The sequence below is a fragment of the Xanthomonas sacchari genome (assembly GCF_024266585.1).
Classification (GTDB): Bacteria; Pseudomonadota; Gammaproteobacteria; order Xanthomonadales; family Xanthomonadaceae; genus Xanthomonas_A; species Xanthomonas_A sacchari_C.
In genome coordinates this window covers 2,840,677-2,955,417 of the sequence record NZ_CP100647.1, presented here as the reverse complement: position 1 = coordinate 2,955,417, position 114,741 = coordinate 2,840,677, and the positions used below count along the sequence as shown (strand labels likewise).

Below are 114,741 nucleotides of genomic sequence, written 5' to 3'. Positions count from 1 at the left end.
TTCCTCGGCCTGGACAGCGGCCACCGCCGCCCGCGCTTCGTCAAGGACTTCCTGGCCGAGGGCGGCTCCATCGCCGGCGCCACCCGCGCCTATGCCGACGCGGTGCGCGCCGGCACCTTCCCCGACGCCGAACACGCCTACGCCAAATGATCGAGACCATCACCGACCTGGCGCGGCTGCGCGCCGTCGTCACCGGCTGGAAGCGCCAGGGCCTGCGCGTGGCCTTCGTGCCGACCATGGGCAACCTGCATGCCGGGCATTTCTCGCTGGTGATGCTGGCCCGGCAATACGCCGACCGGGTGGTCTCCAGCGTCTTCGTCAATCCGACCCAGTTCGGCCCGAACGAGGACTTCACCCGTTATCCGCGCACGCCCGAGGCCGACACCAGCGGCCTGGAAGGCGCCGGCTGCGACGTGCTGTGGCTGCCGACGGTGGAAAGCATGTATCCGCTGGGCGTGGAGCTGGCGCTGCGCATGCACACGCCCGGCGTCAGCGAAGTGCTGGAAGGCGCCTGCCGGCCCGGCCATTTCGACGGCGTGTGCACCGTGGTCGCGCGCCTGTTCAACCAGGTGCAGCCGGACCTGGCCGCGTTCGGCAAGAAGGATTACCAGCAGCTGGCGGTGATCCGGCAGATGGTCGCCGACCTGGCGTTCCCGATCGAGATCCTGGGCGGCAGCATCGTGCGCGAGGCCGACGGCCTGGCGATGAGTTCGCGCAACCAGTACCTGTCGGCCGAGGAGCGGCCGCGCGCGGCGCAGATCCACCGCACCCTGCGGGCGATGCGCGAGGCCCACCTGGCCGGGCGCCCGCGCGCGGAGGTGGAGGCGGCGGCGACCGCGCAATTGCAGGCGGCCGGCTTCGAGGTCGACTACAGCGTGCTGCGTCGGCCCGACCTGAGCGAGCCGCAGGACGACACCGGCCCGCGCGTGGCGCTGATCGCCGCGCGCCTGGGCCGTACCCGGCTGATCGACAACCTGGAATTCTGAGCGGGGCAGGCCACGGTTGCCGTCGTGGGAGCCGCTTCGGCCGCGACCTGGGCTTGCCGTAGGCCCGTCGCGGCCGAAGCGCTCCGACGGTGCGGGGGGCGAGGCGGCCCGGCCACCACCGCCACCTAACCCTCGGCTGCTAAACTGCGCGTCTTTCCTGACCGCAGTCCCGTCCCATGCAACTGAGCCTGTTGAAGACCAAGATCCACCGCGCCACCGTCACCCATTCCGAGCTGAACTACGAAGGCTCGATCGCCATCGACGGGCTGCTGCTGGAGGCGACCGGCATCCGCGAGTTCGAGCAGGTGCATATCTGGGACGTGACCAACGGCGCGCGTTTCAGCACCTACGCGATCCGCGCCGACGAGGGCAGCGGCATCATCTCGCTCAACGGCGGCGCCGCGCGCCACGTGCAGGTCGGCGACCTGATCATCATCGCCGCCTTCGCCGGCATGAGCGAAGAGGAAGCCGCGCGCTTCCAGCCGACCCTGGTCTACGTGGACGGCAACAACAAGATCACCCACACCAACCACAGCATCCCAAAGCAGGCCGCATGACACAGTCCACCGGTTTCGACGCACTGCATTCCCACGCCCAGCGCTTGCGCGGGGCGCGCCTTCCCGACCTGCTGGCGGCCGAACCCGGCCGTGCCGAGACGTTGGCGCTGCAGGTCGGACCGCTGTACTTCAATTTCGCGCGGCAGAAGTACGACCGCGCCGCGCTCGACGCGCTGCTCGCGCTGGCCGCCGACCACGACCTGGCCGGCGCCTTCCAGCGCCTGTTCCGCGGCGAGAAGGTCAATGTCACCGAGGACCGCGCCGCGCTGCACACCGCGCTGCGTGGCGACCTTACCGGCGCGCCGGTGGCCAGCCAGGCCCACGCCAGCGCGCGCGAGGTGCAGCAGCGCATGCGTGCGCTGATCGACGCGCTGGCGCAGACCGAGGTCACCGACATCGTCAGCGTCGGCATCGGCGGTTCCGATCTCGGCCCGCGCCTGGTCGCCGATGCCCTGCGGCCGGTCGACGGCGCCCGCTTCCGCGTGCATTTCGTCTCCAACGTGGACGGCGCGGCGATGCAGCGCACCCTGGCCACGCTGGACCCGGCGCGCACCGCCGGCGTGCTGATCTCCAAGACCTTCGGCACCCAGGAGACCCTGCTCAACGGCCAGATCCTGCGCGACTGGCTGGGCGGCAGCGAGCGCCTGTACGCGGTCAGCGCCAACCCCGAACGCGCCGCCAAGGCTTTCGACATCGCCGCCGGCCGCGTGCTGCCGATGTGGGACTGGGTCGGCGGCCGCTACTCGCTGTGGTCGGCGGTGGGCTTCCCGATCGCCCTGGCGATCGGCGCCGACGCCTTCGAACAGCTGCTCGAGGGCGCCGCGCAGTTCGACGCGCACGTCCTGAGCGCGCCGCTGGAGCGCAACGTGGCCGTCCTGCACGGGCTGACCACGCTGTGGAACCGCAACCTGCTCGGCTACGCGACGCAGGCGGTGATGACCTACGACCAGCGCCTGGCGCTGCTGCCGGCCTACCTGCAGCAGCTGGTGATGGAGAGCCTGGGCAAGCGCGTGCGCCTGGACGGCAGCCCGGTCGAGGCCGACACCGTGCCGGTGTGGTGGGGCGGCGCCGGCACCGACGTGCAGCACAGCTTCTTCCAGGCGCTGCACCAGGGCACCAGCATCGTGCCGGCCGACTTCATCGGCTGCATCCGCAACGACGACCCGTACACCGTCAACCACCAGGCGCTGCTGGCCAACCTGCTGGCGCAGACCGAGGCGCTGGCGAACGGGCAGGGCAGCGACGATCCGGCCCGCGACTACCCGGGCGGCCGCCCGAGCACGCTGATCCTGCTCGACGCGCTGACCCCGCAGGCGCTGGGCGCGCTGATCGCGATGTACGAGCACAGCGTGTACGTGCAGTCGGTGGTCTGGGGCATCAATGCCTTCGACCAGTTCGGCGTGGAGCTGGGCAAGCACCTGGCCAGCCAGCTGTTGCCGGCGCTGCAGGGCCAGTCCACCGAGATCGCCGACCCGGTGACGCGGGCGGTGCTGGCGCGGTTGCAGGGCTGAGTGTGCCTCCGGTCGCGCGAGCCCAAGCGGCTCGCGCGATCCGTCGGGGTGCCGCGCGCTGCCCTATGCGTCGTGCAGGCGCAGCCCCACCGGGTCGCCGGTGAGATAGCCCACCGCCGCGCCGTAGCGGTCCTTGTAGTTGGCGCGGATCAGCGGATCCAGCTGCGCCTTGACCTTGTCGTGCAGCGGGCTTTCCCAGTCGCCCGGGTGCTGGAAGTTGCTCATCACGTAGGTCCAGCCATGGATCTCGTCGACCGCATGCAGGCCGGTGGATTCGGCGCCGGCCGGCACCGACAGCAGCCGCGACAGCGTGCCGGTGTCGACGTTGTAGGCCCACAGGAAATTGTTCACGTGCATGGCGCTGTCCTCGCCGATGAACAGCGTGCGCAGGCGTTCGGAGAACTTGATGTTGTCCGGATTGGCGATGCGCTCCGGGTCGGCCAGATTGCCCAGCGGATCGGCGGCCGGCAGGTCGCGGCCGGTCAGTGCGGGCGGCGCGCTCATGGACACCGGCACCCAGTCGCTGCGGATCGGCTGGCCCAGATGGTCGCGCTGGCCGCCGCGCAACGGCAGCGCATAGATCGCGCCGGCGGTCGGGCCTTCCACGCGGATGTCGCCGGAGCCGTCGAGCATGCTGCCCTGGATGTAGGACATCGCCGAGTAGGCGATGCGGTCGCGGGTGTCGACCGTGGTGCCTTCCATCTTGGTGAAGCCCAGGCTGCCGCCGACCAGCGCGGCGTAGCGGTGGGTTTCGAGGAAGGCGGCGGCCCGTTCCATGCCTGGGCGCAGCCGCACCCAGTTGAAGCCGCCGCTGTAGGGAATGCGGGTATAGCCGGGGTCGCCCGGATCGCGCGTGGCCACGTCCATGATGTCGTCGATGCGCAACACGTCGGCCATCGCCTCGATCTCGTCGCTGCTGGCGCTGCCCAGGCGGATCCAGTCCAGCGTGGCCGCGCCGGGGCCGCTGGCCGAGCGCTGCCGCCACTTCGCCACGTACAGGGTGCCGCTGGACAGGTCGCAGTCGCGGTCGGCGACGAACAGGAACAGGCCGCCGTTGCTGGCGTCGTCGCCCATCAGCACGGTGCGCCGGTCCGGCATCACCTGCACCAGTTCGTGCGAGATGCGGCCCAGGCAGTAGTGCTTGCGGATGCTGCCGCTGCCGTCGGGGTGCACGGTCACTTCCGGCAGATGCCCGTAGTGATACGGATTGGCGCGCTTGGGATCGCCGTAGAGGTGTTCGCTGAAGCGCTGGAACTGGGTGTTGCCGGCGATGCTGGCGGCGTCCGGTTCGTATTCCTCGCTGGACAGGTGCGTGTTCCAGGGCGAGAGGCTGGCGCCGCAGGTGGTCCACAGGCCATGGACCGCCGAGGTGTCGACGTTGTGGTACTTGACCAGGCGCAGGTGGCCGGTGCGCGGATCCTGGTCCAGGGTCAGCACCGCGATCGGCGCCGGCAGCTGGCGGTAGGTGCCGTTGCCGGCAAGATCGCGCGTGGTGTACTCGAACTGCACCACCGCGAACACCGTGTTGCCGCGCACGCCGGGCACGTGCGCATGCGGCAGGGTCAGCAGCGAGGAGCCGTCGGGACAGTCCGAGAAGAACGCGCGTTCGCTGCCGGGGACCGAGCGGTCCAGGATCGGCCGGTTGTGGATGTCGTAGTAGCCGCCGGCCAGTACGGTGCCGCCGGCGCCGTCGGGAACCTGGTCGCCGGTCATGAAGAACGGGCGATAGGCCAGGGCGTAGCGCTGGCGGCTGCCGTCGTGCAGGACCACCTCGACATGCGAGCGCACGCTGGTGCTGGCCATCGCCGCCGGGTCGGCCAGCGACGGCGCCGGCATGCCGTCGAAGCTGACCGCGCGCACGCGCCGTCGCGGCGGGCGGCCAGGTCGCGGCGCAGCGTTGGCCGGCAGACTGGTGGGCGTGCTGCCGCTCGCGAGCGCGGCGGCGGACAGGCTGCCCAGCGGTAGCAGGGAGGTACTGGCCAGCAGGCGCAGGGCACGGCGGCGACCGGAATCGGGAAGATGCGACATCGGGGGGCTCTCCATTACGGGCGGGATACCGGCCACTCCCCCTCTGTGCCGGCCCGGCCCAACCTAGGCGCGCTTGGTGACACGCGTTTGAAATTCGCCACCGGGCGCGGCCGACGCGTCACACGGCCGCCGCGCCGCGGCCTTGCGCAGTGCGCGGTCCGGTTGATATTGCGCCGCAGCAAACACGGCGGCAGCGGATGGTGCGGCGGCGCGCGGTCGACGACCTGGAGGCGGCCCGCCACAAGCGAAGCCAGTATTCCATCGCTATAGCGTCAGCCGATATCCCGGTGGCATCGCGGCATACCTGTCGGTGCGGTTGACAGGGGCGGGGCGATTCGGGAAGCGTAGGCGCCGGCCGCACACCCGTGTTGCGGTCCGGCCGCGACATGGCATGCGGTCGCCGTTCCTGGGAGGGAGTCTCTTGCCTACACAGCCCGCTGGCGCACGCGCGCCGCTTCGCACTGCCCTGGCCGCGGCCGCCGCGCTGGGTCTGCTGGCCCTGGCCGCGGCCGCTCCCGGCCGCTCGGCCGCGGTCGCTCCGCCGCCGCCCGCACCGGCGCCGGTCCATCCCGAGCTGTGGCCCTCGCCGGTCTGGCCGCTGAAGGAGGATCCGGCGCTGGAGGCGCGCATCACCACGTTGATGGCGCAGATGTCGGTGGAGCAGAAGGTCGGGCAGATCGTGCAGGGCGACATCGGCAGCATGACTCCGGAAGACGTGCGCACGTACCACATCGGCTCGGTGCTGGCCGGCGGCAATTCCGATCCCGGCGGCAAGTACGACGCCAGTCCGGCGCAATGGCTGGCGCTGGCAGACGCCTACTACGCGGCGTCGATGCAGAAGGACGGCGCCGGCCCGGCGATTCCGATCCTCTTCGGCATCGACGCGGTGCACGGGCAGAGCAACATCGTCGGTGCCACGCTGTTCCCGCACAACATCGGCCTGGGCGCGACCCGCGATCCGGAACTGATGCGCAAGATCGGCGAGATCACCGCCGTCGAGACCCGCACCACCGGCATGGAGTGGACCTTCGCCCCGACCGTGGCGGTGCCGCAGGACGACCGCTGGGGCCGCACCTACGAGGGCTACTCCGAGTCGCCCGAAGTGGTGGCCAGCTTCGCCGGCCAGATGGTCGAGGGCCTGCAGGGCGTGCCCGGCACGCCCGGCTTCCTCGACGGCACGCACGTGATCGCCTCGGTCAAGCATTTCCTCGGCGACGGCGGCACCACCGACGGCAAGGACCAGGGCGATACCCGGATCAGCGAGCAGCAGTTGCGCGACATCCACGGCGCCGGCTATCCGCCGGCGATCGCCGCCGGCGCGCAGACGGTGATGGCCTCGTTCAACAGCTTCAACGGGGTCAAGATGCACGGCAACAAGGTCATGCTGACCGACGTGCTGAAGGGACAGATGCATTTCGGCGGCTTCGTGGTCGGCGACTGGAACGGCCACGCCCAGGTCCCCGGCTGCCGCAAGGACGATTGCCCGGCCGCGTTCAACGCCGGCGTCGACATGCTGATGGCGCCGGACAGCTGGAAGGGCTATTACGAAAGCGCGCTGAAGGCGGTCAAGTCGGGCGAGATCCCGATGGCGCGGCTGGACGATGCGGTGCGGCGGATCCTGCGGGTGAAGCTGCGCCTGGGCCTGTTCGAGGCCGGCAAGCCGTCGCAGCGTCCGCTCGGCGGCAAGTTCGCGCTGCTCGGCGCGCCCGAGCATCGCGCGGTGGCGCGGCAGGCGGTGCGCGAATCGCTGGTGCTGCTGAAGAACCAGCGGCAGGTGTTGCCGCTGAAGCCGCAGATCAAACTGCTGGTGGCCGGCGAAGGCGCCAACGACATGGGCAAGCAGGCCGGCGGCTGGACCCTGAACTGGCAGGGCACCGGCACCAAGCGCGCCGACTATCCCAACGGCACTACCATCTGGGAAGGCCTGCAGCAGCAGGTCGGCGCCGCCGGCGGCAGCGCCGAACTGGCGGTGGACGGCAAGTTCACGAGCAAGCCGGACGTGGCGGTGGTGGTGTTCGGCGAGCATCCCTACGCCGAGTTCCAGGGCGACATCCCGACGCTGCTGTACAAGCCCGGCGACGACAGCGACCTGGAGTTGATCAAGTCGCTCAAGGCGCAGGGCATCCCGGTGGTGGCGGTGTTCCTGAGCGGACGGCCGCTGTGGGTGAACCGCGAGATCAACGCCGCCGACGCCTTCGTCGCCGCCTGGCTGCCGGGCTCGGAAGGCGCCGGCATCGCCGACGTGCTGCTGCGCAAGCCCGACGGCAGCGTGCAGTACGACTTCCACGGCAAGCTGAGCTTCTCCTGGCCGCGCACCGCGGTGCAGTTCGCCAACAACGTCGGGCAGAAAAACTACAACCCGCAGTTCGCCTTCGGCTACGGCCTGCGCTACGACGACAAGGGCGATCTGGGGCGGCTGTCGGAGGTGTCCGGCGTGTCCGGCGCGCAGGCGCTGGGCGGGGTGTACTTCGACCGCGGCAAGCTGGCCCCGGGCATCAACCTGATCCTGTTCGGCGGCGGCCAGGCCAACCAGCCGGTGGCGAGCCTGCCGGCGACGCTGGCCGACGGCGCGCTGAAGGTCAGCGCCGTCGACCACAAGGCGCAGGAAGACGCGCGCCGCTTCGTCTGGTCCGGCAGCGGCAAGGCCGGGCTGGCGCTGGTGCTGCCCAAGCCGCTGGACGTCTCCCGCGAGAGCAACGGCGACGTGCAACTGCTGCTCACCGCGAAGGTGGAGGCGGCGCCGGCCGGCGCGGTGCGCATCGGCGTGGCCTGCGGCACCGGCTGCGCCGCGCAACTGGACCTGGGCAAGACCCTGGCCGCGCTGCCCAAGGGCGAATGGCGCACCCTCGGCGTGCCGCTGAAGTGCTTCGCCGCGGCCGGTGCCGACCTGACCCGGCTCGAGCGGCTGCCGGTGATCGAGAGCGACGGCGCGCTGGACCTGGCGCTGTCGCGGATCGCGCTGGGCAGCAGCAACGACGCGCAGCACGTGGTCGATTGCCCGCGGCACTGAGCGGCGGCGCGACGGCCGCGAACGGGTTTCTTGAACGAGCGGCGCCGCCCGTGCGGGCGGCGTCTTGGACAGCGGTGCGACAGGGCTGCGGCCCGTAGGAGAAGGCAGTGGGGTTGGCGACGTTGGATGTGGCGATCGTGGTGGTGTACCTGGCGGGCATCTTCATGCTCGCGCAATGGGTATCGCGGGAGAAAGCCGGGCACCGCAAGAGCGCCGAGGACTACTTCCTGGCCAGCAAGACGCTGCCGTGGTGGGCGATCGGCGCCTCGCTGATCGCGGCGAACATTTCCGCCGAGCAGATCATCGGCATGGCCGGCTCCGGCTACGCGATCGGCCTGGCGATCGCCTCCTACGAATGGATGGCGGCGCTGACCCTGCTGATCGTCGGCAAGTTCTTCCTGCCGATCTTCCTGCGCAACGGCATCTACACCATGCCGCAGTTCCTGGAGCAGCGCTACGGCAAGTGGATCCGCACGCTGATGGCGGTGTTCTGGCTGCTGCTGTACGTGTTCGTCAACCTGACCTCGATCCTGTGGCTGGGCTCGATCGCGGTGAGCCAGGTCACCGGCATGGACCAGACCCTGGCGCTGGCGCTGATCGGCGTGTTCGCGCTGGTCTACCAGCTGTACGGCGGGCTGAAGGCGGTGGCGTTGACCGACATCGTGCAGGTCACCCTGCTGGTGCTGGGCGGCCTGCTGGTCGCCGGCCTGACCCTGTCGCGGATCGGCGACGGCGCCGGCGTGCTCGCCGGCTTCCGCCACCTGTGGAACACGCACCCCGAGCACTTCCACATGATCCTGTCCAAAGACAATCCGTTCTACAAGGATCTGCCGGGCCTGAGCGTGCTGCTCGGCGGCCTGTGGGTGATGAACATCAGCTACTGGGGCTTCAACCAGTACATCATCCAGCGCGCGCTGGCGGCCAAGAACATCGGCGAGGCGCAGAAGGGCATGGTGTTCGCCGCGTTCCTGAAGCTGCTGATGCCGGTGGTGGTGGTGGTGCCGGGCATCGCCGCGGTGGTGCTGGCGCCGGACCTGGCCAAGCCCGACCAGGCCTATCCGACCATGATGCAGCTGCTGCCCAGCGGCATCCTCGGCCTGGTGTTCGCCGCGCTGGTGGCGGCGATCGTGGCCTCGCTGGCGTCCAAGATCAATTCGGTGGCGACCATCTTCACCCTGGACTTCTACGCCAAGTTCCGCCCGCAGGCCGATCAGCCGCAGCTGGTGCGGGTCGGCCGCGTGGCCGCGGTGACGGCGGTGCTGATCGGCATCCTCACCGCGCGGCCGCTGCTGGGCAACTTCGACCAGGGCTTCCAGTTCATCCAGGAATTCACCGGCTTCTTCACCCCGGGCGTGGTGGTGATCTTCATGCTCGGCCTGTTCTGGAAGCGCGCCAACGAGGCCGGTGCGCTGACCGCGGCGATCGGCTCGGTGCTGCTGTCGTTCGCGCTGAAGAAGCTGTGGCCGGAACTGCCGTTCATGGACCGCATCGGCCTGGTGTTCGTGCTGTCGCTGGTGGCGGCGGTGCTGGTGTCGCTGCTGACCCCGCAGGCGCCGGCGCGCGACCTGATCCGCACCGACGACGTGGGCTACGGCACCACGCTGGGCTTCAAGCTCGGCGCCGCCGCGGTGATCGCGATCCTGGTGGCGCTGTACGCGGTGTTCTGGTGAGCCGCGGGCAGGCCGTGGCGCGGCACGCTCAGGCGTCGCCGCCCTGCCACGGCTCGGCCAGCCAAGCGTCGAGCGCGTCGGCCGGCATCGGCCGCGCGATCCAGTAGCCCTGGCCTTCGTCGCAGCCCCAGTCGCGCAGCATCCGGTACACGGTTTCGCTCTCGATGCCCTCGGCCACCACCTGCTGGCCGAAGTCGTGGCCGAGATGGATCATCGACGGCACCAGCATGCTGTCGCTGCGGCTGCCGGGCAGGGCGCGGATGAACGACTGGTCGATCTTCAGCGCGCTGGCCGGGATGTTCTTCAGGTAGCCGAGGTTGCTGTAGCCGGTGCCGAAGTCGTCGATGGCGATCTTCACCCCGAGCGCGCTGATCTGCCGCAGCTGCTCGGCCACCCGCTGCGGATCGCGGATCATCGCGCTCTCGGTGAATTCGATCTCCAGCGCACCGGGCGCCAGCGCGTGGCGCTGCAGCAGCGCCTGCAGCCGGGCGATGAAGTCGGCCTGTTCCAGGTCCACCGCCGACACGTTCAGCGACACGCTGAAGCCATAGCCGCGCTGCTGCCACAGCGCCGCCTGGGCGATGCCGGTGCGCAGCACCCAGGCGGTGATGCGGCTCATCAGCGCGGTCTTTTCCGCCAGCGGGATGAAGTCGTTCGGCGCCACCGTGCCCAGCAACGGATGCTGCCAGCGCAACAGCGCCTCCACGCCGACGCAGGCGCCGCTGCGCAGGCTCACCCGCGGCTGGTAGTGCAGGCTCAGCTGGCCCTGCGCCTCCAGCGCCTCGGGCAAGGCGGCCAGGATCCGGAAGGCATTGCGCTGGTTGGCGTCGTGGCCGGGTTCGTACAGGCTCCAGCCCAGGCCGCGCTGGCGCGCCATGTCCACCGCGGTGGTCAGCGAGCGCACCGTATGGTTGGCGCTGAGCGCCCCGTCCAGCCGCACCGCGCCCAGCGACGGGCTGGCCGCGTGCGGAATGCCCTGGTGATCGATCGCGGTGGCGAAGGCGGCGCAGACATGCTCGCACCAGTGGCGCAGCCGCGCCTCCTCGCTGCCTTCCATGATGAACACGAAGGTGGTGGTGTCGATGCGGTACAGCGGCAGGCCGCCCAGGGCCTGGCGCAGGCGGTCGCGCGTGGCCAGCAGGTAGCCTTCGGCGTACTCCCAGCCCAGTGCCTTGACCATGTCGCGGAAGTACGCGACACCGCAGACGTCGATCGCCACCGCGGTGTCGTGCTGGTCCGGGCCCTGCAGCGACAGCCACATGGTCAGGTCGTCGTTGAAGCGGCTGCGGTTGGGCAGGCCGGTCAGCGGATCGACGAAGCCGGTGTTGCGCAGGGTGTCGATGCGCGCCATCAGCAGGTCGCGCAGGTCCTGCAGGGTGCGGCGCGCGACGTCGTCGAACTCGCGGTGCGGCTCGGTATCGATCACGCACAGGGTGCCGAGGCTGGCGCCTTCGGCGGTCAGCAGCGGCGCGCCGGCGTAGAAGCGGATGAACGGCGGTCCGGTGACCAGCGGGTTGTCGCAGAAGCGCGGATCCTCGCGCGCATCGTGGACCACCATCAGCTCCGGGCTGTGGATCGCGTAGGCGCAGAAGGCTTGGCTGCGCGGCGTCTGCGCCACGTCCAACCCGACCCGCGACTTGAACCACTGGCGTTGTTCGTCGATCAGCGACACCAGCGCGATCGGCACCCGCAGGTAGCGCGAGGCCAACTGCGTGATCAGGTCGAACATCTGGTCCGCCGGCGTGTCCAGCAGACACAGTCGGCGCAGCGCGTCGAGCCGCTGCGGTTCGTCCAGCAAGGCGGGCGGGGGAGATTTCAACATGCCGAGATAGCGGCCCCGCGAGCGGGGACTTGAGCGCCGGCCAGGCGCGCGGTTCAGGCCGGCGCCGCGCCGCTCAGCGCGGTGGGTCGCGCTGCGGGCTGGGCCGCTTGGCCAGCTTGCGCTGCAGCGACCGGCGGTGCATGCCGAGCAGGCGCGCGGCGGCGGAGACGTTGCCGCCGGTCTCGTGCATGGCCTGCTGGATGTGCTCCCACTGCAGGCGGCTGAGCGGGGTCATCGCGTCCGGCACCTCGCTGCCGTCCTCCTCCTCGTCCTCCTCGGCCTCCAGGCCGATCGCACGCAGGATCATCGGCACGGTGGCCGGCTTGGGCAGGTAGTCGTCGGCGCCGAGCTTGATCGCCTCCACCGCGGTGGCGATGCTGGCGTAGCCGGTGACCAGCAGGATGCGCATGTCGGCGCGGATCGCGCGCAGCGGCTGGATCAGCGCCAGGCCGGATTCGTCGCCGAGCTTGAGATCGATCAGCGCGTAGTCCGGCGGGGCCTCGGCGGCCAGCGCCAGCGCGGCGGCGGCGCTGTCGGCGGTGCGCGTGTCCAGGCCGCGGCGGGCGAGGGTGCGCTGCAGGGTGCGCAGGTACAGCGGATCGTCGTCGACCAGCAGGCCCAGCGGGGCTTCGGTGTTCATGCGGAGGTCTCCAGGGCGAGCAGCGGCAGGCGGAAGCCGACCCGGGCGCCGTGGTCCGGCGCCGGCTCGGTCCACAGCTCGCCGCCCAGGCGTTCGATGGTCGCATGCGACAGCGCCAGGCCCACGCCCATGCTCTCGGGCTTGCCGCTGCGGAACAGGGTGGCCGGCAGGCCGACCTGGTTGGCGTCGAAGCCGCCGCCGTAATCGCGCACCTCGCCGACCAGTTCGCTGCCGGTGACGCGCACGTTGAGGTCCACCTGCGGATGGCCGGCGCGTTCGCCGGCGTCGGCGGCGTTGTTCAGCAGCACCTGCAGCAGGTGGCCGATGGCGCTTTCCATGCGCAGCTGCAGCGGCGCGTCGTCGTTGCGGCGCAGGCGCACGGTGGGCCGCACCAGCTGCCACTGGTGCAGCACCTGCGCCAGCGACACGGTCTGCCCGCCGGCGCGCTGCGCCGGGGCCGCCAGCGCCAGCACCCGTTCGCGGCACTGCACCAGCAGTGCGCGCAGGGTGTCCAGATCCTCGCGCAGCTCCGGCTGGGTACTCTGTTCGGCGATGTCGTCGGTGAGCAGGGTCATCGTCGCCAGCGGCGTGTTCAGTTCGTGCGCCACCGAGGCGGCGTGGGTGGCCAGGGCGACGATGCCCTCGTTGCGGGTGAAGCGCTCGCGCAGCAGCGCCAGCTCGCGCTCGCGTTCGCGCATGGCCATCGCCAGGCGCGTGGAGAACACCAGCACCACCACCGTGGACAGCAGGAAGTTGGCGGCCATGCCCCAGCGCTGCAGATCCAGCGCCTGGTAGGGGCCATGCGGCAGCGGCAGGCCGAACAGGGCGCTGACCGCATAGCCGGCCACGCAGGCCACCGCCACCGCCAGCGCCCAGCGCAGCGGCAGCGCCAGTACCGCCAGCGCGATCAGCACCAGGAACAGCGAGCCGAAGGCGTTGCCGATGCCGCCGCTCCAGCCGACCATCCAGGTCAGCACGGTCACGTCGACCAGGATGTGGCCGAAGGCGGTGGCCGGCGCGGCCGAGTCGGCATGGCGCAGGCGCAGTTGCGCGTACAGGTTGAACAGCGCCAGCACCGCCACGCCGGCCCACAGCGGCGCCTGCGGCAGCGGCAGCTGCAGCGGCCAGGTCGCCACCAGGATCGTCGCGGCCTGGCCGGCGGTGGCCAGCCAGCGCAGGCTGCACAGGGTGCGCAGGAAGGAGGCGTCGGTGGAGTCCATGCTGCGCATCGTATGCGCTGGGCCGGGGGCCTGCCTGCGACAAACCGTCGCAGCGGCGCCGGCCTCGCTGAATCGCCGGCGCCGGCGCATGCGGCAGGATGCGCGGCGCAGGCTAAAATGGGCGCATGTACGACGCCGTCAGCCGCCCCACGCCTCCCGCCGACGCCGCGCCCTGGGCGCGCCGTCTCACCCAGCCGGTCCGCATCGGCGGCGTCACCATGGGCGGCGGCAAGCCGGTGGTGGTGCAGTCGATGACCAACACAGACACCGCCGACGTCGCCTCCTCGGTCAAGCAGGTGGCCGAACTGTGGCGCGCCGGCTCGGAACTGGTGCGCCTGACCGTCAACAATGCCGAGTCGGCCGCGGCGATCCCGCGCATCGTCGACAAGCTGCGGATGATGGGCATCGAGGTGCCGCTGATCGGCGACTTCCACTACAACGGCCACCAGCTGCTGGCCGCCGAGCCGGCCTGCGCGCAGGCGCTGGCCAAGTACCGGATCAACCCCGGCAACGTCGGCTTCGGCAAGAAGAAGGACACCCAGTTCGCGCAGCTGATCGAGTTCGCGCTGAAGTACGACAAGCCGGTGCGCATCGGCGCCAACTGGGGTTCGCTGGACCAGGCGCTGGCCGCGCAGCTGATGGACGAGAACTCGCGGCGGGACGTGCCGTGGGATGCGGGCCGGGTGCTGCGCGAGGCGCTGATCCGCTCGGCGCTGGACTCGGCCGAGCGCGCGGTGGAACTGGGCCTGGGCCGCGACCGCATCGTGCTCAGCTGCAAGGTCAGCGGCGTGCAGGAGCTGATCGCGGTGTACCGCGACCTGGCGCAGCGCTCGGACTTCGCCCTGCACCTGGGCCTGACCGAGGCCGGCATCGGCAGCAAGGGCATCGTCGCCTCCAGCGCGGCGCTGGCGGTGCTGTTGCAGGAAGGCATCGGCGACACCATCCGCATCTCGCTGACCCCGGAGCCGGGGCAGCCGCGCACCCAGGAAGTGATCGTCGCCCAGGAGTTGCTGCAGACCACCGGCCAGCGCGCCTTCACCCCGCTGGTCACCGCCTGCCCAGGCTGCGGCCGCACCACCTCCGAGTTCTTCCAGGAGCTGGCCAAGGTGGTGCAGAACCACGTCCGCGCGAAGATGCCGGAGTGGAAGGTGACCCACCCCGGCGCCGAGAGCATGACCCTGGCGGTGATGGGCTGCGTGGTCAACGGGCCGGGCGAGTCGCGCCATGCCAACATCGGCATCTCGCTGCCCGGCACCGGCGAGGCGCCGGCCGCGCCGGTGTTCATCGACGGCGAGAAGAAGGTGACCCTGCGCGGCGAGAACATCGCCCACGAGTTCGTCGCGCTGATCGACGACTACGTCGAACGCACCTATGTCCGCCGCACCGGGTGAGTCCGCCGCCGAGGCGGCCGGACTGCGCCGCTGGCTGCGGCTAAATGCCTGGCGCGTGGTCCTGCTGTTCGCCGGGGTGCTGCTGCCATTGGGCGTGTTCGTGGCCCTGGCCGAGGACGTGCACGCACTCGAAGATCTGTATTTCGACGAGCCGCTGCTGTGGAGCATGCGCGGCCTGACCAGCCCCGGCTGGGACCGCTTCTTCACCGTGGTGACCGAGGCCGGCTACCAGTACGGGGTGATCCCGCTGGACACGCTGATCGTGCTGGCGCTGCTGGGCCTGCGCCGATGGCGCGAGGCGTTGTTCGCGGCGCTGTCCTTCGTCGGCTCGGCACTGCTGAACATGGGCGCCAAGCAGTTCTTCCAGCGCGACCGGCCCAGCCTGTGGGAATCGATCGCGCCCGAGCACCACACCTTCAGCTTCCCCAGCGGCCACGCGATGGGCTCGATGACCCTGGCCGCGGTGCTGATCGCGCTGAGCTGGCGAACCCGCTGGCGCTGGCCGGTGCTGTGGCTGGCCGGCAGCTTCACCCTGCTGGTCGGGGTGTCGCGGGTGTACCTGGGCGTGCATTACCCCTCCGACATCCTCGGCGGCTGGAGCGCGGCGCTGGTGTGGGTGGTGGGGTTGTACCTGCTGCTGTTCCGCGGTGAGCGCCGGCCGCGCTGGCGGGCGCGGCGCGCGCTCGCCGCCGCCGACTCCCGCTGACGCCGGCCGCCACCTACCAGCTCGAACTGGCCCCGCCGCCTCCGGAACTGCCGCCGCCGGAGGAGGAGTCGCTGCTGGCGCTGGAAGACGACGCGGAGGATGAGGACGAGGCCGTCGACTCGGCCGCAGCGCGTTCCTTGGCGGCCTGGGCGGCGTGGTAGCTGGCGGTATAGGCGAACACGCCGGGGGCGGTTTCGGCGATGTGGCCCTTGCGGATCAGCGCAGTGCGCCGCCGCGCCTGCGCTCTCAGGAAGCGGCTGTAGCGCGGCGGCGAGCGGTAGCGCTGCGCGGCGATCGTCAGGGTCAGCACCAGGATCAGCAGTTCCATCGCCAGGAAGATCGCTGACATCGTCATCGACCTGGCCGACAGCAAGAACACGAAGATGCCGGGGTTGGCGCTCAGGAACAGGCGGATGAACCACTCCCAGAAACCGGCGCGTGCATTGTCCTGGACCAGTTCCTCGGGCTTGGCCGCCAGGCGCGGATGCCGCCGCAGCAGGCGCCTGCGCAGATGGCCGGTCCAGGCCCGACGCAGCGGCAGCAGCAGCCACACCAGCACCAGCAGGCCGGTCCAGGCGATGGCCCCGCGTCGCCAGTCCGTGCCGTCGTCGGCCGGTTGCGCCAGTTCGGCGAGGGTTGCGGGATCCTGCGCGGCGGCGCGACCCATGAAGGCGAACGCGGCCACGATGGCGTCGGCGGTGTCGCCCTGGCGCAGGCGCGGTGCCAGATCGTCGTCCAGCGCGTGCCGCGCGACCACGTCGGGCAGCACGCCTTCCAGGCCGTAGCCGACTTCGAAGCGCGAACGCCGCTCCTGCATCGCCAGCACCAGCAACAGGCCGTTGTCGCGGCCTTGCCGGCCCAGCCGCCAGGTGCGAAAGGCGCGTTCGGCCAGGCGTTCGATCGGTTCGCCCTGCAGCGACGGCACGAGGTAGACCGCGCCCCAGATATGCTGGCGGTCGCGCAGGCGCTGCAGCGCCGCGTTGATCCGTTGCGTGTCTTCCGCGCTGAGCGTGCCGGCGGGGTCGACCACGTTCGGCGTGTAGGACGGAATGGCGACGGCGCAACTGCCCAGCGCCGGCCACAGCAGCAGGGCCAGGAGCAGCAGGGCCAGGAGCAGCAGGGCCAGGAGCAGCAGGGCCAGGAGCAGCAGGGCCAGGAGCAGCAGGGCCAGGAGCAGCAGGGCCAGGAGCAGCAGGGGAGCGCGCCGGATCGGGATCCGGGCGCGCTGGGCGCCGGCGTTGTGGTAATGGACGGTGGCGGTGGCGGCGGCGTGCCGGGCCTGCCTGCGCATCGCTAGGCCAGGCTGTGCAGGGCGGCGGCGCGCGCATGCAGCGCGGTCGTGTCGAACAGCGGCATCGCCGCGTCGGCGGGGCCGATCAGCAGCGAAATCTCGGTGCAGCCCAGGATCACCGCCTCCGCGCCCTGCGCCTGCAGCCCCGCGATCACCTCGCGATAGCGCTGCCGCGACGGCGCCAGGACCAGACCCTGGCACAGCTCTTCGTAGATGATGCGATGCACGTCCTCGCGTGCCGGCGCATCCGGGATCAGCACGTCGAAGCCGCGCCGCTGCAGCCGTTCGCGGTAGAACGCCTGCTCCATGGTGAAGCGCGTGCCGAGCAGGCCGACGCGGACGATGCCGGCGGCCTGCAGCGCATCGGCGGTGGCATCGGCGATATGCAGCAGCGGCAGCGGGACCGCCGCGGCGATCGCGTCGGCGACGCAGTGCATGGTGTTGGTGCACAGCACCAGGAAATCGGCGCCGCCGGCTTGAAGCGCGCGCGCCGAAGCCGCCAGTGCGGCACCGGCCGCCTCCCAGTCGCCGTCGCGCTGGTACTGCGCGATCTCGTGGAAGTCCACGCTGTGCAGCAGGATCCTGGCCGAGTGCAGTCCGCCCAGCTGCGCGCGCACCGTCTCGTTGATGTGCCGGTAGTAGGGCAGGGTGGATTCCCAGCTCATGCCGCCGATCATGCCGATGGTCTTCATCGTGCGTGGCTTGCCATGGGTGTGAGTACGCAAGGATGGTAGCGGCATCGGCCGCGCGCAGCGACTGCGCACGGCGCCCGCGCCGGCGATCGCCGGCACGTCGGAGCGCGCTGGCGCGGCAGGTCTGCCACTAGGCGTCCAGCGTCGGCGGCGTGCCGGCGCCGGCGCGCGCTGCACGCCGTGCCAGCACGGTCTCGCGGTGGGCGATGTAGGCGTTGGCGCCAAGGATCACCAGCGCGCCCAGCACGGTGCCGCCGTCCGGGGTCTCGTCGAACAGCCACCAGCCGAACAGTGCCACCAGCGGCAGTTGGGTGAAGCTGATCGGGGTCAGCGCGGAGACCTCGCCGAGGCGCAGCGCGTGCGTCCACAGCACCTGCCCGAGGGTGCCGAACAGGCCGGTGGCCAGCAGCCACAGCCACTCGCTGCCCTGCGGCCAGCGCCACACGCACAGCGCCGGCAGCAGCGACATCGGCACCCAGAACGCGTAGGTGTAGAACACCACGGTGTTGGCGTCGTCCACCCGCGCCAGTTGCTTGATCTGGATCGCCACCAGGGCGCTCATCACCGCCGCCAGCACCGCCACCAGGGTGGCGGGACTGAACGCGGCGGCGCCGGGGCGCACGATCAGCAGCACCCCGGCGAAGCCGCACAGCACCGCCAGCCAGCGCCGCAGGCGCACCGTCTCGCCCAGCCACAGGGCGGTGGCCAGGGTCGCGAACAGCGGCGTGGAGTAGGACAGGGCGATCGCCTGCGACAGCGGCAGGTGGCCGATCGCCCAGAACCCGGCCAGCATCGACACCAGGCCGATCGCGGTGCGCAGCAGGTAACGCGGCAGCTGCGCGGTGCGCGGCAACGGCCGGCCCGGCCGCAGCAGCATCGGCAGCAGGAACAACAGGCCGAACAGGTTGCGGAAGAAGGCGATCTGCAGCGTGGACAGCTGCGCCGAGGCCAGCCGGATCGCCACCACCATCAACCCGAAGGCCATGGTGCTGGCCAGCATCAGCAGCGCCGCGCGCAGCGGCGTGGGTGCGGCTACCACTGCGCGCCGACGATGCGCGGTTCCGGTTCCAGGACCACATCGAAGCGCTCGCGCACCGAGGCGGTGATGCGCCGCGCCAGCGCCAGCAGCTCGGCGCCGCTGGCCTGGCCGTGGTTGACCAGCACCAGCGCGTGCGCGGCGGACACGCCGGCGTCGCCGTCGCGGTGGCCCTTCCAGCCGCAGGCCTCGATCAGCCACGCCGCCGACAGCTTGCGCTGGCCGTCGTCGTCGCCGGGGAACACCGGCAGGGCCGGATGGGCGTGCTGCAGCGCCAGCGCCTGTTCCAGCGGCAGCAGCGGGTTCTTGAAGAAGCTGCCGGCGTTGCCGAGCAGGTCCGGGTCGGGCAGCTTGCGCCGGCGGATGTTGATCACCGCCTGGGCCACGTCGGGCGCGCCGGGCGTGGCGATGCCCATCGCCTGCAGCTCCTCGCCGATGCCGGCGTAGTCCAGACGCAGCGCGTGCAGCCGCGGCAGGTTGAATTCCACCGCCGCGATCAGGTAGCGGTCGGGCTGGCGCTTGAACAGGCTGTCCCGGTAGCCGAACTCGCAGGCCGCCGCGTCCAGCCGCACGAAGCGCGCATCGGCGCGGTCGTAGGCCTCGACCACATGCACGAACTCGCCCATCTGCGCGCCGTAGGCGCCGATGTTCTGGATCGGCGCGGCGCCCACCGTGCCCGGGATCAGCGCCAGGTTCTCCAGGCCGGACAGGCCCTGCGCCAGCGACCACATCACCAGGTCGTGCCAGCCCACGCCGGCGCCGGCGCGGACGATGGCGTAGTCGGCGCGGTGCTCCAGGGTGTCGATGCGGCCGTTGGCGAAGCGCAGCACCACGCCGGGCGCATCGCCGGCGAACAGCATGTTGCTGCCGCTGCCCAGCGGCAGCAGCGCGGCGCCGGCCAGCTCCGGCGCCAGCAACGCCTCGGTCAGCGCCTCGGGGGCGAAGATCTGCAGCAGCCACGGCGCCTGCGCGGCAACGTGGAAGGTGTTGAGCGCCTGCAGCGGCGCCTGCGCGGTCAGCGACCAGGCCGACGCACTCATGGGGCGGCCACGGCGCCGCGGCTGGGCGCTTCGCGGCGCCGGCGCATCGCCTCCACGCACTCGCCGATCAGGTCCGGCCCGCGGAACACCAGTCCGCTGTAGCACTGCACCAGCGCCGCGCCGGCGGCCATCTTCGCCACCGCGTCGGCGCCGGAGAGGATGCCGCCGACGCCGATCAGCGGGATGCTCTCGGGCAGGCGCGCGCGCAGCCGGCGCAGCACCAGGGTCGACTGGCCCAGCAGCGGCGCGCCGGACAGGCCGCCGCTTTCCGCGCCCAGCGGCTCATGCTCCAGGCCGGGGCGGGCGACGGTGGTGTTGGTGGCGATCACCCCGTCCACCTGCAGGTCCGACAGCACCCGTGCCGCCGCGTCGATGTCGCTGTCGCTCAGGTCCGGCGCCACCTTCACCAGCATCGGCACGCGCTTGCCGTGGCGCGCGGCCAGCGCTTCCTGCGCCTCGCGCAGGCGCGCGATCAGCTGCCGCAGCGCCTGTTCTTCCTGCAGCTCGCGCAGGCCGGCGGTGTTGGGCGAGGAGATGTTGACGGTGACGTAGTCGGCCAGCGCGTAGACCTTTTCCAGGCAGTGCAGGTAGTCGGACGCGGCGTCCTCGTTCGGGGTGTCCTTGTTCTTGCCGATGTTGATGCCGAGCAGGCCGCGCCGGCGCCGCGCACGCTCGACGTTGCGCACCAGCGCATCCACGCCCAGGTTGTTGAAGCCCATGCGGTTGATCACCGCCTGCTGCCGCGGCAGGCGGAACATGCGCGGCTGCGGATTGCCGGCCTGCGGACGCGGGGTGACGGTGCCGATCTCGACGAAGCCGAAGCCCAGCGCCAACAGCGCGTCGATGTGCTCGCCGTTCTTGTCCAGGCCGGCGGCCAAGCCGACCGGGTTGGGGAAGTCCAGGCCGAAGGCGCGCGTGGGCATCGGCGCGATCGTGCGCGCCAGCAGCGGATTGGTGCCGGTGCGGTAGGCCAGTTCGATCGCGCGCAGGCCCAGGGCGTGCGCGCGCTCGGCGTCGAAGGCGAACAGGAACGGTCGGGCGAGGGAATACATGGCGGGTGGCTCAGTTCAGCGTCCCGGCGAAGGCGCGGGTGCGGTAATGGAACGCGACGACGCCGTCGCGCTGGTGCCGGTCGAACAACGCGCGCAGCGCCTCCAGCATCGGCGCATGGCGCGGGTGGCCGGGCAGCGGCGCGTAGGAGGACGACAGCAGGCGGCCGCGCAGCGCCTCGAAATCCATGCGCTGCTCGTTGGGGAACTGCGCGGTGCCGCGCAGGCCGGCGCCGAACCAGCGCTGCATGGTCGCATCGTCGTGGTAGCGCTCGGCCACCGCGCTGTAGTCGGTGCCGTACTCCAGCAGCAGTTGCTCGTAGCCCTGCAGGAACGGCGTGGCGTCGAGCAGGCGCGAGTTCCAGTACACCAGCGCCAGGCCGCCGGGGCGCAGTATCCGTGCCCATTCGCGGCGCACCGCCTCCAGGTCGAACCAGTGGAAGGCCTGCGCGGCGCTGATCAGGTCAACGCTGGCGTCGGCCAGGGTGGTGGCCTCGGCGCTGCCGTCGATGGCGCGGAAACCGGGCAGGTCCTGCAGCAGCGCCACCGCGGCTTCGCGCATCGCCGCGTTCGGTTCCACCGCCAGGGTCGGGTGCCCGGCCTGCAGGAACATGCGCGTGGAGATGCCGGTGCCGGCGCCGATGTCGGCGACCAGCGCCTCGCGCGCCACGCCCAGTTCGCCGTGTACCCAATCAAGCAGCGCCGGCGGATAGCTGGGGCGGTAGCGCACGTAGTCGGCGACCCGGTCGCTGAAGCGCTCGCGCGGCGCGGCGGCGTCCCGGCTCACGACTGGGTGCTCGCGAACCAGGCCAGCCCGCCGAAGAACAGCACGAACGCCAGCACCGCCAACACCGCCAGTACCACGGCAGCCCAGCCCAGGATCAGCCCGGCCACGGCCAGGCCATCGCCCTGGAAGCGCTGCGGCTGGCGGCGGATCTCCGCGCGGGCCAGGTGCCCGGTGATGATCGCGCCGAGGCTGCCCAGCACCGGCATCAGGGTCCAGCCGAGAATGCCGGCGACCAGGCTGACCACGGCGAGGGAATTGGTTTCGCGAACGGTGCTCATGTGGATTCCTCGTGCGAGCAAGGCGGCATGCGCCAGGCAGACGCGCGCGTGCGCGGGATTAGCGAATTATCCCAGAAGCGCGCCTGGCGTGCGCCGCTCATGCGGGGATGCGCCCATGTCGCAACGCATGCGCCCAGTGCGGCCGGCCGTTGCGCTCGGCCTGCGCGGCGGCGCTGGCGTGGTCGTAGTCGATCGCGTGCAGCTGCGCGTGCCACTGGCCGTCGCGGTAGTCGAGCACGGCGTAGCGCGCCTGCGGCGTACCGGTTTCGACCCGGTGCGGTTGCGGATGGGTCTCGGCATAGGCGGGCAGACCGACGCTGCCGGGATTGCACAGCAGGCGTCCGTCGTCCAGGCGCAGCGTGCGCGGCAGGTGGCTGTGTCCGCACAGTACCAGTGCCGCCGGCGGCGCGTCGCCCAGTCGCTCGCGCACGCGTTGCGCATCGGCGGCGCGCAGCCGCGGCGGTTCCAGCTCGTCGAGCAGCCAGCACAGGTCGTCGTGCGGCGTGCCATGGCACAGCAGCGCATGTGGCAACGACAGGGTCGGCGGCAGTGCGGCCAGCCAGTGCCGCTGTGCCGGCGTCAGCTGCGCATGGGCATAGGCGTCGCTGGCCCCCATGGCCGCCGGTTCCAGTTCGCTCAACTGGCGCTCGTGGTTGCCGCGCACCGTGGGCAGCGCCAGCGGCATCAGCCGCGCGGCGGTTTCCCGCGGCCACAGTGGGCCGGAGAGGATGTCGCCCAGGTTGACGATCCGGTCCACGCCGCGCCGTCCGATATCCGCAAGCACCGCCTCCAGCGCGGGCAGGTTGCCGTGGATATCGGAGAGCGCGGCCAGGCGCATCTTACAGATCGAACTTGATGCCCTGCGCCAGCGGCAGCGAGTCGGAGTAGTTGATCGTGTTGGTCTGCCGGCGCATGTACACCTTCCACGCGTCCGAGCCGGATTCGCGGCCGCCGCCGGTGTCCTTCTCGCCGCCGAAGGCGCCGCCGATCTCGGCGCCGGAGGTGCCGATGTTGACGTTGGCGATGCCGCAATCGCTGCCGGCCGCGGACAGGAACTTCTCCGCCGCCTTCAGGTTCTGGGTGAAGATCGACGAGGACAGGCCCTGCGGCACGCCGTTCTGCATGTCGATGGCCTCGTCCAGGGTGCTGTACTTCATCACGTACAGGATCGGCGCGAAGGTCTCGTGCTGGACGACCTCGTCGCTGTTCTTCAGGCCGGTGACGATGGCCGGCAGCACGAAGTTGCCCGGACGGTCCAGCGCGGTGCCGCCGGTCTCGACGGTGCCGCCGGCGGCCTTGGCCTTGGCGATCGAGTCCAGGAACTGCTCGACCGCGCCGCGGCTGTTCAGCGGGCCCATCAGGTTGGCGGGGTCGGTGGGATCGCCGATCTTGCCTTCGACCTGCTTGTAGGCCTTGACCAGCGTCGCCAGCACGGTGTCGTAGATCGATTCGTGCACGATCAGCCGGCGCGTGGTGGTGCAGCGCTGGCCGGCGGTGCCGACCGCGCCGAACACGATGCCGGGCACCGCCAGCTTCAGGTCGGCGCTCTCGTCGAGGATGATCGCGTTGTTGCCGCCCAGCTCCAGCAGGCAGCGGCCCAGCCGGCGCGCGCATTTCTCGGCGACCACGCGGCCGACCTGGGTGGAGCCGGTGAAGCTGATCAGCGGGATGCGGGTGTCCTCGACCAGGCGTTCGGACAGGGCCACGCCGGCATCGTTGATCAGGAAGAAGATGTCCGGGAAGCCGGCGTCGCGCAGCGCCTCGTTGCAGATCTTCATCGACGCGATCGCGGTCAGTGGGGTCTTGTTGGACGGCTTCCAGATGCAGATGTCGCCGCAGATCGCCGCCAGGAACGCGTTCCAGCTCCACACCGCGACCGGGAAGTTGAACGCGCTGATGATGCCGACCAGGCCCAGCGGCTGGTACTGCTCGTACATGCGGTGGCCGGGGCGTTCCGAATGCAGGGTGTAGCCGTACAGCATGCGGCTCTGGCCGACCGCGAAATCGGCGATGTCGATCATCTCCTGCACTTCGCCGTCGCCTTCCGGCTTGCTCTTGCCCATTTCCAGCGCGACCAGCGAACCCAGCGCGTCCTTGTGCTTGCGCAGCGCCTCGCCGCACAGCCGCACGGCCTCGCCGCGGCGCGGCGCCGGGGTGGTGCGCCAGACCTTGAACGCGGCCTGGGCGCGCGCGATCACCGTCTCGTAGTCCTGCTCGGTGGTGGCCTGCACCTCGGCGATCACGGCGTTGCTGGACGGATTGAGCGGCTGCAGCACGCCGGCGCCGGTGGCGCTGGACCACTCGCCGTTGCCGAGATAGGTACCGGAGTTGGTGGCGGCGAGGCCGAGCGCCTTGAGCAGGTCAGCGGACATGGAATCTCCTGGGTTCGTTGCGACAGGGAAGGCGACCGCAGGCGGGGGACGCGGGACGCGATTAGCCGGCAATTTTAGCAGACCCCACGCAGTCGGCCGCCGCCGCCGGCCTGGGTGCCCGGCGAGCGCAAAAAACCCGCAGGCATGCCGTAGAATCCCCCGGCAAGCCCAATGGCCCCGTAGCTCAGCTGGATAGAGCGGTCCCCTCCTAAGGGACAGGTCGTGCGTTCGAATCGCGCCGGGGTCACCATGTCGTGCAGGTCGGCGGCCGCGACCGCCATGCCGCTGCGGCCCTTGCCCGCATTGCCGATGCAGTACGCGCCGCCGCCGCGCGGCGACGCTGAACCGCGCGTGGTCGCGCCTGCCTGCAATCCTGCCTGCAATAACGCCCTCTACACCTTGTGCCGACGCGGCCTGAGCATCGCCCTGCGTAGGCTGCGGACGTCGACCACTGCGGCTTGGCGGCGGTTCGCGCTGCCACTTTGCATTGCCGCCGAGGCGATGGACGACGCTGGCGGCCTCGCATCCGCCACGTCCGCGACAAGCGTCCCGCCCGCAGCGCGTGCGGCGGGGCGATCGCCGCCGCGCATCGGCGGTCCTGGTCGCCTTGGCGTGATGGCCGGCTTGCCGGCCTGCACGCGGCGACTCCCACCCCTATGCGAAGCAGGAGTCACCGATGAAAACAGCGATGAAGATGGTCCTGGTCGGTTCGATGCTGGCTGCCCTGGCGGCATGCAAGCGCGATGGCGACCAACCGGCCACCGATCCGAATGCGGCCAACCCGCCGGCAGCGGCCGACGGCAGTCCCGCGGGCGGCAGCACCGCCCCGGCCGGCACCACCGGCGGCGACGCGACCGGCACTGCGACCGGCACCGATGCCGGGCAGGGCACGATGCAGGGGCAGGATGCGTCGCAGGGCATGCCGCCCACCACGACGTCGCCGACCACCCCGCAGGATCCCGCCAATCCGGATCCGCAGCCGCCGACGCAGCCGCCGACGACCGACCAGAAGCAGCAGTAAGGGTTTGCGCAAAGCGCGCGGCGCCGCCGGCGTCGCGCGCCCGCGGCGCGCCACCGCGCGGACCTGGGTTCGAGGCCTTGTCCTTACGCCCAACGCGCCCTGCGCCGCGGCGTGACGCAGTGTTTTCCGGCTCGGCGCGATAGTCACTTTTGCAACCGTTTGCCCGGGCCGCGGCGCCGATGCTGCGGTCGCACACGCGGTGCTTGACAGCGCCCCGGCGCATGATGTCCTCTTGCGTCCATGCCTCTGGTCCTCGCCCCCATCGCCACCTCGCTTCCGCGTTCGCTTCGGCACGCGGCAGCCGCCGTTGCGGGCATTACCACCGGTATTACCACCCTCACCATTCGCCCGGTGCGGCCCGTCGTCTTCGCCTGATCGTCGAACACCACGGCCCCGCACCCGGATCAGGATGCGGGGGACTCCCTCGGCCTGATGCGAGCGGGGCCTCCACTCCGAGGTCTCCCATGTCGTCCCCCGCTGTCGCCGCTTCGCCTGATTCCGCTGTAGAGCCTGCGCTCGCCGCCGCCACCGTCGTGCACAAATTCGGTGGCACGTCGGTCGCCGATGCCGAACGCTATCGTCATGTCGCGCAATTGCTGCTGGCGCGCCCGGAACGTCTCCAGGTCACCGTCGTCTCGGCGATGAAGGGCGTCACCGATGCGTTGATCGGCCTGGCCGACCTCGCCGCGCGCGGCCACGGCGACTGGCGCGAGCGCTGGCACGAGACCCGCGCCCGCCATCGCGCCGCCGCGGTGGCGTTGCTGGGCGAACACGCTGGCGCCACGGTGGAATGGCTGGACGCGCGCTTCGAGCACCTGGCCGAGATCCTGGCCGCGCTGGCGGTGATCGGCGAACTGCCGCGGGAAGTGCTGGACCGCGTGCAGGGCCTGGGCGAGGTGTACTCGGCGCAGCTGCTGGGCGACCACCTGCGTGCGCTGGGCGAGGACTGCGCGGTGCTGGACGCGCGCGAGGTGCTGGTGGTCGATCGCGGCGAACTGGGCGTGGACGTGGACTGGGAGGCCAGCGCGCAGCGCCTGGCGCAGTGGCGTGCGCAGCACCCGCAGCAGCGCATCGTGGTCACCGGCTTCGTCGCCCGCGACCGCGCCGGCCGCATCACCACCCTCGGCCGCAACGGCAGCGACTACTCCGGCGCGATCTTCGCCGCGCTGTTCGACGCCACCGAACTGCATATCTGGACCGACGTCGACGGCGTGCTCTCGGCCGACCCGCGGGTGGTGCCCGAAGCGGTGCAACTGGAAACGCTCAGCTACGACGAAGCCTGCGAACTGGCCTATTTCGGCGCCAAGGTCGTGCACCCGCAGACCATGTCGCCGGCGATCGAGCGCGGCCTGCCGATCATCATCCGCAACACCTTCCAGCCCGAGCATCCGGGCACCCGCATCACCGCCAGCAGCGCCACCAGCGGCCCGATCAAGGGCCTGACCCTGAGCCCGGACCTGGCCGTGCTCAACCTCGAAGGCACCGGCCTGATCGGCGTGCCCGGCACCGCCGAGCGGGTGTTCGCGGCACTGCGCAACGCGCGCGTGTCGGTGGTGATGATCTCGCAGGGCTCCTCCGAACATTCCATCTGCTGCGTGGTGCGGCAGAACGAGGCCGAGCGCGCGCGCGATGCGGTGCTGTCGGCGTTCGCCCACGAACTGGTGGTCGGCCAGGTGCAGCGCGTGCAGCTGACCACCGGCATCAGCGTGCTGGCCGCGGTCGGCGACGGCATGGCCGGGCAGCCCGGCGTGGCCGCGCGCCTGTTCGAGTCGCTGGGTCGCGCCCAGGTCAACATCCTGGCGATCGCGCAGGGCTCGTCCGAGCGCAACATCTCGGTGGCCATCGACAGCGCGCATGCGACCAAGGCGCTGCGCGCCGCGCATGCCGGTTTCTGGCTGTCGCCGCAGACCTTCTCGGTCGGCGTGATCGGGCCGGGCAACGTCGGTGCCGCGCTGCTGGACCAGTTGCGCGCGGCGCAGCCGCAACTGCTGGCCAAGGCCAATCTCGACCTGCGCCTGCGCGCGGTCGCCTCGCGCAGCGCGATGCGCCTGGAGCCGCGCGCCTTCGCCGGCGACTGGCGGCAGGCGCTGGCGGCCGGCCAGCAGCCGACCGACCTGGACGCGTTCACCGCGCACCTGCTGTCGGCGCATCTGCCGCATGCGGTGATCATCGACTGCAGCGGCAGCGCCGACGTCGCCGACCGCTATGCCGGCTGGCTGGCCGCCGGCATCCATGTGGTGACCCCGAACAAGCAGGCCGGCGCCGGGCCGCTGCCGCGCTTCCACGCCATCCGCGCCGCGGCGGCCGCCAGCGGCGCGCGCTTCCGCTACGAGGCCACGGTCGGCGCGGGGTTGCCGGTGATCACCACGCTGCGCGACCTGGTCGATACCGGCGACGCGGTCACCGCGATCGAAGGCATCTTCTCCGGCACCCTGGCGTGGCTGTTCAACAAGTACGACGGCAGCGTGCCGTTCTCGCAACTGGTGGCCGAGGCGCGTGGCATGGGCTACACCGAACCGGATCCGCGCGATGACCTGTCCGGCACCGACGTGGCGCGCAAGCTGGTGATCCTGGCGCGCGAGGCCGGCCACGAGTTGAGCCTGGAGGACGTGGCGGTGGAGAGCCTGGTGCCGGAGGCGCTGCGCCAGGCCAGCGTGGACGACTTCATGGCGCGCCTGCACGAGGTCGATGCCGCCTTCGCGCAGCGGCTGCAGGTGGCCAAGGCGCGCGGCTGCGTGCTGCGCTACGTGGCGCGGCTGGCGCCGGGCCATGCGCCCAGCGTGGGCCTGGTGGAATTGCCGGCCGACCATGCCTTCGCCAACCTGCGCCTGACCGACAACGTGGTGCAGTTCACCACCCGCCGCTACTGCAACAATCCGCTGGTGGTGCAGGGGCCGGGCGCCGGTCCGGAAGTGACCGCCGCCGGCGTGTTCGCCGACCTGCTGCGGGTGGCGGCGGGCGAGGGCGCGCGCCTGTGAGCCGGATGCAGACGCTGCCGGCCGGTGCCGTCGGCGCCGCTGTGCTGCCGACGCAGGCACGCGCGTTCGCGCCGGCCTCGGTGGCCAATGTGGCGGTGGGCTTCGACCTGCTCGGTTATGCGGTGGAGGGCGTGGGCGACACGGTGACGGTGCGCCGCATCGACGCGCCCGAGGTGCGCATCGCCGCGATCCGCGGCACGACCGTGGCGTTGCCGCTGGAGGCGGCGCGCAACACCGCCGGCGCCGCGCTGATCGCCCTGCGCGAGGCGTTGGCGCTGCCGTTCGGCTTCGAACTGGAGATCGACAAGGGCATCCCGCTCAGCTCCGGCATGGGCGGCTCGGCGGCGTCGTGCGTGGCCGCGCTGGTGGCGGCCAACGCCTTGCTCGCCGCGCCGCTGTCGCGCGATCAGCTGTATCGCTACGCGCTGGACGGCGAGGCGGTGGCCAGCGGCAGTCGCCACGGCGACAACCTGGGCCCGATGCTGCTGGGCGGGCTGGTGCTGTCGACCCTGGAGCGGCTGGTGCCGGTGCCGGTGCCTGGCCACTGGCACAGCCTGCTGGTGCATCCGGACGCGACGCTGGAGACCCGCCACGCGCGTGCGGTGCTGGCGGGCGACTACCGGCTGGGCGAGTTCGTGGCGCAGAGCGCGAATCTGGCGCTAGTGCTGGCGGGCTGCCATGCCGGCGACGCGGCCCTGGTGCGCGCCGGCCTGCGCGACGTGCTGATCGAGCCGCGGCGCGCGCCGCTGATCGTGGGCTTCGATGCGGCCAAGGCGGCGGCGTTGGCGGCGGGGGCGATGGGCGCGGGCATTTCCGGCGCCGGCCCCAGCGTGTTCGCCTGGTTCGCCAGCCGCGCCGAGGCCGAGGCGGCGGCACCGGCGGTGCAGGCGGCCTTTGCCGATGCCGGCTTCGGCAGCCAACACTGGGTCTCGCCGCTGCAGTGTCCGGGAGCGACGTTGTTGTAGCGGCTTGTTGGCGCGCCACGTCGATGCCTTTGTTGCTTCCGCTACTGCCACCGCTGCTGCTGCTGCTGTGCTGATTTCGAATTTGCTTTTGCTTTTGCTGTCGCAGTAGCTCTTGTCGTTGCTGTTGCTCTGATTGTTGTTCTTGTTGTTGCTGTTGCCGTACCGGGTTCCCTTCCGAAGCGGCGGCCATCGTGGGGAAACACCCGAAGGGCGGCGCACAGGGATGTGCGCCGTCCGCGGCAGGGGCAGGATGCCCCTTCCGCGGATCCCCGCGATGGACGCGGACCCGGAGCGCGCAGCGCGGAGGGCGCGAGGCAGGGCGCGCTTGACCAGCCTTCGGCTGTGGTAAAGCGCTTCTTTTGGTTACTTTTCTTTGCGCGAGCAAAGAAAAGTAACTCGCCGCAAGGGGAAAGCTGTTGCTGTTGCTTGATTTTTGCGTGTCGGACGAGCGGAACTTGTAGGAGCGGCTTCAGCCGCGACAGATGCTCCGCCTGTCGGTCTATGTCGCGGCTGAAGCCGCTGTTACGCAGAGCATCAAAGCAACAGCAACAGCTTCCGCTAACGCGGGTCACTTTTCTTTGCTTGTGCAAAGAAAAGTAACCAAAAGAAGCGCCTTACCACAGCCGAAGGCTGGTCAAGCACACCCCGCAGCGCGCCCTCCGCGCTAACGCGCTCCGGGTCCGCAGCCACGACGGGCATTTTTCGACGGCACATCCATGTGCCGGCGAAAAACGACGCGCATCCTGCGCGTCGCCCTTCGGGTATTCGCCCGCCGCGGCTGCCGCGCCGAGGGGCCCCGGGTGAAGCAGAAGCGCAACAGCCAAAGCGACAGCAACAGCTAGAGCAACAGCAACAGCAACAGCAACAGCTAGAGCCAAATTCAAATCCAAGAATGCCAGTGCGACCGAATTTCCCTGCCACCGGAACCACCATGAACTTCATTTCCACCCGTAACACCGCACCCGCCGTCTCGCTCAGCCAGGCCATCGCCGCCGGACTGGCGCCCGACGGCGGCCTCTACGTGCCCGAACGCATGCCCGCCGCCCGCGACCTGCATGCCGGCGCCAGCCTTGCCGAGACGGCCGCGCAGCTGCTGGCACCGTTCTTCGACGGCGACGCCCTGGCCGCGGAACTGCCGGCCATCTGCGCCGAAGCCTTCGACTTCGCCGCGCCGCTGCAGCCGCTGGCCACCCCCGGCGACCATGCGCTGGAGCTGTTCCACGGGCCCACCGCCGCGTTCAAGGACTTCGGCGCGCGCTTCCTGGCCGCCTGCCTGACCCGGCTACGGCGTGGCGCGGCGACGCCGCTGACCATCCTCGTCGCCACCTCCGGCGACACCGGCGCCGCGGTCGCGGCCGCGTTCCATCGCCAGCCTGGCCTGCGCGTGGTGGTGCTGTATCCGGACGGGCGCGTGTCGCCGCGCCAGGCGCACCAGCTCGGCTGTTTCGGCGACAACATCCAGGCGCTGCGCGTGGCCGGCTCCTTCGACGACTGCCAGGCGCTGGTCAAGCAGGCGCTGAACGACGCCGAGCTGCAGGCGCAGGCGCCGCTGAGCTCGGCCAACAGCATCAGCCTGGGCCGGTTGCTGCCGCAGATGAGCTACTACGCGCACGCAGCGCTGCAGCACCATGCCGCGCATGCGCAGCCGCTGAACCTGGTGGTGCCCACCGGCAATCTGGGCAATGCGTTGGCCGCGATCCTGGCGCGCGCGCTGGGCGTGCCGCTGGGCCGGATCGTGCTGGCGACCAACGCCAACCGCGTGCTGCCGGACTTCTTCGCCGGCGCCGACTACGCGCCGCAGCCCAGCGTGGCGACCCTGGCCAACGCGATGGACGTCGGCGCGCCGAGCAACGTCGAGCGCCTGCGCTGGCTGTACCAGGGCGACGATGCCACGCTGCGCACGCAGTTCCAGGCGTACTCGGTGGACGATGCGCAGATCCGCCAGACGATCGGCGAGCGCTTCCGTCGCTATGGGGAGGTGCACTGTCCGCATACCGCCACCGCGCTGCATGTGCTGCAGCAACTGCGCGCCGAAGGCGCCGAGGCCGACGCCGGCGACTGGGCGGTGGCGGCCACCGCGCATCCGGCCAAGTTCGAAGGGGTGGTGGAGCCGCTGATCGGGCAGCCGGTGCCGGTGCCGCCGGCCTTGGCGGCGCTGCTGCAGCGGCCGGCGCAGGCCGAGCCGATCGCGCCGGACTACACGGCGCTGCGCGCACGGCTGCTGGCCGACTGAGGCGCGCGCGGGCGCGCCCCACGGCTCAGTCGGTCGGCTGCAGCCGTTGCCAGGCGGCCAGGACGATGCCGCGGACCTGCAGCCAGTCCAGGCGCGAGCGCGGATGGTCGCGAAGGAACACGTCGCGCAGCTGCGCGACCACGTCCTCCACGCGCTGGCCGTGGTACTTGAGGTAGGCGTCGTAGGCCAGCTTCAGTGCCGGTTCGTAGTCGTGGAAGACGTAACCGGGCTGATGGAAGCTGCTGTGCGCGAACTGCGCCTTCCAGAACTCCAGTTCGCGTTCGCGGTCCAGCATCACGCAGGCGCGCGAGGCGTGTTGCATCTCGATGGCGACGGCCATGATGGCCCTCCGAGTGGTCCCCCCCACCGGCACCGCGGCGGCGCCGCAGGTGTGTTGCGCACGCAGTCTATGCCGCGCGGGTGCGGACGCCGCGATGGCCGGCTGAAGCGTTCAGCGCTGGCGTCGCCGCAGCGCTGCCCTCGACGGCACGCAAGCCGCCAGCCGCCAGCCGCCAGCCGCTGTCGGCAGCCGGCATGGCCAGGTTGTCCACATGCGGTGTGGAGCATTGCCCTGGAATCCTGTGGATAAGTGCCTGCGCGCCCCGTGGCGGCGGCATGCGACGGGGATTGGCGAAAAAATCGCCGGGCCGGTCCGCTCAGTCTTCGTCCGACGCCAGCCGGTGCAGCGCGGCGAAGTCGCGGATCTCCACCACGTGCAGTTGCGGCAGCGCGATCAGGCCCTGCTGGCGCAGCTTGGTGAAGGTGCGGCTGACCGTCTCCATGGTCAGGCCGAGATGGTCGGCGATGTCGCCGCGGCCCATCGGCAGCACCACCTTGTTGCCGGCATCGCCCTGGCGCGCCGCGCGCGCGGCCAGCTTCAGCAGGAAGTCGGCCAGTTTCTCCGCCGGCTGCAGCCGTGCCAGCGCCAGCGCCGCGTCCTGTGCCGCGTCCAGTTCCAGGCAGGCGCGCTGCAGCAGCTTGCGCTCCAGGTGCGGGAACTGGCTGCGCAACTGCTGCATCTGCGTCACCGGCACCCGGCACACCCGGCTGTCGGCGATGGCTTCGATGTCGTGGCGGTGCCTGGCCGATTCGCTCAGGCCCACGTAGTCGCCGGGCAGCACGAAGCCGGCCACCTGGCGGCGCCCGTCGGCGAGGGTGCGGACCAGGCGCAGCGCGCCGGCGGTGACGGTATAGACCGCCTGCCGCACCTCGCCCGTGCGCGCCAGGGTGGCACCCGCGGGGTAGGTCTGCGAGGTCGTGGCCCGTTCCAGCGCCTGCACCTCGTCGCAGGCCAGCGCCGAGCAGATCGCCAGGTGGCGGACCGCGCAATGCAGGCAGTCACTGCCGCGCGGCGCGCGCGGGACGTCCGCTTCGGCATAGGGCAAGGCGAACCCGGAAGGTGGCCTGTTCATGGGCGTGGCAGCGGCGTCGGCACCGGCGAATGATACGCCGATGCGGCCGGGCGTGGCCGGTGCGGCTAGAATTGGCGTCCCGCTCGCCCCCGAATCGCAGGAGTTCCGCTCGTGATCAAGCCCCGTACGCCGCCCGGCATCATGGAATTGCTGCCGCGCGAGCAGATCGCGTTCCAGCGCATGCTGGACGTCATCCGCCGCAATTACGAGCGGTTCGGGTTTCTGCCGGTGGAGACGCCGGTGTTCGAGTTGTCCGACGTGCTGCTGACCAAGTCCGGCGGCGAGACCGAGCGCCAGGTGTACTTCGTGCAGTCCACCGGCGCGCTGGCCAATGCTGCGGCCGAGGGCGGCGAGGGCGGATTGCCGGAGCTGGCGCTGCGCTTCGACCTGACCGTGCCGCTGGCCCGCTACGTGGCCGAGCACGAGCACGAACTGAGCTTCCCGTTCCGCCGCTACCAGATGCAGCGCGTGTACCGCGGCGAACGCGCCCAGCGCGGCCGCTTCCGCGAGTTCTACCAGTGCGACATCGACGTGATCGGCAAGGACGCGCTGAGCATCCGCTACGACGCCGAAGTGCTGGCGGTGATCCACGCGGTGTTCGCCGAACTGGGTATCGGCGATTTCGCCGTGCAGTTGAACAACCGCAAGCTGATGCGCGGCTTCTTCGAGAGCCTGGGCGTGGCCGAGGGCGAGCGCCAGCTCGCGGTGCTGCGCGAGGTCGACAAGCTGGACAAGCGCGGCGCCGACTACGTGCGCGAGACGCTGACCGGCGAGGGTTTCGGCATTCCCGCCGAACAGGTGCAGCGCATCCTCGACTTCGTCGCGGTGCGCTCCAGCGGCCATGACGATGCGCTGGCGCGGCTGCAGGCGCTGGAGGCCGATGCCGCGTCCAGCGCGATCCTGCGCGAAGGCGTGGCCGAATTGCGCGAAGTACTGGCCCTGGTCAAGGCGCTGGGCGTGCCGGAGACCGCGTACTGCCTGAATTTCTCCATCGCCCGCGGCCTGGACTACTACACCGGCACCGTCTACGAGACGCTGCTGACGCACTATCCGCAGATCGGCTCGATCTGCTCGGGCGGCCGCTACGAGGACCTGGCCAGCCACTACAGCAAGTCCAAGCTGCCCGGCGTGGGCATCTCCATCGGCCTGACCCGGCTGTTCTGGCAGTTGCGCGAGGCCGGGCTGATCGACGGTATCGCCTCCAGCAGCGTGCAGGCGATGGTGGCGCTGATGGACGAGGCCAAGCTGGACGACGCGCTGGACATCGCGCGGCGCCTGCGCGCCGGCGGCATCAACACCGAAGTGCAGATGGAGCCGAAGAAGATCGGCAAGCAGTTCCAGTACGCTGCCCGCGCCGGCATCCGCTTCGTGGTGCTGGCCGGCGACGACGAACTGGCGCGCGGGGTGGTGGCGGTCAAGGACCTGCTGCGCGAGCAGCAGTTCGAGGTCGCCCGCGACGAACTGGCCAGCACGCTGCAGGTGGAACTGGAGCAGGCCAAGGTCATGGCCTGAACGGATGGCGGCGGCCTGCATTGGCCGCCGCATCACGAGCGCATCGGACGCGCGAACGCGCTGTGATTGGTGATGCCATTTTTAGTCGCCACCGGAGAGCGCCGTTGGCGCGCCAGGGTGGCTCTGCAACAGGAGCGGATCGGCCACTCCCGCCGTGGCCCGCGCTGTGGGGCGCTTGCAGGTGTGGCTGGGGTCATCCTCCAGCGGCACATGCGTTGGGACTGACGGTCCTCCCGCAACGTCCAGTTTCGCGATGGGCCGCGCGCTTCACCGCAAGGGCTGGGCGTCTCGCCTGGAATGAAATGACCTGCGTAGGAGCGGCTTCGGCCGCGACGCATTACCGGGAACGCCTGTCGCGGCTGAAGCCGCTCCTACAGGACCCCTACCGGACCGCGTCCCGAAGTTACTGGAGGTGCCCTGAAGCCGCTCCTGCACGGGCTGCAGCGTGGCTCGCCAGGTCACGGCAAGCGGGACCGAGTGGGGGCGCATCAGTCGCGCACGGGCATTTCCGCCGAGGTCCGCTCGCGGCTAGGGCCGATCCTGCAACAGCCCAGCACCCCGCAGCATCGCCTTCAGCGCGCTGCGCTGCGCGCCATCGTCCGCCGGCCATCCCTGCAATTGCGCGATGACCTTGCCGTCGCGCACCAGAAGGAAGGTCGGCATGCGCCACTCGCGCGGCAGCAGTGGCCATTCCTGCACGTCGTAGAGCGGGTGCAGTGGGGTCTGTGGATGCGTGCGGTTCCAGGCGTGCAGTGCGTCCAGGTCCTCGTTGCCGGGCGGCAGGGTCAGCCACAGCGCATGGCGGCGGAACGCCGGGCCCAGTTCGGGGTCAGCGGCGATGGCGCGCGCGGCGTCGGTCGCGAAGTGGCAGCCGGCGGTGATCAGGAGCTGGGTCAGGCGCAGATCAATCCGTTGCCGGCGCAGGGTGCGGCCATCGGTGTCCAGCGACCACAGCGTCGGTCCGTGCGCGCGCGTGCCCAAGGGATCGTCGATGCGTAGCCAGTGCGGCCACTGCGCACTGCCGCCTGCGGCCAGTAGCTGGCGGGCGTCCTCCACGCGGTGTGCCAGCAACAGCGCATTGCCGGCGGCTTCCAACTGCGTGGCAGTGGCCTGGCCGCGCTGGCGCAACCGCGCCAGCAACTGCAGTTGCGCGTCCAGTCCCGCGGAGGTGGGTCGCAGCGCATAGGTCGCGACCACGGCCCGGTACAGCAGGTCCAGCGCGGCGTCGTCCAGTTGTGCAATGGCGGCTGGATCGAACGCTTCGGGCAAGGCGCTGCGCAGTGTTGGCCAGGGATCGCGCTGTGCGCGGTGCTGGTTGTCGAACTCCCGGTTGTACTGGTTGTAGCGACGCTCCAGGTCGCCGATCATGGCTGCGGGATTGTGGGCGCGCGGTTGCGCCGCCCAGTGCGACAGGGTCTCGGCGTAGCGCTCCACGCCGAACAACGCCAGCAGTGCGCGGCCCTGTGCGCGGGTCAGTTGCGGCAGATCCTGCGTATCGAATCCGCCCAGGCCGTTGCGGCCGAACACCAGACCGTCCAGAAAGCGTTCGCGGGCGCCGGGTGCGAGTGCGTCCAGCGGCGTGGGCTGGCCGGCGTGCGTTCGCAGGTAAGCCTGGAGCTGGGTGGGGGAGCGGATCGGCAGGGATTCCGCCGCGACCGCGCTGTCGCTGGCCGCGTCCGACGGGACGGGAACTGGCGGTGGTGCCGGTTGCGCAAGTGCGGACGTCGCCAGGCACAGGGCGAGGGCGGCAAAGCACGTGCGGCGCATCCGGCGCTCCAGCAGTGGTGGTCGTTGCCGATCCTAGCGGTCGCCGGGCGGTCCTTCCAGCCGCCGCGCCCGGCGGATTCCGCGAAAGCAGGCGGGCCAGGGCGCGCCGGTGGCAGGGTGCCGGCGATCGCCTGTCGGCTGAACGCCAGTGCGCTGTGGGTCGCACAAACTTGACCTTGTAATAGCGTGCTATTACATTAGCGCAATGAAACAACGTCCCGCCCCTGCAGCAGACCGCGATAGCGACGCCTCGTTCAAGGCGTTGGCGCGCACCCTGGCCCAGCTCGGCAAGCCGCAGGAAGTGGCGGCGTTCCTGCAGGACCTGTGCACGCCGGCCGAGCTGGAGGCGATGGCGGACCGCTGGCGGGTGGTGCCGCTGCTGCTCAAGGGCGTGCCGTACCGCGAGATCCACGACCTGACCCAGGTCAGCGTCACCACCATCGGCCGTGTCGCGCGGACCCTGGAATACGGCGCCGGCGGCTATGCCGCGGCGCTGCGCCGGCAGACGGCGCGCCCCTCCGATTCCCACTGAGATGTCCTGATGAGTGCTTCCCTGGCAGCACCGGCCCGCGACCGGCTGCGTATCGCGATCCAGAAGAGCGGCCGCCTGGCCGAGCCGGCCCGTGCAGTGCTGGCCGCCTGCGGGCTGAGCTGGCGCGAGAGCCGCGACAAGCTGTTCTGCTACGGCGAGTCCTTGCCGGTGGACCTGTTGCTGGTACGCGACGACGACATTCCCGGCCTGATCGCCGACGGCGTGTGCGATTTCGGCATCGTCGGCCGCAACGAACTGGACGAGCAGGCCGGCGAGCGTCGCCGCAATGGCCTGCCCGAGGCCTATCGCGCCCTGCGCGGGCTGAACTTCGGGCAATGCCGGCTGATGCTGGCGGTGCCGGAGAGCTGGGAGTGGAGCGGGCCGCAGCAGGTGCAGGGGCTGCGCATCGCCACCAGCTATCCGGCCGTGCTGGCCGACTGGCTCGACGCGCGTGGCATCGCCGCGCAGGTGGTGGAACTGTCCGGCTCGGTGGAAATCGCGCCGCGCCTGGGCACTGCCGACCTGATCTGCGATCTGGTCTCCAGCGGCGCCACGCTGGCCGCCAACCAGCTCAAGCCGGTGGAGACGCTGCTGGAGAGCGAGGCGGTGCTGGCCGGTCCGGTACGCGAACCGGCCGACGCCCGCGCCGGCCTGGCGGCGATGCTGCTGCGCCGGCTCGACGGCGTACTCAAGCTGCGCGACAGCAAGCTGCTGATGTTCCGCGCCGCGCGCGAGCGCGTCGCCGACCTGGCGCGGCTGCTGCCCGATGCCGAACCGCTGGTGCAACTGCCCGGCGACGCCGATGGCCCGCTGCAACTGCAGACCATGTGCCACGGGGCGATCACCTGGCAGCGCATGGAGGAACTGGAGCGCGCGGGCGCGCAAGGCCTGATGGTATTGACGGTGGAGCGGTCGCTGGCATGAATCGATTGGAGTGGAGCGCGCTCGACGCGCAGGAGCGCACCCAGGCGTTGACCCGGCCGGTGCAGCGCGTCGCCGACCAGACCCGCAGCGCGGTGGCGCAGGTGCTGGAGGACGTGCGCAGCCGCGGCGACAGCGCGCTGCGCGAACTCACCGCGCGTTTCGACGGCGTGGTGCTGGAAACCTTCGAGGTCAGCGCCGAGGAATTCGCCGCGGCCGAGGCGGCGGTGCCGGCGCCGTTGCGCGCGGCGATGGCCGAGGCGGCGGCGCGGATCGATACCTTCCACCGTGCCGGCATGGCCCAGCCGTACGCGGTCGAGACCGCGCCGGGCGTGGTCTGCGAACGCGTGGTGCGGCCGATCGGCCGGGTCGGCCTGTATGTGCCGGCCGGCAGCGCACCGCTGCCTTCGACCGCGCTGATGCTGTGCGTGCCGGCGGCGCTGGCCGGCTGCCGCGAGGTGGTGCTGTGCACGCCGCCACGCGCCGACGGCTCGGCCGATCCGGCGGTGCTGGTCGCGGCGACGCTGTGCGGGGTGGACCGGGTGTTCAAGCTCGGCGGCGCCCAGGCGATCGCCGCGATGGGCTTCGGCACCGACAGCGTGCCGTCCTGCGACAAGCTGTTCGGCCCGGGCAACAGCTACGTCACCGAGGCCAAGCAACAGGTGGCGCAGGCCGGCGCGGCGGCGATCGACATGCCGGCCGGTCCGTCCGAGGTGCTGGTGATCGCCGATGCCGGTGCCGATGCCGCCTTCGTCGCCGCCGACCTGCTGTCGCAGGCCGAACACGGCCCCGACTCGCAGGTGCTGCTGCTGTCCGACAGCGCCGCGCTGATCGGCGAGGTCGAGAACGAACTGGAGCGGCAACTGGCGACGCTGCCGCGCGCGGCGATCGCCCGGCAGGCGCTGGCCGCGTCGCGGCTGATCCGCGTCGACACCCTGGAGGAGGCGTTCGCCATCAGCAACCGTTACGCCCCGGAACACCTGATCCTGGCGCTGCGTGCGCCGCGCGACTGGCTGGACCGGGTCGAGGCGGCCGGCTCGGTGTTCCTCGGCGACTACACCCCCGAGGCGCTGGGCGACTATTGCAGCGGCACCAACCACGTGCTGCCGACCAGCGGCGCCGCGCGCGCCTACAGCGGGGTGAGCGTGGCCAGCTTCCAGAATTTCGTCAGCGTGCAGAGCGCCAGTGCCGCCGGCATCGCCACGATCGGCGGCTGCGCGGTGCTGATGGCGCGCGCCGAGGGCCTGGATGCGCATGCCAACGCGGTGGCGCTGCGCATGGGGAAGGCCGCATGAACGCGGCTTCCGACGCACGCGCCGTACTGGCGCTGGTACGCCCGGACCTGCGCGAGTTCGCCGGCTACTCGTCTGCGCGCAGCAGCACGCTGCAGGGGGAGGTCTGGCTCAACGCCAACGAATCGGCCTGGGCCAACGCCGCCGACGGCGACGCCGGCAATCGCCGCTACCCCGATCCGCAACCGCCGGCGCTGCGCGCGGCGCTGGCCGCGCTGTACGCCTGCGCCCCGGAGCAGCTGCTGCTCGGTCGCGGCAGCGACGAGGCCATCGACCTGTTGTTGCGCGCCCTGTGCGAGCCGGGTCGCGACGCCATCGTCATCACCCCGCCGGTGTTCGGCATGTACGCGGTATGCGCGCGGCTGCAGAACGCACGCGTGGTCGAGGTGCCGCTGCGCGACACGGCCGACGGCCTGCTCACCGACGTGGATGCCGTGGTGGATGCCGCGCTGAGCCAGATGGCCAAGCTGGTGTTCCTGTGTTCGCCGGGCAACCCCGGCGGTGCGGCGATCGCCCTGGCCGACATCGCCCGCGCCGCCGAGCGCTTGCACGGACGCGCGGTGCTGGTGGTGGACGAAGCCTATGGCGAGTTCTCCGACGAAGCTTCTGCCACCACCTTGCTGGCGCGTCACGCCAATCTGGCGGTGCTGCGCACCCTGTCCAAGGCGCATGCGCTGGCGGCGGCGCGGATCGGCTGCGTGATCGCCGACCGGGCGCTGATCGCGGTGCTGCGGCGCTGCCAGGCGCCGTATCCGATCCCGGCGCCGTGCACGCAACTGGCGCTGGCCGCGCTGCAGCCCGAGCCGCTGCGGCAGACCGCGGCACGGGTGCAGGAGGTGCGCGCCGAGCGTACGCGCATGCAGGCGGCGTTGGCGGCGTTGCCGGGCGTGCGCCAGGTGTATCCGTCGCAGGGCAATTTCCTGCTGTTGCGCTTCGACGACGCCGAGGGCGCGTTCCAGGCGCTGCTGGCGGCCGGGGTGGTGGTGCGCGACCAGCGCGCCGCGCCGGGGCTTGGCGATGCGCTGCGCATCACCCTGGGCACGCCGGCGCAGAACCAGCGCGTGCTCGGCGCGCTGCAGGCCTGGAGGGCGGCGGCATGACCCCGATCCTGTTCGTGGACCGCGACGGCACCCTGATCGAGGAGCCGGCCGATTTCCAGATCGACGCCTACGAGAAGCTGCGCTTCGTGCAGGGCGTGATCCCGGCCATGCTCAGGCTGCGCGACGCCGGTTACCAGTTCGTCATCGTCACCAACCAGGACGGCCTGGGCAGCGAGGCCTACCCGCAGGCCGCCTTCGACGGCCCCAACGACCTGATGCTGCAGATCTTCGCCAGCCAGGGCATCGTGTTCCGCGAGGTGCTGGTCGACCGCAGCTGGCCGGCCGACAATGCGCCCACGCGCAAGCCCGGCATCGGCCTGATGCTGCCGTACCTGCAGGACCGCAGCATCGACTGGACGCGCTCGGCGATGGTCGGCGACCGCGCGACCGACATCCAGTTCGCCGAGAACCTGCGCATCCGCGGCTTCCAGTTGCGCACCGCGCAGTTCGGCGGCGAGTGGGACTGGGCCGGCATCGCCCACGAGCTGGCCGATGCGCCGCGGCGTGCGCGGGTACAGCGCGACACCAAGGAAACCCGCATCGCAGTGGAACTCGACCTGGACCTGGCGCGCGACCCGCATTGCGCCACCGGCCTGCCGTTCTTCGACCACATGCTGGAACAGATCGGCAAGCACGGCGGCTTCGCCCTGGACGTGCGCGCCGAGGGCGACCTGCACATCGACGAGCACCACACCATCGAGGACACCGGCCTGGCCCTGGGCCAGGCGCTGCGCCAGGCGCTGGGCGACAAGCGCGGGATCGGCCGCTACGGCTTCACCCTGCCGATGGACGAGACCCTGGCCAGCGCCGCGCTGGACTTCAGCGGGCGCCCGTACTTCGTGTTCGAAGGCGAGTTTAAGCGCGAGCGGGTCGGCGACATGCCCACCGAACTGGTGCCGCATTTCTTCCGCTCGCTGTGCGACGCGGCCGGGCTGAACCTGCACCTGAGCGTGCGCGGCGACAACGACCACCACAAGGTCGAGGCCTGCTTCAAGGCGCTGGCGCGCGCCCTGCGCCAGGCGCTGCGCCGCGAGGGCGCAGCGCTGCCCTCGACCAAGGGCGTGCTGTGATGCGCGCGGGTTTCGTAGGGAGCGTGCGATGAGCGATGTCGCCCTGATCGATGCAGGCGGCGCCAACCTCGGTTCGGTGCGCTACGCGCTCGAACGGCTCGGCGTGGAAGCCCGGCTGGTGCGCGACGCCGACGGGCTGCAAGGCGCGGACCGGGTGATATTGCCCGGTGTCGGCGCCGCGCCGCACGCGATGGCGCGGCTCCGCGAGCAAGGTCTGATCGAGCCACTGCGCGCGCTACAGGTACCGCTGATCGGCATCTGCCTGGGCATGCAGTTGCTGTTCGAGCATTCCGAGGAAGGCGATGTCGACTGCCTGGGCCTGCTGACCGGCGTGGTCCGGCGCATGCCGCCGGCGCTGGGCATCCGCGTGCCGCACATGGGCTGGAACCGGCTGCTGCCGCTGCAGCCGTCGCCGCTGCTGGCGGGCGTGCCCGACCGCGCCAGCGCCTACTTCGTGCATGGCTACGCCGCGCCGGTCACCGCCGACACCGTCGCCGCCTGCGACCATGGCGGCCTGTTCACCGCGGTGGTGCAGCATGGCCGCCGCTGCGGCGCGCAATTCCATCCCGAGCGCTCGGCCGACACCGGCGCGCGCATCCTGCGCAACTTCCTCGAGACCGATTTCCCATGAGCTTCGTCGTCTATCCCGCCCTGGACATCCGCGACGGCCGCGTGGTGCGGCTGGCGCAGGGCGACTACGCCCGCGAGACCCACTACGGCGACGACCCACTGCGCCGCGCGCAGGCCTTCGCCGAGGCCGGTGCGCAGTGGATGCACCTGGTCGACCTGGACGCGGCCCGCGCCGGCGGCTACACCCTGGCGCCGCTGCTGCAGCGCATCCGCAGCGAGACCGGACTGCAGGTGCAGACCGGCGGCGGCGTGCGCTCGCGCGCCGACGTGCAACGCCTGCTCGAGGCCGGCGCCAGCCGCGTGGTGATCGGCTCGCTGGCGGTGCGCGACCGCGAGTCGGTGCTGGAGTGGCTGGGTGAATTCGGCCCCGAGCGCATCACCGTGGCGCTGGACAGCCGCCAGGATGCGCACGGGGTTTGGCGCTTGCCGGTGCACGGCTGGACCGAGACCTCGTCGCTGAGCCTGGATGCGCTGGCCGGCGAGTACGCCGCCGCCGGGCTGGTCCATCTGCTGTGCACCGACATCGCCCGCGACGGCATGCTGTCCGGGCCGAACCTGACGCTGTACGCGCACCTGCGGCAACTCGCGCCGGCGCTGGCGGTGCAGGCCTCCGGCGGCATCCGCGACGCCGCCGACGTGCGCGGCGCGCGCGAGGCCGGCTGCGCCGGTGCGGTGCTCGGCAAGGCGCTGCTGGAAGGGCGCCTGCGCCTGGACGAGGCGCTGGCATGCTGAGCCGGCGCATCATCCCGTGCCTGGACGTGCGCGAGGGGCGCGTGGTCAAGGGCGTCAAGTTCCGCGACCACGTGGACATGGGCGACATCGCCGAGCTGGCGCTGCGCTACCGCGACCAGGGCGCCGACGAACTGGTGTTCTACGACATCGGCGCCAGCCCGGAAGGGCGCTCGGTGGACTACGCCTGGGTCGAGAAGGTGGCGCGGTTGCTGGACATCCCGTTCTGCGTGGCCGGCGGCATCCGCGACGTCGCCACCGCGCGCGCGGTGCTGCATGCCGGCGCCGACAAGATTTCGATCAATTCGCCGGCGCTGGAGCGGCCGGCACTGATCGCCGAGCTGGCCGAGGCGTTCGGCGTGCAGTGCGTGGTGGTCGGCATCGATTCGATCCGCGAGGACGACGGCCAGTGGCGCGTGCGCCGCTTCACCGGCGACCCGAGCAAGACCCAGGCGCTGCGCGTGCGCACCCTGGACTGGGTGGTGGAGGCGCAGCGCCTGGGCGCCGGCGAGATCGTGCTCAACTGCATGGACAGCGACGGCGTGCGCCGCGGCTACGACATCGCCCAGCTGCACGAGGTGCGCGCCCTATGCAAGGTGCCGCTGGTCGCCTCCGGCGGCGCCGGCGAGATGCAGCACTTCGCCGACGTGTTCGAGCGCGCCGATGTCGACGGGGCCCTGGCCGCCAGCGTCTTCCACAGTGGCGCGATTCCCATTCCCGAACTCAAGCGCTTCCTGCGCCAACGACAGATCGAGGTGCGCGATGGCGCATGAACACTCCCACGACGCGGACGTCGCGGACGCGGCGCTGGACTGGGGCAAGGGCGACGGCCTGCTGCCGGTGGTGGTGCAGGACGCCGCCACCTTGCGCGTGCTGATGCTGGGCTACATGAACCAGGAGGCGCTGGCGGCCACGCGCCGCAGCGGCCAGGTCACCTTCTACAGCCGCAGCAAGCAGCGCCTGTGGACCAAGGGCGAAAGCTCCGGCCATGTCCTGCAGGTGGTGGCGATCGACACCGACTGCGATCGCGACACCCTGCTGGTGCTGGCGCATCCGCACGGGCCGACCTGCCACCTCGGCCGCGACAGCTGCTTCCCGCAGGCGCCGGGCCAGTTCCTGGGCGCGCTCGATCGCCTGGTCGCGCAGCGCGAGCGCGAGCGGCCCGCCGGCAGCTACACCACGCAGCTGTTCGAGAAGGGCACGCGGCGCATCGCGCAGAAGGTGGGCGAGGAGGGCGTGGAGACCGCGCTGGCCGGCGTCGCCCAGGGCGACGACGAACTGCTCGGCGAGTCCGCCGATCTGCTCTACCACCTGACGGTGCTGCTGCGCGCGCGCGGCCTCGGCCTGGCCGATGCGGTGGCGGTGCTGGAAGCGCGGCACCGCTGAGCCTGTCCGGCGCGGTCACCGCCGCGTCGGCGTAGCTGGCTACAATCGGGGGACCCTCGGCTTCCCCGGATGTTCCGCATGCTGCGCACCGTCGTCCTCGCCTGCCTGTTGGCTGCCGCCGCGCCCGCCGTGGCGCAGACCGCGACAATCAGCGGCAGCGTCTACCAGGAACGCGACAACGCGCCGGGCCGCGGCCCGGGCGATACCGGCATCGCCGGCGTGCAGGTGTCCGACGGCGTGCACATCGTCCGCACCGATGCGCAGGGCCGCTACCGCCTGCAGGTGGAGCCCGGCCGCACGGTGTTCGTGATCAAGCCGGACGGTTACAGCTTCGCCAGCGCCGGCAACGGCCTGCCGGACTACTGGCGACACTACGCGCCGGCCGGCTCGCCCACGCTCAAGTACCCGGGCATCGCGCCGACTAGCGGCGCCACCGACCACTGGGATTTCGCGTTGCGTGCGCAGTCCAAGGCCGACAGCACCGAGGTGCTGGTGTTCGCCGATACCCAGACCGCATCGATGACCGATGTCGGCTACTACGCTCGCGACATCGTCGCGCCGTTGCGCGGCAGGACCCGTGCGCGCATCGGCACCACCCTGGGCGACGTGGTCAGCGACGACCTGTCGCTGTATCCGGCGCTGAATGCGGAAACCGCCAAGCTCGGCGTGCCGTGGTTCCACGTGCCGGGCAACCACGACCTCAACTTCGACGCGAGCGACGACGTCGATTCGCTGTCGAGCTGGCGCGCGGTCTACGGTCCCGACACCTACGCGGTGGAGGAGGGCGGCGCCAGCTTCGTGTTCCTGGACGACGTGGTCTACCAGCCGCAGCAGCAGCCCAAGTACATCGGCGGCCTGCGCGCGGACCAGTTCGCGTTCCTGCAGGCCTACCTGGCCAGCGTGCCCAAGGACCGGCTGGTGGTGCTGGGCCTGCACATCCCGTTGTTCGACGCCGCGCCGGGCAAGGAGACCTTCCGCCACGCCGACCGCGCGCGGCTGTTCGCGTTGCTGCAGGCGTTTCCGCACGTGCTGGTGCTCAGCGGCCACAGTCATACCCAGCGCCACTACGATCATGGTGCCGACGAGGGCTGGCACGGCGCGCAACCGCTGCACGAGTACAACGTCGGCGCGGCCTGCGGCGCGTTCTGGTCCGGGGTCAAGGATGCCGACGGCATTCCCGCCGCGACGATGGCCGACGGCACCCCGAACGGCTACGCGCTGCTGACCGTGCGCCGCGACGGCGGTTACGCGCTGGCCTACCACGCCGCCCGTGCCGCCGACGACGTCCAGATCGGCCTGCATGCGCCGAAGGTGTTGCGCCGCGGCGCCTATCCGGCCTGGGGCGTGTACGCGAACGTGTACATGGGCGAGGCCGACAGCCGCGTCGAGTACCGCGTGGACGAGGGCGCCTGGAAGCCGATGCAGCGTGTCGAACAGCCCGACCCGGCGCTGCTCGCCGAGAATGCGCGCGACGATGCCGCCGATGCGCTGCGCGGTTACGACCGCTCGCCGGAAGCGATTCCCTCGCAGCATCTGTGGCGCGGCGCCTTGCCGACTGATCTGAGCGTGGGCGCGCACCGCATCGAGGTCCGTGCGTTCGACCGCTGGCGCGGCGAGCAGCGTGCCAGCGGCAGCTACCGCTTGCAGGACGCGAGCCCGTGATGGGATTGCGGCGGTAGGCGGTGGTCGGCAGAAGCGCGTGCAGTGATGCTGCATGCGCGATTACCGTCACTGCCGCGACAGGGTTCTAGGCGGCCATGCGTTTCAGGCGTCGGGACTGAAGTCCCTCCCACAGTGCGCCGATCAGCGCCTCGCAGCCTCGGACCCATGTAGGAGCGGCGCCAGCCGCGACAAGCGCAGTGAGGTGGCCGCGCGTCATCCTCCGCAAGACCAAGACGCTCGCGCTCCACACGCGCCAAGCAGACCCCAGAAACGAAAAAACCTCCACGAAGGAGGCCGACGAACCGAATGATCCTGGCTGGCGAGCGAAGGCTGGCGGGCGGTTGGATCGGGGGCGCAGCTGGCTGGCGAAACGCGGCGGGCTTGCTGCGGGAGGCATTCTAGCGAGCGCGCACGCGGCGCGATCGAACGCGAATCACTCTCATCTTTCCGGCCTGCTGCAGGGATTCGGGCCTACGTGAGCGAGAGCAGGATCGGCCGGCAAAAGCGAGAGTGCGCGCACGAGCGTCGCATGCAGTCGATCCCGCGTCCTGCGCGGTTGCATCACCGCGCGGGCGTGCGCTTCGTCGGCGGTGCCGGGTCCTGCGCGCGGATCGGCGCGGCGGGCGTGGCCGCTGCACCACGCTCGCCAGTCTGCTCGCCATCTGCCGCATCCGGCGCATGCGCCGCGTCGTCCGCATCGGGTTCCGGATACGGATAGGGTGGCGCCGCGGCGTTCGGCAACTGCGCGCGCCAGTGCTGCAGCCATGGGCCGATGCGCGCGCCCACGTAGAGTTGCGGATACGACGGCGCCTCGCCTTCGCCCTGTTCGCGTGCGCTGATCTCGGCACTGGCCAGGCGATAGCTTTCGACGAAATCGGTGGTGCGCGCCAGCGCGTCGATCAGCCAGGCACGGCCGAAATAGGTTGCGCTGGCGGTGTTGCCGCAGCCGAACGAGGGCCGGTCGCGGCGCGCGGCGGTGATCACCAGGGTGTCGGCGGTCTTCAGCGCGGGCACGAAGCCGCCGGAGTAGCAGGCCGAGATCACGATGATGCGGTTGCGGATGCCGGCGTCGTCGAGCAGGCGGCGCAGTTCCTGCGGGGTGATGGTGTCGTACTCGGCATCCTCGCCGGGACCGAACTGCAGATACAGCTCGTGCTGGTCGGTGCCGTGGCTGGTCAGGAACAGCAGCAGCGCGTCCTCGCGCGGGTTCATCAGCTTGCCGACGCGGTCCAGCGTATCGGCCAGGTTGTCGTACGAGGCCTGCGGCGCGTAGGCGTGCGCGCCGAGATTGTCGCCGTGGTTGATCAGGGTGGCGATACGGCCGGCGGCGCCGAAGCGCTGCGCGAACAACTGGCGCAGGTACAGCACTTCGTTGCGGAACACGTCCTCGCTGGCGTCGCCGGCGAAGCCGACCACGTACAGGTCGGGGATGCCCGGGCGCTGCGGCTGCAGCGCCGCCAGCGCCCGACTCAGCTGCGCCTGGTCGACCGGGTCCTGCGCCGCTTCGTCCTGGGCGGTATCGGCCGCGCCGGCCGGTATGGCACCGGCATCGGAGTGGCAGGCGGGCAGGGCCAGCGCCAACAGCGCGGCAGAAAGCAGCCGGCCGCGCAGCACGGCGCGCGGCCGCCGCAACGCCGCCAGGGCGGCGATCAAGGCAGCGATGGGCCTGCGCATGCGCGGGCTCAGAAGCCCAGGTCGGCGAAGCTCTCCGCGCGGCGGTGGCCGTTGCAGGCCTCGCCCTGGCGCGGTTGCGGGTAATCGTCGCGGCGGTCGATCAGCACCGTGTCCAGGCCGGCGGCGCGGGCCGCATCCAGTTCGGCGACCACGTCGGACAGGAACACGATCTGCGCCGGCGCCACCCCGATCGCCTCGGCGATGCGCGCATAGCTGGGCTGCTCGCGCTTGCCGCCGATCTCGGTATCGAACCAGCCGGAGAACAGCCCGCGCAGGTCGCCGGCGTCGCTGTGGCCGAAGAACAGCTTCTGCGCCGGCACCGAGCCGGACGAGTACACGTACAGCGCACGGCCCTGGTCGTGCCAGCGGCGCAGCGCCGGCGCGGCGTCGGGATAGATATGCGCGGTGAAGTCGGCATCGCGGTAGCCGGCTTCCCAGATCATGCCCTGCAGCGCCTTCAGCGCGGTGTGCTTGCGGTCCTCGTCGATCCAGCCCTGCAACGTCTCCACGATCACCGCATCGGTGCAGATGCCGCCGCATTCGGCGGCCACCGCGTCCAGCCAGTGCCGCACCTGCGGCTGCTGGCCGTACTCGCGCACGAAGCCGGGCAGGGCGCGGCGCGCGTACGGGAACAGCACGTCCTTGACGAAGGAGATGCTGCTGGTGGTGCCTTCGATGTCGGTGAGAACGATGCGCGGCTCGGTCATCGCTCAGTGCGCCTCGCCGCGCAGCTTCGCCTCGTAGCGCGGGAAGCGCTGGGCGATGTCGGTGCCGGTGAAGTGGCCGACCCAGCCATCGGGCTCGGTGAAGAAGCGGATCGCGACGAAGCGCGGCTCCGGCCCCATGTCGAACCAGTGGTGGGTGCCGTCGGGCACGGCGATCAGGTCGTTCTGCACGCACTCGATCTCGTAGACCTTGCCGTCCACGTGCAGGGTGAACAGGCCGGAGCCGGCGACGAAGAAGCGCACCTCGTCTTCCTTGTGGAAGTGCTCGTCGAGGAACTTCTTGCGCATCTCCTCCCGCTGCGGGTTGTCCGGCGCGATGCTGACCACGTCCACGGTCTTGAAGCCGTTGGCGGCGACCAGGCGGTCGATGTCGGTTTTGTAGGCGGCCATCACCGCCTCCGGCGTGGCGCCGGCCTCGATCGGCTGGTTGGCCTGCCAGCGCTCGAAGGTGACGCCGATCTTGCGCAGTTCGGCGGCGATCGCGTCGCCATCGCGGCTGTCGAACAGCGGCGCGTCGGGAGTGGTGTCGGCGAAGATGCGGAGTCGGCTCATGGCGGCGGGCGAAAGCGGCAGGGGGGACGAAAAGGGTAGCAGGTGCGCGGGCGGCGGCCGTTGCGGCGCTGGAACGCTGTCGCGCCGCGGCCGATCAGCCGGCGGCGCGCAGCTTGCGCAGTTCCAGCTCGCAGTGCAGCAGGAACTCGAAGGCCTCCAGGTGGCGGCGCGCCTCGGCCATGTCGCGGCCCCAGGCGTACAGGCCGTGGCCGTCGATCAGGTAGCCCCACAGCGGCGTGCGGTCGAGCAGGGCGTCGACCTGCGCGGCCAGCACGCTCATGTCCTGGGTGTTGGCGAACACCGGCAGGTCCACCGCGGTCTCGTGGGTCTGGTTGCCGTGCAGCGCCTTCAGCAGCTCATAGCCTTCCAGGCGGATATGCCCCCGCGGCGCGTACAGGCGCGAGGCGATGGTCTGCACCGGCGAATGCGTGTGCAGCACGCAGCCGATCTCGGGGAAGCGCCGGTACAGCTGGGTGTGCAGCAGGGTCTCGGCGGACGGACGCAGCGGCCGGCCGACGGCCTGGCCGTCGAAGTCCACCACCATGATGTCCTCTTCCACCAGCCGGCCCTTGTCGCGGCCGGAGACGGTGATCGCGGCATGGCGATCGTCCAGGCGGTGCGAGAAGTTGCTGCTGGTGGCCGGGGTCCAGCCGGCCTGCGAGAGTTCGCGGATGTTGTCGATCAGCAGGTGCGCCAGCGTGCGCAGGCGCTCGGAATCGTAGGGCAGTGCGTTCATGCGCGTAGTGTAGGGCTTGACGGCTGGATTGGGATGACAGCTGGCGGCACCCAGTAGCGCCTGCTCACGTCGCACCCTTACTCCAATCCCTCTCCAGAGGGATCGCGAGCGGTCGGACCCTCGCCCCAACCCCTCTCCGGGGGGGAGGGGCGCATGGCTCAACCTTGGTCGGTGCGGCGCAGGCGGCTGTGGCGGTAGCCATAGCCGAAGTAGATCGCCAGGCCGACGATGGTCCAGCCGACCATCAGCATCCAGTTGTGCGCGGTCATCTTCGACAGCAGCGCCAGGCAACTGAGCACGCCGGCAATGCAGATCGGCCAGGCGAACGGGATGCGGAACGGGCGCGGCAGGTCCGGCTGGGTGCGGCGCAGGATCAGCACTCCGGCGCAGACCGCGGCGAAGGCGATCAGGGTGCCCATCGAGGTCAGTTCGCCGAGCACGTCCAGCGGGAACAGCGCCGCCAGCAGGGCGATGCCGATGCCGGTGATCACCGTGTTGATGTGCGGGGTGCGGTAGGTCGGGTGGATCTTGGTGAACACCGGCGGCAGCAGGCCGTCGCGGGCGATGATCATGAAGATGCGCGGCTGGCCGATGATCATCACCAGCACCACCGAGGACAGGCCGATCAGCGCGCCGATCTCCACCACCACGCGCAGCCAGGCCAGTTGCGGATGCGCCGCGACCGCGGTCACCACCGGCTCGTCGGTGCCCAGTTGCGCGAACGGCAACAGCCCGGTCATCACCGCGGCCATGGCCACGTACAGCACGGTGCAGATCAGCAGCGACAGGATCATGCCGATCGGCAGGTCGCGCTGCGGCCGGTGCGACTCCTGCGCCGCCACGGAAACCGCCTCGAAGCCGATGTAGGCGAAGAACACCATCGCCGCGCCGCGCAGCACGCCGTCCAGGCCGTACTTGCCCGGGCCTTCGTTGGCCGGGATGAACGGGTGCCAGTTGGCCGGATCCACGTATTTCCAGCCGGCGGCGATGACCAGCACGATCAGCCCGCTCTTCAGTACCACCATGGCCATGTTCATCGCCGAGGACTTGCGGATGCCGACGTAGCACAGCCAGGTCAGCAGCAGCACGATGGCGGCGGCGGGCAGGTTGGCGATCGCGCCGGTGGGCTGCAGCTTGCCGTCCAGCGGCGCGTTGACCAGGGCCGCGGGCAGATGGATGTCGAAGTGATCGAGCAGGCTGAGGAAGTAGCCGGTCCAGCTCACCGCCACCGCCGAGGCCGACACGCCGTACTCGAGCACCAGCATCCAGCCGATGAACCAGGCCGCCAGTTCGCCGAAGGTGGCGTAGGTGTAGGTGTAGGCGCTGCCGGAGACCGGCACCATCGCCGCGAACTCGGCATAGGCCAGCGCGCAGAACGCGCAGCACACCGCGGCCAGCACGAACGAGAGCATGATCGCCGGCCCGGCGTGGTTGGCCGCGGCCTGGCCGGTGATGACGAAGATGCCGCCGCCGATCACCGCGCCGATGCCCAGCGCGGTCAGGCCCCAGGGACCGAGCGCGCGTTGCAGGCCCAGTCCGCCGGCGTCCTCGTGGCTGGCGTGGGGGTGTTTGGTGGCCAAGAGTTGTTTGAGCATCGAGCGGTTCCAGCCGGGCGCGGCGCGCGAGGAGAGGGGATGAACGCGAAGACCGGCGCGGGCGCCGGTCTTCGGGGCAACGGGTCAGGCCTTGGCGGCCAGGCGGCTGTTGCGGATGCCGTAGAAGAAATAGATGCACAGGCCGATCAGGGTCCAGCCGACGAACACCTTCCAGTGCTCCTGGAACGCCTGGAAGAACAGGCCGACGCAGAACAGCGCGCCCAGCGGGCACACCGCCCAGAACCACGGCACCCGGAACGGCCGCGGCAGCTCGGGGCGGGTGAAGCGCAGCACCATCACGCCGACGCAGACGGTGGCGAAGGCGAGCAGGGTGCCCATCGACACCAGTTCGCCGAGCACGTCCAACGGGATCAGCCCGGCCAGCAGCGCGGCCAGCACGCCGACCACCACGGTGCCGACGTAGGGCGTATGGAAGCGCTGATGGACCTTGCCGAACAGCTTCGGCAGCAGGCCGTCGCGGGCCATGGTGTAGAAGATGCGCGGCTGCGCCATCAGCATCACCAGCACCACCGAGGACAGGCCGGCGATGGCGCCGATCTCGACGAAGGTCTTCAGCCAGGCCAGGTGCGGGTAATGCTCCAGCGCGGTGGCCACCGGCTTGGCGGTGCCGAGCTGGGTGTAGGGCAGCAGGCCGGTCAGCACCGCGCAGACGATGATGTAGATGATGGTGCAGATCGCCAGCGACACCAGGATGCCGATCGGCATGTTCTTCTGCGGGGCCTTGGTCTCGCCGGCGGAGGTGGAGACCGCATCGAAGCCGATGTAGGAGAAGAACACGATGGACGCGGCGCGGAACACGCCGCTCCAGCCGAACTCGCCCGGGCCGGTGTTCGCCGGGATGAACGGGTGCCAGTTGTCCGGGTTGATGTAGAAGACGCCGACGCCGACGAACAGGCAGATCACCGCGATCTTGATCGCCACCACGATGGCGTTGACGAAGGCCGACTGGGTGACGCCGACGTAGCACAGCGTGCTCACCGCGGCCACGATCAGCACCGCCGGCAGGTTGACGATATTGCCCGAGGCGACGAAGGCGTGGCCGGTCCACGCCAGCGGCGCGCCGGCCAGTTCCGCGGGGAAGGGCAGGCCCAGGGTCGTGGTGATGAAGCTGATCAGATAGGCCGACCAGCCGACCGCGACGCTGGAACCGGCGAACAGGTACTCCAGCACCAGGCACCAGCCGATGAACCAGGCCACGCCTTCGCCCAGGGTGGCGTAGGAATAGGAGTAGGCGCTGCCGGACACCGGCAGCATCGCCGCGAATTCGGCGTAGCACAGCCCGGCGAAGGCGCAGGCCAGGCCGGCGAACACGAACGACAGCATCACCGCCGGGCCGGCGTGGTTGGCCGCCGCCTGGCCGGTGAGCACGAAGATGCCGGCGCCGATCACCGCGCCGATGCCGAGCATGACCAGGTGCCTGGCGGTGAGGGTGCGTTTGAGGGTGGCTTCGCCCTCCAGACTGCCTTCGAACGGTTCGCCGGCATCGACGTGGCCGGCGGGTTCGATCGGCTTGACCCTCAACAGAGACTTGAGCATTCGGTGCATCCCCAGGTGGCGGTACGGGGCAAATGGCCCCGGCAATGGCGAAGCGCCGGGCCCGCAGCGGGCGACGCAAGCGTCGTACCATGCCAAAGCCGGCCGGCCGCCACAAGCCGCGCTGCACCCCGGGCGGCGATAATGGCCGCCCCTGAATGCGAGAACGCCGATGCCGGAGCCGTCCCTACGCCAGCAGTTGCAGTCCCACGCCCTGCAGTGCCCGGACCAGGCCGAGGTCGCCGCGCAGTTCCTGGCGGTGCTGGACGATGCCGCCGATCCGTTCGTGCGCGCACGCCTGGATGGCCATTTCACCGGCTCGGCCTGGCTGGTCAGCGCCGACGGCGCCCGCACCCTGCTGACCCATCACCGCAAGCTGCAGCGCTGGCTGCAACTGGGCGGGCACGCCGACGGCGACCGCGATCTGGCGCGGGTGGCGTTGAAGGAAGCCGAGGAGGAGTCCGGCTTGCCTGGCCTGGCGCTGGAGGACGGTGCGCTCTTCGACCTGGACCGGCATTGGATTCCCGCCCGTGGCGAGGTGCCGGGGCACTGGCACTACGACGCGCGCTACGTGGTCCGCGCCGGCGCCGACGAGGCCTTTGCGGTCAGCGCCGAATCGCTGGCCCTGGCCTGGCGCCCGATCGCCGACCTGCTGGACGAGGCGGACCTGGATCCGTCGCTGCGGCGCATGGCGCGCAAATGGCTGCAACGACAAGCAGTCGCTCTCCCTCCGGGAGAGACGTCGGGGTGAGAGTGCGGGCGCGTAGCGCGTGCGGTGTTCAGGCTGCGCCCGGACCCTCATCCGCCCCTTCGGGGCACCTTCTCCCGCCGGGAGAAGGAAGCGCCGGCTTCGGTTGGATGCCTAAGCCCCTCTCCCCCCGGGAGAGGGGTTGGGGTGAGGGTCCGGGCGCGAAGCGCACTCGCCAATCCCCAATCCCCAATCCCCAATCCCCGCTAGTAAAGAATGCGCGTCCGCAACGTCCCGGCCACCTGCGCCAGTTCGTCCTTCAACACCGCCGCCTGCTCGACGCTGGCGCCGACGTCGATCACCACGTAGCCGACCTTGGGGTCGGTGCGCAGGAACTGGCCGTCGATGTTGACGTTGTGGCGCGAGAACAGTTCGTTGATCTGCGACAGCACGCCCGGCACGTTGCGGTGGATGTGCAGCAGGCGCAGGCTCTCTTCGTGCTCGGGCAGGGTCACCTCGGGGAAGTTGACCGCCGACAGGGTGCTGCCGTTGTCGCTGTAGCGCACCAGCTTGGCCGCCACTTCCACGCCGATGTTGTCCTGCGCCTCCAGCGTGCTGCCGCCCACGTGCGGGGTCAGGATCACGTTGTCGTGCGCGGCCAGCGGCGATTCGAACAGGTCGCCATTGCCCTTGGGCTCGATCGGGAACACGTCCACCGCGGCACCGCCGATGTGGCCGCTGCGCAGCGCCGCGTCCAGCGCATCGATGTCGATGACGGTGCCGCGCGAGGCGTTGATCAGATGCGCGCCCGGCTTCATCTGCGCCAGCTGCGCCGCGCCGATCATGTTGCGGGTGGCCGCGGTTTCCGGCACGTGCAGGGTGACCACGTCTGAGCGCGCCAGCAGGTCGTCCAGGTCGGTGGCGGTGCGGGCGTTGCCCAGCGACAGCTTGGTCTCGATGTCGTGGAAGATCACCTGCATGCCCAGCGACTCGGCCAGCACGCCAACCTGGGTGCCGATGTGGCCGTAGCCGACGATGCCCAGCACCTTGCCGCGGGTCTCGTGGCTGCCGGCGGCCGACTTGGACCAGCCGCCGCGGTGGCATTCGGCGTTCTTCTGCGGAATGCCGCGCAACAGCAGGATGGCCTCGGCGATGACGAGTTCGGCGACGCTGCGGGTGTTGGAGTAGGGCGCATTGAACACCGGGATGCCGGCCAGTTCGGCCGCGTCCAGGTCGACCTGGTTGGTGCCGATGCAGAAGCAGCCGACCGCGATCAGGCGCTTGGCCTGGGCCAGCACCTCGGCGCTGAGCTGGGTGCGCGAGCGGATGCCGACGATGTGCGCCTCGGCGATGCGCTGCTTGAGTTCCTCTTCCGGCAGCGACTTGGCGTGCAGCTCGATCTGCGAGTAGCCGGCCGCGCGGAACACGTCGACGGCGGTCTGGCTGATGCCTTCGAGCAGCAGCACGCGGATATCCTGCTTCGGAAACGAGGTCTTCTTGGGCGACATTGCAGTAAAGGGAGCGATGGCCAACGGGCCGGTCACTATGCCAGATGGCTCCCTGCTTTGGTGCGCCGCAATAGGATGCCGGGAGACCGCAGGTGCAACGCCGGCGAAAGGTTTCAGGTGCATCGATTGATCAGGGCCCGCACGGGATTGGGGAGTCGGGATTGGGAATGCGTAAGCGCCGCGAGTTGCTGCCCGCAACTGGACGCAGCTGCGCAACGCTGGCAGGCTTGAACGATTGTCTACGCCCCGACCTCTCCGCCCATGACCGACCCGCGCCTGGATGCCCTGGCCCTTGCCGTTCCCACCCTGCGCCTGAAGACCGACCCGGCCGACCTGGAGCACTACGGCCGCGACTGGACCCGGCGCTGGACCCCAGCGCCGCTGGCGATCGCGTTGCCGGCGACAGTGGAGGAGGTGCAGGCGGTGCTGCGCTGGGCCAACGATCATGCCGTGGCCGTGGTGCCCTCCGGCGGCCGCACCGGCCTGTCCGGCGGCGCGGTGGCCGCCAACGGCGAGCTGGTGCTGAGCCTGGAGCGAATGAACAAGGCGCTGGCCTTCGACCCGGTCGACCGCACCCTGACCGTGCAGGCCGGCATGCCGCTGGAAGCGGTGCACAACGCCGCGCGCGAGCACGGCCTGCTGTACCCGGTGGACTTCGCCGCGCGCGGCTCGTGCTCGATCGGCGGCAACATCGCCACCAACGCCGGCGGCATCCGCGTGATCCGCTACGGCAACACCCGCGAGTGGATCGCCGGGCTCAAGGTCGTCACCGGCAGCGGTGACCTGCTCGAGCTCAACCGCGGGCTGATCAAGAATTCCAGCGGCTACGATTTCCGCCAGTTGCTGATCGGCTCCGAAGGCACCCTCGGCATCGTGGTCGAAGCGACCCTGCGGCTCACCGACCCGCCGCCGCCGAGCAACGTGATGTTGCTGGCGCTGCCCTCGTTCGAGGTGCTGATGCAGGTGTTCGCCGCGTTCCGCAGCCGCCTGCAGCTGGAAGCGTTCGAGTTCTTCACCGACCGCGCGTTGCAGCATGTGCTGGCGCACGGCGCGCAGGCGCCGTTCGAGACGGTCTACCCGTACTACGTGGTCACCGAGTACGCCAGCGGCAACGAGGCGCAGGAGGCGGCGGCGCTGGCCGCGTTCGAGACCTGCATGGAGCAGGGCTGGGTGCTGGACGGGGTGATCAGCCAGAGCGAGGCGCAGGCCGCGCAGCTGTGGCGCCTGCGCGAAGGCATCACCGAAGCGGTGGCGCGCTACACCCCGTACAAGAACGACGTGTCGGTGCGGATCTCGGCCATGCCCGCGTTTCTGGAGCGCACCCAGGCGCTGCTCGGCGAGGCCTATCCGCAGTTCGAGGTGGTGTGGTTCGGCCACATCGGCGACGGCAACCTGCACATCAACGTGCTCAAGCCCGACGCCACCCCGCCGGCCGAGTTCATCGCCGCCTGCGAGCAGGTCACCAAGCTGCTGGCGCAGGTGCTGGCCGAGCACGGTGGCAGCATCTCCGCCGAGCACGGCATCGGCCTGGTCAAGAAGCCATACCTGGACAGCACCCGCAGCCCCGACGAGATCGCGCTGATGCGCGCGGTCAAGCGCGTGTTCGATCCTTCCGGGCTGCTCAATCCGGGCAAGCTGTTCGACCCCTGAGTCCGGCGCCGCCGCCGCGTGGCCCGTTCAGGCGCTGCGCCCGGCGGACCGCTAGGCTATGCGGCGCGGCGGCGGCCGTCCCCTTTTTCACGATCCTGCTTGGAACGATTGCGATGACCCGAGTGACCGCGCGCTGCGCCCTGCTGTTGGCCCTGATCCTGCCCGCGTTCGCGCAGGCGTCCAGCTTCGCCGGCTCCTCCGCCGGTTCGGCCTCGGCCGGCTCGGCCGGCAGCTCGGCGTCGTCGGACAGCAGCTCCAACAACGACAAGGTGGTGCTGCAGGCGCGCGACGACGCGGCCGGCTTCGTCGCCAGCGCCGGCCGCATCCGCGGCGCGCAACTGGAAGCGGCGCTGCGCGTGCTGCGCGAGCGCAACCCGCAGGCGCAGCAGGCCAGCGACCTGGAACTGGCGCAGGCGATCCTGGCGCTGTGACCGCGCGCCGGCCACGGCGCCTCGGCGCGCGGTGGCTGGCGGTGCTGGCGCTGGCCGCTGCGCCGCACGCAGCGGCCGCGCCGCTGTCCCTCGACGACACCGGGCTGAGCGCCGCCGAGCGCACGGCCAGCCAGGCCGTGCTGGCCGCGGCGCAGGCGCGGCTGCCGCCGGCCTGGGCTGTGGCGCTGCCCGCAGGGCTGCCGCTGCAATGGCGCGACGACCTCCCCGCGCAGGTGCACGGGCGCGCGCAGGCGCGGCGCCTGCTGTTGAACAAGCGCCTGCTGCGCGACTGGATGGCGGCGGAGGGAGGCGGCGCCGATCCGGCCGCCGACCCCGCACGGCGACCGGCACTGGCCGCCGTGCTGCACGAACTGGCGCATTTCTACGACCGCGCCGCGGCGGGGCGGCTGTCGTCCGATCCGCGCCTGCTGGATCTGGCCGGTTGGCAGGTCAGCCCGATGCGCTTTGGCCTGCGCCGCGGCGACAACCGCTTCACCGAGCGCAGTCCGGACCGTTACGAATTGCAGTCGCCGGCCGAGTTCGTGGCGGTAAATCTCGAGCACTTCCTGCTCGATCCGGACTACGCCTGCCGCCGGCCGGCGCTGGCCGGGTACTTCGCCGCACGCCTGGCCTGGACACCGCCGCGCGGCGATTGCGCACCCGGCCTGGTGTTCGTGCAGGATCCGCTGGCCGAGCAGGCCGCGCTGCTGCAGATCGACCCGGCGCGGGTCTACGCGGTGGACTACCTGCTGGCCGACGGCAATGCGCAGCCGATGAGCCACTGGGGGCACAGCATGCTGCGCCTGGTGATCTGTGCGCCCGGGCGGCCGCTGGGACCACGCTGCCGGCTGGACCTGGCCGAGCACCGGGTGCTGTCGTTCCGCGCCTTCGTCGACGACGTGCAGATCTCCAGCCTGCGCGGGCTGACCGGCTCCTATCCGTCGCGGCTGTTCGTGCTGCCGCTGCGCCAGGTGGTGGACGACTACACCCAGGTGCAACTGCGCGGCCTGCAGTCGCTGCCGCTGCGGTTGTCGCGCGAGGAGATCGCCGCGCTGCTCGAACGCGCCGCGCAACTGCACTGGAGCTACGACGGCCGCTACTACTTCCTCAGCAACAACTGCGCGGTGGAGACCTACGCCTTGCTGCACGACGGCGTGCCGCGGCTGGCGGCCGCGCACCTGTCCGGGATCAGTCCGACCGGCTTGCGCCGGCGCCTGGTCCGCGCCGGCATCGCCGATGCATCGGTGCTGGACGATGCCGACGCGGCGGTGCGGGAGGGATACTTCTTCCCGGCGGCGAGCGCGCACTTCGCGCAGATGTTCGCGGTGGCGCGCGGTTCGTTGGCGTTGCCGGCCCGCACTGCCGACGCGTGGCTGGACCTGCCGGCCACGCAGCGCGCGCCGTGGCTGCAGCGCGGCGACCTGCGCGCCAGCGCCGCCTTGCTGCTGCTGGAGAACGCGGCCCGCCGTCGTGCCGAGCAGCGCGGCCGCGATGCGCTGAAGCGGCGCTATCTGGGCCAGTCGCTGCCGTCCGCGGTGGCCGGTAAGGGTGGGGGCGATGCGGGTGGCGACACCCGCGACGCCGCCAGCGCGGTGCGTGCGGTGCTGGCCGAGCAAGGTTTGCTGAGCCAACCGGCGAGCCTGCTGCAGGGACAGCCGGGCTATGGCCTGCCGCAGGCGCAGGAGCGCGCCTGGCTGCAGGTCCAGGGACAGGCGCGGATCGTGGCGCTGCGCGACGATGGCGCCGCGCTGCAGACGCGCTTGCGCGGCCTGCTGCCAGCGCCGCTGCAGGCGGACCTGGCGCAGATCGATGCCAACCTGGCGACGCTGGGCGAACGCCTGCGCACGCTCAATCGCGAGGGCGGCGGGCTGCAGCTGCGGTCGCCTTCCGTGTTGCAGGAGGGGGGCGGGCAACCGTAGTGCGGCATGCGCGGTTGGTCAGGGAGGCCGAAGGGGGCATCTCGCATTTGGTCGACGACGTCGCGGTCGCGGCTGAAGCTGGGACCGCGACGCGGCCGGCGGTGAGTCCGCGGCATTGGCTGGTTGCAGGTGCAGCCTTTTCGTCATCAAAGGAGGCCGATAGTTCCAGTCGTCGGGACTGAAGTCCCTCCCACAGGGAGCGGCCCATTTTTTCGCCCATCTTTGAGGGAGCGGCTTCGGCCGCGAGAGCGAAGCGCGAAGGCGAATCGGCTGGGGCAGTCGTCGCGACTGAAGTCGCTTCCACAACAAACGCGGCGCAGCCTCCGTCCATTTTGCAGGAGTGGCTTCAGCCGCGACGCGCGAAGCAGGGAAACCGCCTGATGTCGGCCGCCGTCAGGGCTGACATGCACTCCCGCTAGGGCACGACCTTGCCGGCCCGCAGGCCGCCGTCACGGCAGCTCGAGACCGACATCCTTGCCGTAGCGGCGCAACCAGGCGTCGCGTCGCGGATCCTGGCGGTACTGCGCTCGCAGCTTCGCCCAGGTCTGTTCATTGCCGTCGCAGTACGTGTCCATCGCCTTTTCAAGGTCGCGACGCCGCGCGGCGTCGTAGGGTTCCTCCCCGGCGAAATGGCTGCAGGTGTCCTGGCGGGCGACGAAGGCGCGGATCGGCTCGGGCATCGAGCAGAAGCCGGCGTGGTGCTCGGGATCGACCGCGTCCGGAATCGTGCATGCGGGCTTGGCCGCGGCCGCGGCGGCCGGCCTCACCGGCGCGGCGAGCGCCAGCGCCGGCAGGGCCAGCAGCAGGCCAAGGCAGGCGCACTGCGGCGCATGCCCGGCGCTGCCGGCGCGGGCGGCACGGCGCCCGCGCATGGGACTCAGTCGGCGCGGCCGGCGAATTCGCCGGTGGTGGTGTTGACCAGCACGCGCTCGCCGTTGCCGATGTACTCCGGCACCATGATCTCGATGCCGGTATTGAGCTTGGCCGGCTTCGGCCGCTTGGTGGCGGTGCCGCCCTTGAGCTCCGGCGGGGTCTCGATCACTTCCAGGGTCACGCTCTGCGGCAGCTGGATCGCCACCGGCTGGTCGTCGATCACCTGCACGTAGATGCCGCTGAGGCCATCGGTGATGTAGCCGGCATCGGTGCCGATCGCATCGGCGTCCAGGGTGTAGGGGGTGTAGTCCTCGTCGTCGAGGAACACGAAGGCCTCGCCGTCCTTGTAGGAGAAGGTGGCCTGGCGACGCATCAGCTCGACCTCGCGCAGGTCGTCGTCGCCGTCGAAGCTGGCATCGAGCTTGTTGCCGCCCGGCACGCTGTACATCACGAAGCGAAAGCGCACGTTGCCGCCGCGGCCCTGCGGCGAGCTGCGCTCGATGTCGCGGATCTGGTACACGCCGTTGTTGTATTCGACGACGTTGCCTTTCTTGATTTCGTTGGCTTTCATGAGAGCTGGGAATCGGGAATGGGAAATAGGGAATCGGAACAGCGTCAAGCGGGCGGAGAGGAGCAGCGGGAGGGAAGCGCCCTTGCGATTCCCCATTCCCGATTCTCCATTCCCGGCTACTTCGGCGCCAACCGCACCGCGCCGTCCAGGCGGATGGTCTCGCCGTTGAGGTAGCGGTTGCGCAGCAGGAACATCACCGTGTCGGCGAATTCGTCCGGGCGACCGAGACGCGAAGGATACGGGATCGCCGCGGCCAGCGACTGCTGCACGGCCTCGGGCATGCCGTCGACCATCGGGGTCCAGAAGATGCCGGGGGCGATGGTGTTGACGCGGATGCCGAAGCGCGCCAGTTCGCGCGCCATCGGCAGGGTCATCGCCACCACGCCGCCCTTGGAGGCGGCGTAGGCGGCCTGGCCGATCTGGCCTTCGTAGGCGGCGACGCTGGCGGTGTTGACGATGACGCCGCGCTCGCCGTCCTCGCCCGGGGCGTTGTGCTGCATCAGGTCGGCGGCGGCCTTGGCGACGTTGAAGCTGCCGACCAGATTGACCATCACCGTGCCCTGGAAGGTGGCCAGCGGCATCGGCGCCTCCTTGCCGAGCACGCGGCCGGCACCGAGGATGCCGGCGCAGTTCACCGCCGCGTTGAGTCCGCCGAGGAAGGCGCGTGCCGCGCCGAACTGGGCGGCCACCTGGGCCTCGTCGCTGACGTCGGTGCGCAGGTAGCAGGCCCGCTCCGCGCCCAGGGCGGCGACCGCGGCCGCGCCCTTGTCGTCGTTCAGGTCGAACAGCGCCACCTTGCCACCCTCGGCGACGATGCGTTGCGCCACCGCCAGGCCGAGGCCGGACACGCCGCCGGTGACCACCGCGTTGAGATCGGCAAGCTGCATGGATGTTCCCTCCCAGGAAAACCGCCATTTTAGAAGGTGTTGCGCCGTTTGCGGCGAGACGTCGTGGCAGTGGCGCTGTGGGGCGGGCGTGGGCAACGCCGCCCCGAGACGCGGCATCGGCGCTGTGCTGGGGAGGACAACGTGGACAGCGGTGCCAGTGCCACGCCGAGAGGGTGTCGTGCGCTTCGCCGGAATTGCCGCGTCGGCGCGCCGCACGCCTCGTCTCAAGGGCATGTCCAACGCGTGCGTCCACCACGATCCAGCCGGGTGCAGGTTGCTCTCCTGTAGGAGCGGCTTCAGCCGCGACAGGCTTTCCCCGGGACTGCGCCTGTCGCGGATTAAGCCGCTGCTAAAGGACGCTTCCCGTCGCTGTGCGAGGCGCCCTCAGCACGCGCAGGGGCGTCTCGGCGGACGTCATGCATGGCCGCCAGGTGCGGCCGTGCCGCCCGTGCCGAGCACCGCCGCGGCGCTCAGGCCTCGGCGGCCAGCGCCTGGCCGACCTTGCTGCCGGTCGGCCGGCCGAGTTTCTGCGCCAGCCAGCGCCCGGTCGCGGCCAGCGCCGGCAGGTCGATCCCGGTCTCCACGCCATTGCCGTGCAGCAGGTAGACCACGTCCTCGGTGGCGACGTTGCCGCTGGCGCCCTTGGCGTACGGGCAGCCGCCGGCGCCGGACACCGCGGCATCGACCACGCGCACGCCTTCCTCCAGGCAGGCGGCGATGTTGGCCAGGGCCTGGCCGTAGGTGTCGTGGAAGTGCACCGCCAGCGCCGCCATCGGCACCGCTGCGGCGACTGCGCGCAGCATCGTCCGCGCCTTGCCGGGCGTGCCCACGCCGATGGTGTCGCCCAGCGAGATCTCGTAGCAGCCCATCGCATGCAGCCGCTGCGCCACCCGCACCACGTCGGCCAATGGGACATCGCCCTGGTAGGGGCAGCCGAGCACGGTGGAGACGTAGCCGCGCACCTTGACCCCGTCCGCCGCCGCGCGCTCGAGCACCGGTGCGAAGCGCGCCAGCGATTCGTCGATGCCGGCATTGGTATTGGTGCGGTTGAAGGTCTCCGAGGCGGCCGTGAACACCGCCACCTCGCGCACGCCGACCGCGGCGGCGCGCGCGTAGCCCTGCAGGTTCGGGATCAGCACCGGATAGTCCACGCCCGGCACCTGCGCGATGCCGGCGTAGACCTCGGCCGCATCGGCCAGTTGCGGCACCCACTTCGGGCTGACGAAGCTGGTCGCCTCGATGCTGCGCAGGCCGGTACGTCCCAGCCGCGCGATCAGCTCGATCTTGTCGGCGGTGGCAACCCAGGCCTTCTCGTTCTGCAGGCCGTCGCGCGGGCCGACTTCGACGATGCGCACGCTGTCGCTCATCGCGCACGCTCCCGCGCCGGGAGTGTGCGCGTGCAGCGCGATGTCGGTCGGACGCCGCGCACGAGACGGGAAGCAACGAGGGTCATGGGAGACTCCTGATAAAGATGGGCGGTGCCACGGCGGCAGGCGCGGTCAGCGCCGCGCGCGCCGGCCCGAGGCGACGGATCAGGTCGTTGCCGGGCGGTGACAGACCGCTTCGATGTTGTGGCCGTCCGGATCCCGCAGGAACGCGCCGTAGTAGTCGGGGTGATAGTGCGGGCGCAGGCCGGGTGCGCCGTGGTCGCGGCCGCCGGTGGCCAGACCGGCGCGATGGAACGCATCCACCTGCGCGCGGCTGGCGGCGACGAAGGCCACGTGCACGCCATTGTTGCCGGCGTCGCGGCCGCCGTCGGCGATCCAGAAGCTGGGCTTGCCGTCGCGGCCGAAGCCGACGTGGCGTTGGCCGCCGCTCGCTTCGGCGCTTACCTGCATCACCACGTCCAGGTCCAGCGCGGCCAGGGCGGCGCGGTAGAACGCCAGGCTGCGTTCGAAATCGCTGCAGCGCAGGCCGAGATGGTCGATCGGGTTCATAGGCTGGCCCTCCAGGCCGGTTCGCGTTTCTCCAGGAACGCAGTCAGTCCTTCCTGGCCCTCGGCCGAAACCCGCAACTGCGCGATCAGGGCCGCGTTGGCCTGGTCCAGCGCATCGCGCTCGCCGCCGGCGGCGACCCGCCGCACCAGGGCCTTGGCGCCGGCGGCGGCCAGCGGCCCGGCCTGGCCGAGCAGGGCGACCTGGCGCTGCACGGCCGCGTCCAGTGCCTCCGGCGCCACCGCCTGGTGCACCAGGCCGATCTGCGCGGCGGTGGCGGCGTCGAAGGTTTCCGCGCTGGCGAACCAGCGCCGCGCCTGGCGCGCGCCGATCGCGGCGACCACATACGGCGAGATCACCGCCGGCAGCAGGCCCAGGCGGCTTTCGCTGAGCGCGAACCGCGCATCGGTGGCGGCCACGGCGATGTCGCAGCAGGCGACCAGGCCGACCGCGCCGCCGAACGCGGCGCCTTGCACCCGCGCGACGGTGGGCTTGGGCAGTTCGTCGAGCAGGCGCATCAGCCGCGCCAGGGCCAGCGCGTCGTCCAGGTTCTCCTGTTCGCCGGCGCCGGCCATCGAACGCATCCACTGCAGGTCGGCGCCGGCCGAGAAGGCGGGGCCGGCACCGGCCAGGACCAGCACCTGCACCTGCGGATCGGCGCCGATCTGCAGCAGGGCGTCGCTAAGTTGCGCGATCAGCGCGGCGTCGAAGGCGTTGCGGACCTCGGGTCGGTTCAGCTGCAGGGTCAGGACCTTGCCGGATCGTTGCAACAACAGGACATCGCTCATCGAACACGCTCGTACAAAGGGGAAACGGCAGCCATACGGCGATCATAGCCGGCCGTGCCGGCGCCGCCATGACGCGCCGCGGCGATGCTACAATTGATAACCATTCTTATCGACGGATCGTGCTGTGACGTTGTCCGACATGCCGTTGCGCAGCAGCGCCCTCGTGGAATCCGTGCACGACCGCCAGCCCAACGACGCCATCGCCCGGCGTCTGCGCGAGCTGGGCTTCGTCGCCGGCGAACAGGTGCAGGTGCTGACCAGCGGGCCGGTCGGCGGCGAACCGCTGCTGGTGCAGGTGGGCTATACGCGCTTCGCGCTGCGGCGCAGCGAGGCGGCGCGGGTGCAGGTCAGCGCGCTGGACGAGGTGCGGCCGTGAGTGCGGCCGCCGCGCCGCTGCGCCTGGCCCTGGTCGGCAACCCGAACTGCGGCAAGACCGCGCTGTTCAACCAGTTGACCGGCAGCAAGCAGAAGGTCGCCAACTACGCCGGCGTCACCGTCGAGCGCAAGGAGGGCCGTTTCCGCGCGCCGTCCGGGCGCGAATTCGCGGTGCTGGATCTGCCCGGCGCCTACAGCCTGCAGCCGGCCAGCCTGGACGAGGCGATCACCCGCGACCTGTGCCGCGGCTTCTACCCGGGCGAGCCGGCGCCGGACGTGCTGGTGTGCGTGGTCGATGCCACCAACCTGCGCCTGCACCTGCGCTTCGCGCTGGAGCTGCGCGAGCTGGGCAAGCCGATGCTGGTGGCCCTGAACATGGTCGACGCGGCGCAGCGCCGCGGCATCCAGATCGATCGCCAGGCGCTGGAGCAGGCGCTGGGCGTGCCGGTGATCGAGACCGTGGCGGTGCGCCGCAACGGCGCCCGCGCCCTGGTCGAGCGCCTGGATACGCTGGCGCCGGCACTGCCGCCGGCGGTGGCACCGGCCGAGGGGCAGGGCGACTACCACCAGCAGGTGCGCGCCATCCTCGCCGCGGCGGTGTCGATGCCGACCCGCACCTCGCGCATCGACGACGCGCTGGACCGCTGGCTGCTGCACCCGGTGGCCGGCCTGTTGACCCTAGTGCTGGTGATGTTCCTGATCTTCCAGGCGGTTTTCGCCTGGGCGCAGCCTGTGATGGACCTGATCGACGGTGGGACCAAGGCGCTAGGCGTCTGGGTCGGCGGAACGCTGCCGGAGGGGCCGCTGAACAGCCTGCTGGTGGACGGCATCATCGCCGGCCTCGGCGGCGTGGTGATCTTCCTGCCGCAGATCCTGATCCTGTTCGCCTTCATCCTGGCGCTGGAGGAATCCGGCTACCTGCCGCGCGCGGCGTTCCTGCTCGATCGCATGATGGCCGCGGCCGGCCTGTCCGGCCGCTCGTTCATCCCGCTGTTGTCCAGCTTCGCCTGCGCCGTGCCGGGGATCATGTCCACGCGCAGCATCCAGGACCCGCGCGACCGCCTGGCCACCATCCTGGTCGCGCCGCTGATGACCTGTTCGGCGCGCCTGCCGGTTTACACATTGCTGATCGCCGCGTTTGTGCCGCAGAAGCAGGTGTGGGGCGTGCTCAATCAGCAGGGCCTGGTGTTGTTCGGCCTGTACTTGGCGGCGATCGTCAGTGGATTGGCGGTATCGTGGACGATGAAGAAATGGCGCCGCGACAAGGGCGAGCATCCGCTGCTGCTGGAGCTGCCATCCTACCGCGTGCCGCACCTGCGCGACCTGGCGCTGGGCCTGTGGGAGCGCGCGGCGATCTTCCTCAAGCGCGTCGGCGGCATCATCCTGGCGTTGACCATCCTGCTGTGGTTCCTGCTGAACTTTCCGGCGCCGCCGGCCGACGCCACGCTGCCGGCGATCGACTACAGCTTCGCCGGCCGCATCGGCCACGCCATGACCACGGTGTTTTCGCCGCTGGGCTTCAACTGGCAGATCTGCATCGCGCTGATCCCCGGCCTGGCCGCGCGCGAGGTGGCGGTGTCGTCGCTGGCGACGGTGTACGCGCTGTCGGCGGCCGACGACGATGCCGCCGCGCAGGCGCTGTCGCCGCTGATCCACGACGGCTGGTCGCTGGCCACCGCGCTGTCGCTGCTGGTCTGGTACATCTACGCGCCGATGTGCATTTCCACGCTGGCCACGATCAAGCGCGAGACCAATTCGTGGAAGCAGATGAGCTTTGCCGCGTTCTACCTGTTCGCGCTGGCGTATCTGGCCTCGCTGGTCACCTACCAGGTCGCGGTGGCGCTGGGAGCCGGCTGAGATGAGCGCCTCGCTGCTGCTGCAGTATCTGGTGATCGCACTGGCGGTGCTGGTCAGTGCCTGGGTGGTGCTGAAGAAGCAGTTCCCGGGCACCTCGCGCAAGCTGCGCGGCGCGCTCGCGCTGCGCCTGCTCAGGCCGGGTCGTGCGGCGTGGCTGCAGGCGCTGGGCCGGCGCATCGCGCCGCCGGTCAGCGCCGGCGCAGGCGCCTGCGGCGGTTGCGATAGCTGCGGGCCGACGCCGCCGCGGCGGCACTGAGCCGCGTCACCCGTTGCCGGCCTTGCCGGCTGGCGCACCGCTTGTGCGCCGCACATGCGCGCCGCGATGGCGGCGACTATCCTATGCCGATGACCAGCCCATTCCCGTTCTCCCGCCGTGCGCAGGCGCTGACCAGTTCGGCGATCCGCGAAATCCTCAAGGTCACCGAACGCCCGGAGGTGATCTCCTTCGCCGGCGGCCTGCCGTCGCCGGAGACCTTCCCGGTCGCGCGCATGCGCGAGGCCTGCGACAAGGTGCTGCGCGACGCGCCGCAGGCGGCGCTGCAGTACGGCCCCACCGAAGGCTATCTGCCGCTGCGCGAATGGGTGGCGGCGCGGCTGAGCCGCGACGGCGCCAGCATCCGGCCCAGCCAGGTGCTGATCACCACCGGTTCGCAGCAGGGCCTGGACCTGCTCGGCAAGGTGTTCATCGACGAGGGCAGCAAGGTGCTGGTGGAGACGCCCAGCTACCTCGGCGCGCTGCAGGCGTTCTCGCTGTTCCAGCCGGCGTTCGCGGCGATGCAGTCGGACGACGACGGGCTGGTGGTGGACGCGCTGGACGCGCCGCAGCTGGACGGCGCGCGCTTCATGTACGTGCTGCCGAACTTCCAGAATCCGACCGGGCGGCGCCTGCCGTTGCATCGGCGCCAGGCGCTGGTCGCGCGCGCGACCGAGGCCGGTGTGTCCATCGTCGAGGACGATCCCTACGGCGAGCTGTGCTACAGCGGCGACACCCTGCCAAGCCTGCTGTCGATGAACCCGGACGGCGTCATCTACATGGGCTCGTTCTCCAAGGTGTTCGCCCCGGGCCTGCGCCTGGGCTACCTGGTCGCGCCGGAGGCGGTGCACGCCAAGCTGGTGCAGGCCAAGCAGGCCGCCGACCTGCACACGCCGTCGTTCAGCCAGCGCATCGTGTACGAGGCGGTACAGGACGGCTTCCTGGATGCGCACATCCCCGGCATCCGCGCCCTGTACGCCAGCCGCTGCGAGCAGATGCTCGCGGCCCTGGCCAAGTATTTCCCCACGCAGGTGCGCTGGAACCGCCCGGCCGGCGGCATGTTCATCTGGGTCGAACTGCCGCAGGGCATGGACGGTGGCGCGCTGCTGAGCAAGGCGATCGAGCGCAACGTGGCCTTCGTGCCGGGGGCGCCGTTCTTCGCGGTCGCGCCGCAGCGCAATACGCTGCGGCTGTCGTTCGTCACCGTGCCGGCCGAGCGCATCGAGACCGGCGTGCGCATCCTCGGCGCGCTGTTGCAGGACGAGGTCGCCGCGCTCCGGCGCGCGACGGCCTGAGCCCGGCATCGGGTCAGGCGATGACGGCTCCTGATTCCGCCGTGGCGGCGTGGACCATCGATGCGGTCCTGGTCGGTCGCGTCCAGGCGTTCACCCGTCCAGGCAGCCGCAGCGCGATCGACAAGCGGCCGCAGGCCGGGCGTCTGCGCATCGGCCTGGAGGGGCTGGAGCTGGACGAGCAGGGCGACCGCCGTGTGCATGGCGGCCCCGACAAGGCCTTGCATCATTATCCGCGCGACCATTACCCGGCCTGGCGCGAGGAACTGGGCGCGCATGCCTTGCTGGACGCGCCGGGCGCGTTCGGCGAGAACCTCAGCAGTTGCGGCGTGACCGAAGCCGACCTGTGCCTGGGCGATCGGTTGCGCCTGGGCACCGCCCTGGTCGAGGTCTCGCAGTCGCGGCAGCCGTGCTGGAAGCTGTCCGACCGCTTCGGCGTGGCCGCGCTGGCGCGGCGCGTGCAGGACAGCGGCCGCACCGGTTGGTACTACCGCGTGCTGCAGCCCGGCGAGGTGGCCGCCGGCGACAGTCTGGTGCTGCTGGAGCGTCCGCATCCACAGTGGTCTCTGGCGCGCCTGGTCGGCCTGCTGTACCGGCGCGAGATCGACCCGGCGCAACTGCAGGAGGTGCTGGCGCTGCCGCTGGTGCCGAACTGGCGCACCTTGTTCGAGCGGCGCTTGGCGCACCGCGCGGTGGAGGATTGGGACAAACGCTTGTTGGGGCAGGCGGCGGCCGAGTAGGGCGGTCGATCGCTCCGGCGAGTGCGCTCCCCTCTCGGCGGGAGCGGTGGCGTCGACAGGTGCATGCCCGATTGGGTGGGTGCAACGCGTCGGGGCTGAAGCCCCTCCCACAATGCCTTGCCAGCGGCGTCGTTGACCGTCTGTAGGAGCGGCTTCCGCCGCGACGAACGAGGCCGCGCTGTATCCGAAGCGCGGCGCCGTCCGCCTCGAGCATGCTCCGTGCAAGGCGATGCGGGTGCAGCGTCGATCGCGTAACGGCAGCAGGGCTCCGAGGGCTCCGCGTGAGATCGGGCGGTCCGGCGTCGGGGTTGAAGCCCCTCCCACAGGGGGTGTCCGATCGGCTGCGCTGTCTCTTGGCAGATGCCAAGTGCCAAGTGCCTCGCTCGGCGGCTTTTTGGTCGCTTCCAGTGCCGCCACGCCCTTGTGGGAGGGGCTTCAGCCCCGACGAGTGAAGCATCGCCACGTCCGAGGCGGTGCGTCGGGCGCTTGCGTCTCCGGTGCACGCGCCCTCTGTCGCACCCGCGCGCAAACCGCTAGCCTTGTGCCGATGACGACTTCTCCGCTGCGTGTGTTGATCCATGGTGCGTCCGGCCGGATGGGCCAGGCGTTGTTGCGGCTGGCCGCGCAGGACCCGGCGCTGCAGGTGGTGGCCGCGGTGGTGCGGCGCGCGCCGGCGCAGCGGGTGATCGACGGGGTGCCGTACTTCGCCGCGGCCGAGCTGGGCGGGGTGCCCGCTTTCGACGTGGCGATCGATTTCAGCCTGCCGCAGGGCTTCGACCCGGTGCTGGCCTTGTGCACGGCGCGCGGCGCGGCACTGGTGTCCGGCACCACCGGGCTGGAGGACGCGCAGCGGCAGGCGCTGGCCGCCGCCGCCGACCGCATTCCGCTGATCTGGGCATCGAACTTCAGCCTGGGTGTGGCGGTGCTGCACGATCTGGTCGAGCGCGCCGCCGCGGCGCTGCCGGGCTGGGATTGCGACATCGTCGAATCCCACCATGTGCACAAGCAGGACGCGCCTTCCGGCACCGCGCTGACCCTCGGCGCAGCCGCGGCACAGGGCGGCGCCACTGCGCGCTACGCCAGCCTGCGCGCCGGCGACATCGTCGGCGAGCATCTGGTGCAGTTCGCCGGACTCGGCGAGCGGCTCGAACTGGTGCATCGCGCCAGCAATCGCGACATCTTCGCCCGTGGTGCGCTGCATGCCGCTGCGCGCCTGCCGGGGCGTGCGCCCGGGGCCTACCGGCTGCGCGACCTGCTCGGCTGAACAGGCACTTCACCCAAACGGCTGGCGCGGACCGCCCCGCGTCGGTACAATTCTCGCTCGCCTGTTACCCATCGCCACGGACCCGGAGAAGCGCCGAGTTCGCGGTTTCTTGCAGCCTGCAAGTTGGTGGGGCAGGGTTCCTCTCTCCCCAAGGCGAACCCCGTGACTCAACCCGCAATCCTTGTCCTTGAAGACGGCACCGTGTTCGAGGGCGAATCCGTAGGCGCTGCCGGCCTGTCCGTCGGCGAAGTGGTGTTCAACACCGCCATGACCGGCTACCAGGAGATCCTCACCGATCCCTCCTACGCCCGCCAACTGGTCACGCTGACCTATCCGCATATCGGCAACACCGGCTGCACCGACCAGGACGACGAGGCCGCCCAGGTCTGGTCGGCCGGCCTGATCGTGCGCGACGTGCCGCGCCGCCCGAGCAACTGGCGCAACCAGGTGGCGCTGCCGGACTGGCTGATCCAGCGCGGCGTGGTCGCCATCGCCGGCATCGACACCCGCAAGCTGACCCGCATCCTGCGCGAGAAGGGCTCCCAGAACGGCGCGCTGATGGCCGGCGACGTGAACGTGGACACCGCGCTGGAAGCGGCGCGCAAGTTCCCGGGGCTCAAGGGCATGGACCTGGCCAAGGTGGTGTCCACCGACACCGCCTATCCCTGGCGCGACGGCCAGCTCGACCTGGACAGCAACGCGTTCGTGCAGGCCGAGCCCAAGTTCAAGGTCGTCGCCTACGACTACGGGGTCAAGTACAACATCCTGCGCATGCTCGCCGAGCGCGGCTGCGAGGTGACCGTGGTGCCGGCGCAGACGCCGGTCGCCGAGGTGCTGGCGATGAACCCGCACGGCGTGTTCCTGTCCAACGGCCCCGGCGACCCGGCCCCGTGCGACTACGCGATCGCCGCGATCAAGGAACTGCTGGCGCGCAAGATCCCGACCTTCGGCATCTGCCTGGGCCATCAGTTGCTGGCGCTGGCCGCCGGCGCGCAGACCCTGAAGATGGGCCACGGCCACCACGGCGCCAACCACCCGGTGCAGGACCTGGACAGCGGCCGGGTGATGATCACCTCGCAGAACCACGGCTTCGCGGTGGACGAGGCGACGCTGCCGGCCAACGTGCGCGTCACCCACCGCTCGCTGTTCGACGGCAGCAACCAGGGCATCGCGCTCACCGACGCGCCGGCCTTCAGCTTCCAGGGCCACCCGGAAGCCTCGCCGGGCCCGCGCGACGTGGCGCCGCTGTTCGATCGCTTCACCGCGCTGATGGCGGCGGCAGGCGCATGAACGTTCGCCAGCTGATGTTGGCAATTCTTCTGGCCTGCACTGGATCTGCAAATGCCGCCGACGTATCGGAGGCGCAGGCGTCGCAACTTTTTCAGATCATCGGATTGAAAGAGGCGGCTTCCATCTACGCCAAGGACTCGGTGGCGGCGGCGCCGTTGTTCCAGAAGCTCGGTTCAGATCAGAAAGGCTGCGTCGCTGGGCTCGTGGGAGAGGCGATCGCGCTGAATACCATGGCGCAGTTGAAGACGATCTTCCAGGATGACGATACGGCGGGGCGCTGGATCGCGTTTTCTGGAACACCTGCTGGCCAGCGCTACATGCACTATGTGGCCGCGAACGCAAAGGCCGTTTTTCTGAATCAACACAAGCCTGATGGCGCCGAACTGCTGCTTGGAATGAGCCCTGATCAAGCGGCGCAGGCGCGTGAATTCATCTCTTCGCCTGCGGGAATGGTGTTCCGCGCGGCACCGCCTCTGACTGTCCCCACCATGACGGAAGAGCAGCAGGCCGCGCTTGGGGATGAGCTCATCCATCGTTGTCGATTGTCCGAACATGATGTTTCCTGAACGACTTTAAACGTTAGGCGCTCAGCCTCAAAAACGTCGAAAGCCCAGACTTCGAGAAAGAAATGCCCAAGCGCACCGACCTCAAAACCATTCTCATCATCGGCGCCGGCCCGATCGTCATCGGCCAGGCCTGCGAGTTCGACTACTCCGGCGCGCAGGCGTGCAAGGCATTGCGCGACGAGGGCTACCGGGTGGTGCTGGTCAACAGCAACCCGGCCACGATCATGACCGACCCGAACATGGCCGACGCCGTGTACATCGAGCCGATCAACTGGCAGACGGTCGAGAAGATCATCGCCAAGGAAAAGCCCGACGCGCTGCTGCCGACCATGGGCGGGCAGACCGCGCTGAACTGCGCGCTGGACCTGGCCGACCACGGCGTGCTCGAGAAGTACGGCGTGGAGCTGATCGGCGCCAAGCGCGAGGCCATCCGCATGGCCGAGGACCGCGAACTGTTCCGCGTGGCGATGGGCGAGATCGGCCTGGAGTGCCCGAAGGCGGCGGTGGCGCACACCCTGGAAGAGGCGCTGGAGATCCAGGCCACGGTCGGCTACCCGACCATCATCCGCCCCAGCTTCACCCTTGGCGGCAGCGGCGGCGGCATCGCCTACAACCGCGAAGAGCTGATCGAGATCGTCGGCCGCGGCCTGGAGCTGTCGCCGACCAGCGAAGTGCTGGTCGAGGAATCGGTGCTGGGCTGGAAGGAGTTCGAGATGGAAGTGGTCCGCGACACCGCGGACAACTGCATCATCGTCTGCTCGATCGAGAACTTGGACCCGATGGGCGTGCACACCGGCGACTCGATCACCGTGGCCCCGGCGCAGACCCTGACCGACAAGGAATACCAGCGCCTGCGCGACGCCTCGATCGCGGTGCTGCGCAAGATCGGCGTGGACACCGGCGGCTCCAACGTGCAGTTCGGCATCAACGCGCAGACCGGCCGCGTGGTGGTGATCGAGATGAACCCGCGCGTGTCGCGCTCCTCGGCGCTGGCCTCCAAGGCCACCGGCTTCCCGATCGCCAAGGTCGCGGCCAAGCTGGCGGTGGGCTACACCCTGGACGAACTGAAAAACGAGATCACCGGCGGGCTGACCCCGGCCTCGTTCGAGCCGTCGATCGACTACGTGGTCACCAAGATCCCGCGCTTCGCCTTCGAGAAGTTCCCGCAGGCCGATGCGCGCCTGACCACGCAGATGAAGTCGGTGGGCGAGGTGATGGCGATGGGCCGCACCTTCTCCGAATCGCTGCAGAAGGCGCTGCGCGGCCTGGAGACCGGCAAGATCGGCCTCGACCCGACCGGCCTGGACCTGGCCAGCGAGGACGACCTGGCCGCGCTCAAGCGCGAACTGAAGGCGCCCGGCCCGGAGCGGCTGTTCTACGTCGCCGACGCGTTCCGCGCCGGCATGAGCGTGGAGCAGGTGCATGCGCTGTCGTTCATCGACCCCTGGTTCCTGGACCAGATCGAGGACCTGATGGCGCAGGAAGCGCAACTGGCCGCCGACGGCCTGGGCGCGCTGGACGCGGCGCGCCTGCGCACGCTCAAGCGCGCCGGCTTCTCCGATGCGCGCCTGGCGCAGCTGACCGGCACCAACGAGGCCGCGGTGCGCGCGCTGCGCCGCGCGCACAAGGTGCGCCCGGTGTACAAGCGGGTGGACTCGTGCGCGGCCGAATTCGCCACCAGCACCGCCTACCTGTACTCGACCTACGAGGACGAGTGCGAGGCCGCGCCGAGCGACCGCGAGAAGATCATGATCCTCGGCGGCGGCCCCAACCGCATCGGCCAGGGCATCGAGTTCGACTACTGCTGCGTGCATGCGGCGCTGGCGCTGCGCGAGGACGGCTACGAGACCATCATGGTCAACTGCAATCCGGAGACCGTGTCCACCGACTACGACACCTCCGATCGCCTGTACTTCGAGCCGCTGACCCTGGAAGACGTGCTGGAGATCGTCGAGCTGGAGCAGCCCAAGGGCGTGATCGTGCAGTACGGCGGGCAGACCCCGCTGAAGCTGGCGCGCGCGCTGGAGGCCAACGGCGTGCCGGTGATCGGCACCTCGCCGGACTCGATCGACCTGGCCGAGGACCGCGAGCGCTTCCAGCAGCTGGTCGACCAGCTTGGCCTGAAGCAGCCGCCGAACCGCATCGCCCGCAACGCCGAGGAAGCGCTGGTGCTGGCGCGCGAGATCGGCTATCCGCTGGTGGTGCGCCCGAGCTACGTGCTCGGCGGCCGCGCCATGGAGATCGTCTACGGCGAATCCGACCTGGCGCGCTACGTGCGCGACGCGGTCAAGGTCTCCAACGATTCGCCGGTGCTGCTGGACCGCTTCCTCGACAATGCGGTGGAAGTGGACGTGGACATCATCGCCGACCACAGCGGGCAGGTGTTGATCGGCGGCGTCATGGAGCACATCGAGGAAGCCGGCGTGCACTCGGGCGATTCGTCCTGCTCGCTGCCGCCGTACTCGCTGTCGGCGGCCACCCAGACCGAGCTGCGCCGCCAGGTGGTCGAACTGGCCAAGGCGCTGAACGTGGTCGGGCTGATGAACACCCAGTTCGCGGTGCAGGTCAACGATGCCGGCGACGACATCGTCTACCTGCTGGAAGTGAACCCGCGCGCCTCGCGCACCGTGCCATTCGTGTCCAAGGCGATCGGCGTGCCGCTGGCCAAGATCGCCGCGCGCTGCATGGCCGGCAAGTCCCTGGCCGAGCAGGGCGCGCTGAAGGAAATCGTGCCCGACTACTACTCGGTGAAGGAGGCGATCTTCCCGTTCGCCAAGTTCCAGGGCGTCGATCCGATCCTCGGCCCGGAGATGCGTTCCACCGGCGAGGTGATGGGCGTGGGCCGCAGCTTCGGCGCGGCGTTTGCGCGTGCGCAGGAAGCCGGCGGCATCAAGGCGCCGCCGCTGGGCAAGGCCTTCGTGTCGGTGCGCGATCCGGACAAGCAGCGCGTGCTGCCGGTGGCGCAGGCGCTGGTCGAGCGCGGCTACACCCTGGTCGCCACCCGCGGCACCTGCGCCTGGCTGCAGCAGCACGGCCTGCAGTGCGAGCAGGTCAACAAGGTCGCCGAGGGCCGCCCGCACATCGTCGACCTGATCAAGAACGGCGAAATCGTGTATATCGTCAACACCACCGAGGGCCGGGCGGCGATCTCCGACTCGTTCTCGATCCGCCGCGAAGCCCTGCAGCATCGCGTCACCTATTCGACCACGGTCGCCGGCGCGCGTGCGCTGGTGCATTCACTGGAATTCCGCGGCACCGGTCCGGTCTGGGCGCTGCAGGAACTGCACAAGGAGCTGGAAGCGTGAGAGCCCCGATCACCATGCAAGGCGCGCAGCGGCTGCGCGAGGAACTGGATCACCTGAAGTCGGTCAAGCGTCCCGAAGTCATCACCGCGATCGCCGAGGCGCGCGCGCATGGCGACCTCAAGGAGAACGCCGAGTATCACGCCGCGCGCGAACAGCAGGGTTTCATCGAAGGCCGCATCAAGCAGTTGGAGAGCGAGCTGTCGCACGCCGAGGTCATCGACGTCAGCAAGCTGGCGGTCGGCAGCAAGGTGGTGTTCGGCGCCACCGTGACCCTGGCCGACGTCGAGACCGACGAGGAAAAGCGCTACCAGTTGGTCGGCGACCTGGAAGCGGACATCAAGCAGGGCCTGATCGCGATCTCCTCGCCGTTGGCGCGCGCGCTGATCGGCAAGATGGAAGGCGACAGCGTCAGCATCGATGCCCCGGCCGGACGCCGCGAGTACGAGATCGTCAGCGTCGCCTACGTCGGCTGATCCGATGGCCGTCGCCACCTTGCTGTTGCCGGAGCGGGTGCGCCTGGCCGGCGCCGTGCTGGCCGGCGAGGTGGCGCGCGCGTTCGGTCGTGCCGACCGCGTGCAGGCCGCACCGGGCGGCGAGGCGCAGTTGCGGCGGCACTTCGTGCTGGCCGACGACAGCCTGCCGGCCGCGGCGCTGACCCGGCAACTGGACGCCAGCGATGCCGGCGACGGCCTGTGGCTGCGCGCCGATCCGGCCTACGTGGTGCCGGACATGCAGGGCGCGCGGCTGATGGCGCATGGCGACATGCTGCCGCTCGACGCGGTGGACCTGGACGCGCTGCTGCCGGCGGTGCAGGGCCTGTTCGCCGAGAGCGGGCTGACCCTGGACGCGCCCGATCCCACCCGCTGGTACCTGCGGCTGCCGGCCGACAGCGTGCTGCCGGCGTTCGCAGCGCCCGCGCAGGTGCTCGGTGCGGATTTGTTCGATCACCTGCCGCAGGGCGAGGACGCGCGCCGCTGGCGCGCCCTGCTGACCGAGGCGCAGGTGCTGCTGCATCAGCACCCCTGGAACCGCGAGCGCGTCGCCCGCGGCCAGCCGGCGATCAATTCGCTGTGGTTCTGGGGCGGCGGCCGCCTGCCGGCCACGGTCGGCACCGCGCACGCGCAGGTGCGCAGCCGCGACCCGCTGTTGCGCGCACTGGCCCAGGCCGCCGGCATCGGCGTCGCCGAGGCGCAGGCGCCGCGGGTCGATGCGCTGGTCGACCTGCGCCAGCTGCGCGCACCCGAGCAGTTCGTCGGCGAGGTGGTGCAGCCGCTGCTGCAGGCGCTGCGCGAGGGTGAGTTGCAGCAGCTGCAGCTGGATTTCGAGGACGGCACCTGTTTCCGCATCGCGCCCGCGCAACGCTGGCGCCTGTGGCGGCGGCCGCTGTCGCGCCTGGACGCATGAGTTCGGTCACGCGCATCGTGCGGCGGCCCGTGGCGGCCGCGGCCGGCCCGTGGCACGCGGCCACGTTGCCGCTGTTGCGGCGCATCTACGCCGCGCGCGGCGCGCACGACAGCGACCTGGCGCAGCCCAGGCTGGCGCAGCTGTTGCCGCCGGATGCGCTGAGCGGCATCGACGCGGCGGTGGCGTTGCTGGCCGAGGCGATCGTCGCCGGCAAGCGCATCCTGGTGGTCGGCGATTTCGATTGCGACGGCGCCACCGCCTGCGCGGTGGCGGTGCGCGGGCTGCGCCTGCTCGGCGCCGCGCAGGTGCTGCACGCGGTGCCCAATCGCATGGTCCACGGCTACGGGCTGTCGCCGGCGCTGGTGGCGGAACTGGCGCCATTGCGGCCGGACCTGCTGGTCACGGTGGATCACGGCATCGCCTGCCATGCCGGCGTCGCCGCGGCCAAGGCGCTGGGCTGGCAGGTGCTGGTCACCGACCACCACCTGCCGGGGCCGACCTTGCCGCCGGCCGATGCCATCGTCGATCCGAACCTGGCCGGCGACGCGTTCCCGAGCAAGGTGCTGGCCGGCGTCGGCGTGATCTTCTACGTGCTGTTGGCGCTGCGCCGGCACCTGCGCGCGCAAGGTGCGTTCGCCGCCGCGCCGCCGGACCTGGGCGTGCTGCTGGACCTGGTCGCGGTCGGTACCGTCGCCGACCTGGTGCCGCTGGATCCGAACAATCGCGCGCTGGTGTCGGCCGGCCTGCGCCGGCTGCAGCGCGGCGAGGGGTGTGTTGGGCTGCGGGCGCTGATCGAGGCCAGCGGCCGCGACCCGGCGCGGCTCAGCGCCAGCGACATCGGCTTCGCCCTGGCGCCGCGGCTCAACGCCGCCGGCCGCCTCGAGGACATGGCCCTGGGCATCGAACTGCTGTTGTGCGAGGACCCGCAGCAGGCGCGCGCGATCGCCGCGACATTGGAAGAGATCAACGCCGAGCGCCGCGCCGTGCAGCAGCAGATGACCGACGAGGCCGAGGCGGTGGTGGCGCAGGCGCTGCTGGCCGCGCCTGAGCAACCGCCGGTGGCGGTGTGCCTGTTCGATGCGCAGTGGCATCCCGGCGTGATCGGCTTGGTCGCCTCGAAGATGAAGGACCGCCTGCACCGGCCGGTGATCGCCTTCGCCCCGGCCGAGCCGGGCAGCACCCAGTTGCGCGGCTCGGCGCGTTCGATCCCGGGCTTCCACATCCGCGATGCGATGGCGGCGGTGGAAGCGCAGCGGCCAGGGCTGATGGAGAAGTTCGGCGGCCACGCCATGGCCGCCGGCCTGAGCCTGCGCCAGGACGCGTTGGCCGAGTTCGAACAGGTGTTCCGCGCGCATGCGCTGGCCAGCCTGGACGCGGAACTGCTGCAGGCCGAACTGCTCAGCGACGGCATGCTGGACCCGCACGAACTCGACCACCGCCACGCCGAGGCGCTGCGCCAGGGCGGGCCGTGGGGGCAGGGCTTTCCCGAACCGCTGTTCGACGGCGAATTCGAGGTGCTGCAGTGGCGCGTGTTGAAGGAGCGCCACCTCAAGTTGAGCCTGCGCTGCCCGGGCCGCGCCGCGCCCTTGAACGCGATCCACTTCAACGGCTGGCACGGCCGCGAACCGGGCCGGCGCGTGCACGTCGCCTACCGCCTGGTCGCCGACGACTACCGCGGCGGCGACGCCGTGCAACTGGTGGTGGAGCACTGCCAACCGCTGGGTGATTGAGTCCCCGGCGGTCTGCCGGCGCAGGCGGCGCCGTACCCTCACCCCAACCCCTCTCCCGGTTGAAGAGGGGCGACGCGGCTTCCTTCTCCTGCCTGGAGAAAGTGGCCCGCAGGGCCCGATGAGGGGCAGGTAGTACAGGCAATGATCGGGTGCGCCGCGCGTGCCGGACCCTCATCCCAACCCCTCTTCCGATGGGAAAGGGGCGACGCGGCTCCCTTCTCCCCTCGGGAGACGGTGTCCCGCAGGGGCGGATGAGGGGAGGGCGCGGCCTCGGTCGCCTCACGTCCGACAGCACGCCCCCAACCCCGTTGCGCCATGGCGAACGTTCTAGCCATACCGTCCCATCAAGGAGCGATCCATGCCGTTCATCGTGCGCAGAGGCCTGTGCGGGTTGTTGCTTTCGTTGTCGGCGTTCGCCGTGGCAGCCGCCGGCGCGCGCTCCGCCGTACCGCAGCAGCAGTTGGTCGCCCCATTGCTGCGCACCGATGCCGGCGAGCGCCCGGTCGAGCTGCGCGCGGCGACGGTGCGTGCGCATGCCGCCGCCGGCCTGGCCGAGACCACGGTGGAGTTGGAGTTCTTCAATCCCAATGCGCGGGTGCTGGAAGGGCAACTGGCGTTCCCGCTGCGCGCGGGGCAGCAACTCAGCGGTTTCGCCCTGGACATCGACGGGCAGATGCGCGACGCGGTGCCGGTGCCCAAAGAGCGCGGGCGCCAGGTGTTCGAGGCGGTCGAGCGGCGCGGCGTGGATCCGGGCCTGCTCGAGCAGACCGCTGGCAACCAGTTCCGGCTGCGCGTCTATCCGCTGCCGGCGCATGGCAGCCGCCATGTGCGCCTGGTCTATCGCGAATCGCTGCCGCGCACCGCGACCGGCTGGCAATGGCGGTTGCCGCTGGCGTATGCGGCCAGCGCGAGGTCGCTGCAGGTAGCGCTGAGCACGCAGGCCGCGCCCATCGAGCACGCGCTGGCGGCGCCTGGCATGCGCCTGCTGCCGACAGCCGACGGCGGTTATGCGGCGGCCTGGTCCGGGACCCCGGCGCAGTTGCCGCCGGAATTGACGCTGTCGCTGCGCGCGAGCGCGGCGCCGCGCGTGGCGACCGGCGTCCACGAGGGCCAGCGCTATTTCCAGGCGCTGGTGCCGATCGCCGACCTGCATGGCCCGCGGCCGCTGCCGCAACGCATCGGCCTGCTGTGGGATGCGTCCGGTTCGGCGCGGCAGCGCGATATCCCCGCCGAACTGGCCTTGCTGCAGCGCTATTTCGCCGCGGTCGGCACGGCCCAGGTCGAGTTGATCGTGCTGCGCGACCGCGCCGAGGCGCCGCGCCAGTTCCAGGTGCGCAATGGCGACTGGGGCGCCTTGAAGGCGGCCTTGCAGGCCGAGCAGCCGGATGGCGCCAGTGCGCTGGGCGCCTGGCAACCGGCGGCGCAGGTGCAGGAGTACCTGCTGTTCAGCGATGGCCTGGGCAACTACGGTGCGCAGACCATGCCGACGCTGGCACCGGGACAGCGCCTGTATGCGATCGACTCGGCCGGCGCGCACGCCGATGCCGCGCGCCTGGCGGCGATCGCCGAAGCGCGCGGCGGACGCGCGATCGCGCTGCAGGGCCTGCAGGGGGTGCAGGTCGCCAGCGAGCGCCTGTTGCAGCGCGGCGGCGAACTGGTCGCGATGGCGGGCAGCCAGGTCGCCGATCTGGTCGCCGAGTCGCGCTACGCCGACGAGGGCTACCTGCGCATCGCCGGGCGCCTGCTGGGGCCCGACGCGGCGCTGCAGCTGGAGATCGCCACGGCGGCCAGCACCCGCCGCCTGCGCCTGCCGCTGCGTGCGGCCTCTGAGGTGCCCGGCGATCTGGTCCCTGGCGCATGGGCGCGGGCCATGCTGCGCAGTCTGTCCGCCGACCCGCTGGGCTCGGCCGCGCGCCGCCAGGCATTGGCCACGCGCTTCGGCCTGGTCAGCGCCGACACCTCGCTGCTGGTGCTGGAGAGCGCCGACGACTACGTCCGCTACGCCATCCCGGCGCCGCCGGCGCTGCGTGCGGCGGTGGCGCGCGCACAGGCGCAACGCCAGCAGACCAATGACGACACGCGCAGGCAACGCATCGACCGGGTCGCCGAGGCGTTCGCGCAGCGCGTCGCCTGGTGGCAGCGCCGCTTTCCCGAGGACGCGCCGCCGCAGATGCTCGCGCAGGAACGGCAGCGCCGCGCCGAGCCGGCGGGACAGAACGATGCCCACATGGCAGCGGTGTCCGCATCGCTTGCGATGGCGCCGCCCTCGCCACCGGCGCCTGCCGCCATGGAGGCGCCGGCACCGGCACCGGCACGGATGCTGGCCGCGCCGGCGAGCCTGGACGCGATCGCCGTTGCCGGCGACGCGGGCGCATCCGCGGCCGGCGGCAGTGCAGGGCCCGTCACGATCTCCCTGGCCTTGCAGCCCTGGCAGCCGGATTCGGCGTATGCGCGGCGCCTGCGTGCGGCCGCGGCGGAGGCGGTGTATCCGCTGTACCTGAGCGAACGCGCCGCGCACGCCGACAGCGTGGCGTTCTATCTGGACGTGGCCGACGTCCTGTTCGCGCGCGGGCAGCGCGAGTTGGCCCTGCGCGTGCTGTCCAACCTGGCCGAGCTGCAGTTGGAGAACCGTCACGTGCTGCGTGTGCTCGGCTACCGGCTGCTGCAGGCCGGCCGCGCCGATCTGGCGGTGCCGGTGTTCGAGCAGGTAGTGCGGCTGGGCGAGGAGGAGCCGCAGAGCTTCCGCGACCTGGGCCTGGCCCAGGCCGCGCGCGGCGACGCGCAGGCGGCGATCGCGCAGCTGTACCAGGTGGTGGTGCGCGACTGGGACCCGCGCTTCGACGGGGTGAGCATGATCGCGCTCGACGAGCTGAACGCGATCGTGGCGCGTGCGCCGCAGCCGCTGGATACCGGCTTCGTCGATCCGCGGCTGCTGCGCAATCTGCCGCTGGACCTGCGCGTGGTGCTGAACTGGGACAGCGACAACAGCGACATGGACCTGTGGGTGACCGATCCCAATGGCGAGCGCTGCTACTACGGCAACCGCGCGACTTACCAGGGGGGCCAACTGTCGCCGGATTTCACCGGCGGCTACGGGCCGGAGGAGTTCTCGCTGCGTAGGGCCAAGCCCGGCAAGTATCGGGTCGAAGCGAACTTCTTCGGCGACCGCCAGCCGCTGGTCACCGGCGCCACCACCTTGCACCTGCAACTGAGCACGGGCTGGGGCACGGCCTCGCAGCGCGACCAGCAGGTGACGCTGCGCCTGACCGAGCGCAAGGAGACGGTGCTGGTCGGCGAGTTCGAGGTGCGCTGAGCCGGCCGTGGCGCGTCGGCGTGGCCATGCCGGCGCGCTACACTTCGCCGATGTCCGATCCATCCGGCGCCAGCGCCTATTCCCGTTTCCAGCCCTGGCGCCGCAGTTTCGAGATCGGCTTCTGGGTCGTGTTGACCCTGATCAACGCCACCGCCAACAGCGTCACGGTGCTGATCGATATTCGCAAGACCGGGCTGCACTTCGCCGCGTGGGAGCCGGTGGTGTGGGAGTGGTCGAGCAATCTGATGTTCCTGCTGATCGTGCCGTTGGTGGTGGTGCTGACCCGGCGCTACCCGCTGCACTGGGACACCTGGCGACGCCGGCTGCCGGGCTATCTGCTGGGCAGCGTGGCGCTGTCGGTGCTGCACGTGCTGGGGATGGTCGCCCTGCGCAGCCTGGTCTACCGCCTGCAGGGTCAACACTACGACTTCGGCCCGTGGCCGCAGGGCCTGGCCTACGAATACCTCAAGGACGTGCGCAGCCTGGCCTCGATCGCGCTGTGCGTGGAGATGTACCGGTTCCTGCTGCGGCGCTGGCAGGGCGAGGCGGCGCTGCTCGGCGCGCCCGACGCCGGCCCGCCGGTGGGGTCGCTGGAACTGCCGGAGCGCTTCCTGGTGCGCAAGCTGGGCCGCGATTTCCTGGTCGCCGCGGCCGACATCGAATGGCTGCAGGCCTCGGGCAACTACGTCAACCTGCGCGTGCGCGGCCACGACTATCCGCTGCGCAGCACCATGGCCGCGATCGAGGCGCGGCTGGATCCGGCACGGTTCGTGCGCATCCACCGCAGCTACATCGTCAACCTGGCCAGCGTGGTCTCGATCGAGCCGCTGGAGGCGGGCGAGGCGCGGGTGCACCTGCGCGACGGCAGCCAGGTCCCGTGCAGTCGCCGCTACCGTGCCGCGCTGCGCGTGGCGGCCGGGGAGGGCGAGGCCGCCGCGGTCCAGTAGCGCTGTGGCGCGGCGGCCGGAATTGCTAGAATCGCGCTCTTGTCTGCCGGAAAACGCCGCAATGATCGAACTCAATCCGATTCGCCACCGCATCGCCGATCTGTCCGATCGGGTGCTGTCGCTACGGGGGTTTCTTTGACTACGACGCCAAGAAGGAGCGTCTAGAGGAAGTCACCCGGGAGCTGGAGAGCCCCGACGTCTGGAACGACCCCGAGCGCGCCCAGGGCCTTGGCCGCGAACGCGCCAGCCTGGAGAAGACCGTCGGCGGCATCGCCAGCGTGCTCGATGGCCTGAACGAATCGCTGGAATTCCTGGAACTGGCCGAGAGCGAGAACGACGAGGCCACCGCGCAGGCGGTGCTGGCCGACGTCGACCGCTTCCAGGCGCAGGTGGAGAAGCTGGAATTCCAGCGCATGTTCTCCGGGCAGATGGACGCCAGCAACGCCTTCGTCGACATCCAGGCCGGCGCCGGCGGCACCGAGGCCCAGGACTGGGCCGAGATCCTGCTGCGCATGTACCTGCGCTGGTGCGAGTCGCGCGGCTGGAAGACCGAGCTGATGGAAGTCTCCGGCGGCGAAGTGGCCGGGATCAAGTCCGCCACGCTGCGCGTGGAAGGCGACTTCGCCTACGGCTGGCTGAAGACCGAGACCGGCGTGCACCGGCTGGTGCGCAAGTCGCCGTTCGACTCGGACAACCGCCGCCACACCAGCTTCACCTCGGTGTTCGTGTCGCCGGAGGTGGACGACAACATCGACATCGACATCAACCCGGCCGACCTGAAGACCGACGTGTACCGGTCCTCCGGCGCCGGCGGCCAGCACGTCAACAAGACCGAGTCGGCGGTGCGCATCACCCACGTGCCCACCGGCATCGTGGTGGCCTGCCAGACCGGGCGCAGCCAGCACCAGAACCGCGACAACGCGATGAAGATGCTGGCCGCCAAGCTGTACGAGCTGGAGATCCAGAAGCGCAACGCCGAGCGCGATGCGGTGGAGGCGACCAAGTCCGACATCGGCTGGGGCAGCCAGATCCGCAACTACGTGCTCGACCAGAGCCGGATCAAGGACCTGCGCACCGGCGTGGAGCGCTCGGACACCCAGAAGGTGCTCGACGGCGACCTGGACGAGTTCGTCGAGGCCAGCCTCAAGTCCGGCCTGGAAGCCGGCGCGAAACGCAGCGACGCCTGAACCGGCGGCCTCCGTCCTGGCGACGGAGGCCGTGCCGCGGCACACGGCCTCGCCGGCTGGTGCATTCTTTCCCTTCCTCACGCATCCCCCATCCCATGACCGAGCAGACCCCCGCGCCGTCCCTTCCCGTCGACGAGAACAGCCTCATCGCCGAACGGCGCGCCAAACTCGCCGCGTTGCGCGCGCAGGGCGTGGCCTATCCGAACGATTTCCGCCGCAGCGACTTCGCCGGCGATCTGCAGGCCGAGTTCGCCGACGCCGAGCGCTGGACCGCCGAGGCGCTGGAGGGGCAGGGCCGCAGCCTGCGCCTGGCCGGGCGCCTGCTGGCCAAGCGGGTGATGGGCAAGGCCAGCTTCGTGCAGCTGCAGGACGAGTCCGGGCGCGTCCAGCTGTTTCTGCAGGCCAACGCCCTGGGCGAGGCCTACGACGCCTTCAAGGGCTGGGACATCGGCGACATCATCGGCGTGGAGGGCGGGTTGACCCGCACCAAGACCGGCGAGCTGTCGATCAAGGCCACCGGGCTGCGGCTGCTGACCAAGGCGCTGCGCCCGTTGCCGGACAAGTGGCACGGCCTGTCGGACGTGGAGCAGCGCTACCGCCAGCGCTACGTGGACCTGATCGTGTCGCCGGAGGCGCGCGAGGTGTTCGTCAAGCGCTCCAAGATCATCCGCGCCATGCGCGCCTGGCTGGACGCGCGCCGCTTCCTGGAAGTGGAGACGCCGATGATGCACTACATCCCCGGCGGCGCCACGGCCAAGCCGTTCACCACCCACCACAACGCGCTGGACCTGGACCTGTACCTGCGGGTGGCCCCGGAGCTGTACCTGAAGCGGCTGGTGGTCGGCGGCCTGGAACGGGTCTACGAAATCAACCGCAATTTCCGCAACGAAGGCGTCAGCACCCGGCACAATCCGGAATTCACCATGATGGAGCTGTACGAGGCCTACGCCACGTACCACGAGGTGATGGACCTGACCGAGAACGTCATCCGCGACGTCGCCCGCGAGGTGCTGGGCACCACCCAGGTGCACTGGGACGGCGCCGACATCGACCTGGCGCCGGCGTTCCGCCGCTGGCGCATGGACGAGGCGGTGCGCCACCACAACCCGGAGATCAGCGTCGCCGACTGCACCGACCGCGAGGCGCTGCTGCGCCACTGCGAGCGGCTGAAGATCCGCACCAAGCCGTCCTACGGCTGGGGCAAGCTGCTGCTGGAGATCTTCGAGGCCACCGTCGAGCACACCCTGATCCAGCCCACCTTCATCACCGACCACCCGGTCGAGGTGTCGCCGCTGGCCCGTTCCAGCGACACCGAGCCGGGCTATACCGATCGCTTCGAGCTGTTCATCAACGGCAAGGAGATCGCCAACGGCTTCTCCGAGCTCAATGACCCGGAAGACCAGGCGGCGCGGTTCCAGGCCCAGGTGGCGGCCAAGGAAGGGGGGGACGACGAGGCCATGCACTTCGACGCCGACTACATCCGGGCACTGGAAGTGGGACTGCCGCCGACCGGTGGCCTGGGCATCGGCATCGACCGACTGGTAATGTTGCTTACCGGCAGCAGCTCGATCCGTGACGTGCTGCTGTTTCCGTACATGCGTCCGGAGGCTTAACCTAGCCGCGGACGAGGTGGCGCGGTTCTTGCACTAGGCGTTGCACGCAAAAGGAAGTGAGGTGGACGGGTCGGCGTGATTGGGCGCAGGCGCGTTCCCGTTGTCGTCTCAGCAGCCCGCGCAGATGCGACGGGCGGAGGATTGCAGATGCATGATGCCAGCATGAGCCTCTCCGGCGCGTCCTCGAACGGGGACCGTCTCCACTGGGCGGACGGAAGCGACAATCGTTTGAACATCGTCATCGTCGACGATCAGACCTCCGCGCGCACGATGCTGCGGCATGTCATCGAGGACATCGCCCCGGAACTGACCGTGCGCGACTTCGGCGACTCGCAGGCCGCGCTGGCCTGGTGCGAGGCGGGCAAGGTCGATCTGCTGTTGCTCGACTACCGCATGCCGGGCATGGACGGGCTGGAGTTCGCGCGGCGCCTGCGCCGGCTGCCCAAGCACCGCGACATTCCCATCATCCTGATCACCGTGGTCGGCGACGAGCCGATCCGCCAGGCGGCCCTGGAAGCGGGGGTGATCGACTTCCTGGTCAAGCCGATCCGCCCGCGCGAGTTGCGCGCGCGCTGCCACAACCTGCTGCAGCTGCGGCTGCAGAGCGAGAACATCAAGCAGCGCGCGATGTCGCTGGAGCAGCGCCTGCTGGCCAGCATGCGCGAGGTCGAGGAACGCGAGCGCGAGACCCTGTCGCGGCTGGCGCGGGCCATCGAGTACCGCGACGTCGGCACCAGCGCCTACCTGGAACGGATGGCGCACGTGGCCGGGCTGATCGCCGAGCAGCTGGGCCTGTCCGAGGACGAGGTGCGGGTCATCGAGATGGCGGCGAGCCTGCACGACATGGGCAAGATCGCCATTCCCGACGCGGTGCTGCTCAAGCCGGGCAAGCTCAACGAGGACGAGATGGCGGTGATGCGCATGCACCCGCGCATCGGCTACGAACTGCTCAGCGGCAGCCAGAACCGCTTCATCCAGGTCGGCGCGCTGATCGCCCTGCGCCACCATGAGCGCTACGACGGCAGCGGCTACCCGGACGGCCTGGTCGGCGAGGCGATTCCGCTGGAAGCGCGGATCGTGGCGGTCGCCGACGTGTTCGACGCGCTGATCTCGCCGCGCCCCTACAAGGAAGCCTGGACCATGGATGCGACCCTGGCCTATCTGTACGCCCAGCGCGGCCGCCTGTTCGACCCGCGTTGCGTGGACGCGCTGTTCCGCGGCCGCGAGCAGCTGCAGGTGATCTGCGAGAAATTCTCCACCGCCTCGGCGCGACCAGGAGTCTGACATGATCTCGGCGATCAGGTTGGTGCGGCAACGCTTCGCGGAGCGCAAGGATACCGAGCACGGCCAGGCGTTCGTCCGCATCTGCATGGTCGCGCTGATCCTGGCGTACGAACTGGCGTTCTCGCACGATTGGGACATCGCCCCGCGGCAGCGCGCCTACGTCATCGGCCTGACCCTGATCTCGCAGGCCGTGGCCCTGGCCTTGATGACCTGGATCCTGGTCCGGCCGCAGCGCTCGGACGTGCGCCGGATCATCGGCATGGTCGCCGACTACGGGCTGATGTCGATGGCGATGAGCGCGATCGGCGAACCGATGGCCTGCATCTACGTCGTCATCATGTGGGTCACTATCGGCAATGGCCTGCGCTACGGCAACCGCTATCTCTACTTGGCCGTGGCCATGGCCGTGGCCAGTTTCAGCATCACGCTGATGACCAGCGAGTACTGGATCGCCAATCGCGGCCTGGGCATCGGCCTGCTGGTCGGCCTGGCCGCCATCCCGCTGTACCTGTCCGGGCTCTTGCGGCAATTGACCAGCACCACCGCCGAGGCGCGCCGTGCCAGCGAGGCCAAGAGCCGCTTCCTGGCCAACATGAGCCATGAGTTCCGCACCCCGTTGAACGGCCTGTCGGGCATGACCGAGGTGCTGGCGACCACGCGCCTGGACGCCGAGCAGCGCGAGTGCGTCAACACCATCCAGGCGTCGGCGCGCAGCCTGTTGTCGCTGGTCGAGGAAGTGCTGGACATTTCCGCGATCGAGGCCGGCAAGCTGCGGCTCGACAAGCGCGATTTCTCGCTGCGCGAAACCCTGGAGGGGATCAGCCTGATCCTGCAGCCGCAGGCACGGGCCAAGCACCTCGCCTACCAGGTGGATGTCGCCCCGGACGTGCCGGACTATCTTTCCGGCGATCCGGGTCACCTGCGCCAGGTGCTGCTGAACCTGGCCGGCAACGCCATCAAGTTCACCGAGGCCGGCCGGGTCGATATCCGGGTGCGCCTGCACAAGAACGAGCAGGGGCAGCCGAAGCGCCTGAGTTTCGACATCGTCGATACCGGGATCGGGGTCGCGCCGGACATGCGGCCACGCCTGTTCGAGGCGTTCGAACAGGCCGACGTCGGCCTGGCGCGCCGCTACGAAGGCAGCGGTCTAGGCACGACGATCGCCAAGGGCCTAGTCGAGGCGATGGGGGGCAGCATCGGCTACCAGGAGAATGCGCCGCGCGGCAGCCATTTCTGGTTCGAACTGCCGTTCGTGGCCGCGGCGGTCCCGACGTCGGCGGACTTCGTTGCGCCGGCGGCCAGCGTGCCGACGGCCGCCGAGGAGGTCGATACCAGCGGCAACGTCATCGCATTCTCCGATCCGTTCCTGCGCCACCGCGCGCGGGTGCGCGGCATGCGCATCCTGGTTGCCGACGACCACGCCGCCAACCGCATGGTGCTGCAGCGCATGCTGCAGAAGGCCGGCCATCGCGTCATCTGCGTCGATGGCGCGGAGGCGGTGCTGGACGCGCTGGCCGAGACCGAATTCGATGCGGTGATCGTCGATCTGCACATGCCGGGCATGAGCGGCCTGGACATGCTGCGGCAGTTGCGGGTGATGCAGGCCGGCGGGCCGCGCACGCCGGTGGTGGTGCTCAGCGCCGACGTCACCCCCGAGTCGATCCAGCGTTGCGAGCAGGCCGGCGCGCGCACCTTCCTGGCCAAGCCGGTGGTGGCCAACCGCCTGCTGGATACGCTCTCCGACATCGCGATGGAAGGGCGCTTGCGGGTCGGCAGCGAGATGGCGGCGCGGCAGGGCGCGGTGTCCAGCGAGGGGGTGCTGGATTCGTCGGTCCTGGACGAACTTGCCGGGCTCGGCATGGGCGACGGGTTCGAACGCGAATTCATCTCGCAATGTCTGAACGATGCCGAAGGCTGCCTCGGCGGCATGCAGATCGCCGGCGAAGCCGAGCACTGGGAACGCCTGCGCGAACATGCGCATGCGATCAAGGGCGTGGCCAGCAATCTCGGCTTGATCCGGCTCGCCAGTCTCGGCGGCGAGTTGATGCAGATGCCGGAATGGCAGGTGCGCAGCGAGTGGCGCCCGCGCCTGATGGCGCTCAACGCCAGCCTCACCGAAGGCCGCGAGGCGCTGGAACTGCGCGCCCGGCAGAGTGCCGTGCACGACGGCGAGCTGCGCTGAGGAAAGCCCGGCGCTGGGCCGGGTCATTCCCCCCTTGCCGGCAGCGACACCACGCTCAGGCGGCGACGCCCGCTTGCGCGCGCCGGACCTGGGCGCGTACCAGCCGATCCATCGTCCGCAGCGATTTTTCGCCCAGGGCCAGCGCGGCGTCCACCCAGATTTCCGTCACCGCAAGCAATTCCTCGCGGCGCACCGGCTGCACCACGGTGCGCATCGCGTTCATCCCCAGATGCGCCAGCGGCGCGCGTCGTTGTTGCTGGATCAGATCGCGTACGGCTTCCTTGCCCTGACCCTTGGGCACCAGGACGTCGACGATGCCCATGGCATGCATCTCCTGGCTGCTGAAGACATGGCCACCCAGGATGAGCTTTTGCGCGGCATGCGGCGCGATGCGGCGGCTGAGGAACGAATACGCGCCCATGCCCGGGAACAGGCCGAACATGATTTCCGGCAGGCCCATGCCGACATCCTCTTCGGCCACGATCAGGTGGCACGACAGCGCCATTTCCAGGCCACCGCCGAGCGCATCGCCCTGCAGCAGGGCGATGGTGCTGAAGTTGCCGCCGAGTCCTTCGTGGAAACGGTGTACGCCATCGATGCAGCTTGTCGCATAGGCCATCAGCCCGGCGCGATCGCGGCGGCGGATGCAATGGCCGAACAGTTCCAGATCGCCGCCCAGATTGAATGCGTTGGCATCGGACGCCAGCACCAGGCTGCCCAGCCGCGCCGACGTCAGGTTGCGGGGCTGGCTGATGGAGGCGAGGTAGCTGTGCATCTCGCGCATCAACGTGGGATGGAAACAGGGCCGCTGTTTGGCGGCGTTGCCTGCATGCATGTACAGCCAGTGGCTATCGTCGTCGCCATCCGCATCGATGCGGATGCTGGAATAGGCGCGGGTACGGGGCAGCGTGTCGATCATGCTCATGGCGGGCTCTCGGAAAGACGCCCGCGGAGATGGCGTGGCGCAGCGGGCGAGTGCGTTTCCACCCGGCGGATGCTACACCTGGGTGCCGCGGCCGGAACTCGCCCCGCCAGCGCCTGCACGGGCGCCGCATGGGCGCCCGCTGGAGCTGCTTACTGCGGCGGCGGCGCGTCGCGCAGCTCGCGCCGCAGGATCTTGCCCACGTTGGTCTTGGGCAGCTCCTTGCGGAACTCGACGATGCGCGGGTGCTTGTAGCCGGTCAGGTTGGCGCGGGCGTGCGCCTTGACGTCCTCGGCGGTGAGGTTGGGGTCCTTCTTGACGATGACCACCTTGACCACTTCGCCGGACTTCTCGTCGGGCACGCCGACCGCGGCCACTTCCAGCACGCCGGGCATCATCGCGATGACGTCCTCGACCTCGTTCGGATACACGTTGAAGCCGGACACCAGGATCATGTCCTTCTTGCGGTCGACGATGTAGAAGAAACCCTGCGGATCCATCCGCGCCATGTCGCCGGTGTGCAGCCAGCCGTCGGCATCGATGGCGCTGGCGGTTTCCTCCGGTCGGCGCCAGTAGCCCTTCATCACCTGCGGTCCGCGGATGCACAGTTCGCCGACCTCGCCGGGCGCCAGGATGCGGCTCTGGTCGTCCTTGACGCAGGCGTCGGTGGAGGGGATCGGCAGGCCGATCGCGCCGTTGTATTCGGTCAGGGTCAGCGGGTTGATGCAGGCCGCCGGCGAGGTCTCGGTAAGGCCGTAGGCCTCGACCAGAGTGACGCCGGTGACCTGCTTCCAGCGCTCGGCCACCGCGCGTTGCACCGCCATGCCGCCGCCGAGGGTGAACTTCAGCGAGGAGAAATCCACCTTGTCGAAGCCGGGCGTGTTGAGCAGGCCGTTGAACAGGGTGTTGACGCCGGTGAAGGCGGTGAAGCGGGTCTTCTGCAGTTCCTTGACGAAGCCCGGCATGTCGCGCGGATTGCTGATCAGGTGGTTGAGCCCGCCCAGCTTCATGAACACCAGGCCGTTCGCGGTCAGCGCGAAGATGTGGTACAGCGGCAGCGCGGTGATGATGACTTCCTTGCCTTCCTCCAGCTTGCCGGTCGCCGCGATCCAGGCGCCGGCCTGCAGCATGTTGGCGACCAGGTTGCGGTGGGTCAGCATGGCGCCCTTGGCCACGCCGGTGGTGCCGCCGGTGTACTGCAGGAAGGCGATGTCGTCCGGCGCGATGTCGATCGGCGGCAGCGTGTGCAGGCGGCCGAGGGTCAGCGCGTCGCGGAAGCGGATCGCATTGGGGATGTCGTAGTCCGGGACCAGCTTCTTGACGTACTTCAGGACGAAGTTGACCAGGGGGCCCTTGGGGAAGCCGAGCATGTCGCCCAGGCCGGTGGTGATGACCTGCTTGACCGGGGTGTCGGCGAGCACTTCCTGTACGGTGGTGCCGAAGTTGTCGATCACCACCAGTGCGCTGGCGCCGGAATCGATCAGCTGGTGGCGCAGTTCGCGCGGGGTGTACAGCGGGTTGACGTTGACCACGGTCATGCCGGCCAGCAGCACGCCGAAGGTGGCGATGGGGTACTGCAGGCAGTTGGGCATCATCAGGGCGACGCGGTCGCCCTTCTTGAGTTGCAGTTCGCCCAGCAGGTAGCCGGCGAATTGCCGGGCCAGTTCGCCGGCCTCGCGGTAGGTCAGGGTCTTGCCGAAGTTGCAGTAGGCGGGGCGGTCGCCGAACTTGGCCACGGAGCTTTCGAAGACGGCGGCGACGGAGCGGTATTCATCGACGTCGATGTCGGCGCCAACGCCGGCCGGATAACTCTGCAACCACGGACGATCCAGACTCATATTCCCCCTCCAGGAAACGTGTTGATGGGCTCACGACGGACAGTATCCGCCAGAACCGGCAACGGCAGCATACCGCTCCGTAGGGAAAAGGCGAACAGGGACGGGGTGGGGTGGCTGGGAGTCGTTGATTTCCTTGGGGTGGCCGTGGTGCACGTTGAGCGCTTGTAATGCTGCGGCGAGTGCTGGCGCTTTGGAGTCGCCTGCTGGGCAGTGTCAAGCAACGGCTTTCGCCCTTGCGGGCGAGTTACTTCGATCAGCCTTCGGCTGCTGAGAAGCGCTTCTTTGCTCGCGCAAAGAGAAGGTAACCAAAAGAAGCGCTTTACCACAGCCGAAGGCTGGTCAAGCGCGCCCTGCCTCGCGCCCTCCGCGCTGCGCGCTCCGGATCCGCGGCCATCCCGGGGATCCGCGGAAGGGGCATCCTGCCGCTGCCGCGGGCGGCGCACATCCCTGTGCGCCGCCCTTCGGGTTTTTCCCCACGATGGCCGTCGCTTCGGAAGGGAAGCTGGTAGAGCAGGAGCAAACGCAACAGCAACAGCAACGGCGGTCGCGGGGCTGATCAGTGATGGATCTGGTTCCTTCGCTGTCGGTGGCGCTGTGCAATGCGCTGGCGCTGGGGCCGCGCTTTCGCGGTCGGAAAACGCAAAGGCGGGTTGGCGTGCAGCCAAGCTGCCGGGGCATGTCATGCATCAGGCCGCTGTGCCGGCCGCGCGGGCGCGCTTGCGAACCAGCGGTCAGCGCTGCCCAAAAAAATGCCCCCGCGCAAGCGCGGGGGCGGACCTTGGGGTCGAACCCGAAGGTGGGTCACCGCGCAGCCAACTGCCGCAGCACGTACTGCAGCAGGCCGCCATGGCGGAAGTACTCGACTTCCTTCGGGGTCAGCAGCATCACCGCCACCTCGAAGGACTGCGCACTGCCGCCGGCCTTGCTCGCGGTGACCTTGGCGCGCTTGCTGGCGCCATCCTGCAGGCCGGTGATCTCGAACACTTCCGAGCCGTCCAGGCCCAGGCTCTGCGCGTTCTGGCCGTCGAGGAACTGCAGCGGCAGCACGCCCATGCCGACCAGGTTGGAGCGGTGGATGCGCTCGAAGCTCTCGGCGATCACCGCCTTGACCCCGAGCAGGTTGGTGCCCTTGGCCGCCCAGTCGCGCGAGGAGCCGGTGCCGTATTCCTTGCCGCCGATCACCACCAGCGGCACGCCGTCGGCCTTGTACTTCATCGCCGCGTCGTAGATCGCCAGCTTTTCCGGCTGGCCGTCGCCGGACGGGTAGTACAGGGTGTTGCCGCCTTCCTCGCCGCCCAGCATCAGGTTCTTGATGCGGATGTTGGCGAAGGTGCCGCGGACCATGACGTCGTCGTTGCCGCGGCGGCTGCCGTAACTGTTGAAGTCGGCCGGCTGCACGCCGCGTGACTGCAGGAAGCGGCCCGCCGGCGAGTCCTTCTTGATGTTGCCGGCCGGGGAGATGTGGTCGGTGGTGATCGAATCGCCGAACAGGCCCAGCACGCGCGCGCCGTGCACGTCCTCGATGCGGCCGACCTGCATGGTCATGCCCTCGAAGTACGGCGGGTTCTTGATGTAGGTGGAGGCGCTGTCCCAGGCGTACAGCTCGCCGTCGGGCGAGGCGATGGTGTTCCAGCGGTTGTCGCCCTTGAACACGTCGGCATAGTTCTGCTTGAACATCTCCGGGCCGACCGTGGCGGCGATGGTGTCGCCGATCTCCTTGTTGCTCGGCCAGATATCGCGCAGGTACACGGGCTGGCCGTCGTGGCCGGTGCCCAGCGGCTCGCGGGTCAGGTCGATGTCGGTGGTGCCGGCGATGGCGTAGGCGACCACCAACGGCGGCGAGGCCAGGTAGTTCATCTTCACTTCCGGATGCACGCGGCCTTCGAAGTTGCGGTTGCCCGACAGCACCGAGGCCACCACCAGGTCGTCCTTGGCGATCGCCGCGGAAACGTCCTCTGGCAGCGGGCCGGAATTGCCGATGCAGGTGGTGCAGCCGTAGCCGACCACGTAGAAGCCGAGCTGTTCCAGGTCGTCCATGACCCCGGCCTTCTTCAGGTAGTCGGTGACCACCAGCGAGCCCGGCCCGAGCGAGGTCTTGACCCACGGCTGCGCCTTCAGGCCCTTGGCCACGGCGTTGCGCGCGAGCAACCCGGCGCCGAGCATGACCGCCGGGTTGGAGGTGTTGGTGCAGGAGGTGATCGCCGCGATCACCACCGCGCCGTCGCGCAGGCGCCAGCCGGCGCCGCTGGCCTCGGCGTCCTGCGCCTGCGCCGCCTGGGCGCCGACCGCGGTGCCGCCGCCGCCTTCGTTCTTGAGCCGGTCTTCCTGCGCGGCGTCGCTGCGGCGCTTGGCGCGCGCGTCGGCGAACGGCACCAGGCTGTCGCGGAAGTTGCGCTGCATGTCTTCCAGCAGCACCCGGTCCTGCGGGCGCTTGGGGCCGGCCAGCGACGGCTTCACCTCGCCCATGTCCAGTTCCAGGATGGCGCTGTAGCTGGCGTGCGCGCTGTCGGCGTCGTGCCACAGGCCCTGCGCCTTGGCATAGGCCTCGACCAGCGCGATCTGCTCCTCGCTGCGACCGGACAGGCGCAGGTAGGTCAGCGATTCGGCGTCGATCGGGAAGATGCCGCAGGTGGCGCCGTACTCCGGCGCCATGTTGCCGATGGTGGCGCGGTCGGCCAGCGGCAGGTGCTGCAGGCCGTCGCCGAAGAACTCGACGAACTTGCCGACCACCCCGTGCTTGCGCAGCATCTGCGTCACCGTCAGCACCAGGTCGGTGGCGGTGGCGCCCTCGGGCAGCTTGCCGGTGAGCTTGAAGCCCACCACCTGCGGGATCAGCATCGACGAGGGCTGGCCGAGCATCGCCGCCTCCGCCTCGATGCCGCCCACGCCCCAGCCGAGCACGCCGATGCCGTTGATCATGGTGGTGTGGCTGTCGGTGCCGAACACGGTGTCCGGATAGGCGATCGCTTCGCCGTCGCGTTCGCCGGTCATCACCACCCGCGCCAGGTGCTCCAGGTTGACCTGGTGCACGATGCCGGTGTTCGGCGGCACCACCTTGAAATTGTCGAAGGCCTTCTGGCCCCAACGCAGGAAGCCGTAGCGCTCCTTGTTGCGCTGGAATTCGATCTTGCCGTTGAGGTCCAGCGCGTCGGGCTTGCCGAACACGTCCACCTGCACCGAGTGGTCGATCACCAGTTCCGAGGGGATCAGCGGGTTGATCTGCTCCGGGCGTCCGCCGAGCTTGACCACCGCATCGCGCATCGCCGCCAGGTCGACCACGCAGGGCACGCCGGTGAAGTCCTGCAGCACCACGCGCGCCGGCATGAACGCGATCTCGGTGTCCGGCTCGGCGGTCGGCTGCCACTGCGCCACCGCTTCGATGTGCTCCTTGCCGACGGTCGCGCCGCCGTCCTCGTGGCGCAGCAGATTCTCCAGCAGGATCTTCAGCGAGTAGGGCAGGCGCGAAATGTCGAAGCGCTGGCCGAGCTTGGGCAGGCTGAAGTAACCGTAGGTCTTGCCGCCGACGTGCAGTTGGCTGCGGGTGGAGAACGAGTCGTTCATGCGGGGGAACTCCTGATTGCGGGTGGCTTGCAGTGGCCCGCTGTCGCGAGCCTGCTTGCGTGTGCCGGGTCGTTGCGTTGCCGGCGCTGCGTCGCAGCGCGGCGCGGCCGGAAGGCGCGGCGGCCCAAGGCGTCGGGCGAAAGCTTACACGTTCAGATGTAGCGCCCGTGTCACGGCTTGCCGCGCCATTGGCTCATCAGCATCTGCAGGAAACGTTCGGCGCTGGGCGAGAGCAGCGCGCTGCGCCGGCGCACGATGCCGATGGTGCGCGAGACCACCGGATTGCCGATCGGCCGGGTCACCAGGATCGGATGCTCGCCGTCGGGCGTGGCCATCTTCGGCAACACCGACACGCCGATGCCGGCCTCGACCATGCCCAGCGAGGTGGACAGGTGGGTCACTTCGTAGTGCCAGCTCAGCTTCAGGTTCTCGCGCGCCAGCGCGCCGTCGAGCAGGGTGCGGTTGCCGCTGGTGCGGTGCACGGTGATCAACTGGTGCTGGGCCAGATCGGCCCATTCGATCCGGCGTTTCTTCGCCAGCGGATGGTCGCGGCGGCAGGCCAGCACGAACGGGTCCTCGGCGAGCACGTCGAAATCCAGGTTGGGATCGTTGGCGCCCATGAAGTTGATGCCGAACTCGACCTCGCCGCGTTCCACCGCCTGCAGGCCTTCGGTGGCCGGGATGTCGAGGATGCGGAAGCGCACGTGCGGATGCGCCTCGCGGAAGCGCGCCATCACGCTGGGCAGGAAGTAGAACGCGGCCGTGGGCAGGCAGGCGATGGTGACGGTGGCGCCGCGCGCATCGTCGTGGCCGCGCACCGAAAACAGCGAGCCGTCGAACTCCTCGATCATGCGCCGCACCAACGGCAGCAGGTTCTCGCCGATGGCGGTGGTGGCCACGCTACGGGTGGTGCGCTCCAGCAGCGGCGACCCCACCGCCTGCTCCAGCTTCTGGATGCGCCGGCTCAGCGCCGGCTGCGACATGTGCAGCGCCTCGGCCGCGCGGTGGAAGCTGCGCGTCTCAGCCACCAGCAGGAACGCGCGCAGATCGAGGATTTCGCAATTGATGCTCATTGGTAATCAATCATCGAAAAATTAGCAATTCACAGATTAATTGGGGTCATGCCAGTATCGAATCAGACGAAGACATTCATCTTCATGGCGCATCAATCTACACCATGTCCAACGATCTGACCGGCATTCCCTGCGTGCTCATGCGCGGCGGCACCTCGAAGGGGCCGTTCTTCTTCGCGCCGGACCTGCCGGCCGATCCCGCCCGCCGCGATCGCCTGCTGCTGGAGGTGATGGGCGCCGGCCACCCGCTGCAGATCGACGGCATCGGTGGCGGCAACGCGCTGACCAGCAAGGTCGCCATCGTCGACCGCTCCAGCCGCGCCGACGCGGACGTGGACTATCTGTTCGCGCAGGTGCGGGTCGAGCAGCAGGTGGTGGACACCTCGCCCAACTGCGGCAACATGCTGGCGGCGGTGGCGCCGTACGCGATCGAGCGCGGCCTGGTGCAGGCGCAGCATCCGCGCACCCAGGTGCGCATCCACAACGTCAATACCGGCAAGCTGATCGTGGCCACGGTGGAAACGCCGCATGGCCGGGTGGTGTACCGTGGCGAGACGCGCATCGCCGGGGCGCCCGGCGCGGCGGCGCCGATCTGGCTGTCGTTCCTGGATGCGGCCGGCGCGCGCACCGGCAAGCTGTTGCCGAGCGGGCGGGCGCAGGACACCATCGACGGCGTCGCGACGAGTCTGGTGGATTGCGCCATGCCGATGATGTTGCTGCGCGCCGCCGATCTCGGCGTGCGCGGCGATGCCTCGCCTGCCGAGCTGAATGCCGATGCCGCGCTGCTGGCGCGGCTGGAGGCGCTGCGGATCCAGGCCGGCGCACGCATGGGCATCGCCGATGCCGGCAGCAAGGTGATTCCCAAGCCGGTGCTGCTGTCGGCGCCGCAGCATGGCGGCGACCTGCAGGTGCGCTATTTCATGCCGCAGCAGTGCCACACCGCGCTGGCCATCACCGGCGCGGTCGGCATCGCCACCGCGGCGGCCACGCCGGGTACCTTGGCCAATACCTTCGTCGACGATGCGGCGCTGCCGCGCCGCATCGTCCTGGAACATCCGAGCGGCGCCCTGGAGGTGGGATTGAGCCGCAGCGCGGCCGATGCGCCGATCGTCGCCAGCGTGGTGCGCACCGCCCGCCGGCTGTTCGAAGGGCGGGTCTTCGCGACCTCGCCCATGTCCAACGAGGCCCGCCAATGGATCTCCGCGGCATGACATGACCTGCACCGGCCGGGCGCCTGCATGCACGCGTGCGTCCGCGACCGACAACGTACACGCTTCAATCCTGGGAGGGATCGATGTTGTCCAGAACGTTCTTCACCGCGGCGCTCGCCGCGGCCGGTCTGCTGCTCCTCACCGCCTGCGGCAAGGGCGGCGGTGACGCGGCGAGCGCCGACACCGCGCCCGTGCGCATCAGCGTCGGGTCCTACAACCTCAACAACCTGCCGTTCTTCATCGCCGACGCCAACGGCTACTTCGACCAGGTCGGGCTCAAGGTCAAGACCGAGAACTTCGCCCAGGGCGGCTCCAAGGTGCTGCAGGCGCTGGTGGCCAACTCCACCGACGTGGCGGTGGGCTTCTACGACCACACCATCCAGATGCAGTCCAAGCGCAAGGACGTGGTCGCCTTCGTGCTGCTCTCGCGCAACTCCGGGCTGGTGCTGGCCGGGCGCAACGACACCGCCTTCGATCCGGCCAGGCCGCAGACCATCAAGGGCCTGAAGGTCGGCATCACCGCGCCCGGGTCCTCGTCCGACTTCTTCGTGCGCCATTACCTCTCGCGCAACGGCATCGCCGAGAGTGCGGTGTCGCTGATCGGCGTGGGTTCGGGCGCGGCCGCGGTGGCGGCGCTGGAGCAGGGCAAGATCGACCTGTTGGTCAATTACGACCCCGCCGCGACCCTGATCAGCGAGCGCAGGATCGGCAAGATCCTGATCGATGCGCGCAGCGACGCCGGCGCGCGCCAGGTCTACGGCGGGCTGTATCCGACTTCGGTGATGTACGCCAACCGCAGTTTCCTGGAGCAGCGCCCGCAGGATGCGGAGAAGATCGTGCGCGCCGAGCAGATGGCCCTGCGCTTCATCGCCGACCATTCCGCCGAGGAGATCGTCGCCGCCTTGCCCGATGCCTATGTGTCCGGCGACCGCGCCACCTATGCGCGGGCGGTGGAGAACGCGCGCGCCATCTTCACCCGCGATGGGCGCTTCGTCGCCGCCGACCTGGAAACCCCGCTGACCGTGCTGCGCGAGTTCAACCAGGACGTGGCGCGTGCGGACATCGACCTGTCCAAGACCTACACCAACGCCTTCGTGGACCGCGCCAGCGGTGCGGCGAAGGCGGCCCAACCGTGAGCGGAGGAACCATGGCACGCAACGCTACCGTGCAACGCCTCAACGGCGCGCCGCACCTCGACCCGGCGCAGACGATGGTCGCGATCAACCACGTCACCATGTCTTTCGGCGACTTCACCGCCGTGCGCGAGGTGGACATCCAGGTCGCCGATGGCGAGTTCCTGGCCATCGTCGGCCCCACCGGCTGCGGCAAGAGCACCATCCTCAACGCGGTGGCCGGGCTGCTGTCGCCCTCGGCCGGCGAGGTCGTCATCGACGGCCAACCGGTGGCCGGCGTGCAGGAGGCGGTCGGCTACCTGTTCCAGCAGGATGCGCTGCTGCCGTGGAAGACCGCCTTCCAGAACGTGGAGCTGGGCCTGCGCTTCCGCGGCGTGGCCGAGGCCGAGCGCAGGCAGCGCGCCAACGCCTGGCTGGCCAAGGTCGGCCTGGCCGGGTTCGAGCACCGCTATCCGCACCAGCTCTCCGGCGGCCAGCGCAAGCGCGTGCAGATGGCGCAGGCGCTGATCGTGGAGCCGAAGGTGATCCTGATGGACGAGCCGTTCTCGGCGCTGGACATCCACACCCGCCACCTGATGCAGAACGAGCTGCTGCGGCTGTGGCAGGAGCAGCGCCGCTCGGTGATCCTGATCACCCACGACCTGGAGGAGGCGATCGCGCTGGGCGACCGCGTGGTGGTGCTGTCCTCCGGTCCCGCCAGCCGCGTGGTGCGCAGTTTCGACGTGGACCTGCCGCGTCCGCGCAATGTCGCCGAGATCAAGCTCGACACGCGTTTCACCGACCTGTACCGCGACATCTGGGCCTGCCTGCGCGGCGAAGTGGAGAAGAGCTATGCACGCCAAGACTGACAAACTGATCCAGCTCGCCCTGGTCGTGGCCGTGTTCGGCGGCTGGGAGGGCGGCATCGCGCTGGGCCTGATCGACCCGTTCTTCTTCCCGGCGCCGACCGCGATCGTGCAGCAGGCCTGGACCTGGCTGTCCGATACCGGGTTCTACCAGCATGTCTACATCACCCTGACCGAGACCGCGCTCGGCTACGTCATCGGTACCGCGCTGGGCGTGGCCGGCGGCGTGTGGCTGGGCCTGAGCCGGCGCTCGGCGCGGATCCTGGATCCCTTCATCAAGGGCTTCAACGCCATCCCGCGCGTGGTGCTGGCGCCGATCTTCGTGCTGTGGCTGGGCCTGGGCCTGTGGTCGAAGGTGGCGCTGGCGGTGACCCTGGTGTTCTTCACCACGTTCTTCAACGCCATGCAGGGCGTGCGCGAGGTCAATCCGGTGGTGCTGGCCAACGCGCGCATCCTCGGCGCCAACCGCCGCGACCTGCTGCGCCACGTGTACTTCCCGGCCGCGGCGAGCTGGATCCTGTCGTCGCTGCGCACCTCGGTGGGCTTCGCCGTGGTCGGCGCGATCATCGGCGAATACCTCGGCGCCTCCGCCGGCCTGGGCTACCTGATCGCGCAGGCCGAGGGCAACTTCAATGCGGTGGGTGTGTTCGCCGGCATCATCATCCTGGCCGCCTTCGTGCTGATCATCGACGCATTGCTGGACGTGATCGAGAACCGCCTGATCACCTGGCGTCCCAACGCGCAGGGCCAGGCGACCATCTGACGACCGCGCAGGCGCGCCCCGGCTCGGCCGGGGGCGCGCCTGTCGCGCGCACCGCATCCCCCGCACCATCGCAACGGGCCAGCGCCGGGCCAGGCGCCCGGCTGGCCGGAGAGACCCATCCATGCATCCACATCCCGTGCTGCCCCACGCAGCGCTGACGCTCGCGCTCGGCCTGCTGTTGGGCAGCGCCGACGCCGGCGCGCAGACCGTGCCGGCCGCGCCGGCCACGCTGAGCCAGGCCGAACTGACCGCGCTGGTGCGGCAGCAGGCGCAACAGATCCAGCAATTGCAGGCGCGGCTCGACGCGCTGCAGGCGCCCGCCGCACCGCCGGCCGCCGCGGCCGCGCCGGCAACCGCGGCGCCGGCACTGGAAGGCCGCGTCGCCGCGCTCGAGTCGGCGCAGGCCAAGGCGCCGAAGGTGTCGTGGTCGAAGGGCGCGCCGGAGTTCGCCAGCGCCGACGGCAACGTGGCGTTCCGGCCGCGCGGCCGCCTGTTCGTCGATGCCTCCAGCACCGACGGTTCCGCCGCCAGCCAGCGCAACCTGTCCGGCACCGAGATCCGCTCGGTGCGGCTGGGCGCCGAAGGCCGCTACGGTCTGCTCGGCTGGGTGGTGGAGGGCGACTTCGCCGACAACGAAGTCGCCTGGAAGTCGGTCTACGCCACGCTGGAGCACCGCCTGTTCGGCCTGCCGGCCGACCTGAGCATCGGCAATCGGCTCAACGATCGCGGCATCGACGGCGCCAGCAGCACGTCCAACACCCCGTTCCAGGAGCGCAACGTGGTCGGTACGCTGATCCTGCCGCAGCGCGGCCTGTTCGGCGTCGGCCTGACCGAGCGCGTCTACGGGCGCGATTGGCACGCCAGCCTGTCGGTGTCGGGCAACGACCTCAACAATGCCGGCGACGACAACGACAGCCTGGCCTGGGCGGCGCGCGCGCACTGGAATCCGCTGGTCGGCAAGGCCGCCACCGTGCACCTGGGCGCCTGGGCCTTCCACGAGGAGATCGCCGCCGGCGCCAGCGGGGTGCTGCGCAGTTCGGCGATCGCCGGGCACTTCAACGACCAGGTCCGGATCGCGCCGGGAACGCTGCTGGGCGCGAAGCGCAGCGACGGCTACGGCACGGAGCTGGCCGGCGTGTTCGGCCCGGCCTGGGCCAGCGGCGAATGGGGCAGGCGTAACCTGCACGGGCGCGGCGCGGCCGGCGGTTACGACCTCGCTCACCAGGCCTGGGCGGTGTCGGCCGGCTGGTTCCTGTCCGGCGCGCTGCCGGCGTATGTCGGCAAGACCGGCACCTGGGGCCGGGTCAAGGTCGCCGCCCCGGTCGGCGCCGGTGGCGCCGGCGCCTGGGAGCTGAAGCTGCGCTACGAGGACGTGGACTACGCCGAACTGCCGGGCGGCGGCCGTGGCCATGCCTGGACGCTGGGCACCAACTGGTACCTCAACGATGTCAGCCGGTTGATGCTCGACGTGATCCGCTGGCAGACCGACAACCGCAGCGGCAGCGTGCAGGGCCCGGACCAGGGCACCACCTTCAATGGTCGTTTGCAGGTGGCGTTCTGAGCCGCTGAGAGAGGGCGGGGCGGCCCTGCGTTGGCGGGGGGCCCGGCCCCGGCATCCGCAAGGGGGGGCGTGCGGTGGCTGCCGAGGATGCCGCAAGGCCGTGCGTCACTGGCGGCACCGCGCCCGGTACCTGACCGCGCGCTGTGCCGGGGCGCGTCCGGCGCTGGCGGTATGGCCGCTTGAGTATGTATAATCCGTGCATACCGAACCGGGCCTACACCAATGGAAGCCACTGTCGCCGAACGCGGTCAGATCACTCTTCCCAAGGCCGTGCGCGATGCGCTGGGCCTGAGCAAGGGCACCATCCTGAAGGTGGAGCTCGATGGCGGCCGGATCATCCTGCGCAAGAGCGTGGACGATGCCATCTCGCGCGCCCGCGGCCGCTTCAAGCTCGACGGCTTCGCCAGCACCGACGAGGCGATGCGCGCGATCCGCGGCCGCGCCCCGGGCGATCCGTTCGAACCCGACGCCGGCGCATGATCGCCATCGACTCGTCCGTGCTGGTGGATCTGCTGGCCGACGGCCCCCAGGCCGACGCCGCCGAAGCCTGCCTGCGCCAGTGTCTGAGCACCGGCCCGGTCGTGGTCTGCGACATCGTCCTGGCCGAAGTGTGCAGCGCGCTGCGCGACGGCGCCGAGGCGTTGTCGGTGCTGGAAGACATGAGCATCCGTTTCAGCGCGCTGGAGGCCAAGTCGGCCTTGCGCGCCGGCGAGATGCAGCGCCGCTTCCGCGCCCGCGGCGGCAAGCGCGAGCGGGTGGTGGCCGATTTCCTGATCGGTGCGCATGCGCTGCTGCAATGCGATGGCCTGATCACCCGCGACGACGGTTTTTTCCGCGAGTACTTCAAGGGCCTGAAGATCATCGTCCCCAAGCCCGCCGGCTGACGCCGCGCAGCCGCCGCCCCCCATCCCCACCGTTTTTTCCCGGAGAACCCGTATGTTGGAAGCCTACCGCCACCACGTAGCCGAGCGCGCCGCGCTGGGTATCCCGCCGCTGCCGCTGAGCGCGCAGCAGACCGCGCAGGTCATCGAACTGCTGAAGAACCCGCCGGCCGGCGAGGAGCCGTTCCTGGTCGAACTGCTGAGCCACCGCGTGCCCGCCGGCGTCGACGACGCCGCCAAGGTCAAGGCCTCGTACCTGGCCGCGGTCGCCTTCGGCAGCGAGAAGACCCCGCTGATCTCGCCGACCCGCGCCACCGAACTGCTGGGCACCATGCTCGGCGGCTACAACATCCATCCGCTGATCGAGCTGCTGGACAACCCGGAGCTGGGCGCGGTCGCCGCCGAAGGCCTCAAGCACACGCTGCTGATCTTCGACGCCTTCCACGACGTGCAGGAGAAGGCCGAGGCCGGCAACGCGCACGCCAAGGCGGTGCTGCAGAGCTGGGCCGAGGCCGAGTGGTTCACCAGCAAGCCGGAAGTGCCGCAGAGCCTGACCATCACCGTGTTCAAGGTGCCGGGCGAGACCAACACCGACGACCTGTCGCCGGCGCCGGACGCCACCACCCGCCCGGACATCCCGCTGCACGCGCTGGCGATGCTGAAGAACAAACGCGACGGCGCGCCGTTCGAGCCGGAAGAAGACGGCAAGCGCGGCCCGATCCAGGCCATCGCCGACCTCAAGGCCAAGGGCCACCTGGTCGCCTACGTCGGCGACGTGGTCGGTACCGGTTCCTCGCGCAAGTCGGCGACCAACTCGGTGCTGTGGTGGACCGGCGAGGACATCCCGTACATCCCCAACAAGCGCTTCGGCGGCGTGTGCCTGGGCTCGAAGATCGCGCCGATCTTCTACAACACCATGGAAGACGCCGGCGCGCTGCCGATCGAGCTGGACGTGTCGCAGATGGAGCACGGCGACGTGGTCGAGCTGCGTCCGTACGAGGGCAAGGCGCTGAAGAACGGGCAGGTGATCGCCGAGTTCGCGCTGAAGTCGGACGTGCTGTTCGACGAAGTGCGCGCCGGCGGCCGCATCCCGCTGATCGTCGGCCGCGGCCTCACCGCCAAGGCGCGCGAGTTCCTGGGCCTGCCGGCCTCGGACCTGTTCCGCCTGCCGATGAACCCGCCCGATACCGGCAAGGGCTTCTCGCTGGCGCAGAAGATGGTCGGCCGCGCCTGCGGCCTGCCGGAAGGCCAGGGCATGCGTCCGGGCACCTACTGCGAACCGAAGATGACCTCGGTGGGCTCGCAGGACACCACCGGCCCGATGACCCGCGACGAGCTGAAGGACCTGGCCTGCCTGGGCTTCTCCGCCGACCTGGTGATGCAGTCGTTCTGCCACACCGCGGCGTACCCGAAGCCGGTGGACGTCAAGACCCACCACACCCTGCCGGAGTTCATCTCCACCCGCGGCGGCGTGTCGCTGCGCCCGGGCGACGGCGTGATCCACAGCTGGCTCAACCGCATGCTGCTGCCCGACACCGTCGGCACCGGCGGCGACTCGCACACCCGCTTCCCGATCGGCATCTCGTTCCCGGCCGGCTCCGGCCTGGTCGCCTTCGCCGCCGCCACCGGCGTCATGCCGCTGGACATGCCGGAAAGCGTGCTGGTGCGCTTCAAGGGGCAGATGCAGCCGGGCGTGACCCTGCGCGATCTGGTCAACGCGATCCCGCTGTACGCGATCAAGCAGGGCCTGCTGACCGTGGCCAAGCAGGGCAAGAAGAACATCTTCTCCGGCCGCATCCTGGAGATCGAAGGCCTGCCGGAGCTGAAGGTGGAGCAGGCGTTCGAACTGTCCGACGCCTCGGCCGAGCGTTCGGCCGCCGGTTGCACGGTGCGCCTGAACAAGGAGCCGATCGTCGAGTACCTGACCAGCAACATCACCCTGTTGAAGTGGATGATTGCCGAAGGCTATGCCGACGCGCGTTCGCTGGCGCGGCGGATCAAGAAGATGGAGGAGTGGCTGGCCGACCCGCAGCTGCTCGAGCCCGATGCCGACGCCGAATACGCCGCGGTGATCGAGATCGACCTGGCAGACATCCACGAGCCGATCGTGGCCTGCCCGAACGACCCGGACGACGTGAAGACGCTCTCCGACGTCGCCGGCGCGGCGATCGACGAAGTGTTCATCGGTTCGTGCATGACCAACATCGGCCACTTCCGCGCCGCGGCCAAGCTGCTGGAAGGCAAGCGCGACATCCCGACCCGCCTGTGGGTCGCGCCGCCGACCAAGATGGACGCCTCGGAGCTGACCAAGGAAGGCCACTACGGCACCTTCGGCGCCGCCGGCGCGCGCATGGAAATGCCGGGCTGCTCGCTGTGCATGGGCAACCAGGCGCAGGCGCGCGAGGGCGCCACGGTGTTCTCCACCTCCACCCGCAACTTCCCCAACCGCCTGGGCCGCAACACCAACGTGTACCTGGGCTCGGCGGAGTTGGCGGCGATCTGCTCGCGCCTGGGCCGGATTCCGACCAAGGACGAGTACATGGCCGACGTGGGCGTGATCAAGACCAGCGGCGAGCAGATCTATCGCTACATGAACTTCGATCAGATCCAGGACTACCAGGACGTGGCCGACACGGTCGCCGCCTGATCGCTGCGGCGATGCGCTGACGCGACGTGCCGCCCACGCGGCACCGTCGCAACGAAAAAGCCCGGCAATGCCGGGCTTTTTTCGTGTGCGCTGCCGGCGGTTTCGCGGCGCCGCGCCAGCCGCCTGCGCCTAGGCCGGCGGCGCCGGCGCATGCGCGTGCAACCACTGCTCCAGCGCCGCGGCCGGCAGCGCCGGTGCGAACAGGAAGCCCTGCAGCACGCGGCAGCCCAGCCGTGCCAGGAACGCGCGTTGCGCTTCGGTCTCCACGCCCTCGGCAACGGTGTGCAGGCCCAGGGTCTCGCCGATGCGCAGCACCGAGGTGGTCAGCGCGCGCGAGGTCTGGCAGTGCTCCAGGTCGCTGACGAAGCTCATGTCCAGCTTGAGTTCGTTGACCGGCAGCTGGTGCAGGTGGCTGAGGCTGGAATAGCCGGTGCCGAAGTCGTCCAGCGACAGCAGCACGCCGCAGGCCTGCAACTGGCGCAGGTTGGCCAGCGCCGCGCCGGTGTTGGAGAGCATGACGCTCTCGGTCATCTCCAGCGCCAGGTCGGCCGGCTGCAGGCCGCAGGCGGCGAGCAGGCCTTGCACCCGCGCCAGCAACGCCGGGTCGGCGAAATTGTTCGCCGACAGGTTCACCGCCACGCGCGGCACCGGGATGCCGCGCCGGCGCCAGTCGGCCATCTGCCGGCAGGCTTCGCGCAACACCCACTGTCCCAGTTCGTCGATCAGCCCGCATTCTTCGGCCATCGGCACGAACCGCGCCGGCGAGATCGCGCCGAGATTGGGATGTTCCCAGCGCAGCAGCGCTTCCACCCCATACAGCGCATTCGGCGCCTGGCTGTGCAACTGCGGCTGGTAGTGCAGTTGCAGCTTGTTGTGGTGCAGGGCATCGCGCAGGGCGGTCTCCATCGCCACGCGTTCCTGCGCCATGCGGGTCATGTCGGAACTGAAGTAGCGCACGCTGTCGCCGCCCTCGCGCTTGGCCCGGAACATGGCCAGGTCGGCATGGCGCAGCAGGGTCTCGATGTCGTGGCCGTCGTCGGGGAACATCGCCACGCCGATGCTGGCGCTGGGGTGCAGGGTCACCTGGCCGACCACCAGCGGCTCGGCCAGCGCCAGCAGCAGGCGTTCGGCGACGCCGGCGGCCTGTTCGGCGCTGCACTGCGGCAGCATCAGCACGAATTCGTCGCCGGCCTGGCGGCCGACCAGATCGGCCACGCCCAGGGTGTCGCCGATGCGCTGGGCGATGTCGCGCAGCAGGCCGTCGCCGGCGGCATGGCCCTGGGTCTCGTTGACGCGCTTGAAGCGGTCGATGTCCACGAACAGGATCGCCACCGGCGTGCCGTGGTGTTCGGCGTCGGCCAGCGCCTGTTCGGCACGGGCGCTGAACATCACCCGGTTGGGCAGGCCGGTGAGGGAGTCGTAGAAGGCGAGCTGGTGCACGCGCGCCTTGGTCTGCTCGCGTTCCAGCGCCAGTGCGCACAGGTGCACGCACAGTTCGATCAGGCGCAGGTGCCAGGCCAGCGGCTCGCACACCTGCCGGTAGCACAGCGCGAAGCTGCCGAGTACGCGGCCGCTGCTGGACTTGATCGGGGTGGCCACGCAGGTGCCCAACTGCACGTGCTCCACCAGCCCGACGTAGTTGGCGAACAGCGGGTCGGTGCGCGGGTCGCGCACCAGCACCTGCTTGCCGCGCCAGATCGAGGTGCCGAGGGCGCCGGCACGCGGCCCCGCATGCATGTCGGTCATGGTCTCGGCGAACAGCGCCGGCATGTTCGGCGCCGCCAGCGGCTGCATGCAGCCGCTGCCGTCGACGCTGACCAGCACCGCCAGCGCCTGCGGCGCGATGCGTTCGACCTCCTTGCAGATCAGGGTCACCACGTCGATCAGTGGCTGTTCGCGGACCAGCGCATCCAGCACGTTCTTGTGCAGCACCTCGTGCATCTTGCTCTGGGTGATGTCGGTGAACGAGAGGATGTAGCGCTGTTGGCTGCCGTCCTCGCCGGCGATGGGGGTGGCCACCAGGGTGGCCCACAGCGGGGTGCCGTCCTTGCGATAGGCCAGGATGTCGGCCTGGTGGCCGAAACCGGCGCTTACGCGCTCGCGGGTCTGCTGCACGGTCTGCATGTCGGTGCCGGGGCCGGTCAGCACGCTGCTTGGCAGGTGGCCCAGGACCTCGGTTTCGGTATAACCGAATACCTGGCTGAAACCGGCGTTGGCGTAAAGGATGTTCAACTGCGGATCGCAGACGAGGATGGCGTTGTCGCTGGAGTCCAGCGCCAGCGACAGCAGCCGCATCCTGGCGTCGCGGGCGCGCTCGGCGCTGATGTCGCGCACGAACAGGACCTGCAACTGGCTGTAGCTCTGCGGTGCGCGTGCCGCGCTCACCGCCAGCCAGCGCGCCGCGCCGTCGTGGTCGCGCAACACCAGTTCGTAGTTGCCGCTGCCGTCTTCGTGCAGGCAACTGGCGAGGAAATCCGCGCGCACCTCGGCGTCGACCAGGTCGCCGAGCGGGTACCCCAGCACCTGCGCGCGCGGGCGGTTCCACAGCGCCTCGGCGGTATGGTTGAAGGCGACCACGCGCGCCTGCGGATCGACGATCAGCACGCCGTCGGGCGCGTAATGCAGGCAGTGCAGCAGGTCCAGCTCGGAACGGGCGCTCGCCACCCCCGCTGCCTCGACGCCAGCGTCGCTGGGCGCGCTCAGGGTGGTGGCGCGACGGCCCGGCATGCGGTCAGCGGGCCTGTGCGGACAAGGCGATCAAGCGTTCGGCGATCCTGTCCAGCGGCAGCACTTCCTGCGCCGCGCCCAGGCGGAAGGCGGTGCCGGGCATGCCCCAGACCACGCTGCTGGCCTCGTCCTGGACCAGGGTGCTGGCGCCGGCCTGCAGCATTTCCAGCAGGCCGCGGGCGCCGTCGTCGCCCATGCCGGTGAGGATCGCGCCGATGGCGTTGGCGCCGGCATTACGCGCCACGGACTGGAACAGCACGTCGACCGCCGGCTTGTGCCGGTTGACCGGCGGGCCGTCGTCGATCTTGCAGCGCCAGCGCGCACCGTCGCGGATCACCTGCAGGTGCTTGCCGCCGGGCGGCAGGTAGGCATGGCCGGGCAGGATCGCTTCGCCTTCGCTGGCTTCGCGCACGGCCATCGCCGAGTGCCGGTTGAGGCGGTCGGCGAAGGCGCTGCTGAAGCCGGCCGGCAGATGCTGGGTCATCACCACCGCCGGGGCGTCGGCCGGCATGCCCTCCAGCACCACGCGCAGCGCCTCGGTGCCGCCGGCGGAGGCGCCGATGGCGATCAGCCGGTCGGTGGTGCGGAACTTCAGCGAGGACACCGCGGCGGGCGTGGCGGTGGCGGCGCCCGCCGGCTTCGGCGTGGCCGCCCGGTCCAGCGCGCGGACCTTGGCCTTGGCGGCGTTCTTGACCTTGGCGATGATCTCTTCGGCGTACTCCTCCAGCCCGCGGGCCACGTCGAGCTTGGGCTTGGAGACGAAGTCGACCGCGCCCAGCGACAGCGCCTGCAGGGTGGTGTCGGCGCCGCGTTCGGTCAGCGAGGAGATCATCACCACCGGCGTGGGCCGCAGCCGCATCAGGTTTTCCAGGAACGCCAGCCCGTCCATGCGCGGCATTTCCACGTCCAGGGTGATGACGTCCGGGTTCAGGCGCTTGATCTTCTCGCGCGCCAGCAGCGGATCGGCGGCCGAGCCGACCACCTCCACGCCAGCGGCGCCGGACAGGATCTCGGTGAGGATCTGCCGCACGACCGCGGAGTCGTCGACGATCAGGACACGGCAAGGGGCTTCCAGGCTCATTCGAACAACTCCACGGCGCCGGTGACGGGGGCTTTGGCGAGACGGGCGCGCACTGCCGACTCGGCCGCGGCGATTTCGGCTTCCTCGTGCGCATGCGGCAGGCGCTGCACGACCACGCGGCCGGTGCCGGGGAAGAACCAGATCTTGCGCGGATGGATGCCGCGCAGATCCTCGGCCACCACCGGGATATGCTCGGCCTTGAGGTAATTCAGCACGAAATCGGCGTTGCGCGTGCCCACCGGATTGTTGGTGAAGCCCTTGAGCACGTTGCCGCCGCCGAACACCTTGGCTTCCAGGCGGTTGCGGGCGGCGCCGCGCTTGAGCAGGTCGTTGATCAGCACTTCCATCGCATAGCTGCCGTAGCGCGCCGGCGCGCCGTCGCCGCTCTGGCCGTCGGGCAGCATGAAGTGGTTCATGCCGCCGATCTTCAGCAGCGGGTCGCGGATGCAGGCGGCCACGCACGAACCGAGGATGGTGGTCAGCGCGGTGTCGTCGTCCACCACCAGGTACTGGGTCGGCAACAGCTTGGCCGCCATCGTCTGGAAGCGCGTGTCGTGATAGCGCATCACCTGGTCCAGGGCCATCGCCGCGGCAGTCATGAGCGATCCTTCTGCGCGCGGCGATACAGCGTGCGGCCGCAAGGCTGGATCAGGTCGGCCGCGTGCAGATAGTTTTCCGAATGGCCGGTGTAGAGCATGCCCTCGTCGTCCAGGTGCGGGATCAGCCGCGACAGGATGCCGCGCTGGGTGGGCTTGTCGAAATAGATCATCACGTTGCGGCAGAACAGCGCCAGGTACGGGCCGGCGACGTCGTAGCGCGGTTCCAGCAGGTTGAGCTGGCGGAACTCGAGCAGGTCGCGCAGCGCCGGCAGTACCCGGCACTGGCCTTCGTTGGCGCCGCTGCCGCGCTGGAAATACTTGCGCTTGAGCGCCGGGTCCAGGCTGGCGACGCGTTCCAGCGCGTAGACGCCGCGCGAGGCGGTCGCCAGCACCTGGGTGTCGACGTCGGTGGCCAGGATCCGCACCGGCGGGGTCAGCGTACCGAAGGCCTCGCAGGCGGTGATCGCCAGCGAGTAGGGCTCCTCGCCGGTGGATGAGGCGCAGGACCAGATCTTCAGCGGCGCCGCGCCGGAATGCTTCTGCAGTTCCTCGCGCAGCCGTTCGAAATGGTGCGGCTCGCGGAAGAACGAGGTCAGGTTGGTGGTCAGCGCGTTGGTGAACGCCTCCCATTCGTCGCCGCCGTCGCGCTCCAGCCAGTCCAGGTAGTCGCGGAACGAGCGCAGGCCCAGCACCCGCAGGCGCCGCGACAGCCGGCCGTAGACCATGTCGCGCTTGGCTGGGGCCAGGGCGATGCCGGCCTTCTGGTAGATGAGGTCGCAGACCCGCTTGAAATCGCGGTCGCTGAAGTCGAAGTCGCGATTGTCGGAACCGGGGGAGGGCGAAGCGGGAGTCTGGATGGCCATGGTACGCAGCGAGGGTCGGTCAATCGGGTTATCGGCCGGGAGCGGACGAAATTGACAGCCGGCGGTCGGCGACGGCCGCCGGCGGTGGCGTACTCAGAACTCCTGGCACTGGGCCTCGCTGGCGGCCGCCACGGCCGGGCGCGACCGCGCCGCCGGGCGGGTTCTGGCGCGGACCGGGGCCGGGCCGGTCCGCGTGCCCGGGGGCCGTGCGGTCGGAGCGTTGGCGGCCGCGCCGTGGTGGGTGTCCAGCTTGAAGGCGGCGATGGCCGCGCCCAACTGGCCGGCCTGTTCCTCCATCGAGCGTGCCGCGGCGGTGGCTTCCTTGACCAGGGCGGCGTTCTGCTGGGTGCTCTCGTCCATCTGCACCACGGTCTGGTTGACCTGCTCGATGCCGGCGGACTGCTCCTGCGAGGCCGCCGAGATCTCGCCCATGATGTCGGTGACGCGCTGCACCGAGGTCACGATCTCGCTCATGGTGCGGCCGGCCTGGCCGACCAGGGCCGAGCCTTCGGCGACGCGGCCGACCGACTCGTCGATCAGCGTCTTGATTTCCTTGGCGGCGGTGGCCGAGCGCTGGGCCAGGGTGCGCACCTCGCTGGCGACCACGGCGAAGCCGCGGCCCTGCTCGCCGGCACGCGCGGCTTCCACCGCGGCGTTGAGCGCCAGGATGTTGGTCTGGAAGGCGATGCCGTCGATGACGCCGATGATGTCGGCGATCTTCTTCGAGGACGCCTCGATCCCGTTCATGGTGGTGACCACCTGGCCGACCACGTCGCCGCCCTGCGAGGCCACTGCGGCGGCGCCGGCCGCGAGCTGGTTGGCCTGGCGCGCGTACTCGGCGTTCTGCTTCACGGTGGAGGTCAGTTCCTCCATCGAGGCGGCGGTGCGTTCCAGGTTCGCCGCCTGCTGCTCGGTGCGGCGCGACAGGTCGCCGTTGCCGCTGGCGATCTCGTTGGAGGCGACGTTGATGTTGGCGGCGGCGGCCTGGATGCGCCCGACGATGGCCGCCAGCTGCGCGGCGGTGGCGTTGGCGTCGTCGCGCATGCGCCCGAACACGCCATGGAACTCGCCGTGCATGCGCGCGGTCAGGTCGCCGGCGGCGATGGACTGCAGCAAGGTCGACAACTCGCCCAGATTGCGGTCGCTGACCGCCATCATCGCGTTGAGGTCCTGCACCATCGCGCGGAAGCCGTACTGGAAGCGGTCCGGGTCGCCGCGCGTGCCGAACGCACCGGCCGCGGCGGCTTCCGCCAGTTGCTTGATCTGCTCGCTCATCGCGGTCAGGTTCTGCTTGGCCATGTCCATGGTTTCGGTGAGCACGGCCTTCTCGCCGGGCAGGCGGTCCATGTCTTCGGACAGGTCGCCGATCGCGTAGCGCTGGATGATCTGCAGCAGCCGCATCTTCACCGCGATGTGCGAGGCCACCAGTTCGTTGGTGCCCTTGACCATCTGTCCGTACTCGCCGGGGAAGGCGTTCTCGTCCATGCGGTAGCTGATGGTGCCGCGCGCGTGCTGTTGGGCCATGTCGTCCTGCGCGCGGATCACGGCGTGGATGCGCGAGCGCATGATCAGCATGTCCTCCATCAGTTCGCCGATCTCGTCCTTGCCGTGCGGATAGGTGGCCCCCTCCAGTTCGCCGCGCGCCACCGCCTGCGACAGGCGCTTGGCCGCGTGCAACTGGCGGGCGATGCCGCGCGCGATCAGCCAGGCGGTGACGCCGGCGAACAGCACGGCCAGCCCGAGCAGCGCCAGGATCAGCATCTTGGTGTTGGCCAACTGACTGTCGGCGCGCTCCATTTCCCGATTCAGTGCGGCGACGTTGTACTGGGTCAGTGCCACGAGGCGGTCGAACAGGGTCCGGCGCAGCGCCCGCGAGCGGGTGTCGGAGATCGTCTGCGCGCCCGCCACGTCGCCGGCGCGCAGCGCCGCGCCCATCTCGGCGTTGGCCTGCAGATAGGCCTTGAGCGTCTCCTGCACGCCGGCGTACATCTGTGCCTGCCTGGCGTCGCGCATCATCGCCGCGATCACCTGCTGGTTCTTCGCCACCTCGGCGCGCACCTGCTGCATGCGCTTGAAGTAGTCGGCCTGGGCCTGCGGATCGCCGGCGCGCGCCAGTTGCGCCAGTTCGTAGGTCCGGAACTCGCCCAGATGCGCGCGGATCTCGGCCAGGGCCTGGGTCGCCGGCATCCAGTCGTGCTGGATGTGCTTGAGTTCGGCGATGGACTGGTTGGTGCGGGAGTAGGTAAAGCCCCCCAGCACGACCGTCAGCAGCGTGGTCAAGGCGAAGGCGAAGATCAGCTTGTCGCGGATTTTCAGGTGCGCGAGTACGTTCATGGGCATTCCAGGTGCAGCGGCGGTTGGAAAAGAAGAGGGCGACCGCGCGGTCAGCCGACGCAGGCGAGGCGAGGGCGGGCCTGCGCCAGGGCGCCGTGCCGGTCCAGGCCGTCCCGGGCCGTGCGTGCGCGGGTCCGCCGCGCCGGGCAGGGCCGCGACGCGGATGACGGCCGCGGCAGCCCGGTGGCCGCGGCGTGGCGCCGCCGCAGGAGGCTGGACGATGGCGAATGTCGGCGGCTAGGCATCACGTGCTCCCGGAACGGTCGCGGTCGCGCCCAGGCGGTGTCATGCCCGGGTCACACAGCGTGATCCTGATATCGACTAGCGCGGCGATTGCTTGAATCGCCACGCGGGGATCGCCGTCTGCTGCCTGCTGATTCCTATCGCAGCGGTAAGGCCGCTCAATCGGCGTCGTTGGTCGGGGCCGCGGTGCGCACCAGCCGCAGCGCGGTCGGCCGTGTCGCCGCGCGTGCCGTGCCTGCGCCGCCAGCGTTCGCGCCGATCGGCGCCGCGTCCAGCCGGAACACCGCCGCCGCCTCGCCGAGCCGGCGGCCCTGCTCTTCGAGCGCCCGTGCCGAGGCGCTGGCTTCCTCGACCACGGCCACGTTCTGCTGGATCGCCTGGTCCATCTGCGCCACGGTGCGGCTGACCTGCTCGATGCCCATCGACTGCTCCTGCGAGGCCGCGGCGATCTCGCCGATGATGTCGGTCACCCGCTGCACCGAGGCGACGATCTCCTGCATGGTGCGGCCGGCCTGGTCGACCAGGGCCGAGCCTTCGGTCACGCGGCCCACCGAGTCGTCGATCAGGGTCTTGATCTCCTTGGCGGCGCCGGCCGAGCGCTGGGCGAGGGTGCGGACCTCGCTGGCGACCACGGCGAAGCCGCGGCCCTGTTCGCCGGCGCGGGCGGCTTCCACCGCCGCATTGAGCGCCAGGATGTTGGTCTGGAAGGCGATGCCGTCGATGACGCCGATGATGTCGGCGATCTTCTTCGAGGACGCCTCGATCCCGTTCATGGTGGTGACCACCTGGCCGACCACCTGGCCGCCCTGCGAGGCCACCGCGGCCGCGCCGGTGGCGAGCTGGTTGGCCTGGCGGGCGTGCTCGGCATTCTGCTTGACGGTGGAGGTCAGCTCTTCCATCGAGGCGGCGGTCTCTTCCAGGTTGGCGGCCTGCTGTTCGGTGCGGCGCGACAGGTCCTCGTTGCCCGCGGCCAGTTCGGTGGTGGCGCCGTGGATGCTGCGTGCCGCACTCTGGATGCGGCCGACGATGTCGGCGAGCTGGTCGGCGGTGGTATTGGCATCGGCGCGCATGCGCGCGAACACGCCGTGGAAGTCGCCCTGCATGCGTACGCTCAGGTCGCCGGCGGCGATGGCCTGCAGCAGCGTCGACAGCTTGTCCAGGTTGCGGTCGCTGACCTCCATCATCGCGTTGAGGTCCTGTACCATCAGCCGGAAGTCGTGCTGGAAGCGGCCGGCATCGCCGCGGGCGCTGAAATCGCCGGCCGCCGCCGCCGCGGCCAGGCGCTTGATCTCGGTGTTGATCGCCAGCAGGCTGGCCTTGGCCGCGTCCATCGACTCGTGCAGCAGCGCGCGGCTACCGGGCAGGCGGCGGGCGTCGCGGCGCAGGTCGCCGTTGGCGTACTCGTTGAGCACGCCGATGGCGTCGACGAGGGCGTCCAGGTGCTCGAACATCATGCGGTTGATGCTGGCGGCCAGGTCGCCGTACACGCCGGGGAAATCCTCCGGCATGCGGTGGGACATGTCCTTGTCGGCGTGCAGCACCGCCATCCGCGCGGTCTCGCTGGAGAAGCGTTCCAGCATCGTGATCATCTCGCCGGTGGCGCGCAACATCTCGCCGGTCTCGTCGCGGCCGGGATTGTCGATGCGCACGCTGAGGTCGCCGCGCGACACCGCGCGGATCGCCTCCAGGCTGCGCGACACCGGGCGCAGCACCGAACTGCCGATCAGCCAGTTGATGCCGAAGGTGAGCAGCACCAGGATGCCGCCGGCCAGGGTCATCAAGCCGGTGAAGAGCAGCGCCTGCGCCTGCACGTCGTCCATGTACACGCCGGTGCCGATCACCCAGTGCCAGGGCGCGAACGCGGCATTGTAGGAGACCTTCTCCACCGGCTTGGCGTTGCCGGGCTTGGGCCAAAGGTAGTCGACATAGCCGCCGCCGGCCTCGGCCACCTTCACGAATTCGCGGAAGACCGGTTTGCCGTCGGCGCTGAGCACCTGGCCGATGTCCTTGCCGACCAGATCGTGGCGGGTGGGATGCATCAGCATGGTCGGATGCAGGTCGTGCACATAGAAGTAATCCACGCCGTCGCGGGCGCGCATCGACTCCAGGGTGCGCAGGGCGGTGCGCTGCGCCTCGGCCAGGGGCATGTTGCCCTTGTCCACCTCGGCCGCATAGGCGCGCACCACCCCCAGCGCCAGCTCGATCTGGCTCTTCAACGCCTGCTCGCGCGTGTTGCGGATGTCCAGGTACTGCATCCGCGCGGCGAGCACCGCCAGCAGCACGATGCCGGTACCCAGCAACACGGTCTGCCACAGGAACTTGCGTCGCAGCGGCAGATCCGAGAGACGCGTGAACAACGAGCGAGACGACATCGACCTGATCCTTGGAGAGGTTCCCTGAGGTTTAACGGCCCCGGGGACGGTGAAATTGAGCGTGCGGCGCCACCGATTCGTAGACAGCCCCGGCGCTGGCGCAG

The 114,741-nt window shown here is 70.2% G+C and carries 92 protein-coding genes and 1 tRNA gene (1 of these 93 only partly in view); 54 read left to right on the top strand and 39 right to left on the bottom strand.

Annotated features, from left to right (window positions below; genetic code table 11):
• The 4 genes from panB to pgi form a co-directional block, all read left to right on the top strand.
• Positions 1-150 carry the 3' end of a 3-methyl-2-oxobutanoate hydroxymethyltransferase gene (gene panB, locus NKJ47_RS12235; protein WP_254458165.1) on the top strand. It extends 669 nt beyond the left edge of the window, so only the last 150 of its 819 coding nucleotides appear in the window; its start codon lies beyond the left edge, outside the window; its stop codon occupies positions 148-150.
• Positions 147-986, top strand: coding sequence for a pantoate--beta-alanine ligase (panC, locus tag NKJ47_RS12230; protein WP_254458164.1), 840 nt, complete (start codon positions 147-149; stop codon positions 984-986). The genes panB and panC overlap by 4 nt, the downstream gene beginning before the upstream one ends.
• A gap of 176 nt (positions 987-1,162) precedes the next feature.
• Positions 1,163-1,543 carry an aspartate 1-decarboxylase gene (gene panD / locus NKJ47_RS12225; protein ID WP_160946600.1) on the top strand — a complete coding sequence of 127 codons (381 nt, stop codon included), beginning with the start codon at positions 1,163-1,165 and terminating at the stop codon, positions 1,541-1,543.
• Positions 1,540-3,054, top strand: a complete 1,515-nt coding sequence (gene pgi / locus NKJ47_RS12220; RefSeq protein ID WP_254458163.1) for a glucose-6-phosphate isomerase — start codon at positions 1,540-1,542, stop codon at positions 3,052-3,054. The genes panD and pgi overlap by 4 nt, the downstream gene beginning before the upstream one ends.
• 63 nt (positions 3,055-3,117) lie before the next feature.
• On the opposite strand, the gene NKJ47_RS12215 is transcribed toward pgi, so the two are convergent.
• Positions 3,118-5,082: a PhoX family protein gene (locus tag NKJ47_RS12215; protein ID WP_254458162.1), complete on the bottom strand. Its 1,965-nt coding sequence runs from the start codon at positions 5,080-5,082 to the stop codon at positions 3,118-3,120.
• Positions 5,083-5,503: 421 nt separating this feature from the next.
• Here NKJ47_RS12215 and NKJ47_RS12210 point away from each other — a divergent pair, with 421 nt between their 5' ends.
• Together NKJ47_RS12210 and NKJ47_RS12205 are read left to right on the top strand one after the other, a co-directional pair.
• The gene (locus tag NKJ47_RS12210; protein WP_302329792.1) at positions 5,504-8,092 is read left to right on the top strand and encodes a glycoside hydrolase family 3 protein; all 2,589 of its coding nucleotides are present in this window, start codon (positions 5,504-5,506) and stop codon (positions 8,090-8,092) included.
• 107 nt (positions 8,093-8,199) lie between these two features.
• On the top strand, positions 8,200-9,762 hold the full coding sequence (locus NKJ47_RS12205; RefSeq protein WP_254458161.1) for a sodium/sugar symporter: 1,563 nt from the start codon (positions 8,200-8,202) through the stop codon (positions 9,760-9,762).
• Positions 9,763-9,790: 28 nt separating this feature from the next.
• On the opposite strand, the gene NKJ47_RS12200 is transcribed toward NKJ47_RS12205, so the two are convergent.
• The 3 genes from NKJ47_RS12200 to NKJ47_RS12190 form a co-directional block, all read right to left on the bottom strand.
• Complete coding sequence (locus NKJ47_RS12200) at positions 9,791-11,584, bottom strand: putative bifunctional diguanylate cyclase/phosphodiesterase (RefSeq protein ID WP_254458160.1); 1,794 nt, start codon at positions 11,582-11,584, stop codon at positions 9,791-9,793.
• Between the two features lie 73 nt (positions 11,585-11,657).
• Positions 11,658-12,224, bottom strand: coding sequence for a response regulator transcription factor (locus tag NKJ47_RS12195; RefSeq protein WP_254458159.1), 567 nt, complete (start codon positions 12,222-12,224; stop codon positions 11,658-11,660).
• Positions 12,221-13,444: an ATP-binding protein gene (locus tag NKJ47_RS12190; protein WP_254458158.1), complete on the bottom strand. Its 1,224-nt coding sequence runs from the start codon at positions 13,442-13,444 to the stop codon at positions 12,221-12,223. The genes NKJ47_RS12195 and NKJ47_RS12190 overlap by 4 nt, the downstream gene beginning before the upstream one ends.
• 125 nt (positions 13,445-13,569) lie before the next feature.
• Here NKJ47_RS12190 and ispG point away from each other — a divergent pair, with 125 nt between their 5' ends.
• Positions 13,570-14,835, top strand: coding sequence for a flavodoxin-dependent (E)-4-hydroxy-3-methylbut-2-enyl-diphosphate synthase (ispG, locus tag NKJ47_RS12185; protein ID WP_254458157.1), 1,266 nt, complete (start codon positions 13,570-13,572; stop codon positions 14,833-14,835).
• Entirely contained in the window at positions 14,816-15,541 is a 726-nt protein-coding gene (locus NKJ47_RS12180) for a phosphatase PAP2 family protein (RefSeq protein ID WP_254458156.1), read from the top strand. The genes ispG and NKJ47_RS12180 overlap by 20 nt, the downstream gene beginning before the upstream one ends.
• Positions 15,542-15,554: 13 nt before the next feature.
• On the opposite strand, the gene NKJ47_RS12175 is transcribed toward NKJ47_RS12180, so the two are convergent.
• The 9 genes from NKJ47_RS12175 to amaB all read right to left on the bottom strand — a co-directional run bounded on the left by NKJ47_RS12175 (position 15,555) and on the right by amaB (position 24,086).
• On the bottom strand, positions 15,555-16,832 hold the full coding sequence (locus NKJ47_RS12175; RefSeq protein ID WP_254458155.1) for a TPM domain-containing protein: 1,278 nt from the start codon (positions 16,830-16,832) through the stop codon (positions 15,555-15,557).
• A 2-nt stretch (positions 16,833-16,834) separates the two neighbouring features.
• Positions 16,835-17,524 (bottom strand): aspartate/glutamate racemase family protein, encoded by a 690-nt coding sequence (locus NKJ47_RS12170; protein WP_254458154.1) that lies wholly within the window; start codon positions 17,522-17,524, stop codon positions 16,835-16,837.
• A gap of 130 nt (positions 17,525-17,654) precedes the next feature.
• Positions 17,655-18,563, bottom strand: coding sequence for a DMT family transporter (locus tag NKJ47_RS12165; protein WP_429002415.1), 909 nt, complete (start codon positions 18,561-18,563; stop codon positions 17,655-17,657).
• Positions 18,557-19,600, bottom strand: a complete 1,044-nt coding sequence (gene murB / locus NKJ47_RS12160) for a UDP-N-acetylmuramate dehydrogenase (protein ID WP_254458153.1) — start codon at positions 19,598-19,600, stop codon at positions 18,557-18,559. The genes NKJ47_RS12165 and murB overlap by 7 nt, the downstream gene beginning before the upstream one ends.
• Positions 19,597-20,652 (bottom strand): quinone-dependent dihydroorotate dehydrogenase, encoded by a 1,056-nt coding sequence (locus NKJ47_RS12155; RefSeq protein WP_254458152.1) that lies wholly within the window; start codon positions 20,650-20,652, stop codon positions 19,597-19,599. Before NKJ47_RS12155 ends, murB begins: the two co-directional genes overlap by 4 nt.
• A 10-nt stretch (positions 20,653-20,662) precedes the next feature.
• Positions 20,663-21,436, bottom strand: a complete 774-nt coding sequence (locus NKJ47_RS12150; RefSeq protein ID WP_254458151.1) for a class I SAM-dependent methyltransferase — start codon at positions 21,434-21,436, stop codon at positions 20,663-20,665.
• Positions 21,433-21,714 (bottom strand): DUF4190 domain-containing protein, encoded by a 282-nt coding sequence (locus NKJ47_RS12145; protein WP_254458150.1) that lies wholly within the window; start codon positions 21,712-21,714, stop codon positions 21,433-21,435. Before NKJ47_RS12145 ends, NKJ47_RS12150 begins: the two co-directional genes overlap by 4 nt.
• 97 nt (positions 21,715-21,811) lie before the next feature.
• Positions 21,812-22,552, bottom strand: a complete 741-nt coding sequence (locus NKJ47_RS12140; protein ID WP_254458149.1) for a metallophosphoesterase family protein — start codon at positions 22,550-22,552, stop codon at positions 21,812-21,814.
• A gap of 1 nt (position 22,553) precedes the next feature.
• Positions 22,554-24,086, bottom strand: a complete 1,533-nt coding sequence (gene amaB / locus NKJ47_RS12135) for an L-piperidine-6-carboxylate dehydrogenase (RefSeq protein WP_254458148.1) — start codon at positions 24,084-24,086, stop codon at positions 22,554-22,556.
• Positions 24,087-24,259: 173 nt separating this feature from the next.
• On the opposite strand from amaB, the gene NKJ47_RS12130 reads away from it, so the two are divergent.
• The 5 genes from NKJ47_RS12130 (at position 24,260) to thrC (ending at position 31,283) form a co-directional block, all read left to right on the top strand.
• Positions 24,260-24,336, top strand: a tRNA-Arg gene (locus NKJ47_RS12130).
• 426 nt (positions 24,337-24,762) lie between these two features.
• Positions 24,763-25,107: a hypothetical protein gene (locus NKJ47_RS12125; protein WP_254458147.1), complete on the top strand. Its 345-nt coding sequence runs from the start codon at positions 24,763-24,765 to the stop codon at positions 25,105-25,107.
• A 464-nt stretch (positions 25,108-25,571) separates the two neighbouring features.
• Positions 25,572-28,085: a bifunctional aspartate kinase/homoserine dehydrogenase I gene (thrA, locus tag NKJ47_RS12120; protein WP_254458146.1), complete on the top strand. Its 2,514-nt coding sequence runs from the start codon at positions 25,572-25,574 to the stop codon at positions 28,083-28,085.
• A 5-nt stretch (positions 28,086-28,090) separates the two neighbouring features.
• On the top strand, positions 28,091-29,050 hold the full coding sequence (locus tag NKJ47_RS12115; RefSeq protein WP_254461410.1) for a homoserine kinase: 960 nt from the start codon (positions 28,091-28,093) through the stop codon (positions 29,048-29,050).
• Positions 29,051-29,981: 931 nt separating this feature from the next.
• A complete protein-coding gene (gene thrC, locus NKJ47_RS12110; RefSeq protein ID WP_254458145.1) occupies positions 29,982-31,283 on the top strand; it encodes a threonine synthase in 1,302 nt (433 codons plus the stop codon).
• 25 nt (positions 31,284-31,308) lie between these two features.
• On the opposite strand, the gene NKJ47_RS12105 is transcribed toward thrC, so the two are convergent.
• Both NKJ47_RS12105 and NKJ47_RS12100 read right to left on the bottom strand, forming a co-directional pair.
• Complete coding sequence (locus tag NKJ47_RS12105; protein ID WP_254458144.1) at positions 31,309-31,623, bottom strand: hypothetical protein; 315 nt, start codon at positions 31,621-31,623, stop codon at positions 31,309-31,311.
• Between the two features lie 316 nt (positions 31,624-31,939).
• On the bottom strand, positions 31,940-32,695 hold the full coding sequence (locus NKJ47_RS12100; protein WP_254458143.1) for a Crp/Fnr family transcriptional regulator: 756 nt from the start codon (positions 32,693-32,695) through the stop codon (positions 31,940-31,942).
• A gap of 111 nt (positions 32,696-32,806) precedes the next feature.
• Between NKJ47_RS12100 and hisS the strand changes: the two genes are divergently transcribed.
• Complete coding sequence (hisS, locus tag NKJ47_RS12095) at positions 32,807-34,207, top strand: histidine--tRNA ligase (RefSeq protein ID WP_254458142.1); 1,401 nt, start codon at positions 32,807-32,809, stop codon at positions 34,205-34,207.
• 528 nt (positions 34,208-34,735) lie between these two features.
• Here the strand turns inward: hisS and NKJ47_RS12090 are convergent.
• The gene (locus tag NKJ47_RS12090) at positions 34,736-35,974 is read right to left on the bottom strand and encodes a hypothetical protein (RefSeq protein WP_254458141.1); all 1,239 of its coding nucleotides are present in this window, start codon (positions 35,972-35,974) and stop codon (positions 34,736-34,738) included.
• 205 nt (positions 35,975-36,179) lie between these two features.
• Here NKJ47_RS12090 and NKJ47_RS12085 point away from each other — a divergent pair, with 205 nt between their 5' ends.
• The 10 genes from NKJ47_RS12085 to NKJ47_RS12040 all read left to right on the top strand — a co-directional run bounded on the left by NKJ47_RS12085 (position 36,180) and on the right by NKJ47_RS12040 (position 45,296).
• The gene (locus NKJ47_RS12085; protein ID WP_017912242.1) at positions 36,180-36,506 is read left to right on the top strand and encodes a YerC/YecD family TrpR-related protein; all 327 of its coding nucleotides are present in this window, start codon (positions 36,180-36,182) and stop codon (positions 36,504-36,506) included.
• A 9-nt stretch (positions 36,507-36,515) separates the two neighbouring features.
• Positions 36,516-37,430 carry an ATP phosphoribosyltransferase gene (gene hisG / locus NKJ47_RS12080; RefSeq protein ID WP_010340765.1) on the top strand — a complete coding sequence of 305 codons (915 nt, stop codon included), beginning with the start codon at positions 36,516-36,518 and terminating at the stop codon, positions 37,428-37,430.
• Complete coding sequence (gene hisD / locus NKJ47_RS12075) at positions 37,427-38,722, top strand: histidinol dehydrogenase (RefSeq protein WP_254458140.1); 1,296 nt, start codon at positions 37,427-37,429, stop codon at positions 38,720-38,722. The genes hisG and hisD overlap by 4 nt, the downstream gene beginning before the upstream one ends.
• Positions 38,719-39,819, top strand: coding sequence for a histidinol-phosphate transaminase (gene hisC, locus NKJ47_RS12070; protein ID WP_254458139.1), 1,101 nt, complete (start codon positions 38,719-38,721; stop codon positions 39,817-39,819). The genes hisD and hisC overlap by 4 nt, the downstream gene beginning before the upstream one ends.
• The gene (gene hisB, locus NKJ47_RS12065; RefSeq protein WP_254458138.1) at positions 39,816-40,889 is read left to right on the top strand and encodes a bifunctional histidinol-phosphatase/imidazoleglycerol-phosphate dehydratase HisB; all 1,074 of its coding nucleotides are present in this window, start codon (positions 39,816-39,818) and stop codon (positions 40,887-40,889) included. The genes hisC and hisB overlap by 4 nt, the downstream gene beginning before the upstream one ends.
• Positions 40,890-40,917: 28 nt before the next feature.
• Positions 40,918-41,520 carry an imidazole glycerol phosphate synthase subunit HisH gene (gene hisH / locus NKJ47_RS12060; RefSeq protein WP_254458137.1) on the top strand — a complete coding sequence of 201 codons (603 nt, stop codon included), beginning with the start codon at positions 40,918-40,920 and terminating at the stop codon, positions 41,518-41,520.
• A complete protein-coding gene (gene hisA / locus NKJ47_RS12055; RefSeq protein ID WP_254458136.1) occupies positions 41,517-42,251 on the top strand; it encodes a 1-(5-phosphoribosyl)-5-[(5-phosphoribosylamino)methylideneamino]imidazole-4-carboxamide isomerase in 735 nt (244 codons plus the stop codon). The genes hisH and hisA overlap by 4 nt, the downstream gene beginning before the upstream one ends.
• On the top strand, positions 42,245-43,021 hold the full coding sequence (gene hisF / locus NKJ47_RS12050) for an imidazole glycerol phosphate synthase subunit HisF (RefSeq protein WP_209029142.1): 777 nt from the start codon (positions 42,245-42,247) through the stop codon (positions 43,019-43,021). Before hisA ends, hisF begins: the two co-directional genes overlap by 7 nt.
• Entirely contained in the window at positions 43,011-43,634 is a 624-nt protein-coding gene (hisIE, locus tag NKJ47_RS12045) for a bifunctional phosphoribosyl-AMP cyclohydrolase/phosphoribosyl-ATP diphosphatase HisIE (RefSeq protein WP_254458135.1), read from the top strand. Before hisF ends, hisIE begins: the two co-directional genes overlap by 11 nt.
• Before the next feature lie 69 nt (positions 43,635-43,703).
• Positions 43,704-45,296: a calcineurin-like phosphoesterase C-terminal domain-containing protein gene (locus NKJ47_RS12040; RefSeq protein ID WP_254458134.1), complete on the top strand. Its 1,593-nt coding sequence runs from the start codon at positions 43,704-43,706 to the stop codon at positions 45,294-45,296.
• Between the two features lie 561 nt (positions 45,297-45,857).
• Here NKJ47_RS12040 and NKJ47_RS12035 read toward each other — a convergent pair.
• From NKJ47_RS12035 to NKJ47_RS12010, 6 genes are all read right to left on the bottom strand, one after another.
• On the bottom strand, positions 45,858-46,970 hold the full coding sequence (locus tag NKJ47_RS12035) for a C13 family peptidase (protein WP_254458133.1): 1,113 nt from the start codon (positions 46,968-46,970) through the stop codon (positions 45,858-45,860).
• Positions 46,971-46,978: 8 nt separating this feature from the next.
• Positions 46,979-47,677: an acireductone synthase gene (mtnC, locus tag NKJ47_RS12030; RefSeq protein ID WP_254458132.1), complete on the bottom strand. Its 699-nt coding sequence runs from the start codon at positions 47,675-47,677 to the stop codon at positions 46,979-46,981.
• Between the two features lie 3 nt (positions 47,678-47,680).
• Positions 47,681-48,247: a 1,2-dihydroxy-3-keto-5-methylthiopentene dioxygenase gene (locus NKJ47_RS12025; RefSeq protein ID WP_254458131.1), complete on the bottom strand. Its 567-nt coding sequence runs from the start codon at positions 48,245-48,247 to the stop codon at positions 47,681-47,683.
• A 94-nt stretch (positions 48,248-48,341) separates the two neighbouring features.
• The gene (locus NKJ47_RS12020) at positions 48,342-48,983 is read right to left on the bottom strand and encodes a methylthioribulose 1-phosphate dehydratase (RefSeq protein ID WP_254458130.1); all 642 of its coding nucleotides are present in this window, start codon (positions 48,981-48,983) and stop codon (positions 48,342-48,344) included.
• A gap of 158 nt (positions 48,984-49,141) precedes the next feature.
• Entirely contained in the window at positions 49,142-50,578 is a 1,437-nt protein-coding gene (locus NKJ47_RS12015) for an amino acid permease (RefSeq protein ID WP_254458129.1), read from the bottom strand.
• Between the two features lie 84 nt (positions 50,579-50,662).
• Positions 50,663-52,135: an amino acid permease gene (locus NKJ47_RS12010; protein WP_254458128.1), complete on the bottom strand. Its 1,473-nt coding sequence runs from the start codon at positions 52,133-52,135 to the stop codon at positions 50,663-50,665.
• Between the two features lie 169 nt (positions 52,136-52,304).
• Here NKJ47_RS12010 and NKJ47_RS12005 point away from each other — a divergent pair, with 169 nt between their 5' ends.
• Positions 52,305-52,883 (top strand): NUDIX hydrolase, encoded by a 579-nt coding sequence (locus tag NKJ47_RS12005; protein ID WP_254458127.1) that lies wholly within the window; start codon positions 52,305-52,307, stop codon positions 52,881-52,883.
• A 203-nt stretch (positions 52,884-53,086) separates the two neighbouring features.
• Here the strand turns inward: NKJ47_RS12005 and serA are convergent, their stop codons facing one another.
• Complete coding sequence (gene serA / locus NKJ47_RS12000) at positions 53,087-54,328, bottom strand: phosphoglycerate dehydrogenase (RefSeq protein WP_254458126.1); 1,242 nt, start codon at positions 54,326-54,328, stop codon at positions 53,087-53,089.
• A 261-nt stretch (positions 54,329-54,589) separates the two neighbouring features.
• Here serA and NKJ47_RS11995 point away from each other — a divergent pair, with 261 nt between their 5' ends.
• From NKJ47_RS11995 to NKJ47_RS11985, 3 genes are all read left to right on the top strand, one after another.
• Positions 54,590-55,978 (top strand): FAD-binding oxidoreductase, encoded by a 1,389-nt coding sequence (locus NKJ47_RS11995; protein ID WP_254458125.1) that lies wholly within the window; start codon positions 54,590-54,592, stop codon positions 55,976-55,978.
• A 113-nt stretch (positions 55,979-56,091) separates the two neighbouring features.
• Positions 56,092-56,409 carry a DUF2388 domain-containing protein gene (locus NKJ47_RS11990; RefSeq protein WP_254458124.1) on the top strand — a complete coding sequence of 106 codons (318 nt, stop codon included), beginning with the start codon at positions 56,092-56,094 and terminating at the stop codon, positions 56,407-56,409.
• Positions 56,406-58,328, top strand: coding sequence for a DUF4105 domain-containing protein (locus NKJ47_RS11985; protein ID WP_254458123.1), 1,923 nt, complete (start codon positions 56,406-56,408; stop codon positions 58,326-58,328). Before NKJ47_RS11990 ends, NKJ47_RS11985 begins: the two co-directional genes overlap by 4 nt.
• 449 nt (positions 58,329-58,777) lie before the next feature.
• On the opposite strand, the gene NKJ47_RS11980 is transcribed toward NKJ47_RS11985, so the two are convergent.
• From NKJ47_RS11980 to NKJ47_RS11955, 6 genes are all read right to left on the bottom strand, one after another.
• A complete protein-coding gene (locus tag NKJ47_RS11980; RefSeq protein WP_254458122.1) occupies positions 58,778-59,200 on the bottom strand; it encodes a hypothetical protein in 423 nt (140 codons plus the stop codon).
• A gap of 5 nt (positions 59,201-59,205) precedes the next feature.
• On the bottom strand, positions 59,206-59,772 hold the full coding sequence (gene yeiP / locus NKJ47_RS11975; RefSeq protein WP_010343353.1) for an elongation factor P-like protein YeiP: 567 nt from the start codon (positions 59,770-59,772) through the stop codon (positions 59,206-59,208).
• Between the two features lie 116 nt (positions 59,773-59,888).
• Positions 59,889-60,659, bottom strand: a complete 771-nt coding sequence (locus NKJ47_RS11970; RefSeq protein ID WP_254458121.1) for an SDR family oxidoreductase — start codon at positions 60,657-60,659, stop codon at positions 59,889-59,891.
• A 470-nt stretch (positions 60,660-61,129) separates the two neighbouring features.
• On the bottom strand, positions 61,130-62,026 hold the full coding sequence (locus NKJ47_RS11965; protein WP_254458120.1) for a hydroxymethylglutaryl-CoA lyase: 897 nt from the start codon (positions 62,024-62,026) through the stop codon (positions 61,130-61,132).
• A gap of 165 nt (positions 62,027-62,191) precedes the next feature.
• Positions 62,192-62,596 carry a VOC family protein gene (locus NKJ47_RS11960; RefSeq protein ID WP_254458119.1) on the bottom strand — a complete coding sequence of 135 codons (405 nt, stop codon included), beginning with the start codon at positions 62,594-62,596 and terminating at the stop codon, positions 62,192-62,194.
• Positions 62,593-63,381: an enoyl-CoA hydratase-related protein gene (locus tag NKJ47_RS11955; protein WP_254458118.1), complete on the bottom strand. Its 789-nt coding sequence runs from the start codon at positions 63,379-63,381 to the stop codon at positions 62,593-62,595. The genes NKJ47_RS11960 and NKJ47_RS11955 overlap by 4 nt, the downstream gene beginning before the upstream one ends.
• A 124-nt stretch (positions 63,382-63,505) precedes the next feature.
• Between NKJ47_RS11955 and NKJ47_RS11950 the strand changes: the two genes are divergently transcribed.
• The 18 genes from NKJ47_RS11950 to NKJ47_RS11865 all read left to right on the top strand — a co-directional run bounded on the left by NKJ47_RS11950 (position 63,506) and on the right by NKJ47_RS11865 (position 87,983).
• A complete protein-coding gene (locus tag NKJ47_RS11950) occupies positions 63,506-63,757 on the top strand; it encodes a FeoA family protein (RefSeq protein ID WP_254458117.1) in 252 nt (83 codons plus the stop codon).
• On the top strand, positions 63,754-65,613 hold the full coding sequence (gene feoB / locus NKJ47_RS11945) for a ferrous iron transport protein B (RefSeq protein ID WP_254458116.1): 1,860 nt from the start codon (positions 63,754-63,756) through the stop codon (positions 65,611-65,613). The genes NKJ47_RS11950 and feoB overlap by 4 nt, the downstream gene beginning before the upstream one ends.
• A 1-nt stretch (position 65,614) precedes the next feature.
• Positions 65,615-65,869, top strand: a complete 255-nt coding sequence (locus NKJ47_RS11940) for a DUF6587 family protein (protein WP_254458115.1) — start codon at positions 65,615-65,617, stop codon at positions 65,867-65,869.
• An 83-nt stretch (positions 65,870-65,952) separates the two neighbouring features.
• Positions 65,953-67,161, top strand: coding sequence for a PLP-dependent aminotransferase family protein (locus NKJ47_RS11935; protein WP_254458114.1), 1,209 nt, complete (start codon positions 65,953-65,955; stop codon positions 67,159-67,161).
• Between the two features lie 20 nt (positions 67,162-67,181).
• Positions 67,182-67,898: an MOSC domain-containing protein gene (locus tag NKJ47_RS11930; protein ID WP_254458113.1), complete on the top strand. Its 717-nt coding sequence runs from the start codon at positions 67,182-67,184 to the stop codon at positions 67,896-67,898.
• Between the two features lie 547 nt (positions 67,899-68,445).
• On the top strand, positions 68,446-69,162 hold the full coding sequence (dapB, locus tag NKJ47_RS11925) for a 4-hydroxy-tetrahydrodipicolinate reductase (protein WP_254458112.1): 717 nt from the start codon (positions 68,446-68,448) through the stop codon (positions 69,160-69,162).
• 162 nt (positions 69,163-69,324) lie between these two features.
• Complete coding sequence (carA, locus tag NKJ47_RS11920) at positions 69,325-70,452, top strand: glutamine-hydrolyzing carbamoyl-phosphate synthase small subunit (RefSeq protein WP_254458111.1); 1,128 nt, start codon at positions 69,325-69,327, stop codon at positions 70,450-70,452.
• Positions 70,449-71,018, top strand: coding sequence for a hypothetical protein (locus NKJ47_RS11915; RefSeq protein ID WP_254458110.1), 570 nt, complete (start codon positions 70,449-70,451; stop codon positions 71,016-71,018). Before carA ends, NKJ47_RS11915 begins: the two co-directional genes overlap by 4 nt.
• A 62-nt stretch (positions 71,019-71,080) precedes the next feature.
• Positions 71,081-74,323 (top strand): carbamoyl-phosphate synthase large subunit, encoded by a 3,243-nt coding sequence (gene carB, locus NKJ47_RS11910; protein ID WP_254458109.1) that lies wholly within the window; start codon positions 71,081-71,083, stop codon positions 74,321-74,323.
• An 8-nt stretch (positions 74,324-74,331) separates the two neighbouring features.
• A complete protein-coding gene (gene greA, locus NKJ47_RS11905) occupies positions 74,332-74,796 on the top strand; it encodes a transcription elongation factor GreA (protein ID WP_184502593.1) in 465 nt (154 codons plus the stop codon).
• Between the two features lie 4 nt (positions 74,797-74,800).
• Positions 74,801-75,727, top strand: coding sequence for a phosphoglycerate mutase (locus NKJ47_RS11900; RefSeq protein ID WP_254458108.1), 927 nt, complete (start codon positions 74,801-74,803; stop codon positions 75,725-75,727).
• A complete protein-coding gene (gene recJ / locus NKJ47_RS11895; protein WP_254458107.1) occupies positions 75,724-77,457 on the top strand; it encodes a single-stranded-DNA-specific exonuclease RecJ in 1,734 nt (577 codons plus the stop codon). Before NKJ47_RS11900 ends, recJ begins: the two co-directional genes overlap by 4 nt.
• A gap of 358 nt (positions 77,458-77,815) precedes the next feature.
• Positions 77,816-80,770: a VIT domain-containing protein gene (locus tag NKJ47_RS11890; RefSeq protein WP_254458106.1), complete on the top strand. Its 2,955-nt coding sequence runs from the start codon at positions 77,816-77,818 to the stop codon at positions 80,768-80,770.
• Positions 80,771-80,820: 50 nt separating this feature from the next.
• The gene (locus NKJ47_RS11885) at positions 80,821-81,717 is read left to right on the top strand and encodes a LytTR family DNA-binding domain-containing protein (RefSeq protein ID WP_254458105.1); all 897 of its coding nucleotides are present in this window, start codon (positions 80,821-80,823) and stop codon (positions 81,715-81,717) included.
• Between the two features lie 61 nt (positions 81,718-81,778).
• Positions 81,779-82,904, top strand: a protein-coding gene (prfB, locus tag NKJ47_RS11880; RefSeq protein WP_100224025.1) for a peptide chain release factor 2 whose coding sequence is annotated in 2 segments (ribosomal slippage) — positions 81,779-81,853 and positions 81,855-82,904 — 1,125 coding nt in all. Because the reading frame shifts where the segments join, the coding sequence is not laid out codon by codon here.
• A 95-nt stretch (positions 82,905-82,999) separates the two neighbouring features.
• A complete protein-coding gene (lysS, locus tag NKJ47_RS11875) occupies positions 83,000-84,517 on the top strand; it encodes a lysine--tRNA ligase (protein ID WP_254458104.1) in 1,518 nt (505 codons plus the stop codon).
• 147 nt (positions 84,518-84,664) lie between these two features.
• Complete coding sequence (locus NKJ47_RS11870) at positions 84,665-85,801, top strand: response regulator (RefSeq protein WP_043086876.1); 1,137 nt, start codon at positions 84,665-84,667, stop codon at positions 85,799-85,801.
• Between the two features lies 1 nt (position 85,802).
• Positions 85,803-87,983 carry an ATP-binding protein gene (locus NKJ47_RS11865; protein WP_254458103.1) on the top strand — a complete coding sequence of 727 codons (2,181 nt, stop codon included), beginning with the start codon at positions 85,803-85,805 and terminating at the stop codon, positions 87,981-87,983.
• 55 nt (positions 87,984-88,038) lie between these two features.
• Here NKJ47_RS11865 and NKJ47_RS11860 read toward each other — a convergent pair whose 3' ends face one another.
• The 4 genes from NKJ47_RS11860 to NKJ47_RS11845 form a co-directional block, all read right to left on the bottom strand.
• Complete coding sequence (locus tag NKJ47_RS11860; RefSeq protein ID WP_254458102.1) at positions 88,039-88,908, bottom strand: crotonase/enoyl-CoA hydratase family protein; 870 nt, start codon at positions 88,906-88,908, stop codon at positions 88,039-88,041.
• Positions 88,909-89,057: 149 nt separating this feature from the next.
• Positions 89,058-90,743 carry a long-chain fatty acid--CoA ligase gene (locus NKJ47_RS11855; protein WP_254458101.1) on the bottom strand — a complete coding sequence of 562 codons (1,686 nt, stop codon included), beginning with the start codon at positions 90,741-90,743 and terminating at the stop codon, positions 89,058-89,060.
• 801 nt (positions 90,744-91,544) lie between these two features.
• Positions 91,545-94,304: an aconitate hydratase AcnA gene (acnA, locus tag NKJ47_RS11850; RefSeq protein ID WP_254458100.1), complete on the bottom strand. Its 2,760-nt coding sequence runs from the start codon at positions 94,302-94,304 to the stop codon at positions 91,545-91,547.
• A 170-nt stretch (positions 94,305-94,474) separates the two neighbouring features.
• Positions 94,475-95,377 carry a LysR family transcriptional regulator gene (locus NKJ47_RS11845; RefSeq protein WP_254458099.1) on the bottom strand — a complete coding sequence of 301 codons (903 nt, stop codon included), beginning with the start codon at positions 95,375-95,377 and terminating at the stop codon, positions 94,475-94,477.
• A 104-nt stretch (positions 95,378-95,481) separates the two neighbouring features.
• On the opposite strand from NKJ47_RS11845, the gene NKJ47_RS11840 reads away from it, so the two are divergent.
• The 8 genes from NKJ47_RS11840 to acnB all read left to right on the top strand — a co-directional run bounded on the left by NKJ47_RS11840 (position 95,482) and on the right by acnB (position 104,418).
• On the top strand, positions 95,482-96,588 hold the full coding sequence (locus tag NKJ47_RS11840; protein WP_254458098.1) for a 4-oxalomesaconate tautomerase: 1,107 nt from the start codon (positions 95,482-95,484) through the stop codon (positions 96,586-96,588).
• Positions 96,589-96,671: 83 nt separating this feature from the next.
• Positions 96,672-97,724 (top strand): ABC transporter substrate-binding protein, encoded by a 1,053-nt coding sequence (locus tag NKJ47_RS11835; protein WP_254458097.1) that lies wholly within the window; start codon positions 96,672-96,674, stop codon positions 97,722-97,724.
• Between the two features lie 11 nt (positions 97,725-97,735).
• Positions 97,736-98,569, top strand: coding sequence for an ABC transporter ATP-binding protein (locus tag NKJ47_RS11830; RefSeq protein WP_254458096.1), 834 nt, complete (start codon positions 97,736-97,738; stop codon positions 98,567-98,569).
• On the top strand, positions 98,553-99,329 hold the full coding sequence (locus NKJ47_RS11825) for an ABC transporter permease (RefSeq protein ID WP_254458095.1): 777 nt from the start codon (positions 98,553-98,555) through the stop codon (positions 99,327-99,329). The genes NKJ47_RS11830 and NKJ47_RS11825 overlap by 17 nt, the downstream gene beginning before the upstream one ends.
• Before the next feature lie 121 nt (positions 99,330-99,450).
• Positions 99,451-100,890 carry an OprO/OprP family phosphate-selective porin gene (locus tag NKJ47_RS11820; protein ID WP_254458094.1) on the top strand — a complete coding sequence of 480 codons (1,440 nt, stop codon included), beginning with the start codon at positions 99,451-99,453 and terminating at the stop codon, positions 100,888-100,890.
• Positions 100,891-101,112: 222 nt separating this feature from the next.
• Positions 101,113-101,370, top strand: a complete 258-nt coding sequence (locus NKJ47_RS11815) for an AbrB/MazE/SpoVT family DNA-binding domain-containing protein (RefSeq protein WP_254458093.1) — start codon at positions 101,113-101,115, stop codon at positions 101,368-101,370.
• Positions 101,367-101,774, top strand: coding sequence for a type II toxin-antitoxin system VapC family toxin (locus NKJ47_RS11810; protein ID WP_254458092.1), 408 nt, complete (start codon positions 101,367-101,369; stop codon positions 101,772-101,774). The genes NKJ47_RS11815 and NKJ47_RS11810 overlap by 4 nt, the downstream gene beginning before the upstream one ends.
• A 52-nt stretch (positions 101,775-101,826) precedes the next feature.
• Positions 101,827-104,418 (top strand): bifunctional aconitate hydratase 2/2-methylisocitrate dehydratase, encoded by a 2,592-nt coding sequence (gene acnB / locus NKJ47_RS11805; RefSeq protein WP_254458091.1) that lies wholly within the window; start codon positions 101,827-101,829, stop codon positions 104,416-104,418.
• A 129-nt stretch (positions 104,419-104,547) separates the two neighbouring features.
• Here the strand turns inward: acnB and NKJ47_RS11800 are convergent, their stop codons facing one another.
• The 6 genes from NKJ47_RS11800 to NKJ47_RS11775 form a co-directional block, all read right to left on the bottom strand.
• Complete coding sequence (locus NKJ47_RS11800; protein ID WP_254458090.1) at positions 104,548-107,145, bottom strand: bifunctional diguanylate cyclase/phosphodiesterase; 2,598 nt, start codon at positions 107,143-107,145, stop codon at positions 104,548-104,550.
• Positions 107,146-107,149: 4 nt separating this feature from the next.
• Complete coding sequence (locus tag NKJ47_RS11795; protein WP_254458089.1) at positions 107,150-108,226, bottom strand: protein-glutamate methylesterase/protein-glutamine glutaminase; 1,077 nt, start codon at positions 108,224-108,226, stop codon at positions 107,150-107,152.
• On the bottom strand, positions 108,223-108,825 hold the full coding sequence (gene cheD / locus NKJ47_RS11790; protein ID WP_254458088.1) for a chemoreceptor glutamine deamidase CheD: 603 nt from the start codon (positions 108,823-108,825) through the stop codon (positions 108,223-108,225). The genes NKJ47_RS11795 and cheD overlap by 4 nt, the downstream gene beginning before the upstream one ends.
• The gene (locus NKJ47_RS11785) at positions 108,822-109,688 is read right to left on the bottom strand and encodes a CheR family methyltransferase (protein ID WP_254458087.1); all 867 of its coding nucleotides are present in this window, start codon (positions 109,686-109,688) and stop codon (positions 108,822-108,824) included. The genes cheD and NKJ47_RS11785 overlap by 4 nt, the downstream gene beginning before the upstream one ends.
• Before the next feature lie 93 nt (positions 109,689-109,781).
• Positions 109,782-112,022: a methyl-accepting chemotaxis protein gene (locus tag NKJ47_RS11780; RefSeq protein ID WP_254458086.1), complete on the bottom strand. Its 2,241-nt coding sequence runs from the start codon at positions 112,020-112,022 to the stop codon at positions 109,782-109,784.
• A gap of 401 nt (positions 112,023-112,423) precedes the next feature.
• Positions 112,424-114,637 carry a methyl-accepting chemotaxis protein gene (locus tag NKJ47_RS11775; RefSeq protein ID WP_254458085.1) on the bottom strand — a complete coding sequence of 738 codons (2,214 nt, stop codon included), beginning with the start codon at positions 114,635-114,637 and terminating at the stop codon, positions 112,424-112,426.
• Positions 114,638-114,741 lie beyond the last annotated feature (104 nt).

What these genes read in the sequence shown, in the direction of transcription:
- NKJ47_RS12195 (WP_254458159.1), bottom strand. Translation starts at nt 12,224, where the DNA reads ATGAACACCGAAGCCCCGCTGGGCCTGCTGGTCGACGACGATCCGCTG.
- NKJ47_RS11810 (WP_254458092.1), top strand. Translation starts at nt 101,367, where the DNA reads ATGATCGCCATCGACTCGTCCGTGCTGGTGGATCTGCTGGCCGACGGC.
- hisA (WP_254458136.1), top strand. Translation starts at nt 41,517, where the DNA reads ATGAGCTTCGTCGTCTATCCCGCCCTGGACATCCGCGACGGCCGCGTG.
- hisB (WP_254458138.1), top strand. Translation starts at nt 39,816, where the DNA reads ATGACCCCGATCCTGTTCGTGGACCGCGACGGCACCCTGATCGAGGAG.
- NKJ47_RS11940 (WP_254458115.1), top strand. Translation starts at nt 65,615, where the DNA reads ATGAGCGCCTCGCTGCTGCTGCAGTATCTGGTGATCGCACTGGCGGTG.
- NKJ47_RS11980 (WP_254458122.1), bottom strand. Translation starts at nt 59,200, where the DNA reads ATGCGCGGGCGCCGTGCCGCCCGCGCCGGCAGCGCCGGGCATGCGCCG.
- NKJ47_RS12200 (WP_254458160.1), bottom strand. Translation starts at nt 11,584, where the DNA reads ATGTTGAAATCTCCCCCGCCCGCCTTGCTGGACGAACCGCAGCGGCTC.
- NKJ47_RS11785 (WP_254458087.1), bottom strand. Translation starts at nt 109,688, where the DNA reads ATGGCCATCCAGACTCCCGCTTCGCCCTCCCCCGGTTCCGACAATCGC.
- dapB (WP_254458112.1), top strand. Translation starts at nt 68,446, where the DNA reads ATGACGACTTCTCCGCTGCGTGTGTTGATCCATGGTGCGTCCGGCCGG.
- lysS (WP_254458104.1), top strand. Translation starts at nt 83,000, where the DNA reads ATGACCGAGCAGACCCCCGCGCCGTCCCTTCCCGTCGACGAGAACAGC.
- mtnC (WP_254458132.1), bottom strand. Translation starts at nt 47,677, where the DNA reads ATGACCGAGCCGCGCATCGTTCTCACCGACATCGAAGGCACCACCAGC.
- pgi (WP_254458163.1), top strand. Translation starts at nt 1,540, where the DNA reads ATGACACAGTCCACCGGTTTCGACGCACTGCATTCCCACGCCCAGCGC.
- NKJ47_RS12190 (WP_254458158.1), bottom strand. Translation starts at nt 13,444, where the DNA reads ATGGACTCCACCGACGCCTCCTTCCTGCGCACCCTGTGCAGCCTGCGC.
- panD (WP_160946600.1), top strand. Translation starts at nt 1,163, where the DNA reads ATGCAACTGAGCCTGTTGAAGACCAAGATCCACCGCGCCACCGTCACC.
- NKJ47_RS11840 (WP_254458098.1), top strand. Translation starts at nt 95,482, where the DNA reads ATGTCCAACGATCTGACCGGCATTCCCTGCGTGCTCATGCGCGGCGGC.
- ispG (WP_254458157.1), top strand. Translation starts at nt 13,570, where the DNA reads ATGTACGACGCCGTCAGCCGCCCCACGCCTCCCGCCGACGCCGCGCCC.
- yeiP (WP_010343353.1), bottom strand. Translation starts at nt 59,772, where the DNA reads ATGAAAGCCAACGAAATCAAGAAAGGCAACGTCGTCGAATACAACAAC.
- NKJ47_RS12105 (WP_254458144.1), bottom strand. Translation starts at nt 31,623, where the DNA reads ATGGCCGTCGCCATCGAGATGCAACACGCCTCGCGCGCCTGCGTGATG.
- NKJ47_RS12090 (WP_254458141.1), bottom strand. Translation starts at nt 35,974, where the DNA reads ATGCGCCGCACGTGCTTTGCCGCCCTCGCCCTGTGCCTGGCGACGTCC.
- NKJ47_RS11825 (WP_254458095.1), top strand. Translation starts at nt 98,553, where the DNA reads ATGCACGCCAAGACTGACAAACTGATCCAGCTCGCCCTGGTCGTGGCC.
- thrA (WP_254458146.1), top strand. Translation starts at nt 25,572, where the DNA reads ATGTCGTCCCCCGCTGTCGCCGCTTCGCCTGATTCCGCTGTAGAGCCT.
- NKJ47_RS12155 (WP_254458152.1), bottom strand. Translation starts at nt 20,652, where the DNA reads ATGTATTCCCTCGCCCGACCGTTCCTGTTCGCCTTCGACGCCGAGCGC.
- NKJ47_RS12140 (WP_254458149.1), bottom strand. Translation starts at nt 22,552, where the DNA reads ATGCGCCTGGCCGCGCTCTCCGATATCCACGGCAACCTGCCCGCGCTG.
- NKJ47_RS12115 (WP_254461410.1), top strand. Translation starts at nt 28,091, where the DNA reads ATGCAGACGCTGCCGGCCGGTGCCGTCGGCGCCGCTGTGCTGCCGACG.
- hisC (WP_254458139.1), top strand. Translation starts at nt 38,719, where the DNA reads ATGAACGCGGCTTCCGACGCACGCGCCGTACTGGCGCTGGTACGCCCG.
- NKJ47_RS11930 (WP_254458113.1), top strand. Translation starts at nt 67,182, where the DNA reads ATGACGGCTCCTGATTCCGCCGTGGCGGCGTGGACCATCGATGCGGTC.
- NKJ47_RS12145 (WP_254458150.1), bottom strand. Translation starts at nt 21,714, where the DNA reads ATGAGCACCGTTCGCGAAACCAATTCCCTCGCCGTGGTCAGCCTGGTC.
- NKJ47_RS12085 (WP_017912242.1), top strand. Translation starts at nt 36,180, where the DNA reads ATGAAACAACGTCCCGCCCCTGCAGCAGACCGCGATAGCGACGCCTCG.
- hisD (WP_254458140.1), top strand. Translation starts at nt 37,427, where the DNA reads ATGAATCGATTGGAGTGGAGCGCGCTCGACGCGCAGGAGCGCACCCAG.
- NKJ47_RS11845 (WP_254458099.1), bottom strand. Translation starts at nt 95,377, where the DNA reads ATGAGCATCAATTGCGAAATCCTCGATCTGCGCGCGTTCCTGCTGGTG.
- NKJ47_RS12215 (WP_254458162.1), bottom strand. Translation starts at nt 5,082, where the DNA reads ATGTCGCATCTTCCCGATTCCGGTCGCCGCCGTGCCCTGCGCCTGCTG.
- NKJ47_RS12100 (WP_254458143.1), bottom strand. Translation starts at nt 32,695, where the DNA reads ATGAACAGGCCACCTTCCGGGTTCGCCTTGCCCTATGCCGAAGCGGAC.
- NKJ47_RS12170 (WP_254458154.1), bottom strand. Translation starts at nt 17,524, where the DNA reads ATGAAGACCATCGGCATGATCGGCGGCATGAGCTGGGAATCCACCCTG.
- thrC (WP_254458145.1), top strand. Translation starts at nt 29,982, where the DNA reads ATGAACTTCATTTCCACCCGTAACACCGCACCCGCCGTCTCGCTCAGC.
- NKJ47_RS12035 (WP_254458133.1), bottom strand. Translation starts at nt 46,970, where the DNA reads ATGCGCAGGCCCATCGCTGCCTTGATCGCCGCCCTGGCGGCGTTGCGG.
- NKJ47_RS11865 (WP_254458103.1), top strand. Translation starts at nt 85,803, where the DNA reads ATGATCTCGGCGATCAGGTTGGTGCGGCAACGCTTCGCGGAGCGCAAG.
- hisH (WP_254458137.1), top strand. Translation starts at nt 40,918, where the DNA reads ATGAGCGATGTCGCCCTGATCGATGCAGGCGGCGCCAACCTCGGTTCG.
- NKJ47_RS11815 (WP_254458093.1), top strand. Translation starts at nt 101,113, where the DNA reads ATGGAAGCCACTGTCGCCGAACGCGGTCAGATCACTCTTCCCAAGGCC.
- NKJ47_RS12015 (WP_254458129.1), bottom strand. Translation starts at nt 50,578, where the DNA reads ATGCTCAAACAACTCTTGGCCACCAAACACCCCCACGCCAGCCACGAG.
- NKJ47_RS11915 (WP_254458110.1), top strand. Translation starts at nt 70,449, where the DNA reads ATGAACGTTCGCCAGCTGATGTTGGCAATTCTTCTGGCCTGCACTGGA.
- NKJ47_RS11835 (WP_254458097.1), top strand. Translation starts at nt 96,672, where the DNA reads ATGTTGTCCAGAACGTTCTTCACCGCGGCGCTCGCCGCGGCCGGTCTG.
- murB (WP_254458153.1), bottom strand. Translation starts at nt 19,600, where the DNA reads ATGAGTGCGTCGGCCTGGTCGCTGACCGCGCAGGCGCCGCTGCAGGCG.
- NKJ47_RS11800 (WP_254458090.1), bottom strand. Translation starts at nt 107,145, where the DNA reads ATGCCGGGCCGTCGCGCCACCACCCTGAGCGCGCCCAGCGACGCTGGC.
- NKJ47_RS12025 (WP_254458131.1), bottom strand. Translation starts at nt 48,247, where the DNA reads ATGAGCCGACTCCGCATCTTCGCCGACACCACTCCCGACGCGCCGCTG.
- NKJ47_RS12125 (WP_254458147.1), top strand. Translation starts at nt 24,763, where the DNA reads ATGAAAACAGCGATGAAGATGGTCCTGGTCGGTTCGATGCTGGCTGCC.
- panC (WP_254458164.1), top strand. Translation starts at nt 147, where the DNA reads ATGATCGAGACCATCACCGACCTGGCGCGGCTGCGCGCCGTCGTCACC.
- hisF (WP_209029142.1), top strand. Translation starts at nt 42,245, where the DNA reads ATGCTGAGCCGGCGCATCATCCCGTGCCTGGACGTGCGCGAGGGGCGC.
- hisG (WP_010340765.1), top strand. Translation starts at nt 36,516, where the DNA reads ATGAGTGCTTCCCTGGCAGCACCGGCCCGCGACCGGCTGCGTATCGCG.
- carB (WP_254458109.1), top strand. Translation starts at nt 71,081, where the DNA reads ATGCCCAAGCGCACCGACCTCAAAACCATTCTCATCATCGGCGCCGGC.
- NKJ47_RS11775 (WP_254458085.1), bottom strand. Translation starts at nt 114,637, where the DNA reads ATGTCGTCTCGCTCGTTGTTCACGCGTCTCTCGGATCTGCCGCTGCGA.
- cheD (WP_254458088.1), bottom strand. Translation starts at nt 108,825, where the DNA reads ATGACTGCCGCGGCGATGGCCCTGGACCAGGTGATGCGCTATCACGAC.
- NKJ47_RS11885 (WP_254458105.1), top strand. Translation starts at nt 80,821, where the DNA reads ATGTCCGATCCATCCGGCGCCAGCGCCTATTCCCGTTTCCAGCCCTGG.
- NKJ47_RS11860 (WP_254458102.1), bottom strand. Translation starts at nt 88,908, where the DNA reads ATGAGCATGATCGACACGCTGCCCCGTACCCGCGCCTATTCCAGCATC.
- NKJ47_RS11890 (WP_254458106.1), top strand. Translation starts at nt 77,816, where the DNA reads ATGCCGTTCATCGTGCGCAGAGGCCTGTGCGGGTTGTTGCTTTCGTTG.
- NKJ47_RS12175 (WP_254458155.1), bottom strand. Translation starts at nt 16,832, where the DNA reads ATGCGCAGGCAGGCCCGGCACGCCGCCGCCACCGCCACCGTCCATTAC.
- NKJ47_RS11780 (WP_254458086.1), bottom strand. Translation starts at nt 112,022, where the DNA reads ATGAACGTACTCGCGCACCTGAAAATCCGCGACAAGCTGATCTTCGCC.
- NKJ47_RS12005 (WP_254458127.1), top strand. Translation starts at nt 52,305, where the DNA reads ATGCCGGAGCCGTCCCTACGCCAGCAGTTGCAGTCCCACGCCCTGCAG.
- amaB (WP_254458148.1), bottom strand. Translation starts at nt 24,086, where the DNA reads ATGTCCGCTGACCTGCTCAAGGCGCTCGGCCTCGCCGCCACCAACTCC.
- NKJ47_RS11855 (WP_254458101.1), bottom strand. Translation starts at nt 90,743, where the DNA reads ATGAGTCTGGATCGTCCGTGGTTGCAGAGTTATCCGGCCGGCGTTGGC.
- NKJ47_RS11960 (WP_254458119.1), bottom strand. Translation starts at nt 62,596, where the DNA reads ATGAACCCGATCGACCATCTCGGCCTGCGCTGCAGCGATTTCGAACGC.
- NKJ47_RS12040 (WP_254458134.1), top strand. Translation starts at nt 43,704, where the DNA reads ATGTTCCGCATGCTGCGCACCGTCGTCCTCGCCTGCCTGTTGGCTGCC.
- NKJ47_RS11870 (WP_043086876.1), top strand. Translation starts at nt 84,665, where the DNA reads ATGCATGATGCCAGCATGAGCCTCTCCGGCGCGTCCTCGAACGGGGAC.
- NKJ47_RS11995 (WP_254458125.1), top strand. Translation starts at nt 54,590, where the DNA reads ATGACCGACCCGCGCCTGGATGCCCTGGCCCTTGCCGTTCCCACCCTG.
- NKJ47_RS11990 (WP_254458124.1), top strand. Translation starts at nt 56,092, where the DNA reads ATGACCCGAGTGACCGCGCGCTGCGCCCTGCTGTTGGCCCTGATCCTG.
- NKJ47_RS12010 (WP_254458128.1), bottom strand. Translation starts at nt 52,135, where the DNA reads ATGCTCAAGTCTCTGTTGAGGGTCAAGCCGATCGAACCCGCCGGCCAC.
- NKJ47_RS11970 (WP_254458121.1), bottom strand. Translation starts at nt 60,659, where the DNA reads ATGCAGCTTGCCGATCTCAACGCGGTGGTCACCGGCGGCGTGTCCGGC.
- NKJ47_RS11935 (WP_254458114.1), top strand. Translation starts at nt 65,953, where the DNA reads ATGCCGATGACCAGCCCATTCCCGTTCTCCCGCCGTGCGCAGGCGCTG.
- NKJ47_RS12020 (WP_254458130.1), bottom strand. Translation starts at nt 48,983, where the DNA reads ATGAACGCACTGCCCTACGATTCCGAGCGCCTGCGCACGCTGGCGCAC.
- recJ (WP_254458107.1), top strand. Translation starts at nt 75,724, where the DNA reads ATGAGTTCGGTCACGCGCATCGTGCGGCGGCCCGTGGCGGCCGCGGCC.
- NKJ47_RS12180 (WP_254458156.1), top strand. Translation starts at nt 14,816, where the DNA reads ATGTCCGCCGCACCGGGTGAGTCCGCCGCCGAGGCGGCCGGACTGCGC.
- NKJ47_RS11955 (WP_254458118.1), bottom strand. Translation starts at nt 63,381, where the DNA reads ATGAGCGATGTCCTGTTGTTGCAACGATCCGGCAAGGTCCTGACCCTG.
- NKJ47_RS11965 (WP_254458120.1), bottom strand. Translation starts at nt 62,026, where the DNA reads ATGAGCGACAGCGTGCGCATCGTCGAAGTCGGCCCGCGCGACGGCCTG.
- NKJ47_RS11820 (WP_254458094.1), top strand. Translation starts at nt 99,451, where the DNA reads ATGCATCCACATCCCGTGCTGCCCCACGCAGCGCTGACGCTCGCGCTC.
- serA (WP_254458126.1), bottom strand. Translation starts at nt 54,328, where the DNA reads ATGTCGCCCAAGAAGACCTCGTTTCCGAAGCAGGATATCCGCGTGCTG.
- NKJ47_RS11830 (WP_254458096.1), top strand. Translation starts at nt 97,736, where the DNA reads ATGGCACGCAACGCTACCGTGCAACGCCTCAACGGCGCGCCGCACCTC.
- acnB (WP_254458091.1), top strand. Translation starts at nt 101,827, where the DNA reads ATGTTGGAAGCCTACCGCCACCACGTAGCCGAGCGCGCCGCGCTGGGT.
- NKJ47_RS11795 (WP_254458089.1), bottom strand. Translation starts at nt 108,226, where the DNA reads ATGAGCCTGGAAGCCCCTTGCCGTGTCCTGATCGTCGACGACTCCGCG.
- acnA (WP_254458100.1), bottom strand. Translation starts at nt 94,304, where the DNA reads ATGAACGACTCGTTCTCCACCCGCAGCCAACTGCACGTCGGCGGCAAG.
- NKJ47_RS11900 (WP_254458108.1), top strand. Translation starts at nt 74,801, where the DNA reads ATGGCCGTCGCCACCTTGCTGTTGCCGGAGCGGGTGCGCCTGGCCGGC.
- hisIE (WP_254458135.1), top strand. Translation starts at nt 43,011, where the DNA reads ATGGCGCATGAACACTCCCACGACGCGGACGTCGCGGACGCGGCGCTG.